At 56.0% G+C, this 111,980-nt stretch carries 105 protein-coding genes, 1 tRNA gene and 1 pseudogene; 26 read left to right on the top strand and 81 right to left on the bottom strand.

Features of this window, described 5'->3' with window-relative positions; all coding sequences use genetic code 11:
* Window positions 1-340: 340 nt before the first annotated feature.
* The 3 genes from D7M11_RS09870 to D7M11_RS09860 form a co-directional block, all read right to left on the bottom strand.
* On the bottom strand, window positions 341-1,123 hold the full coding sequence (locus D7M11_RS09870) for a DUF1906 domain-containing protein (RefSeq protein ID WP_120747029.1): 783 nt from the start codon (window positions 1,121-1,123) through the stop codon (window positions 341-343).
* 465 nt (window positions 1,124-1,588) lie between these two features.
* A tRNA-Arg gene (locus D7M11_RS09865) sits at window positions 1,589-1,662 on the bottom strand.
* A gap of 131 nt (window positions 1,663-1,793) precedes the next feature.
* Entirely contained in the window at window positions 1,794-2,657 is an 864-nt protein-coding gene (locus D7M11_RS09860; protein WP_120747028.1) for a cation diffusion facilitator family transporter, read from the bottom strand.
* 252 nt (window positions 2,658-2,909) lie between these two features.
* Between D7M11_RS09860 and D7M11_RS09855 the strand changes: the two genes are divergently transcribed.
* The 6 genes from D7M11_RS09855 to D7M11_RS09830 all read left to right on the top strand — a co-directional run bounded on the left by D7M11_RS09855 (window position 2,910) and on the right by D7M11_RS09830 (window position 8,563).
* A complete protein-coding gene (locus tag D7M11_RS09855; protein WP_120747044.1) occupies window positions 2,910-4,394 on the top strand; it encodes a sensor histidine kinase in 1,485 nt (494 codons plus the stop codon).
* On the top strand, window positions 4,391-5,086 hold the full coding sequence (locus D7M11_RS09850; RefSeq protein WP_120747027.1) for a response regulator transcription factor: 696 nt from the start codon (window positions 4,391-4,393) through the stop codon (window positions 5,084-5,086). Before D7M11_RS09855 ends, D7M11_RS09850 begins: the two co-directional genes overlap by 4 nt.
* Before the next feature lie 138 nt (window positions 5,087-5,224).
* The gene (locus D7M11_RS09845) at window positions 5,225-6,745 is read left to right on the top strand and encodes an S-layer homology domain-containing protein (protein ID WP_120747026.1); all 1,521 of its coding nucleotides are present in this window, start codon (window positions 5,225-5,227) and stop codon (window positions 6,743-6,745) included.
* Window positions 6,746-6,781: 36 nt separating this feature from the next.
* Window positions 6,782-7,492, top strand: coding sequence for an ankyrin repeat domain-containing protein (locus D7M11_RS09840; RefSeq protein WP_120747025.1), 711 nt, complete (start codon window positions 6,782-6,784; stop codon window positions 7,490-7,492).
* Window positions 7,493-7,626: 134 nt separating this feature from the next.
* Window positions 7,627-8,073 (top strand): hypothetical protein, encoded by a 447-nt coding sequence (locus tag D7M11_RS09835; RefSeq protein WP_120747024.1) that lies wholly within the window; start codon window positions 7,627-7,629, stop codon window positions 8,071-8,073.
* Between the two features lie 133 nt (window positions 8,074-8,206).
* The gene (locus D7M11_RS09830; RefSeq protein WP_120747023.1) at window positions 8,207-8,563 is read left to right on the top strand and encodes a potassium channel family protein; all 357 of its coding nucleotides are present in this window, start codon (window positions 8,207-8,209) and stop codon (window positions 8,561-8,563) included.
* A gap of 15 nt (window positions 8,564-8,578) precedes the next feature.
* Here the strand turns inward: D7M11_RS09830 and D7M11_RS36365 are convergent, their stop codons facing one another.
* Complete coding sequence (locus tag D7M11_RS36365; protein ID WP_158606540.1) at window positions 8,579-8,740, bottom strand: hypothetical protein; 162 nt, start codon at window positions 8,738-8,740, stop codon at window positions 8,579-8,581.
* A 119-nt stretch (window positions 8,741-8,859) separates the two neighbouring features.
* Window positions 8,860-12,111: an efflux RND transporter permease subunit gene (locus D7M11_RS09825; protein ID WP_120747022.1), complete on the bottom strand. Its 3,252-nt coding sequence runs from the start codon at window positions 12,109-12,111 to the stop codon at window positions 8,860-8,862.
* A gap of 254 nt (window positions 12,112-12,365) precedes the next feature.
* On the opposite strand from D7M11_RS09825, the gene asnB reads away from it, so the two are divergent.
* Entirely contained in the window at window positions 12,366-14,210 is a 1,845-nt protein-coding gene (gene asnB / locus D7M11_RS09820; protein ID WP_120747021.1) for an asparagine synthase (glutamine-hydrolyzing), read from the top strand.
* 115 nt (window positions 14,211-14,325) lie between these two features.
* Here the strand turns inward: asnB and D7M11_RS09815 are convergent, their stop codons facing one another.
* The 3 genes from D7M11_RS09815 to D7M11_RS09805 all read right to left on the bottom strand — a co-directional run bounded on the left by D7M11_RS09815 (window position 14,326) and on the right by D7M11_RS09805 (window position 16,981).
* Window positions 14,326-14,994 carry an XTP/dITP diphosphatase gene (locus D7M11_RS09815; protein ID WP_120747020.1) on the bottom strand — a complete coding sequence of 223 codons (669 nt, stop codon included), beginning with the start codon at window positions 14,992-14,994 and terminating at the stop codon, window positions 14,326-14,328.
* Complete coding sequence (rph, locus tag D7M11_RS09810) at window positions 14,972-15,736, bottom strand: ribonuclease PH (protein WP_120747019.1); 765 nt, start codon at window positions 15,734-15,736, stop codon at window positions 14,972-14,974. The genes D7M11_RS09815 and rph overlap by 23 nt, the downstream gene beginning before the upstream one ends.
* Before the next feature lie 201 nt (window positions 15,737-15,937).
* Window positions 15,938-16,981 (bottom strand): GerMN domain-containing protein, encoded by a 1,044-nt coding sequence (locus tag D7M11_RS09805; protein ID WP_120747018.1) that lies wholly within the window; start codon window positions 16,979-16,981, stop codon window positions 15,938-15,940.
* A 143-nt stretch (window positions 16,982-17,124) separates the two neighbouring features.
* Between D7M11_RS09805 and D7M11_RS09800 the strand changes: the two genes are divergently transcribed.
* Window positions 17,125-17,655 (top strand): phosphatidylglycerophosphatase A family protein, encoded by a 531-nt coding sequence (locus tag D7M11_RS09800; RefSeq protein ID WP_120747017.1) that lies wholly within the window; start codon window positions 17,125-17,127, stop codon window positions 17,653-17,655.
* A gap of 99 nt (window positions 17,656-17,754) precedes the next feature.
* Here D7M11_RS09800 and D7M11_RS09795 read toward each other — a convergent pair whose 3' ends face one another.
* From D7M11_RS09795 to D7M11_RS09760, 8 genes are all read right to left on the bottom strand, one after another.
* Window positions 17,755-18,522: a DODA-type extradiol aromatic ring-opening family dioxygenase gene (locus D7M11_RS09795; protein WP_120747016.1), complete on the bottom strand. Its 768-nt coding sequence runs from the start codon at window positions 18,520-18,522 to the stop codon at window positions 17,755-17,757.
* 97 nt (window positions 18,523-18,619) lie between these two features.
* Window positions 18,620-19,591, bottom strand: a complete 972-nt coding sequence (locus tag D7M11_RS09790; RefSeq protein WP_120747015.1) for an MBL fold metallo-hydrolase — start codon at window positions 19,589-19,591, stop codon at window positions 18,620-18,622.
* A 156-nt stretch (window positions 19,592-19,747) separates the two neighbouring features.
* Complete coding sequence (locus D7M11_RS09785) at window positions 19,748-20,869, bottom strand: Gfo/Idh/MocA family protein (RefSeq protein WP_120747014.1); 1,122 nt, start codon at window positions 20,867-20,869, stop codon at window positions 19,748-19,750.
* Between the two features lie 15 nt (window positions 20,870-20,884).
* The gene (locus D7M11_RS09780) at window positions 20,885-21,736 is read right to left on the bottom strand and encodes a sugar phosphate isomerase/epimerase family protein (protein ID WP_120747013.1); all 852 of its coding nucleotides are present in this window, start codon (window positions 21,734-21,736) and stop codon (window positions 20,885-20,887) included.
* A 140-nt stretch (window positions 21,737-21,876) separates the two neighbouring features.
* Window positions 21,877-22,716 (bottom strand): helix-turn-helix transcriptional regulator, encoded by an 840-nt coding sequence (locus tag D7M11_RS09775; protein WP_240041026.1) that lies wholly within the window; start codon window positions 22,714-22,716, stop codon window positions 21,877-21,879.
* A 131-nt stretch (window positions 22,717-22,847) separates the two neighbouring features.
* Complete coding sequence (locus D7M11_RS09770) at window positions 22,848-23,072, bottom strand: helix-turn-helix domain-containing protein (RefSeq protein ID WP_138877617.1); 225 nt, start codon at window positions 23,070-23,072, stop codon at window positions 22,848-22,850.
* A 168-nt stretch (window positions 23,073-23,240) separates the two neighbouring features.
* Window positions 23,241-23,951: a YhcN/YlaJ family sporulation lipoprotein gene (locus tag D7M11_RS09765; RefSeq protein WP_158606539.1), complete on the bottom strand. Its 711-nt coding sequence runs from the start codon at window positions 23,949-23,951 to the stop codon at window positions 23,241-23,243.
* Window positions 23,952-24,069: 118 nt separating this feature from the next.
* Window positions 24,070-24,876 carry a peptidoglycan-binding protein gene (locus D7M11_RS09760; protein ID WP_120747010.1) on the bottom strand — a complete coding sequence of 269 codons (807 nt, stop codon included), beginning with the start codon at window positions 24,874-24,876 and terminating at the stop codon, window positions 24,070-24,072.
* Between the two features lie 231 nt (window positions 24,877-25,107).
* On the opposite strand from D7M11_RS09760, the gene D7M11_RS09755 reads away from it, so the two are divergent.
* Window positions 25,108-26,085: a ketoacyl-ACP synthase III gene (locus D7M11_RS09755; protein WP_120747009.1), complete on the top strand. Its 978-nt coding sequence runs from the start codon at window positions 25,108-25,110 to the stop codon at window positions 26,083-26,085.
* A gap of 695 nt (window positions 26,086-26,780) precedes the next feature.
* Here D7M11_RS09755 and D7M11_RS37305 read toward each other — a convergent pair.
* The 21 genes and pseudogenes from D7M11_RS37305 to D7M11_RS09660 all read right to left on the bottom strand — a co-directional run bounded on the left by D7M11_RS37305 (window position 26,781) and on the right by D7M11_RS09660 (window position 48,870).
* Window positions 26,781-27,416 (bottom strand): hypothetical protein, encoded by a 636-nt coding sequence (locus D7M11_RS37305; protein WP_240041034.1) that lies wholly within the window; start codon window positions 27,414-27,416, stop codon window positions 26,781-26,783.
* Window positions 27,417-27,419: 3 nt separating this feature from the next.
* Window positions 27,420-27,587, bottom strand: a complete 168-nt coding sequence (locus D7M11_RS37300) for a hypothetical protein (protein ID WP_240041033.1) — start codon at window positions 27,585-27,587, stop codon at window positions 27,420-27,422.
* A 12-nt stretch (window positions 27,588-27,599) separates the two neighbouring features.
* Window positions 27,600-27,857 carry a hypothetical protein gene (locus D7M11_RS37295; protein WP_240041032.1) on the bottom strand — a complete coding sequence of 86 codons (258 nt, stop codon included), beginning with the start codon at window positions 27,855-27,857 and terminating at the stop codon, window positions 27,600-27,602.
* A 61-nt stretch (window positions 27,858-27,918) separates the two neighbouring features.
* Window positions 27,919-28,365, bottom strand: a pseudogene (locus D7M11_RS37290) (NTTRR-F1 domain); the annotation flags it as partial.
* Window positions 28,366-28,615: 250 nt separating this feature from the next.
* Complete coding sequence (locus D7M11_RS09740; protein WP_120747008.1) at window positions 28,616-30,526, bottom strand: glycosyltransferase; 1,911 nt, start codon at window positions 30,524-30,526, stop codon at window positions 28,616-28,618.
* The gene (locus D7M11_RS09735) at window positions 30,523-31,626 is read right to left on the bottom strand and encodes a glycosyltransferase (RefSeq protein ID WP_120747007.1); all 1,104 of its coding nucleotides are present in this window, start codon (window positions 31,624-31,626) and stop codon (window positions 30,523-30,525) included. Before D7M11_RS09735 ends, D7M11_RS09740 begins: the two co-directional genes overlap by 4 nt.
* Window position 31,627: 1 nt before the next feature.
* Entirely contained in the window at window positions 31,628-32,329 is a 702-nt protein-coding gene (locus tag D7M11_RS09730; protein ID WP_120747006.1) for a hypothetical protein, read from the bottom strand.
* Between the two features lie 4 nt (window positions 32,330-32,333).
* Window positions 32,334-33,038 (bottom strand): glycosyltransferase, encoded by a 705-nt coding sequence (locus D7M11_RS09725; protein WP_120747005.1) that lies wholly within the window; start codon window positions 33,036-33,038, stop codon window positions 32,334-32,336.
* Between the two features lie 190 nt (window positions 33,039-33,228).
* A complete protein-coding gene (locus D7M11_RS09720) occupies window positions 33,229-33,741 on the bottom strand; it encodes a CcdC protein domain-containing protein (RefSeq protein WP_120747004.1) in 513 nt (170 codons plus the stop codon).
* Between the two features lie 179 nt (window positions 33,742-33,920).
* Window positions 33,921-34,475, bottom strand: a complete 555-nt coding sequence (locus D7M11_RS09715) for a hypothetical protein (protein ID WP_120747003.1) — start codon at window positions 34,473-34,475, stop codon at window positions 33,921-33,923.
* Between the two features lie 59 nt (window positions 34,476-34,534).
* Window positions 34,535-36,022 (bottom strand): DEAD/DEAH box helicase, encoded by a 1,488-nt coding sequence (locus D7M11_RS09710; protein ID WP_120747002.1) that lies wholly within the window; start codon window positions 36,020-36,022, stop codon window positions 34,535-34,537.
* Between the two features lie 571 nt (window positions 36,023-36,593).
* On the bottom strand, window positions 36,594-37,445 hold the full coding sequence (locus tag D7M11_RS09705; RefSeq protein WP_120747001.1) for a sugar phosphate isomerase/epimerase family protein: 852 nt from the start codon (window positions 37,443-37,445) through the stop codon (window positions 36,594-36,596).
* Window positions 37,445-38,635 (bottom strand): N-acetylglucosamine-6-phosphate deacetylase, encoded by a 1,191-nt coding sequence (locus D7M11_RS09700; RefSeq protein ID WP_240041025.1) that lies wholly within the window; start codon window positions 38,633-38,635, stop codon window positions 37,445-37,447. The genes D7M11_RS09705 and D7M11_RS09700 overlap by 1 nt, the downstream gene beginning before the upstream one ends.
* Window positions 38,636-38,639: 4 nt before the next feature.
* Window positions 38,640-40,712, bottom strand: a complete 2,073-nt coding sequence (locus D7M11_RS37910; RefSeq protein WP_120747000.1) for a neutral/alkaline non-lysosomal ceramidase N-terminal domain-containing protein — start codon at window positions 40,710-40,712, stop codon at window positions 38,640-38,642.
* Window positions 40,709-41,740 carry a Gfo/Idh/MocA family protein gene (locus tag D7M11_RS09690; protein ID WP_120746999.1) on the bottom strand — a complete coding sequence of 344 codons (1,032 nt, stop codon included), beginning with the start codon at window positions 41,738-41,740 and terminating at the stop codon, window positions 40,709-40,711. The genes D7M11_RS37910 and D7M11_RS09690 overlap by 4 nt, the downstream gene beginning before the upstream one ends.
* The gene (locus tag D7M11_RS09685; protein ID WP_120746998.1) at window positions 41,737-42,618 is read right to left on the bottom strand and encodes a sugar phosphate isomerase/epimerase family protein; all 882 of its coding nucleotides are present in this window, start codon (window positions 42,616-42,618) and stop codon (window positions 41,737-41,739) included. Before D7M11_RS09685 ends, D7M11_RS09690 begins: the two co-directional genes overlap by 4 nt.
* A gap of 227 nt (window positions 42,619-42,845) precedes the next feature.
* The gene (locus D7M11_RS09680; RefSeq protein WP_120746997.1) at window positions 42,846-43,946 is read right to left on the bottom strand and encodes a GerAB/ArcD/ProY family transporter; all 1,101 of its coding nucleotides are present in this window, start codon (window positions 43,944-43,946) and stop codon (window positions 42,846-42,848) included.
* Between the two features lie 15 nt (window positions 43,947-43,961).
* A complete protein-coding gene (locus D7M11_RS09675) occupies window positions 43,962-44,195 on the bottom strand; it encodes a hypothetical protein (RefSeq protein WP_120746996.1) in 234 nt (77 codons plus the stop codon).
* Window positions 44,196-44,209: 14 nt separating this feature from the next.
* A complete protein-coding gene (locus D7M11_RS09670; RefSeq protein WP_120746995.1) occupies window positions 44,210-45,400 on the bottom strand; it encodes a Ger(x)C family spore germination protein in 1,191 nt (396 codons plus the stop codon).
* A gap of 22 nt (window positions 45,401-45,422) precedes the next feature.
* The gene (locus tag D7M11_RS09665) at window positions 45,423-47,021 is read right to left on the bottom strand and encodes a spore germination protein (protein WP_420817949.1); all 1,599 of its coding nucleotides are present in this window, start codon (window positions 47,019-47,021) and stop codon (window positions 45,423-45,425) included.
* A gap of 181 nt (window positions 47,022-47,202) precedes the next feature.
* The gene (locus D7M11_RS09660) at window positions 47,203-48,870 is read right to left on the bottom strand and encodes a methyl-accepting chemotaxis protein (protein ID WP_205127043.1); all 1,668 of its coding nucleotides are present in this window, start codon (window positions 48,868-48,870) and stop codon (window positions 47,203-47,205) included.
* Between the two features lie 270 nt (window positions 48,871-49,140).
* On the opposite strand from D7M11_RS09660, the gene D7M11_RS09655 reads away from it, so the two are divergent.
* The gene (locus D7M11_RS09655) at window positions 49,141-50,520 is read left to right on the top strand and encodes an extracellular solute-binding protein (protein ID WP_120746992.1); all 1,380 of its coding nucleotides are present in this window, start codon (window positions 49,141-49,143) and stop codon (window positions 50,518-50,520) included.
* Between the two features lie 322 nt (window positions 50,521-50,842).
* On the top strand, window positions 50,843-52,984 hold the full coding sequence (locus tag D7M11_RS09650) for a methyl-accepting chemotaxis protein (RefSeq protein ID WP_240041023.1): 2,142 nt from the start codon (window positions 50,843-50,845) through the stop codon (window positions 52,982-52,984).
* A gap of 52 nt (window positions 52,985-53,036) precedes the next feature.
* On the opposite strand, the gene D7M11_RS09645 is transcribed toward D7M11_RS09650, so the two are convergent.
* From D7M11_RS09645 to D7M11_RS09620, 6 genes are all read right to left on the bottom strand, one after another.
* Window positions 53,037-53,390, bottom strand: a complete 354-nt coding sequence (locus tag D7M11_RS09645; protein ID WP_147433416.1) for a hypothetical protein — start codon at window positions 53,388-53,390, stop codon at window positions 53,037-53,039.
* The gene (locus D7M11_RS09640) at window positions 53,387-53,737 is read right to left on the bottom strand and encodes an alpha-helical endospore appendage domain-containing protein (RefSeq protein ID WP_120746990.1); all 351 of its coding nucleotides are present in this window, start codon (window positions 53,735-53,737) and stop codon (window positions 53,387-53,389) included. The genes D7M11_RS09645 and D7M11_RS09640 overlap by 4 nt, the downstream gene beginning before the upstream one ends.
* 40 nt (window positions 53,738-53,777) lie before the next feature.
* Window positions 53,778-54,065: a nucleoside-diphosphate sugar epimerase gene (locus D7M11_RS09635; RefSeq protein WP_120746989.1), complete on the bottom strand. Its 288-nt coding sequence runs from the start codon at window positions 54,063-54,065 to the stop codon at window positions 53,778-53,780.
* A gap of 95 nt (window positions 54,066-54,160) precedes the next feature.
* Window positions 54,161-55,291 carry a glycosyltransferase family 61 protein gene (locus D7M11_RS09630; RefSeq protein ID WP_120746988.1) on the bottom strand — a complete coding sequence of 377 codons (1,131 nt, stop codon included), beginning with the start codon at window positions 55,289-55,291 and terminating at the stop codon, window positions 54,161-54,163.
* Window positions 55,288-56,448, bottom strand: coding sequence for a glycosyltransferase family 61 protein (locus tag D7M11_RS09625; RefSeq protein ID WP_120746987.1), 1,161 nt, complete (start codon window positions 56,446-56,448; stop codon window positions 55,288-55,290). The genes D7M11_RS09630 and D7M11_RS09625 overlap by 4 nt, the downstream gene beginning before the upstream one ends.
* A gap of 77 nt (window positions 56,449-56,525) precedes the next feature.
* Complete coding sequence (locus D7M11_RS09620; RefSeq protein WP_158606538.1) at window positions 56,526-57,233, bottom strand: class I SAM-dependent methyltransferase; 708 nt, start codon at window positions 57,231-57,233, stop codon at window positions 56,526-56,528.
* Window positions 57,234-57,503: 270 nt separating this feature from the next.
* On the opposite strand from D7M11_RS09620, the gene D7M11_RS09615 reads away from it, so the two are divergent.
* Window positions 57,504-58,484: a glycosyltransferase family 2 protein gene (locus D7M11_RS09615; protein WP_120746985.1), complete on the top strand. Its 981-nt coding sequence runs from the start codon at window positions 57,504-57,506 to the stop codon at window positions 58,482-58,484.
* Between the two features lie 133 nt (window positions 58,485-58,617).
* Here the strand turns inward: D7M11_RS09615 and D7M11_RS09610 are convergent, their stop codons facing one another.
* Genes D7M11_RS09610 through D7M11_RS09585 form a run of 6 tightly spaced genes read right to left on the bottom strand, consistent with a single transcriptional unit; the run spans window position 58,618 to window position 65,106 of the window.
* Entirely contained in the window at window positions 58,618-59,946 is a 1,329-nt protein-coding gene (locus tag D7M11_RS09610) for a nucleotide sugar dehydrogenase (protein ID WP_158606537.1), read from the bottom strand.
* 29 nt (window positions 59,947-59,975) lie between these two features.
* Entirely contained in the window at window positions 59,976-61,076 is a 1,101-nt protein-coding gene (locus tag D7M11_RS09605; protein WP_158606536.1) for a glycosyltransferase, read from the bottom strand.
* Between the two features lie 28 nt (window positions 61,077-61,104).
* Window positions 61,105-62,193: a glycosyltransferase family 4 protein gene (locus D7M11_RS09600; RefSeq protein ID WP_120746982.1), complete on the bottom strand. Its 1,089-nt coding sequence runs from the start codon at window positions 62,191-62,193 to the stop codon at window positions 61,105-61,107.
* Window positions 62,194-62,248: 55 nt separating this feature from the next.
* Window positions 62,249-63,349, bottom strand: a complete 1,101-nt coding sequence (locus tag D7M11_RS09595) for a glycosyltransferase family 4 protein (protein ID WP_120746981.1) — start codon at window positions 63,347-63,349, stop codon at window positions 62,249-62,251.
* 42 nt (window positions 63,350-63,391) lie between these two features.
* Window positions 63,392-64,477 (bottom strand): glycosyltransferase family 4 protein, encoded by a 1,086-nt coding sequence (locus D7M11_RS09590; RefSeq protein ID WP_158606535.1) that lies wholly within the window; start codon window positions 64,475-64,477, stop codon window positions 63,392-63,394.
* Window positions 64,478-64,494: 17 nt separating this feature from the next.
* Window positions 64,495-65,106, bottom strand: a complete 612-nt coding sequence (locus D7M11_RS09585; RefSeq protein WP_158606534.1) for a class I SAM-dependent methyltransferase — start codon at window positions 65,104-65,106, stop codon at window positions 64,495-64,497.
* Window positions 65,107-65,346: 240 nt separating this feature from the next.
* Here D7M11_RS09585 and D7M11_RS09580 point away from each other — a divergent pair, with 240 nt between their 5' ends.
* Genes D7M11_RS09580 through D7M11_RS09565 form a run of 4 tightly spaced genes read left to right on the top strand, consistent with a single transcriptional unit; the run spans window position 65,347 to window position 69,098 of the window.
* Window positions 65,347-66,456: a glycosyltransferase family 61 protein gene (locus D7M11_RS09580; protein WP_193556156.1), complete on the top strand. Its 1,110-nt coding sequence runs from the start codon at window positions 65,347-65,349 to the stop codon at window positions 66,454-66,456.
* A 22-nt stretch (window positions 66,457-66,478) separates the two neighbouring features.
* On the top strand, window positions 66,479-67,192 hold the full coding sequence (locus tag D7M11_RS09575) for a putative nucleotide-diphospho-sugar transferase (protein WP_120746977.1): 714 nt from the start codon (window positions 66,479-66,481) through the stop codon (window positions 67,190-67,192).
* A 51-nt stretch (window positions 67,193-67,243) separates the two neighbouring features.
* Window positions 67,244-67,939: a hypothetical protein gene (locus D7M11_RS09570; RefSeq protein WP_120746976.1), complete on the top strand. Its 696-nt coding sequence runs from the start codon at window positions 67,244-67,246 to the stop codon at window positions 67,937-67,939.
* 37 nt (window positions 67,940-67,976) lie between these two features.
* Window positions 67,977-69,098 (top strand): glycosyltransferase family 61 protein, encoded by a 1,122-nt coding sequence (locus tag D7M11_RS09565; protein WP_120746975.1) that lies wholly within the window; start codon window positions 67,977-67,979, stop codon window positions 69,096-69,098.
* Between the two features lie 110 nt (window positions 69,099-69,208).
* Here the strand turns inward: D7M11_RS09565 and D7M11_RS09560 are convergent, their stop codons facing one another.
* The 5 genes from D7M11_RS09560 to D7M11_RS09540 form a co-directional block, all read right to left on the bottom strand.
* Window positions 69,209-70,588 (bottom strand): UDP-glucose dehydrogenase family protein, encoded by a 1,380-nt coding sequence (locus D7M11_RS09560; RefSeq protein ID WP_120746974.1) that lies wholly within the window; start codon window positions 70,586-70,588, stop codon window positions 69,209-69,211.
* The gene (locus tag D7M11_RS09555; protein WP_120746973.1) at window positions 70,585-71,553 is read right to left on the bottom strand and encodes an NAD-dependent epimerase/dehydratase family protein; all 969 of its coding nucleotides are present in this window, start codon (window positions 71,551-71,553) and stop codon (window positions 70,585-70,587) included. Before D7M11_RS09555 ends, D7M11_RS09560 begins: the two co-directional genes overlap by 4 nt.
* A 5-nt stretch (window positions 71,554-71,558) precedes the next feature.
* Entirely contained in the window at window positions 71,559-72,431 is an 873-nt protein-coding gene (galU, locus tag D7M11_RS09550; protein ID WP_120746972.1) for a UTP--glucose-1-phosphate uridylyltransferase GalU, read from the bottom strand.
* Window positions 72,432-72,445: 14 nt separating this feature from the next.
* Window positions 72,446-75,100, bottom strand: a complete 2,655-nt coding sequence (locus D7M11_RS09545; RefSeq protein ID WP_120746971.1) for a glycosyltransferase — start codon at window positions 75,098-75,100, stop codon at window positions 72,446-72,448.
* Window positions 75,101-75,289: 189 nt separating this feature from the next.
* A complete protein-coding gene (locus D7M11_RS09540) occupies window positions 75,290-75,649 on the bottom strand; it encodes a hypothetical protein (protein ID WP_120746970.1) in 360 nt (119 codons plus the stop codon).
* A 272-nt stretch (window positions 75,650-75,921) separates the two neighbouring features.
* Between D7M11_RS09540 and D7M11_RS09535 the strand changes: the two genes are divergently transcribed.
* From D7M11_RS09535 to D7M11_RS09515, 5 genes are all read left to right on the top strand, one after another.
* Window positions 75,922-76,167 carry a hypothetical protein gene (locus D7M11_RS09535; RefSeq protein WP_120746969.1) on the top strand — a complete coding sequence of 82 codons (246 nt, stop codon included), beginning with the start codon at window positions 75,922-75,924 and terminating at the stop codon, window positions 76,165-76,167.
* Between the two features lie 81 nt (window positions 76,168-76,248).
* Complete coding sequence (locus D7M11_RS09530) at window positions 76,249-76,494, top strand: hypothetical protein (RefSeq protein WP_158606533.1); 246 nt, start codon at window positions 76,249-76,251, stop codon at window positions 76,492-76,494.
* Between the two features lie 272 nt (window positions 76,495-76,766).
* On the top strand, window positions 76,767-77,318 hold the full coding sequence (locus tag D7M11_RS09525; RefSeq protein ID WP_120746967.1) for a tetratricopeptide repeat protein: 552 nt from the start codon (window positions 76,767-76,769) through the stop codon (window positions 77,316-77,318).
* Window positions 77,315-78,028: a tetratricopeptide repeat protein gene (locus D7M11_RS09520; protein ID WP_240041022.1), complete on the top strand. Its 714-nt coding sequence runs from the start codon at window positions 77,315-77,317 to the stop codon at window positions 78,026-78,028. The genes D7M11_RS09525 and D7M11_RS09520 overlap by 4 nt, the downstream gene beginning before the upstream one ends.
* Window positions 78,029-78,128: 100 nt before the next feature.
* Window positions 78,129-78,437 (top strand): hypothetical protein, encoded by a 309-nt coding sequence (locus D7M11_RS09515; protein ID WP_120746966.1) that lies wholly within the window; start codon window positions 78,129-78,131, stop codon window positions 78,435-78,437.
* A gap of 113 nt (window positions 78,438-78,550) precedes the next feature.
* On the opposite strand, the gene mtnK is transcribed toward D7M11_RS09515, so the two are convergent.
* A complete protein-coding gene (gene mtnK / locus D7M11_RS09510; RefSeq protein ID WP_120747040.1) occupies window positions 78,551-79,759 on the bottom strand; it encodes an S-methyl-5-thioribose kinase in 1,209 nt (402 codons plus the stop codon).
* A gap of 127 nt (window positions 79,760-79,886) precedes the next feature.
* Window positions 79,887-80,153, bottom strand: coding sequence for a hypothetical protein (locus D7M11_RS09505; protein WP_120746965.1), 267 nt, complete (start codon window positions 80,151-80,153; stop codon window positions 79,887-79,889).
* A 242-nt stretch (window positions 80,154-80,395) separates the two neighbouring features.
* Between D7M11_RS09505 and D7M11_RS09500 the strand changes: the two genes are divergently transcribed.
* Window positions 80,396-80,917, top strand: a complete 522-nt coding sequence (locus D7M11_RS09500; RefSeq protein WP_120746964.1) for a hypothetical protein — start codon at window positions 80,396-80,398, stop codon at window positions 80,915-80,917.
* A gap of 51 nt (window positions 80,918-80,968) precedes the next feature.
* Here the strand turns inward: D7M11_RS09500 and D7M11_RS09495 are convergent, their stop codons facing one another.
* From D7M11_RS09495 to D7M11_RS09480, 4 genes are read right to left on the bottom strand one after another with little or no spacing between them, the layout of a single operon-like run.
* The gene (locus D7M11_RS09495) at window positions 80,969-81,571 is read right to left on the bottom strand and encodes a 4-hydroxybenzoate synthetase (protein ID WP_120746963.1); all 603 of its coding nucleotides are present in this window, start codon (window positions 81,569-81,571) and stop codon (window positions 80,969-80,971) included.
* A gap of 47 nt (window positions 81,572-81,618) precedes the next feature.
* On the bottom strand, window positions 81,619-82,698 hold the full coding sequence (locus D7M11_RS09490) for a bifunctional 3-deoxy-7-phosphoheptulonate synthase/chorismate mutase (protein WP_120746962.1): 1,080 nt from the start codon (window positions 82,696-82,698) through the stop codon (window positions 81,619-81,621).
* 44 nt (window positions 82,699-82,742) lie between these two features.
* A complete protein-coding gene (locus tag D7M11_RS09485) occupies window positions 82,743-84,005 on the bottom strand; it encodes a phenylacetate--CoA ligase family protein (RefSeq protein ID WP_120746961.1) in 1,263 nt (420 codons plus the stop codon).
* Between the two features lie 32 nt (window positions 84,006-84,037).
* Window positions 84,038-85,384, bottom strand: a complete 1,347-nt coding sequence (locus D7M11_RS09480) for a phenylacetate--CoA ligase family protein (protein WP_120746960.1) — start codon at window positions 85,382-85,384, stop codon at window positions 84,038-84,040.
* 342 nt (window positions 85,385-85,726) lie between these two features.
* On the opposite strand from D7M11_RS09480, the gene D7M11_RS09470 reads away from it, so the two are divergent.
* On the top strand, window positions 85,727-86,227 hold the full coding sequence (locus D7M11_RS09470) for a DUF4214 domain-containing protein (RefSeq protein WP_120746958.1): 501 nt from the start codon (window positions 85,727-85,729) through the stop codon (window positions 86,225-86,227).
* 30 nt (window positions 86,228-86,257) lie between these two features.
* Window positions 86,258-87,175: a phosphotransferase family protein gene (locus tag D7M11_RS09465; protein WP_120746957.1), complete on the top strand. Its 918-nt coding sequence runs from the start codon at window positions 86,258-86,260 to the stop codon at window positions 87,173-87,175.
* A gap of 153 nt (window positions 87,176-87,328) precedes the next feature.
* Here D7M11_RS09465 and D7M11_RS09460 read toward each other — a convergent pair whose 3' ends face one another.
* The 6 genes from D7M11_RS09460 to D7M11_RS09435 all read right to left on the bottom strand — a co-directional run bounded on the left by D7M11_RS09460 (window position 87,329) and on the right by D7M11_RS09435 (window position 93,903).
* Window positions 87,329-87,976, bottom strand: coding sequence for a serine/threonine protein kinase (locus tag D7M11_RS09460; protein WP_120746956.1), 648 nt, complete (start codon window positions 87,974-87,976; stop codon window positions 87,329-87,331).
* Window positions 87,977-88,022: 46 nt separating this feature from the next.
* Window positions 88,023-89,426: a glycosyltransferase family 4 protein gene (locus D7M11_RS09455; RefSeq protein ID WP_120746955.1), complete on the bottom strand. Its 1,404-nt coding sequence runs from the start codon at window positions 89,424-89,426 to the stop codon at window positions 88,023-88,025.
* Window positions 89,427-89,542: 116 nt separating this feature from the next.
* Window positions 89,543-90,490, bottom strand: coding sequence for a GDP-mannose 4,6-dehydratase (locus tag D7M11_RS09450; RefSeq protein ID WP_120746954.1), 948 nt, complete (start codon window positions 90,488-90,490; stop codon window positions 89,543-89,545).
* Window positions 90,487-91,527, bottom strand: a complete 1,041-nt coding sequence (locus D7M11_RS09445) for a mannose-1-phosphate guanylyltransferase (RefSeq protein WP_120746953.1) — start codon at window positions 91,525-91,527, stop codon at window positions 90,487-90,489. Before D7M11_RS09445 ends, D7M11_RS09450 begins: the two co-directional genes overlap by 4 nt.
* A 170-nt stretch (window positions 91,528-91,697) precedes the next feature.
* Window positions 91,698-92,972 carry a glycosyltransferase family 2 protein gene (locus D7M11_RS09440; protein ID WP_120746952.1) on the bottom strand — a complete coding sequence of 425 codons (1,275 nt, stop codon included), beginning with the start codon at window positions 92,970-92,972 and terminating at the stop codon, window positions 91,698-91,700.
* A complete protein-coding gene (locus D7M11_RS09435) occupies window positions 92,959-93,903 on the bottom strand; it encodes a GDP-L-fucose synthase family protein (RefSeq protein ID WP_120746951.1) in 945 nt (314 codons plus the stop codon). The genes D7M11_RS09440 and D7M11_RS09435 overlap by 14 nt, the downstream gene beginning before the upstream one ends.
* Window positions 93,904-94,111: 208 nt before the next feature.
* On the opposite strand from D7M11_RS09435, the gene D7M11_RS09430 reads away from it, so the two are divergent.
* Window positions 94,112-94,618 carry a DUF4214 domain-containing protein gene (locus D7M11_RS09430; RefSeq protein ID WP_120746950.1) on the top strand — a complete coding sequence of 169 codons (507 nt, stop codon included), beginning with the start codon at window positions 94,112-94,114 and terminating at the stop codon, window positions 94,616-94,618.
* A 203-nt stretch (window positions 94,619-94,821) separates the two neighbouring features.
* Here the strand turns inward: D7M11_RS09430 and D7M11_RS36360 are convergent, their stop codons facing one another.
* Genes D7M11_RS36360 through D7M11_RS09410 form a run of 4 tightly spaced genes read right to left on the bottom strand, consistent with a single transcriptional unit; the run spans window position 94,822 to window position 99,498 of the window.
* Window positions 94,822-95,880, bottom strand: a complete 1,059-nt coding sequence (locus D7M11_RS36360) for a Gfo/Idh/MocA family protein (RefSeq protein WP_158606532.1) — start codon at window positions 95,878-95,880, stop codon at window positions 94,822-94,824.
* Window positions 95,877-97,772 carry an FAD-dependent oxidoreductase gene (locus D7M11_RS09420; protein WP_120746949.1) on the bottom strand — a complete coding sequence of 632 codons (1,896 nt, stop codon included), beginning with the start codon at window positions 97,770-97,772 and terminating at the stop codon, window positions 95,877-95,879. The genes D7M11_RS36360 and D7M11_RS09420 overlap by 4 nt, the downstream gene beginning before the upstream one ends.
* Window positions 97,769-98,629, bottom strand: coding sequence for a hypothetical protein (locus D7M11_RS09415; RefSeq protein ID WP_120746948.1), 861 nt, complete (start codon window positions 98,627-98,629; stop codon window positions 97,769-97,771). The genes D7M11_RS09420 and D7M11_RS09415 overlap by 4 nt, the downstream gene beginning before the upstream one ends.
* A 38-nt stretch (window positions 98,630-98,667) precedes the next feature.
* Entirely contained in the window at window positions 98,668-99,498 is an 831-nt protein-coding gene (locus tag D7M11_RS09410; RefSeq protein ID WP_120746947.1) for a helix-turn-helix domain-containing protein, read from the bottom strand.
* A 296-nt stretch (window positions 99,499-99,794) separates the two neighbouring features.
* Here D7M11_RS09410 and D7M11_RS09405 point away from each other — a divergent pair, with 296 nt between their 5' ends.
* Window positions 99,795-101,105 carry an ABC transporter substrate-binding protein gene (locus D7M11_RS09405; RefSeq protein ID WP_158606531.1) on the top strand — a complete coding sequence of 437 codons (1,311 nt, stop codon included), beginning with the start codon at window positions 99,795-99,797 and terminating at the stop codon, window positions 101,103-101,105.
* Window positions 101,106-101,246: 141 nt separating this feature from the next.
* Here the strand turns inward: D7M11_RS09405 and D7M11_RS09400 are convergent, their stop codons facing one another.
* The 11 genes from D7M11_RS09400 to D7M11_RS09345 all read right to left on the bottom strand — a co-directional run bounded on the left by D7M11_RS09400 (window position 101,247) and on the right by D7M11_RS09345 (window position 111,979).
* Window positions 101,247-101,873: a hypothetical protein gene (locus tag D7M11_RS09400; protein WP_120746945.1), complete on the bottom strand. Its 627-nt coding sequence runs from the start codon at window positions 101,871-101,873 to the stop codon at window positions 101,247-101,249.
* A 504-nt stretch (window positions 101,874-102,377) separates the two neighbouring features.
* Window positions 102,378-102,647: a hypothetical protein gene (locus D7M11_RS09390; RefSeq protein ID WP_120746943.1), complete on the bottom strand. Its 270-nt coding sequence runs from the start codon at window positions 102,645-102,647 to the stop codon at window positions 102,378-102,380.
* A gap of 14 nt (window positions 102,648-102,661) precedes the next feature.
* A complete protein-coding gene (locus D7M11_RS09385; protein WP_120746942.1) occupies window positions 102,662-104,023 on the bottom strand; it encodes a glycosyltransferase family 2 protein in 1,362 nt (453 codons plus the stop codon).
* A 27-nt stretch (window positions 104,024-104,050) separates the two neighbouring features.
* Window positions 104,051-105,025 (bottom strand): GT-D fold domain-containing protein, encoded by a 975-nt coding sequence (locus tag D7M11_RS09380; RefSeq protein WP_147433414.1) that lies wholly within the window; start codon window positions 105,023-105,025, stop codon window positions 104,051-104,053.
* Window positions 105,026-105,163: 138 nt separating this feature from the next.
* Window positions 105,164-106,279, bottom strand: a complete 1,116-nt coding sequence (locus D7M11_RS09375) for a CgeB family protein (protein ID WP_120746940.1) — start codon at window positions 106,277-106,279, stop codon at window positions 105,164-105,166.
* Between the two features lie 108 nt (window positions 106,280-106,387).
* Window positions 106,388-107,515, bottom strand: a complete 1,128-nt coding sequence (locus D7M11_RS09370) for a CgeB family protein (RefSeq protein ID WP_120746939.1) — start codon at window positions 107,513-107,515, stop codon at window positions 106,388-106,390.
* A gap of 26 nt (window positions 107,516-107,541) precedes the next feature.
* Complete coding sequence (rfbD, locus tag D7M11_RS09365; protein ID WP_120746938.1) at window positions 107,542-108,414, bottom strand: dTDP-4-dehydrorhamnose reductase; 873 nt, start codon at window positions 108,412-108,414, stop codon at window positions 107,542-107,544.
* Complete coding sequence (locus tag D7M11_RS09360) at window positions 108,411-109,454, bottom strand: NAD-dependent epimerase/dehydratase family protein (RefSeq protein ID WP_120746937.1); 1,044 nt, start codon at window positions 109,452-109,454, stop codon at window positions 108,411-108,413. Before D7M11_RS09360 ends, rfbD begins: the two co-directional genes overlap by 4 nt.
* Window positions 109,451-110,017: a dTDP-4-dehydrorhamnose 3,5-epimerase gene (gene rfbC, locus D7M11_RS09355; RefSeq protein WP_120746936.1), complete on the bottom strand. Its 567-nt coding sequence runs from the start codon at window positions 110,015-110,017 to the stop codon at window positions 109,451-109,453. The genes D7M11_RS09360 and rfbC overlap by 4 nt, the downstream gene beginning before the upstream one ends.
* Window positions 110,018-110,027: 10 nt before the next feature.
* On the bottom strand, window positions 110,028-111,254 hold the full coding sequence (gene lhgO, locus D7M11_RS09350) for an L-2-hydroxyglutarate oxidase (protein ID WP_120746935.1): 1,227 nt from the start codon (window positions 111,252-111,254) through the stop codon (window positions 110,028-110,030).
* Complete coding sequence (locus tag D7M11_RS09345; RefSeq protein WP_120746934.1) at window positions 111,251-111,979, bottom strand: sugar phosphate nucleotidyltransferase; 729 nt, start codon at window positions 111,977-111,979, stop codon at window positions 111,251-111,253. The genes lhgO and D7M11_RS09345 overlap by 4 nt, the downstream gene beginning before the upstream one ends.
* Between the last annotated feature and the right edge of the window lies 1 nt (window position 111,980).

Here is a 111,980-nt window from a genome sequence, read left to right as displayed (position 1 = left end):
GCTCGCCGGCGGAGTTCCGGGAGTGGATCGCCGCTGCGAAGCCAGACTTAACCCCCTTCCAAGTTGCGCTTTAAAGCCTGATTACGTGAGATTTCAAGTAAGACTGCGAACGCTCTAGCTTGTGCAGGCTATTCTCCATAATTAGGGGGTAGGACCGCTTTTTCTGGTATAAAGGAACTTTTGCTTCCGTTATCGCTCCGTTCTCCGCTCTTCCCTGCACATTAGCGGAAGTTCCGCTTCCGTTCCGTTCAACCAAATCGGCAGGCGGTTGGCGCGACGCCCTCTCTCCATTGCGGGAAAACTAAAGCCCTTGTGCCGAGAAAGCACAAAGGCCTTTAGTTTAAACTTCGATTCCGTTCTCCCTCGCCAGCATGACCGTATTCAGCCAAGCGAGCTCCGACGCCGTCATTACTCCCTTATAAGCCTTCTCGGCCCAAGTGTAATCGCTGATCAGCCCTTTGTGGTACAACCCGTCAAGCGAATCGCCAAGCATTTTCCACTGCCACTGCTCGAGTCGCATCGTCTCATCCCCCTCATCCGGTTGCGCCGTGCTCCACCAGCCTTCGTTTCCATAGGACTCGTCCCTGTCAATGACGATCCCGTTTACCGTTATATCGTTCTCGTATTGAAAAATTTGAATGGCATCTGAGACTTTGCCGTAGCTCCACGCATACGTCTGCCAAAACCGGGAGCAGGCGCTTGCGGCCTTGACCGCTTCTATAACCGCATAAGAGCCGTAAACCCCGGTCAAAAATGCCGGCGTCGCTTCGCTCGCGGCGCGAATATATTCGATTACGGCGGGCATTTGTGCGTTCGTAGCGTCAAAGTCGACGGCAAAATAAATGGCGCTGCCTTCCGGCTGGCCGACCTGTTTTGCCGTATTCGCGGCAAGCAAGCCGTCCGCAAGGCCGGCGGCCCTTCCGCCGAGCGCCCGATCGGCCGTCGTTTCGAACACCGAAACGATGTTTAAGCCGCCCGTGCTAATCAGCTCCGCCTCTTCCGGGGTGAGACTTTTCCAGCCTGTCGGCACCAAGTAACGGCAAACAAATTCGTAACCGTCGTTTCGGAACGCTTTCACGATTTCAGCAGTGAGCGGGGTGGCACAGTCGAATCCTTTGGTCATACCGGTCACCTCCTATTCGCTTTGTATTACATTATTCGACAGAATAAGAGTTTGATAGTGCCGATGCCCCAAGACACTAAAATTAAGGAAAATGACTATGGCGCTTTCTCCACCGTGACTGCAAAGCCAATGTTCACGATGCTTCGCCTACAACGTCCCCCTCGTCGGGGGTTCTCATCCCCCGGAACGCAACAAAGATCAGCCTGTTGGCTGATCTTTGTTTTTGGGGCTCCCCAAAAAGTAATAGGACTAAGCTACGAAGCTTATCTTCACTTTTTGGGGACCAAAGACGTCCCGGGAGGGATGCGCTTTTCGCAGGCACCCTTCTGTGCCTGCGTTTGGCCGCGACTGCGAAGTCAATGCTCACGATGCTTAGCTCCGACGTCCCCCCCTCGTCGGGGGTTCTCATCCCTCGGAACGCAACAAGGATCAGCCTGTTGGCTGATCCTTGTTTGGGTACATTAGCGTCCCGGGAGGGATTCGAACCCCCGACCGACGGCTTAGAAGGCCGTTGCTCTATCCAGCTGAGCTACCGGGACATTTTTTGTGATACGCTGACCATTATAACACCGTGGGAAGAGAGAATGCAATCGTTTTTTTATACTTTTTTGCACGGTATTCCGTCCGTGTCCGGTTCGGCTTTTAACGTGTCCCTCTCCACTTCCACTCCCTATACGGGCTCAATATGAATATGAACGTGTTCGATCAGATGCTGCTCCTTCATGCGGCGTTCGATGTCTTCCGTTATCAGGTGGCTTTCCGCGACGCTAAGCTTCTCGTCGACCAGTATGGTCACGTCGAGCAGGATATAGTTGCCGTGCGCTCTCGCCTTTATGTCCTTCAGTTCTTGCACGCCGGGCGTTTTACGTATCGTTTTTTTATACTGAAACAATTCGTTCTCGTGAAATCCGTCGGACAAGGAATGGGTGGCGTCGCGGAAAATATCAAAAGCGGTTTTGCAAATGACAGCCCCGACAGCCGTCGCCGCAAGCGGATCGAGCCAGTTCAGGCCGAATTGCGTACCGAGTATCCCGAGAAACGCCCCCAAGCTGACTAATGCGTCGGAGCGATTGTCTTGAGCGGCCGCCATTACGGCGCTGCTGTTCGTTCGTTTGGCCAGCGCCAGATTGTACCGGTACACCGCAAACATAACCATCCCGCAGAAAAGCGCCGTCCAGGCGGTCACCATATTCGGCGTGCGAATCGAGTCCTCAAAAAAAGTCAACACCGCCTGAATCAAAACTTGTATGCCTACAGCCGCCATAATAAACGATGCGACTAAAGTAGCGATCGTTTCGGCCCGAAAATGGCCGTATTTATGATTGCGATCGGGCGGTTTCCGCGAAATTCGCAGGCCTACGAGCACAGCAACGGAAGCGATGATATCGGTCGTATTGTTCAAGCCGTCCGCTCGCAAAGCCTCGGAGTAAAACAAATAACCGACCGTCAGTTTCAGCACGGACAAGATCACATAGACGACAATGCTCAGCCATGCGCCCTTCTCTCCCTGCTCCAATTGGTTATACAGGTCCACACGCGTAATTCTCCCTGTGCGTAAGATTTACTCCACATAGGATAACCGACGAATATCGAGTGGGTCTAGAGAAACAGTATTGGCGCAGACTAACCGTATTTGGCAGCCACAATTGTGTTTGGCAGGTGTAACAGTTTTTCCCGAGACAAACTTTACCGGAATCGGTGTTACGCGTTTGCCCGCCGATCTGCTACTATAGGAGGTAACGCCGTCCATCCCTTTGGCGGCTTGCTCGAAAGCGAGGCGGGGATCATGTCCATACGCATCAAACTGCTCTTATCCTTTACAGGCATGCTCGTCATCAGCCTGCTCATGTTCGTGCTGAGCGCCGCCCTGTTTACGATCGCCTTTACGGGCGACATACGCGGCGTCCGCGATTTTTACAAAGTGCATTATCAGCTGAACCCGCTCACCCAGCAGGAGGAATCCATCTTCCTGGAGCTGAAATATATGGCCAAAAACGAGCCGGACAAACTGCTCGACAAACAACTGCTGGCCGATTACGACTTCAAGCTCCGCACCGTAAGAGCGGGATTGTTCGTCCGCCGGGAAAGCAATCCCGTGTTCGAATCGTACACGATCAATCAGCCGGAGCTGCAGCACGCGCTGCCGGCTTACGATCTGGACAACAATCAGATCCGCAATACGTTTAACATCGGGGAACGCTTCTACGCTTATGCCAAGTTCGATTTCAAATATTCGGACGGGGCCAAAGGCGGCGTGTTCGTCATCCGCGAACGCAGCCCGTTTGCGGAGCTGTCGCGCAGGCTGCTGCCGATTCTTTCGATCCTGCTCATCGGAGTGCTCGTCATCGCCAATATGCTGCTGTACCGCTGGCTGACGCGAAGCGTAGTCAAGCCGCTAAACGTGCTGCGCAAATCGGCCGAACGAATCAAGGAAGGCGATCTCCAGTTCGCGCTCGACCTGCGCGAAAGCGGCGAGATCGGACAGCTCAACGAATCGTTCGAGAGCATGAGGCAGCGCCTCCAGCAATCGGTCGAGCTGCGGCTGCGGGACGAGGAGAGCCGCAAGGAGCTGATCTCCAACATCTCCCACGATCTGCGAACGCCGATCACGACGATTAAAGGTTATATTGAAGGCATCCGCGACGGGGTGGCGAACACGCCGGACAAAATGGCCAAATACGTAGATACCATTTATACAAAGGCGGTCGATCTGGATAAATTGGTCGATGAGCTATTTCTTTACTCCAAGCTCGATTTGAAGCAAGTGTCGTTCAGGCTGGAGCCGATCGACATCGTTTCGTTTCTGGACGATTGTATTGAGGAACTTCGGTACGACCTGGAGAAGCAGCAGATCGACATCGCTTGGCAAGACAAGCCGAAAACCGCGGTGCCGGTGATGGCCGATCCGGAGCAGATCAAACGGACCGTGCTGAACGTAATCGGAAACTCGGCGAAATATATGGACAAGCCGGAAAAACGAATCCTCCTCTCGGTCCGGCCAGATACCGAAATGGCAGAGGTCGAAATTCGGGACAACGGTCCGGGCATTCCGGAAGAAGCGGTCCCGTATATTTTTGAACGGTTTTACCGGGCGGAACCTTCGCGAAACACCTCGACCGGGGGAAGCGGACTCGGTCTTGCGATCGCCCGGCAAATCGTCGAAGGGCACGGGGGCCGCATAGGGGTAAACAGCGAGCTTGGCAGCAGCACGAGCGTTTATTTCACACTAAGACGGACAACAGACGATAAGGAGGCAGCGAACCGCACGTGACCCGGATACTTATCATTGAAGACGAAACGTCAATCGCCCAACTGGAGCGGGATTATTTCGAACTAAACGGTTATGCGGCCGATTTGTGCCACAGAGGCGACGACGGGCTGAAGCTTGCCCTGGAGGGAACCTATAACCTGATCATTATCGATCTGCAGCTTCCGGGGATGGACGGCTTCGAGCTGTGCCGGCGCATTCGCGAGGCGAAGGAAGTTCCGATTCTGATCATTTCGGCGAAAAAAGAGGAAATCGATAAAATCCGCGCATTTAATCTCGGCGCCGACGATTATATTACGAAGCCGTTCAGTCCGAGCGAAATCGTCGCCCGGGCGAAGGCGCATATGACCCGGTACGAGCGGCTGCTCGGCAAGCAGGAACCGGCGCAAAAGCAGGAATCGATCCGCATCCGGGGGCTACTCATCGAGAAGGCGTCCCGGCGGGTGTTCGTGAATGACCGGGAAATCGCGATCACGTCGCGGGAGTTTGCGCTACTAGAATTTCTGGCTCAGCATCCGAACCGGGTGTTTAGCAAAGAAAACTTGTTTGAGAGCATCTGGGGCATGGATTCGAACGGCGACATCGCCACAGTAACCGTCCATATCCGCAAGCTGCGGGAAAAGATCGAAGCCGACCCGTCCAACCCGCAATACATCGAAACGGTGTGGGGAGCCGGCTACCGGTTTTCGGTGTAGTTTGTTTATACTTTCTTAATAACCTTTTAAGAAACGGTTAACCGGGCGTTTCTCGGCAATTTATTTCTCTCCTGTACTATAGGGAATGTAGAACGAAACAGGGCAAGCAAACCTACATCCACCAGGGAGGAATTCGTTATGAAAAAAGTATTGAAAGTTTCCAATAAAGCAGCAGCACTGCTTCTCGCAGCCGTTCTGGGCGCCGGTTCCGTGCCTTTCGCCGTTACAAAAGCGCAGGCGGCGGACGTAAGTATCGCAGCTGTGACGGCTACGCTCACGACTGCCGATGCTTCGATCCGCACAGCCGTAGAAAACCTGATCCGCCTCGGAGTACTGGACGGGTACGAAGACCACTCGATCCGCGAAAATACAGCCGTAAGCCGCGCCGAGCTGGCGAAAATGATCGTCCATACGTTCGGACTCGCTGCCGATCCGAAGGCAACCACTTCGCTTTCGGATGTCGCACCGGACGCCTGGTACTCCCAATATGCCGCCACCCTCGTATCGCTCGGCATCATGGAGGCGAAAGACGGGAAATTTAATCCGCAAGGGACCGTCACGGACGCGGAGCTCGTACAGATCGTAGCCAAAGCGCTGAAACGCGACGTGAAATCGGTAAACAGCTGGATGGGCGCCTACTACTCGGCAAGCGAAGCGGCATCCCGCGGCGAGACCTCCTATGTGCTGAACACAGCCCATCAGGCGATTCCTTCCGCCGAAGCAAACATCACTAGCGTTCAGTCGCTGAATGCTATTACACTGATCGTTACCTTGGACGCCCCGCTGACCGCCGATAACGAGCTGTTCGCCAAAGCAAAGGAAGATTTCGCCTTCAATGACGGTCTGACGCTTACGAACATGCCGCGCCTGAAAACGGGTTCGATCGCAACATACATCGTTCCTACGTCCGTTCAGAAGGCAGGCACGAACTACCAATTGACGTATCGCGGCAAACAGGCCGGCACTTTCACAGGCAATGGAACCAAGCTCGACACGACCGGGGCTAGCCAAGTTACGAACGATACGTTTGAGCTCGAGGCGCTGAAAGCAAACGGCGTCGTCGATTACGGATACGTCATCTCGGCATACAGCGCCGGACGCGGGAACAATGCTTTCGTTCTGGGCGAGGACCATACAGCCGATGGCCGCAAATTCCAGGTTATCTCTTCGATGCAGGCGAGAGAAGTGACGATTACGCCGGAGGGCGGACAACCGATCGTAGCCAAATATGTACCGTTCACCCAATCGACCGACGGCAAGCAAGAGCCGAAATTCCGTCTGCCGGAAGGGCAATCGCTCACGCCGGGAGTCAAGTATACCGTCACGTCCGATTGGACGAACATTGCAAATCCGTCGTTCGTGGCCAAAGAAATCGCCTCCCTGCAGCTTGCAGGAGCAACTGCAGGTAACGAAACTTCGATCGAGGTTGCCTTGTCCGCCGATCCGGGCGACGAGCTGTTCTCGGGCCGCAGCGTGCAATTGACGGCTCCGAACGGCGACAAGCTTAATGCATCGTACCGGTACTCGAGCCGCAAAGGAGCCGTCGGCGTGTTCGATCTGACCCAGAACAGCAAGCTTGCAGCGGGAACGACCTATACGGTAGCGCCGGTAGGAGCATGGGCGACGGCAGCGGCCCCGCTCACACTCACGACGAAGTAAGTTAAGATTAACGACAGCGGAAAGGAGTGGGTCGTCATGCTGCGACTTTCGGTATTGGCGCTCGCCCTCGTATTGTCCGGCTGCGACTACGACAACCTGCTGGTGAACAAAGAGCAGCATGCGACCCATACGGAGAACCGGGAAATGGACAAGCGGAATCAGTCGCTGCTCGCGGCAGCCGAGCAAGGAGACAAGGAAGCGATAATCAAGCTGCTCGCGGACGGCGCGGATATTGATGCGACGGATGACCGTGGCCGGACTTCAGCCATGATCGCCGTGCACACGAAACAGCTGGCCGTGTTCAACTTGCTGGTGGAAAAAGGCGCGAACATCAACATCCGCGACGACCGCTCGGACAATCCGCTGCTGTATGCAGGCGCGGAAGGCTTGCTCGATTTCGTCAAGGCGGCGATCGCGGCCAAGGCGGATACGAAGCTGACGAATCGTTTCGGAGGAACTGCGCTCATCCCAGCAGCGGACCGGGGCCATGTAGAGATCGTCAAGGAGCTGCTGGAGCATTCCGACGTCGCGATCGACCATGTCAACAACTTGGGCTGGACCGCGCTGCTGGAAGCTGTCATTCTCGGCGACGGCGGCAGCCGGCATCAGGAAATCGTCAAGCTGCTCATTGCTCATGGAGCGAATGTGAGCTTGGCCGACTCCCAGGGTGTTACCCCGCTCCAGCATGCCAAGAACAGGGGCTATACGGAGATGGTTCGTACGCTGACAGAAGCAGGAGCGAAGTGACCTAGACTTTTATATTATAGGCAGCACAGAAGAAGCGGGAGCGATCCCGGCTTCTTCTTTCTTTTCCGCCGCAACTATGGCAATCGCTGCCCGTATAGTATAGTAGTCCAAGAATCATCGAGGAGTCGAGCGCCATGTTTAAAAAGGGTAACTCCTATATCGGCTGTGCGATTGTGATTTGCGGATTTGTTGGTCTCGCAGCCTTTTTCGGCCCGCTATCCAGATACGCGTGGTTTCTGATTATCGCTGCCGCCGCTGCCGTCGCATATTGGATAAACAAAAAGAGCGCCCCCCATTCTCCGCCGCCGTCGCAGGAGCAGGTGACAAAGCAAAACGAACCGGACGATCGGGAAAACGCCGAAAAAATCGTGCTTCGCATCGCTGCGCAAAACCAGGGACTCGTTACGCCGATGGAGATCGCGATCGCCTCCGACCTGAGTATGGACGAAGCGAGCCGGATTTTGGAAGATCTGCGCAAGAAAGGGTATGCCAGCCTTCGGGTTGCCGACAACGGATCGTATGTATACGAAATAGAGGGGCTGCTGAGTATGCAGCAGAAGAAAGATTCGGAACGGCTATAGAACGGAAAAACGACGCGCCTCTCGCATACGGCGGAGTACGCTGCAGCCAGAGGCGTTATTCGGTCATGCATATTTCCCGCTTTCCGAAGGCTATATTATCGGTAACACTTAACGCGAACGGAGCACAATAATCATGATTTCTTTTCTGCTTACTCTGAAACGAATGCTTACTGGCTTATTCCACGCCTTTAAGGAAAAAAACTTCAGAACGTTGTTCATCATCACCCTGCTTATGCTGCTGTCCGGCACCTTATTTTACCGCGAGGTCGAGCAGTTCACATGGATTGACGCCCTGTTCTTCAGTGTGATGACGCTGACGACGGTCGGCGCAGCCGAGCTTGCCCCGCACACGACGCTTGGCAAACTGTTCACGATCGTTTATACGTTTGCCGGTATCGGCGTCATTTTCGGCGTTATCTATTACGTAGCCAAAGGCATTCACTTCTCCACCGCCTCCAGAGGCAAAAAGCCGCCGAACTCCGAGTCTTGAGCTTCTCCCCTATAGTTACAAATGCCGGCGGTTGACCTGCTCGTTGCGGATCATCTGCTCCAGCTTTTCCTTCAGCTTGCCGTGCACCTCCGGCGTCCTCCTCAGTCCGAACCAGCTTCGCCGTTTCTCCTTGGCCAGCAGCTTCAGCAGGTACGCCTTCTCTTCCATTGTAAACACGGTGCCTCCCCCCTTTATGTTTGTTTTACGTTTCCAGGGGCGCTTCGTTGCGTAACATGTACAAAAAGATAAGCCCCGCACACGCGATCCTCGCCGGATCAGCCTCGGGGCTTTCGCTTCTATTCCTCCACCGGCTGCCGCTCCGGCTTCCTGCGAAACTTCGCCAATACCTCGTACACAATCGGCACAATGACAAGTGTCAGAAGCGTCGAGCTGATCAGCCCGCCGATGACCGTCACGCCGAGTCCTTTCGAAATCAGACTGCCGCTCGTGCTCTCCAGACCGAGCGCCAAAGGCAGCAGCGCGCCCACTGTGGCTAGCGCCGTCATCAGGATCGGCCGAAGCCGCGTCGTGCCCGCCTCGAGCAGCGCCTCCCGCGTCCTGGCGCCTTCCCGCTCCTTATGCAGCACACGGTCGAGCAGGACGATCGCGTTCGTCACGACGATACCGATCAGCATGAGCGCCCCCATCATCGCCGATGCGCTGATCGTCTCGCCGGTCAAGTAAAGCGCGACCAGCCCGCCGATGACCGTAAACGGGAGGGAGAACAAGATCGCGAAAGGCGTCAAGCCGCCGCCGAACGTAATAACCAGCAGCAGGTAAACGATCGCCACAGCAGCGGCCATCGCCATGCCGAGCTGGGTGAACGTTTTGTTAATTTGCTCCGTTACTCCGCCGAATTCAACTTGAATGCCATTCCCGAGTCCAAGCGCCTCGATTCGCGACTGCGCGATGGAGGAGGCTTGTCCGACGTCCTTTGCCATAATAGCAGCCGTTACTTCCACGTACAGCCGTCCGTCCTTGTGCGTAATCGTATTCGGGGACGTGCCTTTGCGGATCGTCGTTACTTCTTTGACCGGCACCTCGACGCCGAGCGGCGATGCCAGCTTCGTATTCTCGATGTCTGCAAGCGAAGCAAAGCCGGTTTGCTCTATGTTCTCATACACTTTGTACGACTTCTGGTCGACCTTCACTTCAGTTAACACGGGCCGTTCCCGTACCGGACTCAGCTTCATCGCCAGCTGCGCTGCGGTCAGCCCGGCCAAACTCAGCTTGTGCTGGTCGGCTACGATCGTGTACTGCTCATACGTCTGTGACAGACTCGATTCGATCTTTTCGAAGGAGCCCTCCTTTTGCAGCTCGTCCCGGATCCGTTCGACGGCCGGTTTGATCGTCTCCAGGGAATCGCCGAATACGGTCAGACTGAGCTTATTACCGCCGAAGCCTCCGGAAAAATCCATCTCCCCCCATTTGCCCGCCGTGTCCAGCTTTTGCAGATCGGCGATTAAAGTTTCCTTTACTTGTTTAAAGCCGGTCGTTCCGCTTTCGTATTGGATGAAAAACAAAGCGGATTTGCTCGGCCCGACACTCATCGGATTTTGCCCGCCGACCGAATATTGCAGGTTCACGATGCCCGGACGGTTCAGGAGCAGCTTCTCCGCCTGAAGCGCGGTCGCCTCCGCATCGGCCAGCCTTTTGCCGGGGCCGGGATTGTACGTAATCATCACGTTTTTCTCTTCCTCTTCGGGCAGGAAGCTGACGCCGACGAGACCGGACAGGGCGAGGCTGGCGGCGAGCAGCACGACGGCTGCGATCGAGGTGATTACTTTATGATTAAGCGCTCCGTTCAGTACGCGGCGGTAAAAGCCGGCGATCGCGCCGGGCTTGTCTTCGTGGCTTCGTTTGCTCTTCAGTCCTCTCCGGAACATGAAATGAGCCAGAGCGGGCACGACCGTAATGGCGACAAGCAGCGAGGCGAGCAGCGCGTATACCATCGTCAGCGCAAACGGCATAAACAGCTGGCCGATCGGTCCGCTGACGAGACCGAGAGGCAGGAAAACGGCGATCGTCACCAAGGTCGAGGACAAGATCGGAAGAAACATTTCTTTCGTGGCGTCCTGTATTAGCGCCATGCCGGTAAGCTGCTCCGAACGAAGACTCATTCGCCGGTAATTATTCTCGATAACGACGATCGAATCGTCGACGACCCGGCCGATCGCCACCGTCATCGCCCCTAGCGTCATCACATTCAGTGTAATTCCCGTTTGCTTCAGCACCGCAAGGGCAATGAGCAGCGACAGCGGAATCGAGACGATCGAGATCATCGTCGTCCGGATATTGCGCAGAAACAGCATGATAACGATAATCGCAAAAATCGCCCCGAATATCGCTTTGTTCAGCATCGTGCTGACCGACTCCTCGATCGGTTTCCCTTGATCGAGCATAACGAGCGCCTGCACGCCCGGATGATCGGCTTCGAATAACTTCGCCTTCGCTTTGACGGCGTTCACTACGTCGACCGTATTGGCTTCGGACGATTTGGTGACGTTGATGCCGATCGACTCCTTGCCGTTCGTTCGCGAGATCGACTCGGCTTTGCCGACCAGCCTCACATCCGCGATGTCGGACAGCTTAACCGTCGGAATGTTCGCAGCGGCGGCCATCTCCAGCTCGGCAAAGTCCAAGGGCTCCGCATCCGCATCTGTGCCGGCTGCCTCCGCCAGCATACGGGCTGCGTCCAGTCCCGGCAAGGGGCGTGCGGGAATCCCCAGTCCGAGGCCTGATAGCGAAAGCGCCTCTGGCATAGCCGGCGTTCCCCCGCCCGTTCCGGCAGCTCCTCCCGCAGAGGGGATAACGGGGATCGTGAGCTGCTTCAAATCTTCAAGCGTGTGAATATTGCCGTCCACGACGACCGTTTTTTCGGCGTTTTCCATTTCGAACAGCCCAAGCGGCACCTGGATCGCCGAGCCCTGAATGAGGCCTTTCACCGTATCGGCGCTAATGGATAGCGAGTTCATTTTGTCCCGGTTGAAATCGATCTGCACTTCCTGCGAATATTGACCGGAGACGCTTATCGTTCCCGCCCCCTCGATTCCTTCCAGAGACGGCTTCAGCTGCTGCTCGACCAGTCGGGTCAGCTCTTCCAGCTTCATCTGCTCGCCGGAGACGCTAAGCGAAACGACGGGAAAGTCGTTCAAGCTTATGCGGGAGACGTTGATGTTTTGCGTGCCCTTCGGCTTCGCGAAGCTGTCGAGCGTGCGGCGCAGCTCGTTCTCGGCATCGTTCATGTTGATGCCGTATCCGTATTCGACGAACAGAGAAGCTACGTTCTCCATCGAGGTCGAAGTAACCGTGTCCACGCCTTTCAAATTTTTGATGCTTTGCTCGAGCGGGCCGCTCAGCTTTTCCGCCACTTCCTGCGGGGCCGCTCCGGGCAATACGGCGGATACGGTCAGGAACGGGACGTCGATATTCGGAATCGTCTCCTTCTTCATGCTTAGCGCCGCCACGATGCCCGCCGCCGTAACGATCAGCGTCAAAATCAGTATGGCAAATTTGTTCGATAGCGAAAAACGGATGATGCTGCCCAATCTACCACCCCTCACGGCCGATATGTATGGAAGGCTTTCGTCCTTCTTCCTATGAACATTGTGCTCATTTTTTGTAAAATCCATGAATGCGCGCCCAGGCAGACATGAACGAGGGCCGGGGCGCATACGATGAATGTAGAGCTTTTCATCGAGCTGCCGGACCGGTGAAGCGGGCAAAAGCTTTATTTGGTGATCCGACGTCGAAAGACGTTTTTCTTTTTCTGCAAAGCTTACTAACGAGGGGATGAAGTGAAATGTGCGGTATAACGGGATGGATCGATTGGCGAAACGACCTGACTCAGCATTCATCCGTGCTTATCGACATGACCGAGACGATGGCGCTCCGCGGTCCGGACGCAGCCGGCACGTGGATTTCCCGGCATTGCGCGCTCGGTCATCGCAGGCTGAGCGTCATGGATCCTGCAGGCGGGGCGCAGCCGATGACCCGGTCGAAGGAAGAGGTAACGTTCACGATCGTGTACAACGGGGAGCTTTATAATGCGCCGGAGCTGCGGAAGGAGCTCGAGGGACGCGGCTACATGTTTGCTACCCACTGCGATACCGAGGTGCTGCTCGTGTCGTACATGGAATGGGGGCGCGCGTGTCTGGACCGGCTGAACGGCATATTCGCCTTCGCCGTCTGGAACAGCGAGGAACAATCGTTATTTCTCGCCAGAGACCGGCTTGGCGTAAAGCCGCTGTTTTATGCTCAGCGGGACGGTTTATTCGCCTTTGGCTCGGAGCCGAAGGCAATTCTCGCCCATCCCGAATTTCCTGCCGAGATCGGCCGCGAAGGGCTGGCGGAGCTGCTAGTTATCGGGCCGGCGCGAACGCCGGGCCACGGCATATACAGCCATATGTCCGAATTAAAACCCGGTCACTTCATGATCGTCGACCGTTCCGGCGTTTCGGTCCGCACGTACTGGAAGCTGGAGAGCAAGCCTCACGAGGAGAACATCGAAGCTACGGCGGCGCATATTAGCGCGCTGCTGATCGACACGGTGGAAAGACAGCTGATGTCCGACGTGCCGGTATGCACGCTATTGTCCGGCGGCCTCGATTCCAGCGCGCTTACGGCCATAGCCGTTCAATATTACAACCGCACCGGCCAGGGCGTCATCGATACGTATTCCGTCGATTATATCGATAACGACAAGCATTTCAAGGCGAACGTCTTTCAGCCGAACGCAGATAGCCCTTGGATCGACAGAATGGTGCAGGAGCTCGGCACAGCCCATCACAGCGTCTTCTTCGACACGCCGGAGCTGTTCGGTTCGCTGCTGGACGCGATGCGGGCGCGCGATTTGCCCGGCATGGCCGATGTGGACGGCTCGCTGTATTTATTTTGCCGGGAAATTAAAAAAGGGGCTACAGTAGCGCTGTCCGGGGAAGCAGCCGACGAAATATTCGGCGGCTACCCATGGTTTCACCGCGAAGAATCGCTGAATGCCGATACGTTCCCCTGGTCGCTGTCGGCAAACATCCGCTCGGATCTATTGTCGAAGGAAACGGCCGATTGGCTGCGCCCTCGCGAATATTTGGATGAGCGCTACCGGCAGGCGCTGGACGAGGTGCCGCATCTGTCCGGCGAAACCGGCATCGTCAGACGAATGAGGGAAATGTCGTATTTGAATATCACCCGCTTCATGCCGACGCTGCTGGACCGCAAAGACCGGATGAGCATGGCGGTCGGGCTCGAGGTGCGGGTGCCCTACTGCGATCACCGGCTCGTCGAGTACATGTGGAACGTTCCGTGGGAAATCAAAACGTCGGGCTACCGGGAAAAAGGCATTTTGCGCAAGGCGCTGAAGGGGATTTTGCCGGACGACGTGCTGACGCGCAAAAAAAGCCCGTATCCGAAAACGCACAACCCGAACTATTTGGCGGCGACGCGAGCGTGGGTGCAGCAAATCCTGGACGATCCTTCCTCCCCCGTTCTGCCGCTGCTGAACGTCGATCACTTAAGACGGCTCACGGCATTGGATGCGGCGACGATGGATTTGCCGTGGTTCGGGCAGCTTATGTCCGGTCCGCAGCTGTTCGCCTATATCGGGCAGCTCGATGCGTGGATGCGGGAATACCGCGTATCGATTCGGTAAGTCTGTTTAGCGGAATGCCGGAAAACGAGAAGCACCCCCTACAGGATGGGCTGGCGAAACAGATTCTGTTTCGTTAGCATCACTGTATGGGGTGCTGTTCATTTTGACGCGACTTTCACCTCGCCGCCGAATCGCCGAGCCGCTCCCTAAGCCTGCGGAGCGCCAACGCGCGGTGGCTGATTGCGTTTTTCGTCTCCATCGGCAGTTCTGCCATTGTGGCACCGTAAGCCGGCACATAAAAGAGAGGGTCATAGCCGAACCCGCCGGAGCCAACCGGCGAATCGGCAACGAAGCCTTCGCATGCGCCTTCTACTATGACCGGCGGCTCCCCCGGCACGCATAAAGCGAGGGCGCAGACGAAGCGCGCACCGCTGAGCAGCCGTACTTCCCTTCCGCCTGCGGACGCCGTTTGCGCCTGCAGCTCTCCCGCTGCCTCAAGCGCGTTCAGCTCGCCAAGCAGCTTGGCGTTGTTGCTCTCATCGCTGGCGCCTTCTCCCGCATAACGCGCCGAATACACGCCCGGTCTCCCGTCCAGCTTGTCCACGCACAGGCCGGAATCGTCGGCCAGCGCCGGAGAGCCGAACAGCTCCGATACCGTACGCGCTTTGATGAACGCATTATCCGCAAATGTAGCGCCGTCCTCTACGATATCCGGAACTTGCGGATAATCGTTCAAGCTATGCACCGTAATCCCGAGCGGTTCGAACAGAGCTGCGAACTCGCGCGTTTTACCCTTGTTGCGCGTGGCGATGATCAGCGTTTTATTTGTTCCCGGAAACGGCACCGCTGTTCCCTCCTACGATCGCGGTAAGCGGCCCAAGCGCTTCCTTCTGCTTATCAATCATCGAGCGGATGCCGATTTCGGCCGAAGCAAGCAGCGCGTCCAGCTCCTCCCGGCTAAACGGCGCCTCTTCGCCGGTTCCCTGCACTTCCACGAATTTGCCAAGTCCGGTCATGACAACGTTCATATCAACCTTGGCCTGGGAATCTTCTTCGTAGTTCAGGTCCAGACATACCCTATTTTTAACGATGCCGACGCTAACGGAAGCCAAATAATCGGTAATCGGCGATTTGGACAGCTTGTGGTTCTGAAGCAGCTTGTTCACCGCATAACACAACGCCACGAACGAGCCGGTAATGGAAGTCGTACGCGTCCCGCCGTCCGCCTGAATAACGTCGCAGTCGAGCGTAATCGTCCTCTCTCCCAGCGCCTCCAGGCTGACGACCGAGCGCAGAGCCCGTCCGATCAGACGCTGAATTTCCATCGTCCGGCCGCCGATTTTGCCTTTGGCCGCTTCGCGCTGGTTGCGCACCTGCGTCGCCCGCGGTAGCATCGAATATTCGGCGGTAATCCAGCCGCGCCCCTGCCCCTTCATAAAGGGCGGAACTTTCTCTTCGATCGAAGCGGTGCATATCACTTTCGTCTCGCCTACCTCGATCAAAACAGAGCCTTCGGCGTGCTTTATGTAGTTGGGCGTTATCGTAACGGCCCTAGTTTCCTCGAACTGTCTTCCATCGCTTCTCATGTCGGCCTCCCGTCTGTTGTTGCCCGTAATGTACGTACCTTATTTTACCAAACCTTTCAAAGAAAAGGAACCGGTCCGCCCGGCCCTTCACGTATCATATCAAGAATGTGCGGTTACAAGCAATGACAGAAACAGAACAAAACGGCCGCCCGGCGGATCGAAATCCGCGGACAGCCGTTTTTGTTCATACAGCCGAAACCGTCACAGCTTGATCGCATTAACCTCGGTCGGACGGGATACCGGCTTGCTGTAGCTCTGATTGTCGCTTGCGCTTACTTTGACGTCGCCGCCGACCATAATCTGCACCTTCGCGTCGCTGGCGAGCTCCGTAAGCGACAGAACGACCGATTGCAGCGCTTCGCCGGGCGCCTTATGATCCGGCCCGAGCAGCGAATCCGTAAAGTTGACGGTAATGAGCCCGTTCGCCGCGTCCACCTTCGGCACATCCACGGTACTGCTCAAAACCGAGAACAAGCCGCCGTTCTTCGGCCCGGCGATCAGTTGCTCCATGGTCGCCTTCGCTTTATCGTCGGTCCGCATGATCATCCGGGTCACCGGCACGTAATAGCTTTCACGCGCATTCGTCTGCCCGAGGAAATAAAGCGTAACCGGCGTCGTTTGTCCGAAGTCGGCCCCTTCCGCCTTCTCCACGTTGATGCCCATCGTCCGGCTGAGCGATCCGCTGATCGGCAGACGGCCTTTGGGCATCTCCTTCAACTCCTTGCCATCGACCCAGATGACCACTTCGTTTACGTTCGGAAAACCGGTTAGCGCCCAAGTAACGGATTCCAATATTTTACGCTCGTCAGCGGCATTATAGTTTGTAAATTCTTTGGAAAAGTCAACAGTGGCCACTTTTTTTTCCGTGTTGATGTCCAGCCCTTTAATAGCGGTCCCTTTAGGCAGCACGCCTTTGAAGCCGGTCGGCGCCAGCGCCTCGCCCGCTCCGCCCTCAACCATGTACTCCAGCGTCGTCCGGGCGACCGACACCGTATTTTTCGGAATTTGCACCGTTACCGGCGTCACGTAGTTGTTTTTGTCCTTCATATACATCGTCACCTTCGGGCCATTCTGTACGGCCGCGCCTGCGGGAACGGTGCTTGCCTCCTTGCTTCCTTGGCCGACTGCATTTTGCGGCGGATCGATTTGCTGGCTTTCCTTCGGCTTCAGCGCCGAGCATCCGGATGCCAGGATGACGGTGACCCCGGCTATGGCAGCCCACTTGGTCCATTTGGTCAATCTCATAGGAATCCTCCTTTACGATCTTGTACTACTATGTATACGAGCCCTCCTCCAATTTATGTGTTGAAACCTGCAAGCTTGGGCAAGAATGAAAGAAAAGCTTCTATGAAGAAACAATCGATTTAGAAAGCGGAGGGATTCGGGTCATGATCGACAATCTGGAAAGCGACAAAGTGGCGGAGGCAACCGCAAGGCTGCTTCGCGAGCGCGGGGTCGACAAAAAGGAAATCGGAGAACTGGTCCTATTTTTGCAGAAGGATTACTTTCCCAAGCTGACGATGGAGGAATGCATCGAGTCGGTCGAAAGGGTGCTGTCCAAACGGGAGGTGCAGAACGCGATTCTCACCGGCATCCAGCTCGATTTGCTGGCCGAACAGGGCAAGCTGCTCTCGCCGCTGCAGGAAATCGTTTTTCGCGACGAGGGCTTGTACGGCTGCGACGAAGTGCTGTCGCTTGCGATCGTGAACGTATACGGCAGTATCGGCTACACCAACTTCGGCTATATCGACAAATTGAAGCCCGGCATTCTGAAGCGGCTGAACGAAAAAAACGGAAAAGACGTCCACACGTTCCTCGACGATATCGTCGGCGCCCTTGCCGCAGCCGCAAGCAGCCGGATCGCCCACCGGAAACAAGCGGAGAAGGAAGAGACAGACGACAGCGACAATTCGCAGTAAAATCGACTACCGCCTTTTTTCGAGCATGAACGCCTCATTGGTGCAAACGAAAGCCCCCGCTCCTTCCATGAAGAAAGGGAGCGAGGGCCAAAACGCGGATCAAAACTTCAAACACAAATAGCTGAGCGTCCCCATGTCGTAGCTGCGGTGAATAACCTCCGGCTTCCGCGCCGGATCGCCGCTGCCCATGGCGATAAACAGCGGGACGAAATGCTCCGCTCTCGGCACCGCGAGCCGGCCGTGCGGCGCCTTGTCCGCATAGGCGAATAACGAGCCGTTGTCTCCCTGTTCAAACTTCTCGAGCAGCCAGTCGTCGAATTCGACCGCCCACGACTCGGGCGTTTTCTGCCCCCATTTGATGATGCGCAAATTATGGACGGTTACGCCGCTGCCGATGACGAGAATGTCTTCACTGCCAAGCCCCTTAAGCGCCTCGCCGATCCGGTACTGCTCCTCCGGCGCCAAATACGGATTCACCGATACTTGTACAACCGGAATGTCTGCGGCCGGATACATCCGGTGAAGCAGCGTCCAGGAGCCGTGATCGAGTCCTCTAGACGTATCCTCTGCAACCGCAATTTTCGCCGCCGTCAAACGGTCCTTGACGATGCCGGCCACAATCGCCGAGCCCCGTGCCGGATACTTGATCCGGTACAGCTCATCGGGAAAACCGCCGAAGTCGTAAATCGTGTCGTACACCGCGTCGGACGACGAAACGGTCGTCGCCGCCTGCTCCCAGTGAGCCGTAAATATCACGATCGCTTTCGGTTTTATCGAACGTCCGAGCTCGGACAAAAAACTTGTATAGTCGGTTTGCTCGATCGCAAGCATCGGTGAGCCGTGTGCCAAAAATAACGATGGAACCATATTCGCAAGCCCCCTATCTCAAAATAACTTACTTTATGTAAGTAAGTATATGATAATAACCTACTAACGTCAAGTGGAGACATTCGCCAACCGTCATTTATTTGACGTAGGCAACCGTTCCCTCCCGATCCAGCTCCTTAATCCGCTCGCTATCGCGTAAATAAATCAGATGCGCAATCGTCTCCGACAAGGCAAAACGGAGCTGATGGATCGAAAGCCGATCGCCGAAGTACGCCCGGCATAACGCATACGATGTTTGCGGTTCGGCAAGGGACGCTTCCATGATGGCAAGCCGCTCCTCGTGATGGCGGACAATTTCGAGCGCGCGGGCTCCGAACGTGCGAAACGGCTCCCGGTGGCCGGGATAAGCCGTCTCGACTTTCAGTCGGCTTACTTCCTCCAGGCTGTTCATATAGGAGCGCAGCGGGTCGCGGTCGAATCCGGGAATGTACCCGACGTTCGGCGTAATTTGCGGCAGCACATGGTCGCCGCAAAACAGCTCGGACCGCTCCTCGTCGTAAAAGCATAAATGGCCGGCCGCATGGCCCGGCGTTACGATGGGGCGGTACAAACGATCGCCGATCGGAAATAGGTTGCCCGGATCGATGACCGACAAATCCGGCTGCGGAGAAACTTGCGATACGAATCCGGTCATATGGTCCGCCATAAGGGCGAGTGTTCCTTCATCCATGCCGTGCCTCCGAAACAGCTCGAGCAGCGTAACGCTCATCGTCTCCCCTTCGCCCCAGAGGGCGCGCGCCTGCTCGCAGCCCAGCGCAGACATATGCACCTTCGCTCCCGATTGCTGCTGAAACCAGCCCGTAAGTCCGTAATGATCGGGATGGTGATGCGTCAGCACGATGCTGCGAAGCTCCCCTACCGAAAGGCCGTACTGCTCCATCGCGCGGTTCCATAGTTCTTCCGCCTCCGCCGTATGCAGGCCGGGATCGATGAGCGTCCATCCGTCGCGGGAACGAACGACATAACTGTTCACCCACCGCAGCGGGAACGGCAGCGGCACTTTTACTTGTATAAGCGTATCGCTTAGCTCTATAAAGGGTTTGATCACGCGTTAACTTCCTTCCTTCGCCTCTATCGCTTGCCATCCGATTATATCACCCGAGCTATTCGGGAACAAAGAAGCTTCGCACCCGCTCGCGCCGCCGCAGACGACAGAGCAAAAGGAGCATTCCCTCCGCAGAAGGAAATGCTCCCTAATCCATTGCTATTTCTTGAATCGCGAAGAGGCGATACGCTCTTGAAGCAGCTCATGGAACCGATCCTCGTCGAGCGGCAAATCCGCCCAGTTGTCGGTCCACGCCGACAAGTACATAGCGTTCGACAGCGTCAGGCCGTTAATGCCTTCCTGTCCCGGAGCGACGAGAGGCGTTCCTTTGCGGATCGCGTCGACCCAGTTTTGCGTAACGGCCTTGTGCTGATTCGGGCCTGCCGCAACCGGCACGTCGATCTTCCAGCATTCCGGCTGACCGAAGCCGGTTTTCGCGTTTTTGTTGAATTCCGGCTCCGACACACGCAGTCGCCAAAACGTCAGCTTGCCGTCCTCGATGACCACTTTGCCGCGATCGCCGGTAATTTCGAACCGGTTCGTTCCCGGCGTCTCACCTGTCGTCGTGATGAATACGCCGGTCGCTCCGTTCGGATATTCCACGTAGGCGGTTACCTCGTCCTCCACCTCGATGTCGCGGTATTTCCCGAAGGAACAGAAAGCGCGAACACGTGTCGGCATCATGCCGACGATCCACTGCCACAGGTCGAGCTGGTGCGGACATTGGTTCAGCAGCACGCCTCCGCCTTCGCCGGCCCATGTCGCCCGCCAATTGCCCGAATCGTAATAGCTTTGCGTACGGTACCAGGTCGTAATGATCCAGTTCGTACGCCGGATTTCGCCGAGCTCCCCGCTGGCGATCAGATCCTTCAGCTTGATATATAACGGATTCGTCCGCTGGTTGAACATCATCGCGAACTTGACGTCGCTTTTCTCCGCCGCCTCGTTCATTTCCCGTACCTGCTTCGTATATACGCCGGCCGGCTTCTCGCACAGCACATGGATGCCGCGGGCAAACGCCTTCATCGACGTGCCTGGATGGTCGAAGTGGAGATTGCAGATCATGATCGCGTCCACCGCGCCCGAGTCGAGCATGGCGTCCACCGTTTCGAACGTTTGCAATTGCTGGCCGAACTGCTCCTTCGCCCACAGCAGCCGCTCCGTGCTAATGTCGCATACCGCGGCAAGCTCCGCGCCGGCGACCTCACCCGCCGCGATGTATCTGGCGTGCGACGTGCCCATATTTCCGATTCCGACAATGCCGATCCGCACTATGCTCATCGTTCGTTTGCTCCTTTAAATTAGCGATTTGATATAGTCCAAATTATGCTTCAGCAGATCCTCGGTCGGGGCCGACAAGCTGAAGTCCTCGAAGCTGAACCAGCCGTCGTAACCGACGCTTTTCAGATCGGCTATCACCTGCGCCCAATTGGCGACCCCTTCGCTCGTCGGAGCGGAGACCGCTCTCCACTTCGGCGCAAGAGCGTCCGCCGGATTCGGCACGCGTTCCCATACGGCATTTTTGATATGCACATGGGCCAAATATTCGCCAAGCACCTCGAGCCCCATCCGGTACTGCTCGAAACCTTCATATACCATATTGCCCGGATCGAAAATGACGCCGATCCGCTGCGGATCGAAGCCTTCCACAAGCCTTCTTGCCAGGCCTGCGCTCGGAGCGATGAAGTTCATATGCATCTCTACAAGCCCTTTTACTCCATACCTACCGGACAGCTCCTGTACGCCCTCCATGTAGGTGCGTGCTTCTGCAAACAGCTCCCCGTACGGGCGGGTGCGGTTGTACCAAGGCATGGCGATCCGGATGGACGGCGATCCAAGCTTCTGCGCGATCCGCATGTCCCGCTCCACCGCAGCCAGGTCGCCTACCTTTAAATAGCAGCCGAGATTCGGCACGCCGAGTCCGGCTTCGTCAGTCAGCCGGCGGAGCCGGTCAAGCTGCTCGTCCGTCGAATCCACATCGACCGTACACAAATTGTTCCCCCAGAACGAAGGCTTCTCCTCCAGACGGCTGCGATCGATGGCGGTAACTCGCCATTCTACGCCGTCATAGCCGTGTTTCTTCAGCAGGGCGACCGTTTCCTCCGGCTTGTATTCCGGCAGCATAACCGTAAAGACGGCAAACTTCATTTACGAACACTCCTCATCTGGCTGCTTTTATCAGAATGCGCTTAACGATCGTTTCCACCATCGTAGCATAAGGAGTGTTTGGCGGGCTTTACCCTCATTGCCGAATCGTTCAAGCCCGCTTGACTGTCGTTGGCCTAAGCCTAAGAGTTCAGCGCCCGCTTGCGAAACTGCTCCGGCGTACAGCCGACCCGGCTTTTGAACATACGCGTAAAGTGGGATGGATGCTTGAAGCCCACCTTGTAGCAAACGTCGGTCACCGTCATATCGCGATCAAGCACGAAATGAATTTTCGACTGGTTGATTCTCCGGTGGTAAATATAATCGAAGATCGTGGCTCCGGTCACTTCCTTAAACAGCTTGGACAAATAATATTTATTCAGATGCAGCGTCTCCTCGAGCTGCTCCAGATGCAGATCCTCGTGGTAATGCTCCTCCACGTAGTCGATAATGTTCTGCGCGTGGCGCTCCTTGTCCGACGGAAAGGAGGAGGTCGAATCGGACGCTTGGCAGCATTCATTTACGATCAGCAGCAGATCGAGAAAGGCGACAATGAGCCGGTCCCGCGCCAACCCGCTGGTCTCGAGCGAGATTTTGCACATTTTGGCAAGGATCGCCTCTACTTCGGCGCGCTGCTCGCCCTCCAGATGCATCCGGTAATTTTTCAGTTCATAAAACGGCTGAAGCATATTGGCGGCAAACGGCGACTCGGTAAACGGCTTCACGAAGGCCGGATCGAAATGGACGATCGTCCGCTTATACGGCACGGTCCTATCCACATTCGGACAATGCAGCGTCATGCCGTGCATCAGGATCAGATCGCCGGGCGCGAGTACGAATATTTTGTCGCCGATCAAGTAGTTGCCTTTGCCGCCATGAAAATAATACAGCTCGAAATGAGTATGGGAATGAAAATGAATGTTCCCGGTTCCGCCTTCGCTGTAATGCGCCTCCAGCGGCCGGATATGAAATGGCGGTCTCACCGCGCTCCCCCTAACAAATAAATCGGTCTTCTGCTTGGTACAGCTTCTTTCAAGTGTAGCATACTTAGACATCAGGAGGGATGCAAAAAAAGCTTCCTCCCACGAAGGTCATGGAAGGAAGCCGTTTTCTATCAAATCTTTAATTCCCCAAGCTTGATCAGCTCGACAACTGCCTGCGATCGACCTTTCACGTTTAATTTTTGCATAACGTTCGAGATATGATTGCGCACGGTCTTTTCACTGATAAACAGTTGCCCAGCGATGTCTTTCGTAGTCTTGTCTTGCACGAGCAGTTCAAAGACTTCGCGTTCGCGGTTGGTCAATAGAAACTTGTTTTTGTGGTCGTTGCCCTTCAATATCGCCACCCCTCCTTGCTTGGGTTTTGTATATGTTACAAGGTGTAGGGATACAGTCAAATCCATGATATGAGCGGGATACGGCTTTGGTGCGGCTCCTCCGAAAAATGGGCATACGCCAAACAATCCCGCAGCGTGACGCCGCAGGATTGTCTTTTGCTGTTATAACTATGGTGTCTGTTTGGTCGGAAACAGGCGCTGCACCATCGCCCCAAATTCGTCGATAAAACCGGAAACCGGCTTGCCGGCATTCAAATCCCGGGTGTAGCCGTTCATTCGGCTTACGAAATCCGGGTTTGCCGAGACGTAAACATGTTTAATATCCGGCCGCGCGGCCTGAACTTGCTGGGTAACTTTGGACTTTACATCGGAAGACTGATCGATATCCCGGCCGTCTTTCGTCGACACGGCGACATAAGCGTTATTCCCCATGAGCAGCACATTCGCCGTCTTGATCGGATCGATTCCTGTCAACTGATCGGAGATCGATTGTGCGGCTTCCACCCGAGGCTGCTGCGGGGCGGTTGGGGTCGCTGGCGTCTGAGCGGTCGATCCGTCAGCCGTTCTGCCGTCCGTCGCGCCTGACATGTTCTTGTAGTCGCTCCAGCGGTTGACTCCATCCTGATCATAGCCGGTTACGCCGTTATCGCGGTTCAGTCCCCTACGGAGACTGTCCCGGTCGCGAATCATATTCGGGTCGGCACCTCGGTAGCCATCAAGACCAAGCCGCATATCCACCCGATCTCCGTAGGAACGATAGCTTTTTGCCCCGATGCCGCCGTTCGTTCCCGAAGTGTCATGACGGGCAGTTGCGCATCCGGATGCAGATACCGCTACGATCGAAGCGAGGAGAGCGAAGCGGATCGTATGTTTAACCAAATGTCTCAGCTCCTGTCCTTAGGATATCGAAAAAAAGAAAAAGGCCGAACACTCATTAGAATGCTCGTCCATCTCTGTTGGTATGCGTATGGCCCGATGCGAATCGCTGGGCCGTTTATTAGCGCGCTATAAACTGCTGGGTAACTATTTTGCCGCACTTGCCTCCCTCAACAATGCCTACACCAATATGCGTAAAGGAGCGGGCCATAATGTTGTCCCGGTGTCCTGGGGATTTCATAAGCGTTTCGTGCGCCGCCTGTACAGACTCGTTGCAGGCTATATTTTCCGCAGCGGTGGAGTACGTTATGCCGAAATGGTCCATCATGTCGAAGGGTGAGCCGTACGTAGGCGAATCGTGGGAAAAATAGTTATGCTCGGCCATATCCTCGCTTTTCAGACGCGCCACCTCCGACAGCTTCGCATCGGCTGCCAGCGGGAGCAAGCCGGCCGCTTGGCGGGCTTTGTTTACAAGCTCGATCAGCATCTGCTCGTCGGGACTGATGCCCTCGGTTTGTTCAGGGGTCGGAGCAGGTGCCGGTTCTTGTTCCGGCGACGGTTTCGGTTCCGGCTGCAGAGGAGTCGGTTCAAGCCGATCCGGCGCGGGAACCGGCCTTCTTTTTGGAATTTTAACGCTTGCATACGCCCATAGGATCGATTCCAGCGTTTTATCGTCCACGGCCCCGGTAACGGTCATCCCGTATTTTTGCTGAAACCGTTTAACCGCCGCTTCCGTTTCCGAGCCGTAATAGCCGGTGATCGTCCCGGTAAAATAGCCAAGCGACTTCAGCATCCCTTGAACGGCATAAACGTCCGGTCCTTTAGCTCCTTTGCCGAATGCATCGGCCTCGGCGGCAAATCCGAGCAATAGAACGAGCAGGGCCATTGTAATTAGAAAAAGCTGTTTATAGCGATGACGCATTGCCATCCGTACATTCCTCCCAAGTTGCGACATGTTCTTAGGTCTACATGTAATGTAATATGCCTTTGCAAACATAAGCCTATTCGCCACCGTATCGCGAAAAAAAGGGACGCCGATAGAGGTCATAATGGTGATTGACAAGAGAGCTAAGCAGCAGTAAAGTGAAGTTAAAGAAAATTAGTATCAGGTACTAATACTTAATAATACAACCTACCTACAAAAGGAGGAGAATCCGTTATGATCGAAGCTGCGATTACGGCAATTGGCGGGTATGTCCCTGAGCGGGTGCTGTCCAACGACGACTTGGCGACCATGGTGGAAACGAACGATACCTGGATTGTCGAGCGAACGGGAATCCGCGAAAGGAGAATTGCAGGACCGGACGAATATACGAGCGATCTTTGCGCGGCGGCGGTGGACAATATGCTGTCCCGTTATCCGGTAACGGTCCAGGACGCCGATCTTATTCTCGTCGCTACGCATACGCCGGATTATCCGTTTCCGTCGGTCTCTTGCCAGATTCAGGCCAAATTCGGGATTGAAGCGGCCGGCGCCGTCGATCTGAATGCAACTTGTGCCGGCTTCGTCTACGCGCTGCAAATGGCTAACGGCCTGATTCGGGCCGGCTTGCACCGAAAAGTTCTTGTCATCGGGGCGGATTTAATGTCCCGCATTACCGATTATACGGACCGCAGCACCTGTATTTTGTTCGGGGATGGCGCGGGAGCCGTATTGGTGGAAGGTCGCGAGGCGGAGCCGGCGTTTCTGGCCGCGCATTCCGGCTCTGACGGAACCGGGGGAAGGCATGTATATCGCACCGGCTTTCGCGGCGATATGTTCGGCGAGCCGCTGCGCGATTCCAAGCTGCTCGTGCAGAACGGTCCTGCCGTATATAAATGGGCCGTGCAAACCGTGCCGCAAGGAATGGAAGCCTTGCTTCAAAAGGCAGGGCTTGGGATGGAGGCGATCGACTGGTTCGTCCCGCACAGCGCCAACTTGCGCATGATCGAATCGATATGCGAAAAAAGCCGTTTTCCATTTGAAAAGACGCTGTACAGCATGGTCCGTTACGGCAACACATCTGCCGCGTCGATCCCGCTAGCATTGTCGGATGCTGCAGCGAACGGACGGCTGAAGCCGGGACAACATGTTCTGATGTACGGTTTTGGCGGGGGACTCACCCATGCCGGTGTTGTCATCCGCTGGGGGATTTGATGTTGTTTCTGCTACTGGCAAAAAAAGCAGTCCAGCGGCTGTTGCCGTCTGGACTGCATGAGTCGGAAATTATTAATTATGCAGCTTCTCAAACTCGATGTAGCTGTTCTCCAAGGATACCGCAACACTTGCCAGCCCAGACAAAATAAGCTGAACTTGTACCGGGGCGGTTACAACTTCGAATAGAATTTCTGCCGTAAGGGGTAGCCCAACCACTGCAAGCGCACCGAAAACAGAGAAAGTCGGAGATATCGTAGTACCCGCTATATTCGGGACAATAGCCCCGCTCGGTGTAAATTGCACGCTGACTGTCGCCCCGATTAAGCTGATGGCGCCGTAGACCGAAAACGCTACGCGATAATAACCCGTTTCGCTAATTGTAAACGTAGTTGCTGAACTTTGCGTTATGGCAGTCCCGAATTGTTGACCTGTCGCGATCGTATTAAATGAAACGGGCGTACCGCCAGGAGCAACGTTGATCGAAGATTGCGCCGTTGCATAAATACCGCTTTCAACCGAGCCAGTTGCTCCCGTGGCTCCTGGATCTCCTGTTGCACCCGTTGCTCCTGTATCCCCGGTTGCCCCTGTCGCTCCCGTTGCTCCTGGATCTCCTGTTGCACCCGTCGCTCCCGTTGCTCCTGGATCTCCTGTCGCACCGGTTGCTCCCGTTGCTCCTGGATCTCCTGTCGCACCGGTTACTCCCGTTGCCCCTGGATCTCCTGTTGCACCGGTTGCTCCCGTTGCTCCTGGATCTCCTGTCGCACCGGTTGCTCCCGTTGCTCCCGTTGCTCCTGGATCTCCTGTTGCTCCTGTCGCTCCCGTTGCCCCTGGATCTCCGGTTGCACCTGTCGCTCCCGCTGCTCCTGGATCTCCTGTCGCACCGGTTGCTCCTGTTGCTCCTGGATCTCCTGTTGCACCCGTCGCTCCCGTTGCTCCTGGATCTCCTGTTGCACCGGTTGCTCCCGTTGCTCCTGGATCTCCTGTCGCACCGGTTGTTCCTGTTGCTCCTGGATCTCCTGTTGCACCCGTTGCTCCCGTTGCTCCTGGATCTCCTGTCGCACCGGTTGTTCCTGTTGCTCCTGGATCTCCTGTTGCACCCGTTGCTCCCGTTGCTCCTGGATCCCCGGTTGCACCGGTCGCTCCTGTTGCTCCTGGATCTCCTGTTGCACCCGTTGCTCCCGTTGCTCCTGGATCTCCTGTCGCACCGGTTGCTCCCGTTGCTCCTGGATCTCCTGTTGCTCCCGTTGCTCCTGGATCCCCGGTTGCTCCTGTCGCTCCCGCTGCTCCTGGATCTCCTGTTGCTCCCGTTGCTCCCGTTGCTCCTGTCGCACCGGTTACTCCCGTTGCCCCTGGATCTCCTGTCGCCCCAGTTGCTCCCGTTGCTCCTGGATCTCCTGTCGCCCCAGTTGCTCCCGTTGCTCCTGGATCTCCTGTCGCCCCAGTTGCTCCCGTTGCTCCTGGATCTCCTGTTGCCCCAGTTGCTCCCGTTGCTCCTGGATCACCTGTCGCCCCGGTTACTCCCGTTGCCCCTTGATCTCCGGTTGCTCCGGTTGCTCCTGGATCTCCGGTTGCTCCCGTTGCTCCTGTTGCTCCTGGATCTCCTGTTGCTCCTGGATCTCCGGTTGCACCTGTCGCTCCCGTTGCTCCTGGATCTCCTGTTGCCCCTGTCGCTCCCGCTGCTCCTGGATCTCCTGTCGCACCGGTTGCTCCTGTTGCTCCTGGATCTCCGGTTGCACCCGTCGCTCCCGTTGCTCCTGGATCTCCTGTCGCACCGGTTGTTCCTGTCGTTCCGGTCAATCCGATGCCCTCGTACGGTATGAGGGTCAGTTGAACATTATCGATCAACACATCCGCCGTACCCGGCTCCGAGATTTTATTAAAGACGAGCAACCCCTGTGTAGCGCCGGCAGGTACGGTTACAACCGGATATACGGTCAACCAGTCGCCTTCAAGTCCGTTTGGCAAACGGCCGCCGAATAACTCTTCTACGGAGCTAAACCCGATAAAATTAAAAGCATCGTCGTAATAGCTAATCGTAACGAGCACAAGCGGGCTCGTTCCGGCACCGGACGTCGCCAGAGATGCCATTAATTGGAGCATCTCCCCTTCATCCACGGGCACAAGCTGGGAGAGAACCGCATCCACTTCTCCCCCTTGCAGGAATGCCGCATAAAAGCCGGAGTGGCTGGCGATTGTCGTAATGCCCGAATTGAGCGTCTGCCACGGGCTGATCGAGCCTGTTTCAAAATCGCCATTCACAATAAGATTGTTGTAATACATGGTTCCTGTCTCACCTTCAATCTATAAGATGTTACTTTCACTCCGTTTTCATAGAATTGGAACGAAAGCATGTACCATCATATGCAGAAAGTTCGCCGGAGATCGGGCTACTATCAAACGGTTGCAAAATATGTGGAAGCCCACGACAGAATCGCGCATTCAGATAGAGTACGTCATTTGCTAGAGTAGCTTGCAAATCGCGCGAAAACGCCGGCAAACGGCGGCCGTTAACCGGTCTTTCCACGCTTTGTCACTTGCCGGAGCTCATCAGCCGCTCAAAATAACTTCGATTGTGCAGTATGCTGGGGTGTGTAGGGTTCATCGACAACGCAATGTCGTTATGATGCTTCGCCTTCTCGCGCCGACCCAAACGGTCAAAACAGACGCAAAGCTGCAAATGCGGCAGCCAAGTCCATGCCACATGATCCACAGAGCCCATCATACCGTCCCGAAGCTCCAGCATGGTAGCCAGTTCATACCAATACACCGCCTGCTCCAGCTCTCCCCGTTCCAAAAACAGCGCACCTAACCGACAGCAGCATTCGGCCCGGGGCAGATCGTATTCGAACGAGCCGAGCAGCGCAGCAAGCTGTTTTTCCCGCTCGTACAGATGACCGTAGCAGTCGGCGAGCTTGAGCGAAGCTGCAATATGATCTTCAACCCAGCCGAGGGAAGAGGCGAGGAACGTCTCGTACTGCTCGGCGGCTTCTTCATAATAGGCGTGGTCGCGCAGCTCGTTGGCGTAATAGTACATATCCCGAGCGGAGAATGCTTCTCCTTTTTGCTTCCGCTTGCGGTATATTTGCAGGTTGCGGTCCGTGTATGTTTTATTTTTGTTATGCGTAATGGCGATGTCGCTGTGGAACAGGTTGCCGCTGACCTCCAAATACTCGTGTACGGCACCGATCCATCTGAACCGCCTCTCGCGCTTCACAAGCCTGTTGCGCCGCAAGCTTTGGGTTACGTTGCCATCCTGATCGAACGCCAGATGGTAATGCATCGATACGCTGTCGACGGCCGGGTCCAGCGTAATCTTCAGTTCCGCAAGAAGCAGGATATCCCGCTCTTTGATCGTATCGTCGGCGTCCAGCCACAGCACATACTGTTTCGTCGCTTTGGAGAAAGCGTAGTTCCGGGCTGCTGCGAAGTCGTCGATCCATTCGAAATCGAATACACGATCCGTGTACGCATAGGCGATCTCTTTTGTGCGGTCCGTCGAACCCGTGTCCACGATGACGATCTCATCGGCAATGTCTCGCACGGCGCTCAAGCATCCCGGCAGCGCTTCTTCCTCGTTCCTCACGATCAAACATACGCTGATCGTAATACCCGTCGGCTCCCGATCCTTCGCTCCGGAGATGCGCCTGTACGCAGCTACGCCGGCAAGATCCGACTCCCGGTATATATGATAAGCCGGATAATGCGTATCCACATACAAACCGAACCCAAGCGCCCGGGCCCGTATGCAAAAATGCCGGTCCTCTCCCCAGAACGACAAGTTGTCGATTTCGGCAAAACGGACTCCGGCCCGGATCGCCTTGCGGCTAATAAGGGTGCAGGCGCCAAGACCTCCGACCTCGTAAACGCCCGGCACGCGCAGCCGATTGAAAAACGCCGTCAAACGCGCCGACTTCTCCTCCTCGGACAAGCTTTCATTCCGGCGCTTCGTTACCATCGAATACTCGTCCTGCATCCATACTTGCGGCATTTCCATCGTATTCGGCTGCCATTTCGTCCAAAAAATCGACGAAACGATATCTTTGTCCGCTTCAATCAATTGCTCTAGCGTGCGGGAATGAACAACCAGATCAGAATCGATCAAGAACACGTAATCATAACCGTTCTTTAGCGCGTACCGCAGCATCTCGTCTTTCATGCCGGCCACTTTCCAGACCAGCTCTTCCTTCCAATGATGCGTATACTCATCCTTCGTATAGGCTGCCGACGTTGCGCGATCCGTCTTCGCTACAACCGCTGCGGGATGTCTCGCTTGAAACTGACGCAGCAGCTCGCTGGCAGCCGAGTCGTCGTTGTCGTCCATAAACAAATAGCCCACTTTCGCAGTATTCTGCTCCAGCTCCGCAAGCGATTCGAGAAACGGCCTCAGAATGTTCGGGCGCTGGTGTATGGGACTCGCCACAAGCACTCGTTTTTTTCTCACGTCGATTCCCCCTTGCCCATGACAATATCCCGTTTCGCCAGTCCGTCGAAATAAGCGCGGTTGCGCAGAACGCTCGGATGATCCGGCACGTACGAGGAGGCAATCTCGTTATGCTCCTGTGCTGCAGACAGTTGTCCGAGCCGGTCGTAGCATACGCAGAGCTGAAGATGCGGTAGCCACGTCCACGCCTCGTGCTCGACAGCGCTTGTAATGCCGTCCGGGCTGCCGAGCCGGGTAGCCGCCTTATACCAGAAAACCGCCTGCTCCAGCCGGCCCTTCTCCATGAAGTAGGCGCCCATTCGGCAGCACGATTCCGCACGCATCCTGCCATAGCCGAATGACCGGAGCAGCGACCTCCCCTGCATGCGGCGATCGTTCAGACGGACATAGCAATCGGCCAGCTTAAGGCAGGCGGCGTAGTTATCCTCGCTCCAGCCCAACTTCGTGGCCAGGAAGCGCTCGTAATAGTCCACCGCCTCCGCATAATAGCCGTTGTCCTTCCATTCATTCGCGAAATAGTACAGATCCCGCGGATTAAACGATTCGCCGCGCTCCGCCCGTTTGCGGTAAATGCGCAAGTTCCGGTCGGTATGTTTTCTTTCCTTTTTATGCGTTACGGCAATGTCGCTGTATACCGTTTTGCCGCTGACCTCGAGCAGTTCATGGACCGGTCCCACCCAGCGAAAACCGCGTTCGCGCCTCACCAGCCTGTTGCGCCGCAGGCTGCTTGTCACCTCGCCCTTAGCGTTAAAGCCGAGATGGTAATGCATCATAACGCTGTCGGTGTCCGGGTCAAGCGTCTCCTTCAGCCGTTTCAGCTTCTCCCGGTCGGTCTCCTCGAGCACATCGTCCGCATCAAGCCACATAATAAACAACTCGTTCGCTTTGGAAAAGGCGAAATTGCGGGCTGCGGCAAAATCGTCGATCCATTCGAAATCGTAGATACGGTCGGTGTAAGCGGCGGCAATATTCTTCGTCTCGTCCGTCGAGCCCGTATCGACGATGACGATTTCGTCGGCGATTCCGCGAACCGAATCGAGGCAGCGGGCGAGCACCTCCGCTTCATTTTTCACAATCATGCACAAGCTGATCGTAATCAACTTAGGGCTCCCTCCCCTGTACCATTCCTTGGAGCTTCACGAGCGCCCAGCGCTTGTCGCCTGCAATGTCCCGGTACAACTCGCGATAACGAAACAGGCGGCCCAGATCGGCCAGAAACGGATAATGGTCGAAATCGTCAACGAGCACGAGCGCATCCGGCTTCAGCAAAGCGCCAAACAACGGGTAAGCGAGCGATCTTCCGTTTCCGTGCGGACCGTCCGCAATCAGAACATCCACACTGTGTCTGGCGAGCGGAAGGTCTACCTGGTCGTAGAACGTATTGCGGATCGTGTAATGGTAATACTGCTCCCGCGGAACAGAGGTGCCGAGCTCCGGCCAAATGTCCGGCGCCGAGACGCCGCCGGCGAAGACACTTTCCCATTCGTCGTCCGTAATCTGCTTGAGACCGGCCTGGTGCACGTGCACGACTCCGCTTTCCCCCGTTCGATTCGCCAGATCGTCAGCGGCAGCGGGATCATGCAGCAGCACCCGGACGTTTACGGATAACAGACCGAGCTCCTGCATCGCCTGCCACATGAAAGTCGAGCGGCCGCCGCCGAGCTCCAGCACGGAAAGCGGGGCGTCACCGGGCTCAATATGCCGGCACAGATGGACGAGAGCGCCGTTATCCAGCGGCGGTCCGTAATTCCACGAAATCTGGTCCGCACCGCCCAGCCCTTTTTCGATATCTCGAACTAGCATCGTTCTATTCCTCCCATGGAACAAGATGCGGCCGCTCATCCATGATCGAGTCATACTGCTCCTTCCAGCCGTACCGGGACCCGGGATCGAGCTGCATATACCGTTCGTACTTCGCCTTCCGATCCTCCGGACGCGCCCAGCCGTAATGCTTCAGCCGCGCCGGATGGCAGAGGTAAGGGAAATGGCCGATCGTTACCGGGAACCGGCCGCAATGCTGCGGCGTCTCCAGCCATTCGTAGCGGATATCCGGCTTATACCGGATCATGAACGGCCGGAACATATGATGCGCCCGCCAGTAAAAATCGTCGCGATAATGGGTTTCGCTCCACATATCGTACAGGCGGAAATAGACCGCGTCCTCTTTCCCGCTCACAATATCATCCACCTGAGCGGCAAATCCGGCTTCGAAAATTTCGTCGCCGTCCAGATTGATGATCCAGTCCGGTCCGGTAGCGACAGTGACCTCCCATTGCTGCTTGCGCAAGACGACTTCGTTAGCGAAGCGGGATTCGGAATTGCGAATAATCGTCAGCGGAATGCCATCCAGGGCCGCTTCGCATATCGCCGCCGTATCGTCCGTGCTGCCGTCGTCGATGATGACCGCCTCGTCGATCCACGGCTTATGCGTTTCGAGAGCGCGCTGCAAGTAGCGCCCGCTTTCATTTTTAACAATCATCGAAAGCGTCAGCTTGCCGTTTCGGTGACCCATCCGAAAGCCAGCTCCTTTCTGGAGATATCGTTCGTTCCCCCACTTGTATCTATATGCCGCTTGCAGAGCGGATGGCCGCTCCTATCGCCCGGCCGGATGACCCGATTTTGCCGTTAATGGCCGAATTCACTTATCACGACAAAAAAAAGAACCCGGGCTTCTAGGCCTCGGGCTCTCGGTTCGCAGCCGGTCAGGATGGGCTGCCAAGCTGACTCGCTCTGCGCATGACAAACAAATAATAAGCGAAGTAATAAGCGATGATGATGAACAATACGGCTCCGGTGACCGGGTCCTTGGCAATCGCGGCCGGGTCAGGCGCTGCGTTCGACATAGCGGCCGGCGATAGGCCCATCTCGATAAAGCGATACGCGATCCGGCCGAGGAACAACGCCAGAACGGTCGATTCGATCCAGATATGGGTCCGGTAATACAACCCGTCGCCCCTCGTCTCGGTCACGAAGTGCCGGGCCGCGTACCGGGCCAGCACGAGTCCGCCGAATATCCCTGCCGCATAGCCGACCAGCATGATCGGGTGGGTGGCGGCCAGCGCCAGCAGCAGCAGCGCGATGATGGAGAAAAAGATTAGCCGCACTCTCATCCGGCGCACGGACAGCTTTTGGAAGCCGATGCTTCTTCGCGTACGGCGATAGATGACTAGCGCGATTATGGCAAAAGGAATTGCATATTGACTGATGACATTCACTTACGGTCGGCCTCCATCTCTCTGGCAAAGTCGGATTCCAGTGTACCAGAAGGTGCCTTCATCCGTCATCGTTCTGGAGACCGATCGTGCAAAAGGCCCGCCTGCCGCTAAGGCGAAGCGGATGCCCTTGCGAAAGCGCGGTCGCAGCCGATCTGTCGTCCGCTCGCAGGGCCGCCAGGTCATGGAAGCAATCCGTTCAGCTTGAAGGCGACGACAATGTCCCGCTCTTCGAAGCGAATCTCCTGAATGCCGACAAGAGACGGCAGCGCCTCGGCCAGATTAATCTCGAGGGGCTCGATCGGCAGCCACGACGCCGGAACACTCAGGCTGCGAATGCGAGCCTCGGCCGGATTCACGATCAGCTTGGGCGGCTTCCATTCCACCGTAAAATCGGCAGACAGGCCAGCCGCGATCAAACCGGCCGCCTTCAGATTGACGTACGCGGTGATCCGGTTGCCCCGCTGCTCGAAGCGCGCTCCTTCAACGACGACATCCGGACTTAGCTGAGCGCGTTCGGCAAGCTGCTTCTTGAGCAGGTCGTTCAGCTCCTTCTCGCTGATATGCAGCTCCGGCTTGCGCGCTTTGATCATTTCGATCCCTTTCTGGGCCAGTGAAATACTCCCGTAGCTCAGGTCAAGCGGCTCTACTGGTCTTGCATACCACAACAGCGCTGCGGCGGCGAGCACGACGGCAACCAGAACTACGGCCGCAATCTTTACTATTTTTCGGATCAACCTGTCCCTCTCCCGTAAACCGCATGACCAAAAAACAAAATCGTCGCTTTGCGGCTGCTTTAGCTCTTCGGATCCCGCTCCTGCTTTTCTTTCAGCCAGCGCGGAGCGCCCTTGTTTTTGCGATCGCGTTCCCGCTCGCCGGCCTTTTCCCGGCTCGGGCCGCCGGAGCGTGTCTTTTCCTTCTCGTTGCGGAGGCTGGCGGCTCCCATCGTCCGAAATCCTCCGGACCTGGAGCGAAGCGATGAAACATCCGGCTGACGGCTTTGCGCGGAACTGTCGCTTGGCTCCTCGCCACGGGCCGCCTTGCCCGCTGCGGATGACAATCCGGCTGACGCCTCTTCGCTCTTGCGAGGCGCCGCCGGACGACTGCCTGCAAGCTTGCCGACACTGCGGACGGCTGGGCCGCGAGCTTCGTGCGGCTCGACGACTTGGCCTTTGTACATCGCCTTGCGGTGGATCACGATACCAAGCTGCTTCTCGAACTTGCGTATAATGAACATCTCCTGCTCGGTGGCGATTGACACGGATAGGCCGCTTCGTCCCATACGTCCCGTCCGTCCGGCGCGATGCACGTAATGGTCGGCGTCCAGCGCAGGCTGCAGATGGAATACGTGAGTCAGTCCCTCGATGTCGAGCCCTCTGGCGGCCACATCCGTGGCGACAAGCGTACGCAGCTTGCCGGTGCGGAACCGATTCAGCAGTGTCGTCCGCTCCTGCTTTGGCGCATCGCCGTACAGCGCATCCGCCGATAATCCCGCATATTGAAGCTTGGCGGCTACCTCCGCGATCACATCCAGTTCGTTCACGAACACAAGCGCCGACCGCGGGTCGTACAACCGAACGAGGCGGCGCAGCGTATCCAGCTTGTCCCGTTCCTGGCACACGAATACGAGATGTTCGATCCCGCCCGCCGTCCGGACGCCGGGATCGATCTCGATCTCGCGCGGCTCGCGCATCCATCTGCCGGCAAGGCGCCGCACGTCGGTCGTCAGCGTGGCCGAGAAAAACAGCAGCTGCCGGTCACGCATCGCGCTTTCGATAATGTTCTCCGCTTCCTTCGCCGCGCCAAGCGCAAACATCTGGTCCGCCTCGTCGATCACGATCGTCCGCACCCGATGCAGCTTCACCTTGCGCATCCGCAGCAGCTCGGCGATCCGTCCCGGCGTTCCGGCGATCATATGCGGATGCAGCTTCAGCCGCTCGACTTGGCGGCTAAGCGCCGCGCCGCCGATCAGCGCTTGACCGCGAATGCCCGCCGGTCCGCCGTATTTCTCGATTTCCGCGGCGATTTGCACGCCAAGCTCGCGCGTCGGCACAAGCACGATCGCCTGCAGCTCCTTAAGCGTTGGATCGATCTGCTGCAGGATCGGCAGCAAATACGCCAGCGTTTTGCCTGTGCCCGTCTGCGATTGGGCCAGCAGGTCGCCGCCGGCCAGCGCGGCGGGAATGGCTTCCGCTTGTACCGGCGAAGGCTCGGTTATGCCGTGCTTCTCGAGCACCTCGGCCAGCCCCGGTCCGATCCCGAGCGTTTCAAATGTATGATTCATGGAATTCCCTCATTTCGGATTCGTTCGTTTGGTAGTTCGTTCCACGCTCCCCATTCGGGAAGCGACCGCTGCAAGTTTACTTCTTGATGAGTCGCGCAGGAGTTTCCATCCCCATCCCCCATACGGGAAGCGACGACTCCAGTATACGGATGTTTTCATGTCTTTTCAATGTTTCAATCCACGCAGCGACGCTCTGCAGCCACCAAATACGGGCAGCCACTCGCTGCTTGCTAAAAATAAGAGCCTCTTGAGCCCCTTAAACTCCTAACCTTCAACGGCTCCCAACGGATAGCAGCCTTTCCGGGCTCTTATTTGAGCCGGGAATGGTTTAATGAGGCTGCTTCCCCCGTATAAGAGTCCCATTGGACCTCTATTTTTCCAAATACACACTTTTCACGAAAAATAAGAGGTTCCAAGGGCCGCTATCTGCAAAGAGTTACATTGGCGGGCAACCTTCCGCTTCGTACGCCGAAGCTTTTCAACCATTACAACAAAAAAACGGGAGCCCGCACCGGCTATCCACCGCTTAAACAAGCGGTTGGATAGCCGGCGGTGCTCCCGCCACGGGCTTTTAAGCCCGGCCAAGCATTTGCTTCACTTTGGCAAGGTCGTGCTCCAAGCGCTCATACGCCGGGAAAGGCGCATGACATTCGAGCGTAACCCAGCCGGAGTAGCCCGTTTCGTTCAGCGCGTCGAACAGCGGCTGATGATCGGCTTCCCCTTCGCCGAGACGGCATTGGATGAAGCTCTCGCTTCCGTGCTTCGTCCGGTTGACGAATGTGCCCGGTCCCCCCGCCTCAGGAATGCGCTTCTCGTCCTTCACGTGAACGTGGAACATCCGCTTGCCAAGCCCAATTACCGAATCGCGGCCGTAGTCGGTATCGGTAATGTACATATTGCCCGCGTCGTGAATAAGACCTACGTTGTCCTCGCCGACCATGTCCAGCAAGCGTAGGCCGGATTCGACCGTTTCGACGAGCGAAATATTATGAATTTCAAGCACGATGCTTTTGCCGCTTTTCGCCGCTTCGACCGCGCATTTGCGGAGCCAGTGGGCCGCTTTGGCGTAGTGGTAGTCCTGCGCCAGGAAAGCGTTCGGACCGCCCGCCCCAACGCGGATCATACCGGAACCAAGCGAGCCGGAAATGTCCAGAATGCGCTGGAAATCGCTAAACGCCTGCTCGCACTCCTTATCGCTGCCCGTCGAGAAACCGCCCATATACCCGGCCAGCACCGGAATTTCAAGGCCGAGGTCGTCCGCCACCGAGCGCAGCTCCTTGATGCGGGGGGCGCTTGTCGTCGCCGACAAATGCGGTTCCCGCACGGCAATCTCGATGCCGTCAAAGCCGAGCTTTTTCGTAAGCTGGAGCGCCTCTTGAATGCTATGTTCGATCAGAACGCCGCTGAATGCCGCGAATTTCATTATCGTGTCTCCTCCAGTTCGTATACGAGCTCCCCGTCCTTATACGTTTCCAGCACCCGCACCCGGTCGCCGGCCTGCTCGAACAGCACAAGATCGGCAGGGGCTCCGTCCGCAATCCCTTGCGCCGCCGTCAGCTTCATGAAAGCCGCCGGGCGAATCGAGGACATGTCCCAAGCCTCGCTCAAAGAGGCGAGGCCGCAACGTACGACATGCTCGATGCCCCACACCAGCATTTGCGCCGAGCCGGCCAAAATTTTCGGGTTGCTCGCCAGCGAGAGCCGGCCTTCCTCGGTCAGTACGACCTTTCCGCCGACGTGGGTCGTATACTCTCCGGACGGCATGCCGCACAAATAAACGGCGTCGCTGACCATAAGCGCCTGAGCGCCTTTCGTCTTGAAGATGACCTTCAGGACCGACTCCGGCAGATGGAAACCGTCGGCGATGACGCACGACCACAGATCGTCCTGTGCGAGCTGCTCCCAGATGTAGTTCGGATGTCGCGGCATCGTCAGATGCGCGCCGTTGCCGAGATGCGTGGACATGCGCGCACCGGCGCGCACAGCCTCGCGAATCTGCTCCGGCGTCGCCGACGTATGGCCGATCGAGACGGTGACGCCGCTCGCGCTGCATTTTGCGATAAATTCCGCGCTATTCGGCCATTCCGGCGACAGCGTCAAGATGCGGATACGTCCGCCGGCGGCGCGCTGCCACTTCTCGAACATCTCCCAATCGGGAGCTCGCACATAATCGAGGCTGTGCGCCCCTCTCGCCCCATCCTCCGGCGAGATAAACGGGCCTTCGACGTGAATGCCCGCAACCGAACGATTCGTCCGGGCATCGTGGTCGCACGCGCTGGCGATAATGCCGACTGCCTCTTCGATGGCCTCGGGCGAGTTCGTAATGACCGTCGGGTAGTACGACGTGACGCCTTCGCCCCACAGCCCCTGACTCGCTCTTACGACCATATCGGTATCGAACGGCAGTGTATTGAAATCGTCGCCCGCGTAACCGTTGATTTGCAGATCGACGAGGCCCGGAGCAATCCAGGGAAGCTCCTCGGCGTGGGTATAATCGAGCGCTTCCACGCCGGCTATGACTCCGTCGCGAATGAGCACGCGCACCGGCTTGCCGGTGGCATAATGCTTTCCTTCCAGCATCGAAAATCCGCTTGCGTTTCCGCTACCGTTCATCTTCTCACGCTCCATACGAATCGCGGTCTACGTACAACGTACAGTTCGGATGACGGCGAAGCACCGTGGACGGGCATTCCGTCGAGATGCTGCCGTTCAAGGTGCGGTTCACCGCGGCCCGCTTCGTCGGACCGGGAACCATACAGTACAAGTAAGAGCCCGACAGCAGCGTTGGGATCGTCAGCGTCAGCGCATGAGTCGGCACATCGCCGAATGCCGGGAAACAGCCGTCGTTCACCTGCTGCTGGCGGCATTCGTCGTCGAGCTCGACCGGCTTGATCGTCTCGGGATCGGCAAAATCGGCTACCGGCGGATCGTTAAACGCGATATGGCCGTTCTCGCCGATGCCGAGGCAGACGATATCGATCGGCGCTTCGCGCAGCAAAGCTCCATACCTTGCGCATTCCGCTTCGATCGAGCTGGAGCTGTCGATCAAGTTCACCGTGCCCGGCTTTACGACATCGAACAGCCGCTCGCTCAGGAATCGGCTGAACTTTTGCGGAGCGTCGCTCGGCAGCCCGATATATTCGTCCATATGGAAAGCTGTAATCCGCGACCAGTCGATATCGCCATCGGCGACAAGCGTCTCCAGAAATTCATTTTGCGACGGAGCGGCGGCGAAAATCATCCGGATGCGGTCCTTCGTCCCCAGCAGCTCCTTGATTTTGGCCGCTGCCGCACGGCCTGCGGCCGCTCCCAAATCGCCGCGGTTTGCGTATACGTTCACTTTCAGCTGATCTACCGATTCCGCCTTGACAGGCTGTGGTTGCAAGGGCATTTTATCATCGTCTCCGATCAATTCGTCGATTGCTTTCTTGATGACCTTCTCGATAACAGGCGAGAACGCCGCCGGCAAAGCAAAATAGATGCCGGATTCCCGGCCCTCGTAGCCGCCTTCCGTGATTTGCGCCGCCGTCGGGACGTAGCCGATCATGCCGTTGCTGTATCCCATGGCGAGCGTCCGGTCTCCGGTCGCCCGTTTGATGTAGTCGCCGTATTCGAGCACGACTTCCCCGTCCATAGCCAGGAACGACAAGCCGTCCGCCAAAACCAGATACGTAAGGTCGAACGGAATGTCCGGCTGCAGCTTCTCCGGGTGGCTTCGCAGCTTCGCGGCCCATTGTCCCTTCGTCCCGCCTTCGGCTAAAGCCGCCTCGAGCTGGTCCACCGTCGGCAGTTCCTCAAACGGAAGCCGGACAACGACACGCTTCCCTGGCGCCAGCGACGGCGAAAGCGCCGCCATCTCTCCGCCGAGCACGCGCTCGACCTCGTCCGCCAGCGCGCGTCCGAGCCGCGCCACGTCCTCCTCGCTGCCGGCGTAAAACCTGTCGTCGCGGTGCAGCGACGGACGGATGTTGCCCGTGCAGCCCTGCAAAAACGATACGACGGCGCCGCAGCCGATCGTAGCTTCGAGCCGTTCCGCGGCGACGCCGGGATATTCCGATGTCACATAGTTCGAGTTCGTCGTCGTCGGATGGCAACTATAATGAATGAATACCGCCTTCGTAGCGCCGCTTTCCTTGCGGAAACGGATTACGTTCACGTCCGGGTCGAGCAGTCCTTCCGGATTCGGCGCCATCGTCATTTTGCCTTTTACGATTTTGCGCCGGTTGATGCCGATGCGGCATTCGCCCTTCCCGCGCTCCGCCGTTACCGGCTCCAGTCCTGCGATCGCCTGCTCGACGCCGCTGAACAGCGCTTCGTCCAAGGCTTGCAAATAATCGCTATCCGGTATGCCGAGAATTTCCAGAAACGACTCGCTCGTCGAGGGTCCGCCGTGTGTATGCTGGGCGCTGAGTATCAGATCCGAAGGCCCGATGCCGAAACGTTCCGCAAGAGTCGCCCGAATATGCTCCATCCGCTCGCTGCCCCACCAGATGATGTCGCCTTGAGCGATCAGCAGACGGCGCTTCGCTCCGCCCACTTCCTGCTCAAGCACGTTCACTCTAACGAACAGCCGGCGATTGACGCCTTCGAACGGGCCGCTCCGGCTGCCGAACCCCGCAAGCGGGATCGGCTTAACCGGCATAATGTCGATTTTGGCGGTTCCGAGCAGCAGTTTGGAGTCCGCGCTCATTCGGACACCTCTTCCAGCTTGATCGGCTCTCCCTTCGCCGACGACTCATAGATCGCTTCGACGAGCTGAACGGCGCGCAGGCCGTCGATGCCTTTGAGATACAGCTCCTTGCCGCTCTCGATCGCATCGATGACGTTGTCCATCTGAACGCGGTGATTCACATGCGAAATGCTGCGCGGATCGGAGACGCCTCCGTAGTTCGTATTGCCGCCCAAATCCGGCGGCTCCATGCCCGGAACGGTCCAATGCGAAATCGCGGAACCCTCGAGCTTGATCGAGCCTTTCTCGCCGTACAGGTTCATCGCCGCCGCAAAGCCCGGCTGGATGCTCGTCGACGCCATAATCGTGCCGAACGCGCCGTTCTTGAATGTAAGCAGCGCAAGCCCCATATCTTCCGCTTCCATCTGGTGCGTCTGCGTAGCCGTTTTGCCGTATACGGTATCGACGATGCCGCCGAACCAGAGCAGCAGGTCGATCGAATGGATGCCCTGGTTCATGAGCGCTCCGCCATCCTGCTCGATCGTACCGCGCCATTCAGCGCTGTCGTAGTACGACTGGGCGCGATAGAACGGTAGCGATACTTCCACGAGCAGTAGCTTGCCGAGCGCGCCGCTGTCCAGAGCGTTACGCACCGCGACGTGCTGAGCTTCGAACCGCCGCTGCGAGATGACCGACATCGTCACGCCGTTTTGCTTCGCCGCCCGGATCAGCTCCAGCGATTGCTTCGTATTCATGGCGACCGGCTTCTCGACGATCAGATGTTTGCCCGCATTCAGCACGTCCAGGCCGATCGAGGCGTGGCTGCCGCTCGAGGTTGTGATGCAGACGATGTCGATATCCGGGCTTGCGAGCATTTCCTTATAATCGGTAAAATAGCCGCAATCTTCTTTCTGGGCGAACGCTTTCGCCCGCTCCTCCGTCCGGTTGGCGACGGCGACAAGCTTGCCCCGCTCCAGTTCCTTAATGGCGGCGGCGTGAAAATCCGCGATCGAGCCCGTGCCGATAATGCCGAATCCCCATGTTTTCATTTGGTTCCCTCCGTGGAAGGAAAAGCTTCCCGCACAAGCACGCGTAACGCATCCAGTGTCATGCGCGAACCTGCTTCCTTCGTGCCGCCTTCCGGCTTATAGTGCGTTTCAATCGTAAACAGGCCTTTGTATCCGTCTTCTTGCAGCGCCTTCAGTTGAGCGATGAACGGAACGTTGCCCGAGCCGACCGGCACGCAGCGCGAGGAACCGTCCGGTAGGACATAGGCGTCTTTAATGTGAACGTGTGCAAGAACGTCTTTAATGAACCCGTACCCTTCCGGAAATGCCGGACGGCCGCCATATGCTTCATTGCCCGGGTCCCACAGCGCTTTCATTGCCGGCGAATTGACGGCGCGAACGATATGGCCCACTTCTTCGGCGAAGCCGCCGTTGCAGGACGGTTCATTTTCCTGAAGCAGCATGACGCCTTCCTGCTCGGCTACGGCCGCCGCCTGCTTCAAATGACCGACGATCTCGTCGAAATGACGCTCCGGCTCCACTTCCCGCCAGAACGAGAAAATACGGATATTGCCTGCGCCCAGCATCTTGGCGATGGCGATTACGCGCTTCAGCTTCTCGTGATGCGCTTCTACGCTTTCTTCCGCCTGGCCGAATACGTCCCCGGATGCAACCTTGCGAGTCGGGTCCAGCGCGCATTTGTACAGCGGCGATGCAATGGCCGTGACGGACAATCCTCTTGCATCGATCTTGGCGCGAACCGCGGCCACCTGCTCATCGCTCATATTCGAGACGTTTACGCCGTCAACGACGCGAACTTCGATATGACCAAGCCCCTGCTCCACGATCCAATCCAGCGATTTCTCGAAATCATCCGGATACACTTCATCCGTAAGAATGCCTAACCGATTCAATACCAAGACGGTTTCTCCCCTTTCGACTCATCGAGCCGCAATTTACCCAAGTATAACTATACCAAGCTTGGACGGAAAAATGTTGATCTTTCTTTCGATCGGAGTTATCTTTTTTTTCGTTTCCCCCTCACTTAACCTGTATTATAGTTGTATCACGATTTACGGCATATTGGAAAGCTTCGATTGTGGCACGTTTATCGCGCAAAAAGAACCGGGGCAGATGAGCCCCGGCTCTAAGAGCGGCGAGCTTTCCGAATCACTGAGAGGCCAAGCAGCAATAACGGATACACAACCCCGACGAGCAGCATGAATGGAACCCAGAATGTAAGTTCCGAAGTCTGCTCGTATACGCTGCTCGGAGACTCGATGAGGGACAGCGCGACCAGAATCATGCCGAGGGGCAGGACGAGGGGGCGGTACTCTTTCATATTGAATATTTGCGCCAAGGCCGTTACAGTCGCATAAAAATATAAAACAAGCTTGAAGTATAAAGAGATGAACCAAATAAACGCCATGACCGCCTCGAGCCGTTCGAGAAAACGGCCGACGCTTATTTTTTTGGCCAAAGCATAGCTCGGATACATGTTTCTTTCCGTCAAGTCGGAGCCCAGCACCAGAATGCTAAGGGCCACAATAAGGATCATGACAACCGCACCGAACATATATCCGACAAAAAATGCCTTCCGCGCCTCCTGAGGCCTATCAATCTGCGACGGGAAAATCAAAAGCATGGTAGCCGTCGGCAGAGCGGTAAGGCTCAAGTAATAAGTAACGGCCGGCCACATCGGCCGAAATCCCAATTCCAGCACGGGCTGCACATTGTCGATTTTGGCCTGCGGAGCCACCAGCAGAACGAATACGATAAACAGAAGCAGGAAGCTGGGAAACAGCAGCTCGGCCGAACGTCCGAGCACCTCAAGCCCCAGACGGGCGCCCATGACGACAATGAGCGCAAACGCAATATGAAAAGCCTGGATCGGGGTATCCGGCATCATCTGCGAGGTCATGAAATTGCCGACGTAATATAAGACGGGAGCCGGCCCTCCTATGAACAGGAGCATAATGAACAGCAGGGAGAACGCCTTGCCCGCCCATTTCCCGAGCAGCTTCTCGTTAAGCTGCACCAGCGAATGGGAGGGATGGCGTTTTCCTATCGACGTATACAGCCAGACCAGCAGCAATCCCAGTACCGCTCCCATCATCGTCGCGAGCCAGCCGTCCCGGCCCGCGTACGAAGCCTGATTCGACGGAACCGTCAATATCGCCGTCCCCATCGTAAATAACGACATGAATATTGTGAATTGACGAGGGGATACTTTTTCTTCCCTGTTCATCCTTTTGCCCCCGCCTTACTTGAATAGTCGTAGAACAATATCGCTCAGCGGCTTGAACAAGGTGGTCGCCCCCTCCAAGGGGTTCGGAATATGGATGTGCAGCGCATTCGATATACATAAGCCCATCCCGAGCACGAGCAGCACGATAAATACGAACAGCTCTTTCTTCATCTTTTTTTTCCAAAGCGAGGGCATGTCGATTATCATGATGCCGACGCTTGCCCCGAGTATTCCCAATACCGCAAGCATACGGATCGCTCCTCTCATTTATTTGGAACCGTATTGCCGATCGTTCCGGTACGCCTGATCTGCACATCCACTTCCAGCTCGACCTGTACGTCCGGAAAATGCCGATCCCAGTCGTCCTTGACCTGATTCCAATAGGCCGTCTCCATCCGGTGAAATACCTCGCCAAAACCGAAAATGTCCGATTTGAGCGACTTCGCTTTTTTTATCGATGCTTCGCTATACGATTGGATTGCAGCTTCGACTTTCTTCTCCAATTCCGTAATCGTTTTGATTTTGGTCAGATCGATCGAACATTCTACATCGGAAACGTCAGCCTCGGCCCGGCTTTTGACAGTAATCGCCGGCTTGCCGCCTGTTATCCGGCCGCTCACTCTCGTATCGGACCGGATGATATTCACCGCAAGCTTACCGCCCTTCGGACAGGTGACCCCGATGACGGTTCGCTTCAATTTGTCGGTCAGGTCGGTATACCCTCTGCTCTCCGTCTCGTTCAGCCAGCCGACCAGCCTGTCTCCCTTGAATACGGCGAGTTCGCCGATTTGCACGATCGCAATCGGCTGGACCCTTTCGATATCTTCCTTCGTTCCGCCTTTTACCCGGTCCCCTTCCAGATGGAAGCTGGTGAGCACCGAATTTTTCCCTTGCTTGGCCAGACTGCTCAGAAGATCATCGAGCTGCACGGTCACCACAGGCGACCATTCCTTGTCCGCAACCTCGAGCGTATCGAAAATTTTGCTCGCCGGTATTTTTTCCAGGTGGGACATGCCGCCCAGCAGCCGTTTCGCCGGCATTCCCCTAGCGATCGCGATGTAAAAGTCCGTACGGAACTCGTGATCTCTCGATATGAAATCGAGCGCTTCCCGGATGCCTCCCTTGGCGAGCTCCTCAGATATCAAAAAAATCCGGATATGCGAAAAATAAGTTCTCCGCGGCGTCGCTCCGGTCAATCGGCGAACCGCTTCCGCTACGGTACCGCCTTTAGCGCTATAAAGCGTCACCGGAGCCCTTCCGCTCGCCCCTCCCTTTTTGGAGGACACTTCGCTGGGGTCGACAATTTGTACGGAGATCTCGTATTCGTCTCCCGTTTTATCCATACTCAGGCCAACCGCTATTCCCAAATCGTTCAATTCCCGGCGGCTCCAGCAGCCGGTCAAAAACAGAGCCAACAGCAGAAGGCAAAGATGAAGTGACGCCATCCGTCTCATGACCGGCCTCCTGTCCTCCGTTCTATTGCCGCGGCTTCGCCTTCGGCGGACTATAGGTCTGGCGAACGGCGTTTCTTCGCTGAATCAGGCGTGGACGCGTAAGCATGGCCCACCACGGAGCCCTAATCAGCGCGTCTTTCTGGTCGGAACCGCTCCAAGGTGCAAAGGGACTCATATATGGAATCCCGAACGAGCGCAAGCTGCTTAAATGAAGAACCATCGCAACGATCCCGACAATAATGCCGAACAAACCGAATATGGCCGCAAGCCCCATGAAGAAAAAGCGGAGCATGCGGAACGAATTCGCCATGCTGTAAGACGGGAATACGAAGTTGCTGATCGCTGTAATCGCTACGATAATGACCATAGCCGACGAAACGATTCCCGCCTCGACCGCGGCCTGCCCGATGACCAGCGTGCCGACTACGGAAACCGCCGGACCTATCGTTCTCGGCATGCGGATACCCGCCTCCCGCAAAATCTCGAACGTAACTTCCATGATCAGCGCTTCGATAAAAGCTGGGAAAGGAACGCCTTCCCGGGCGGCGGCGAGCGAGATGAGCAGATCGGTCGGCAGCATCTCCTGATGAAACGTCGTAATCGCAATGTACAGCGACGGGCCGAGCAATGAGATAAACATGCCGATATAACGCAAAAGCCGGATCAGACTGCTAATATCCGCACGGTGATAGTAGTCCTCGGCCGCATGGATAAAAGAAACGAACAGCGCCGGTACGACCAGAACGAACGGAGTCCCGTCCACAATAATGGCGACTTTTCCCTCCAAAAGCTCGGCGGCGATGACATCCGGCCTCTCGGTGTTGTACATGGTCGGAAAGGGGGTTATCGTTTCGTCTTGAATCAGTTCCTCGATATAGCCGCTTTCCAAAATGCCGTCTATGCGAATTCGATCCAGACGCAAACGGACTTCCTCGACGACTTTGTCGCTGGCTATACCGCGGATAAACATAATCGCAACATCGGTTTTCGTCACTTCCCCGATCTGCTTCGTTTCCATCCACAGGTTCGGGCTTTTGATTTTACGCCGGATCAAAGCCGTGTTCGTACGCAGCGTTTCCGTGAACGCTTCGCGCGGCCCGCGAACTACCGATTCGGAGGTAGGCTCGGTTACGCTCCGGTCGTTCGGCGCTCGCATGCCGGCAGCACAGCCTTCCGAATGCCCCTCCGTCAAAATAACGGCGTCCCCGGACAGCAGCGCATTAAACAAACCGTCCATATCGGCGATCCGCCGCATATCTCCGGCCGAGCCGAAACTCCGGATACGGGCGTGCAGATCCCGCTGCTCCCCGGTGCGTTCGCGATCCGGCTCCGCACTGGGCCGGCTTACCAGCCAAGCGGAATCCATGACGAATTGCGCGATCATTTTTTCGTCGGCCAATCCGTCCGTGTATAGCAAGGCCTGCCGCACTTCTCCGTTTTCGCCGTAGCCCAGCTCCCGGATGACCAAATCCGTGCTATTCCCGAGCGCTTCGCGAACCGATCTGATGTTTTCTTCGAGGCTCGTATGCAGCGTTTTTTTCGGAGCCTGGCCTTGCGGGTTTAGTTGTCCATGGCGGGAATTTTGGCGGGTGCCGCTCTTGCCCTTTTTCCGAAAAAACAACGCTATTCTCCTCCTTGCCAAGTCCAAATCCATGTAACGTTGGTAGCTTGCCCCAACGGCTCGAAATCATTCTTTGCCCTTATCGGGCATAGAAAAGAGGCGTCCCCCGGCCTCTAGCCTTTCGGACAACCTCTTGTATGGGTATTCCCCTAAGGAACGGTTATGTACCGATCCGGACCGATTATACGCGAAAACGGTCGATGGCCTGCTGGAGACCGTCCGCCAGGACGCGAAGCTGGTCGGCTGCGCCTGCCACGGCCTGCATCGATGCGAGCTGCTCCTCCGACGAAGCGGCGACCCGATCGGAATGCTGCGACGAAGTAGTCGCAATCGTTTCCAGCTCCAGCATCGACGCCGCGATTTGTTCGCTGCCTGCGGACATTTGCTGCGACGACGCGGATATTTCCTGCACCTGCTCCGATACGCGCCTCGTCGAAGCGACGATGCTGCCGAACATCTCTCCCGCTTCGCCGGCCGCGGCCGAGCCGGTCCTCGCATCCTCCCTCGATCGCTCGAGCGACTCCGCCGCCTTCGCCGTATATTGCCCGATCCCCTCCAGCATCGATTGAATCTGGTCCGAAGATACCCTCGACCGCTCCGCCAGCTTACGAATTTCCTGGCCGACGACGGCAAAACCTTTACCGTGCTCCCCCGCGCGCGCCGCTTCGATGGAAGCGTTCAGCGCCAGCAGATTCGTCTGGTTCGAAATATCGGTAATGAGGCTTGTAATCTCTCCGATGTTGTCGCCAAGCTGCTTGAGTTCGCTGATGACCTCAACCGACTCGTGGAGTTCCCGCTCGATAACACGCATCTGTTCCACGGCCTTGCCCATGACGGAACGGCCGTCGCTAGCGCTTGCGGCCGATTCCGCCGCCAGCTCCGATACGAGCGTCGACGATTCGGCGATGCGCTGAATGCCGATCGTCATCTCGGTCATCGCCCGCTGGCATTCTTGTGAGCTCTGTAGTTGCGTATCTGCGCCCGAAGCCACCTGCTGGATCGCATCGACGATTTCCTGCGTAGCCTCCGCCGTTTGGCCCGCGCTTTCCTGCAAATGAACTGCCGATGCGGCTACTTCCGCGGAATTGCGGTGGATCTGAACGGCTAAATCCCGCAGGCTAACGATCATCGCGTTAAACGATTCGGCCGCTTGTCCAATCTCGTTGCCGCTCGTCACCGGAACGGATACGGTCAGATCTCCCTGCGCGGCCATACGGGACAATTCGGCCAGGCGGCGGAGCGGCTTTAAGGCAACACGCAGCATAATCGCGACGATTACAATCGTGCCGAGGAGAAACAGCGCCGCCATTCCGATGCTTTCAAGCAGCATCCGAAGCAGCTTGTGCTCGACTTCCCCGTTGTCGAAATCGACGCCGAACAAAGCGATCACTTTGCCGCTATCGTCCTTGATCGGCGCCAAGTACGAGATCCATTCCCCTATCGTATCGACGAAAGGCTCGGTTAGCGCGGCTCCGTCCTTCATCGCCTGCTCGTAGCCGGTAAGGAAATAAGATTCCATTTTGTAGACGGCGCCGGGCGTCAGTCCTTCGCCGGCCAGTTCCAGACTGCTCTGCATCGTAACCAGCTCGTTCCCGCCGCTTCTCTCGGGCATGAACAAATAGGCGTTTCGGATGGCAGAGCCCTGCACCATCGCTTCGAGCTGTCTTTGCATAATTTTGAAGGACGAGTCGTCGCTTCCTTTATTATTTTTCAACCGGTCGTAAGCGGTGACAACCAAATCTGAATTCGCTTGCATTTGGACGGCGAACGATTTTCCGAGGTTCTCGAACTGATCGTGATACTCCCGCCTGCTCTCCAGATGGGATACCGTCGTCATAGTGCCAATCACAAGCAGGAATAAGCACGAAATCAGGACCGAACTCGTCGTCGCGAGACTTTTGGATCGAAACAAGTTCCTAAACACCATCGGCACTCCGCCTTTCTTGAAGGATATCTTTAATTTATCATTCCTTCGCTTTTTGTCCAACGAAAAAACGCGCGCTTCTACTAGCGCCGCCGCTTGCTGGCGCCAGGTCGTACAACGTCTTAGATTCGGCTGTTCGGCAGGCGTTTTTTTCGATATAATATTCAGAAAAGCAATCGGAACGGAAGGGAACGAATGAGACGAGACAACGAATTCCGCTACTCGCGTCTGGCGAACATTATTCGCGAGCAGATTATGTCTGGCTTCATCAAGCCGGGTGAATATTTACTGTCGGAGAACGAGCTGTGCAAATATTACGGCATTAGCCGCACATCGGTCCGCAAATCGCTGGAACAGCTGCAAAAGGAAGGGCTTATCGTCAAAAAGGTCGGACAAGGCACGATCGTCTCGCCCGATCTTGTCGTGCCGCCGAGCGAAAGACGCACGCTGCACATCGTCGCCATCTCCCCCTCCTACTTCGCCGATTTGTGCCTGGGCACTATTATGGAAGCGTTCCAGCAGATGTACCCCCATGTCGACGTCAAGCTGCTCAGCTTTCCGAGCTGGAACTTCTGGGATTCGATGCGGGTGAGCGAGGAGCTCGGCAAATATCCGGACCTTCTTATCGTTACGGACCGCAATTTCGCCGATGTGGAGCAGCCGGATGCGTATCTCGATCTGGAAGAGCATTTAAGCGATGTGCTGAAAGGCCTGTATCCGCGCGTCACCGAGCCGTTCCGCGCGTCCGGCGTCCAGATCGCCATCCCGTCCACGTTTTCCCCGGTTTATTTGGCCTACAATCCCGAGCTGTTCGCCCGGTTCGGCGTAACCGAGCCGGTGGCGGACTGGAACAAGCGCGATTTGATCGAAGCGGCCGAGCGGCTGACCGTCGATCTCGATCGGGACGGCATCATCGACCTGTACGGGCTGTCGCTTTCGTCCTATTTCAGCCGCTGGCCCGTCGTCGCTCTGCAAAACGGCGTCAAATTCGACCCGGCTACGAGCCGCGACGACCTTGTGCGCACGCTAGAGTTTTTCCACGACGTCATTTACCGGCAAAGGGTGGCGACGCTGTTCCAGAGCTGGCGCGCCCAATCGAACAGCAATGCGTTTCTGCGCGAAAAAGCCGCTATGGTGATGACTACCACGATCGAAATGGCCGGCTGGCGTAACGACAGTATGACGTTCGAAGCGAAGATCGCGCCGCTGCCTTTCGGACCGCTCAAGTCGACGCTGCTCGTGGCCAACGCCTACATGATTCCGAAGCGGTGCAAGGAGCAGGAGCTGGCTCTAGCATTTCTGCGCCTGGCCTACCAGCCGGCACTGCAAAAAAAGCTTGCGAAGGAAACCGGCTTTTTGTCATGTCAGCCGGCAGTGACCGAAGCCGTTTGGGACGAGGCGAGCCTCGCCTTGCTCAACATATCGCGGGGTCAGATCGAAGGCGGCTATTTTATTCATGAGCTGTTCGCCGACGTCGATAAGATCGAAGCGCTCGACGCCGAGATGGATTTATTTTGGGCCGGACTCGAGTCGGCCGAATCGCTTGCCGACCGGATTTTGGGTTATGTGCGCTAGGCTTCGCTTCGCGCCCGGCTGTCAGACGCGTTCGTTCCCGCATGGAAGCGGGAGCGGACGCGTCTTTTCTAGATTTGGGATCATCCGGTAATCGTCCGAATGGGCTTTTCGGTCCGCTTAGCGCCTGCGTTGGCTCGTACTTGCGGCACAGCGCGGCGTCCGTACTCCGCCCGATCGGCTGGAAGTCCCGAGTTTCACAACCTAATCTGGAATGTTTTTCTACGAAATTTGTCGATTTAAAAAGGAAAATCCATATCATTGTCGAATAGACTTACAGACGCTACCAGCGAACAACGATGATTATGGCGAAGGTGGGATTTTTATGAAAGGGACATTGTTCAAATGGCTCTCGCGACTATCCAAATCATGGAGCAAGACGCGGGCCGACATGTCCGGAGCCGATATTCGGCAACTGAAACAGCAGCTCCGTCTGCAAAACCCGGTTCGATCCGTAGGGATGAAGCTTTTGCTCATTTTTTTTGCGAGCATTGTTTCCCTGGTCCTTATTATCGGGATCTTATCCTACCAAATATCGAAAAGCATCATTAAGAACAAGGTGGCGGACGCCTCCCAGCAGACGATTACGCAAGCGACGGACAAAGTCGATTTCCTGCTCGAAAGCATGGAAAATATCACGATCCAGATTATGTCCGACGATGCGGTAGCCGATAACATGAGCAAGTATAAGGACAAAACGCTGACACAGTTCGACAAGCTGCAAACCGGACAGCTCGTGAGCAGCAGGCTGAAAAGCTATGTGCTCGCCAATTCGAAAATCGGCGACATCAACATTCTTCCGCTGAATGCGGAAGTGACGGACACGTATCGTACGACGACGCCGAAGGACGACGTGTACAAATCCGACTGGTTTACCAAGATCAAGGAAGCCGACGGCAAAGCCGTATGGCTGCCGACGAAAAAAGCCGGCTATGTGTCCACGCCGAATTCGTTCGCCGTCGGGCGCGTGCTGCGCAACATCAAGTCAAGCTCTGTCGAAGGCATTCTCATTATGGAGCTGAAAACGAACGCTTTGCGCGAGGCGCTCGGGGTCGTTTCGATCGGACAAGGGAGCAGCATCGCGATTATCGGCAAGGACAACAATGTAGTTTATTCGGAAACGTCCGAAGAGCTTGAAACTCCATACATAGTCGACGTTGCCGCCAACATCGCGAAAACGGGCATAGATTCTGACAATTTCGAGGCGGTGAAGGACAAGGAAGAAATTTTGACCGTATACGATCCGATCCAAAAATCGGATTGGCTTCTTGTCGGAACGATTCCGGTCGGCGAACTGGTCAAGGACGCCTCAACCATCTTCACGCTGACGATCATCATGGTTCTCGTCGCCATCGTGCTGGCGATTCTCGTCGGATTGCTCGTCATCCGCATGATCGCCCATCCGCTCGTCTCGCTGCGCAATCTGATGATGGAGGGCGCTCGCGGCAACCTGACCGTTCGCGTGAAGGATAACGGCCGGCAGGACGAGATCGGCCAATTGTCGGCCAGCTTTAACGAAATGATGGAACAGATTACTTCGCTCGTTTCGCAGACGAATTTGTCGGCGCAGGAAGTGCTGAACACCGCCTCCGAGCTGTCGGACGCATCGCGGAAAACGTCGATCTCAGCCAAGGAGATCGCAGTCGCTACGGAGGAGATCGCGAGCGGCGCATCCTCTCTCGCGGTCGAAGCGGAGCGCGGCAGCGACTTGACCGGCACGATCAACGTGAAGGTCGGCCACGTCGTCGAAGCGAACGCGATGATGGAAACGGCGGCTGCGGAAGTGCAGACGGCCAGCCGCAAGGGTGCGGACTACATGTCCGAGCTGATCACGAAGACGGGAACGACCGAGGAGATGATCCGCTCGATGGCGGACAAGGTCGAGAAGCTTCAGGAGAGCACAAGCTCGATCCGCAAAATTCTCGATATGCTCGACAATATTACGAAGCAAACGAACATCTTGTCGCTGAACGCAACGATCGAAGCGGCCCGCGCAGGCGCGGCAGGCAAAGGCTTCATGGTTGTTGCCGACGAGATTCGCAAGCTGGCCGACCAGTCCAGACAATCGATCGACGTCGTGGCGCAAATTACAGCCAAAATTCAGACCGAGATGAAGGAAACCGTCGGCGTGCTGTCCGAAGCATACCCGATCTTCCAGGAGCAGATTACATCGGTCAAAAACGCCGACGACATCTTCAAGCAGGTGCAGGCGCAAATGGACGGCTTTGCCGGCAAGCTGCAGGAAGTGACCGGCTCCGTAGAGCAGCTGCAAGAGTCGCAGCATGTCCTGTCGGAAGCGATGACGAACGTCAGCGCGGTCGCCGAGCAGTCTTCGGCCACTTCGCAGGAAGTCGCGTCTCTCAGCTCAGAGCAGCTTAGCATTAGCGACGGGCTCGTCAAACTGTCCGAAAAGCTCGAGCAGTTGTCGAATTCGCTCAAGGAGTCGCTCAGCAAGTTTTCGATCTGATCGAAGCTCATAGTTCCGGCAAACAAACAAGAAACACCCAGAGCCTATTGCATCAAGGCGCGGGTGTTTCTTTGTTTTCCTGCTCCAGATCCTGCTCCGGCTTAGGCTGCGGCTTCGGGTCGTACGACGAGCATACCCGCAGCTGTTCGTTCGTCCATGGGACGGCGGGCGGCGAGACATGTACCTCGCGAACGCGGATGCCGAGCATTTTGTCCATAATCGCCAGTTGATACCGCTCGATCGCTTCCATGCTTTTCCGCAAGTCTTTATCGACCGGTTGGCCCTGCTCGCCTTCGCTCATGGACGCCGCGCTTTCCATGATGCGCGCCATCGCCCGCTGGCTTCGCGCCAGCGATTCCAAAATATCCAGCTTCATTTCCTGCTGCCGCCTCAGCCATCCCATCACGTATCGTCCCCCGAGCCGCCAAACAAGCCGCCGAGTCCGCCGAAGCCGTCCAATCCCCCGCCATCCGAGCTGTCTTCGCTTTTGTTCAGCACGACCTTCAAGTTTTTGGAGAGCGCGTTTTCCATCTTGGTCAGACCGTCGATCAGCTCGATGAACGATTCGTGCATTTCGAGCGGTTTCTTCAATTGATCCTCGTGGGTTTCATAGCTTTGATGATTGAGATGGACGCATATCCAGTCCCGCGACTTCTCCGCCTCGTTCGCCTTCGCTTCGAGAATGATCGAGATGTCATGCTGCATTTTCGCCGAGGCGCGAAGCATCCACAAAAACGATTCCGACCGTTCCACCAGTTTCCCTCCTTTACCGACAATTTTGCAGTAGCTCTCCTTATTCCTCGTCTTGTTCGGCCAGCTCCTTGATGACGAGCTCCAGATGATCCCCGATCGCATCGGCCAAATCGGCCAGGCTGCTCAAATAGGCACTCACGTTTTTTGTCAAATCGACGGAATTGGTTGCGATCAGCTCGGTTCCCCCGAACTCAATCGCTTCATTCGGAAGCGCCGATACGATATGGGCCATATTGGTGATCGATTGCCGCTTCGCTTCGAGCATACGGGCCATCTCGCAATGCGATTTGGCCATATGCGCGATAATCGAGGTGACTTCATGCTGCACGAAGATCTCCCCCCTTCAGTTAAAAGGCTTCTTTCACATGTTATGACGTAACCCGCCCCTATGTGCACGACGCCCCCGACTTCCTTCGTATTCCGCTAGACACCCATACGCGTAAGCATTACCGTTAGCGCCCCAATATCTACGCTTATATCGTCGTGCACATACCCGACTTTGCCGATGCCCTCGTTCTCCGCGAGCCGCATGCCCTGAGCGATCAAATAAGCGTAGCTTAGCCCGTAGTAGCTGCTGATGTGCCAGAAGCAGGGGTACATGTACCGCGTCGGCAATATGTCCAGCACACGGGCGCCGGTCTGGCAGAATATCAGATTCGTCAAGCTTGCCCCGTGCGGAGCGATAATGATCTGCGCCGAGCGAAATAAACGGATCTGCTCCGCCACCGTTTTCCCGGCGAGCGTCACTTCGCGAAATCCTCGGGACATCAGCATGCGAATCACATCGCCCTCGTTCAGCACCTTCCGGTGATTGGCGTCCTTGCGGCTGATATAGATGCGCTCGAAGCCGGACAGCGGCTGAGGCCTCACGATCCGGTACAGCTCGCTTCGCACGAAATCGGTCGCCCACCTTGGCACCTGATTGGACTTGAACGGCAGCAGGTTGTAGGGCTGAAGCGAAGGCACGACCAGGCGCTCCGCTTGCAGATGAAGCCCGTTATAGGAGCGGATGATCCGCTGCGGGGGAATGCCGAGCAGCGTCAGCGTTTCCTCCTGAAAAGCCGCGGGACCGTCCCCGGAGATGATGTATTTGTCGATCGGGATCCCGCTTTTTTGGAGCAAGGCGAGACGCCCGAGCACGTCGATCACCCAGTGGAAATAGTTGCGGCTCCAGATGAACGTAAGTACCGCAACCGTCTCCGCCGTGCGGACGAGGGGCGGCAGCGATCCGCATCTATAGATCGGATGAACCCAGTTCGGAATGATGAAATTCGTCGATACGTCCCATACAAGCCGGTTATCGGGGGTAATGACGGCGCCGGAAAAATCCTCGCCCCCGTAATACCGTCCTTCCGGCAGCACGGCGACATAACCTTCGGGTATCGCTGCGCTGCGCTGCCGGAAGACGGGATGAAGCTCGGAATCCACCGTATGTGGCTCCGCCATCTGGAGGGGCTGGGCACCGTAAACTTCATAGTGCGATGCGTTTCCTCGCTGCGCTAGGCTCCAGTCCCGAAGCGTTGAATACGTACCCGCCGGTAGCGCTACGCTCATTCCAATCCCCCCGTTTTCATCTCATAAACGGTTTCAAATAACTGCTCCATGTTCACGGTTATGTTATCGGTGCGGCAATCGCAATTCCCGATACCCGCCATAATCGGCAGACGCTCGCCTTCGCCGAACAAGTAATAGTAGTCAAGCCCGATATGGTTGCTGAGGTACCAGTATACCGGATGGACGTAATTGGGGGCGAATAGCTCCAGCACCTTCGTACCGGGCCGGCAAAACATCAGATTGGCGAGCCCGGCTCCGTGAGGGGCCACGATCAGTTCCGCTCCGGCGAATAGCTTGATCTGCTCGGCCAGCGGAAGCGACTCCAGCACGACCTCTTGAAATCCGATGTCGCCAAGCAATTTGGACACATCGTCCTCGTTCGTCATTTTGCGGACGGCGGCGTATTTACGGCTGATGTAAATACATTTGGGACTGTCCGCGGGCACATGGCCGATTTGGCTCAGAAATGCATTGCGCAAATAATGGCTCGCCCATTTGGGCATCGAATGAGGGACAAAGGGCTGCAGCCGATACGTTGCCAGAGAAGGGACGACAAGTCTTCTAGGCTTTAGATGCATTCCCGGCTTACTTTTCACGATTTTTTTCTCTGGAACGCCCAGCATGGCCAAAGTCTCGCTTTTATATTTGGGCGAACCTTTGCCGGTCACCATATATTTGTCGACGCGGATGCCGCTTCTTTCCAGCAGATGCAATCGTCCCAAAACATCGCCGAGCCAGTGGTAATAATTGTTGTCCCAAATGAAATTGATGAGCGCGACCGTATCCCCCGTGCTGTTGGCGGGCGGCAGCTCGCTCCTCTTGTATACGGGATGAATCGCGTCATCCTGCCGGCGGTACTGCATCGAAACGTCCATGACGATTTTGTTGTCCGGCGCTATGACGGCCGCCATTTTATTTTCCGCGACCCAATACCGCCCTTGGGGTAATACGGCGACGTACGCCTTCGGAATCGTGACGGCTTCGTTTTCAAAGGCCGGATGATCCGGAGGCTTGATCCCTTTCGGCTTCGTAAGTCGGACCGCTTCCTCCATATACATCACATTTTGCATTTCGTGATCGCGGAACAGGCCGGCGCGCGACTGCTCGACCCAATCCCAAAGCGTAGGATATACCCCTTTCGGAGTCGCTTCCCCCATACTGCGAGTCCCTCCCCGTAAAGGAAAAAAGGTGCGGAATCGTATAGGAAAGCCGCACCGCTGCAAGATACGTACGTTTACTTCCCTTTTTGCAAAATCATGAGGCCGTTCCAAAATGTCGGATGGCCGTTGCTCGCCGTCGTTACGTCCAACAAAATGCGGTATTCGCCCGGGTAAACCGACATAAAGTCCAGCGTCGCCTGCCGGGGCTCCGGCCAATTCGTATCATCTACAAGGATGATGCACCCGTCCGCTAAGTACGGCGCCGCTGCCAGCAGCCCTTGCAGCTGATTCATGTAATCGTGAGGTCCATCGAAAAAATAAAGACCGATCGGACTGCGGTGAAGCTGGGCGAAATACTCTTTGTAGTCCATATCGTAAAACTGATGCGCCGGACCTTTATGCAGGTTGAACCGGTACATGAATTCGGCCCGCGGACCGCCGAATTGCGAGAAGTTGTCGACTCCGATGCACGTTTTCCCGGGATTGCCGAGCAGCCCGGCAAGGAACGAAAATCCGTTCCAGACGCCTACGTTGACGAAACATTCGCCGTCGCGAAGCTGGGAAACGACCCGGTTAATAATCGATCCGATGGCGTACGAGGACATTTTTGGCATTTGCCAAATACCGTTTATCGCCGTTCTCATCTTGTCTTCATCGGCAGGCAGCACCGTATTGGCGAATTCCAGCGCGGCATCGGTGCCGTACAACTTTTCCTTCTGTACGGGCGTCTCCGGCTTGACGAACCGAAACGATATGCCTTTAATAAACTGTTCGTTATTCATAACTGAAACATTCCCCTCTCCCCAGACTAAAAGTCCTTCATGCAACCACTCTAGTAAATGCACCGATACGTGGATAAGCAACCGATAGATGCCGCAGGAACAATAACTATTTTTCAGCACCGGATTGCGCCGGTATTTTTCCATTTCTCCTATTCTATGATCGTATCCAAATGATGATTGGACAGGTAGACGACAGCCATCCGTCTAAACATTCCCGATGGCCGGAGAATATAATAATAGGAATAATTTTATCGACAGGGAGATCCGACTATGAAACTATCGGTTGTAATGGCGGTAAATAACGGGGCCCCCTATTTGCAGCAAGCCGTAGCCAGTATACTCGCTCAAACTTACAGCAACTTCGAATTCATTATTATAGATGACGGGTCTACCGACCGTACTTGGGATATAATTTCCTCTATAACGGATTATCGCGTAAAACCGTTTCGGCTATCGGCCAACGTCGGAACTCCCCGCGCCTTGAATACGGCGGTGCAATTGGCGGAAGGGGACTGGATCGCCGTTCAAGACGCGGACGACATCAGCCTTCCCGACCGGTTGGCTGTCCAGAGCAGCTATATTCTCGCCCGCCCCGAGCTGATTGCAGTCGGTTCCAAAATCGCATGCATAGGGGATGAGGACGGCACAACTCCGGAACGTCTACAGCGCGTTGAATCCAATCTGAACTACGGTTCAAGCGGCGAAGAGCTGTTTTACAACCGGTATTTCGTCTGCCCGCTATGTCACGGTACCGCCATGTATTCCAAAGCACACTTTATGAAAGCAGGGGGGTATGAGCCTGCTTATCGGATAACCCACGATTACGACTTGTGGCTAAAGCTGTTTCAGCTAGGGCGGATCGAAAAAATAAACCGCGTCCTGTATCAATATCGGGTCCATGCCGCTTCGCTGTCCCACCGTAACGGCGCGGCTACCTATACCGAGAAGCTACTCTGCTGTTTCCACCGGATAAGCCAATATGAGTTCAGCCGCCACCCGGGCCTCATACACATAATCGTGTTCGCGAACGATACGCTTGCCCGTTGGATGGAGAGCAGCATTATTCCGAACTGCCGGGTGTTCGTCCGCTCTTACTTCGAAAATGCGGCTAAGGCCGAATACGCCTTGGAGCTTTGGAGAAGTGGCGAGATCGATGGAATCGTTCTGCTGAAAACGGACGACCGGAACGCGCTCACCGTCTTTTTCCAAAGAAACGGAATGATGATGAACCGGAACCTATTCCGATTATAGTGACGGACAATTACTAGCTTCCAGGTGTACAAAAAAACTGCCTGACGCTTGACGCCCGGCAGTTTACTTTCGTCTTATAGGCTCTTTTTTGATGCCCCCTTGGCAAACCTCGCTTCACTTTACTGCCTTTGCGTTACCAAAGCAGTCCCATGTAGTTTTCGAATTCCGCCAGTTCGCCGGGCATCCCGACCAAATCGACGACGATTTTGTGAGGAATGGCTTTTTTCGCAACCTCGAGAAACAGTTTGTTTTTCCGGGTGACGACGATCAGATCGGCGAACTGCACAAGCTTCTCCGCATCCGGCTCCATGCGCCGAATCAAATGCGGAACGACCGTCTCCATATATTCTCGGCTCGCGCCGATATGGCGCGAATCCTCTACATTCCGGTCGTGGATGCGGACCTCGTAGCCTTTGCCGATGAGCCGCTCCAGCAGCTTTACGATCGGGCTTTCCCGCAAATCGTCGGTCCCTTCCTTGAACGCGAGACCGAGTACGCCGATACGAAGGCGCCCTTTGGCGACGATCAGCTCCAGCGCCCGCTCGATATGCATGTCGTTGCTTCTCTCGATGGCCGGCAGAATGGCCGTCTCCACATTCGCCCTCCGTGCAAGTGCGCCAAGGGCTCTCACGTCCTTCGGCAGACAGGAGCCTCCGTAAGCGAAGCCTGGACTGAGATAGGCCGGAGATATATTAAGCCTTTCGTCACGGCAGAACAGCTCCATCAGCTTCGCCGAATCGACGTCGTACGAGCGGCTGACGGCGCCGATCTCGTTGGCGAAAACAACTTTTAACGCATGAAACGAATTGTTCACGTATTTGATCATTTCTCCGATCTCACGATCCGTTTCGATAAACGGCGCCCCGATGTCCGCATACAATCGGCGCAGAACCGCCAAAGCCGTGTCGTTCGACGTTCCGACCAGCGTATAAGGCGGGTTGAAATAGTCGTTTATGCTCGAGCCCTCGCGCAAAAATTCGGGGTTGCTCACGACGGCAAAATCCCGCTCGGCCCGCTTTCCGGATTTGGCAAGCACGGCTTCGAGCGCGCTGCCCGTTCCCGGAGGAACCGTCGAACGTACGACAACCGTCATAAACCGGTCGCGCTCCGCGATCGCATCCGCGATCTGTTCGACTGCCCGGAACAGATGCGACAGATTCGGCTCCCCGTTTTTGCCCGACGGCGTTCCTACGCAAATCATGCATACATCGGCCTGCTCCGCAGCCTCCTTCATATTCGTCGTGGCGGTTAAGCGCCCCTTCCGGCTCATCTCCATAATCAGCGAAGCGATGCCTTCCTCGACGATAGTCGGAACGCCTTGATTGATTAACCGCACCTTCGTCGCGTTCACGTCAACCCCGATCACGCGATGTCCCATTCTCGCCAAACATCCGGCAGAGACGCATCCGACATAACCGAGACCGACAACCGCAACTGTAATCGATGCCTCTTGAGCCGTCATGTCCATTCCCCATTCCCATGATGTTTACGTTATGCAAGAACTTGGGCGAACTTGGCCAGCTCCCCGATCACTTTGCTTGCCGTCGCTTGCCTGCTGAATTTGCGCAATAGCTCCTTGCGCGCTTTTACGGCCCGTTCCTTGGCTGCCGGTTGGCTCCCGAATACGATTCGCATTTTTTCCCGAAGATCGCTTCTGGACGGCTCCGCCCATACATGTCCGATAAACGCGCGGTTTTCATTGTCCGTTATCTCCACGAAACGCTCCACCCCAACAAGATGCGAATTGCGCGAGTTCATAAAGTCGACCTGTCCGCTCCAATTCGTGCCGATAACCGGCAATTCCATCAGCATCGCCTCGAAAAAAGGTCTCCCCCAACCTTCCCCGCGCGTAGGCAGCACAAAAGCGTCGCATGCTCGGTACAGCTGCAGCAGTTCCTCCGTAGACAACATCTGGTCGATAATATAGATGGGCGGCCTGTCGCATTTCGGCTTCGGGTGCGCCTCAATCTGTTCCACCAGCAAGCCGTCCTTGTTGTTGTCCCTTATTTTGATAACGAGAGCGACATCGTCTCCGCTCGAAAATTCGTTCAGAAAGGCATCCAGCAGCACGTCATAACCTTTGCGCCGCTTCAGGTCGAAGACGGACAAGAAACGGAACGACTCCTGAACGGGAAGCGGCATCGCCAGGCCTTCCGGCATAAACCGGTCCGTATCGAAAAAGTTTGGGATTAGCCGGATCGGAACAGTTACGCCCGAGCTGACGAACGTCGTTTTGTTAAATGTGCTTTGGACCCATACTTCGTCGAAGCGGTTCAGCTCGGGCACCCAGCTACCCGGGATGCGATCCGTCTCGAAGGTGGTGCGGGCAATATTGACGCGAAATTCGGGCCTGCGCCGAACATAAGCGCCGACCCAGTTGTACAAATAAATATCGTTCGAGCCGAGCTCCGTCGTTTCGAACGATGAAATGAACCGTGCCTCCTCCGGCTCCAGCAGCCGGTTCCTCTCCTCTGCATCCCTGGCTTCGATACGGACACGGAAGCCGGCCTCGTGCAACATGCGAAGTAACATCCGGTTTCCTTCCGCCAAGCCGTGCCCGTTATAAAAAATGCCTTCCAAGAGCACATTCACGCCTCTTCCGTACCTCCTTATGCCGCCTTCAACCATATTTGTTCAGAGCCTTCACGACTCGCTCCGTTAATAGATCCAGACTGTACTGCTCGAGCAACTGCTTTCTCGCCGCTCGGCCCGTCGCCTTCGCTTCCTGCCGATGCTCCGCGACATACCTCATTTTCTTCTGCAAATCGCCAAGCGACGGCTCTGCCCAATAATGCCCGTTAAACATGGAATGCTCGTTATTCTCGATCCGAATCAGCCGTTCAACGTCGACCAAATACGAATTGCCCTCGCGCATAAATTCGGTTTGACCGCTCCAATTCGTCCCGATCGCCGGAAGCTCCATCAGCATCGCCTCAAAAAAAGGCCTTCCCCACCCTTCCCCCCTGGTCGGGAGCACAAAAGCGTCGCAAGCCCGATACAGGCTCCTTAGCTCTTGTACGGAAAGCATTTGACCGATGATGTAAACCGGGGGCTTCTCTTTTCTCGCCTTCGGGTGCCCGCTAATGATCGCTTCAAGCTTTGCGGCGTCGTTTTCGCCGCGTACTTTGACTACGAGCCCGACGGAATCCTCGGGACCGAATTCATTCAGAAATGCCTCCAGCAGCACATCGTATCCTTTCCGCTGCTGTAAGTCGAATACGGACAAAAAAAGGAACGATTCCGACGCTGGCAGCGGCAGCCGCTCTCCTTCGGGGTCATACTCCCCGACATCGAAAAAATTGGGCATCAGCACGAGCGGAACGTGAACGCCCGAGCCTCGAAACGAAACCAGATTAAACGAGCATTGCAGCCACAGCTCGTCGAAACGGTTCAGCTCCGGTATCCAGAAATCGGGGATGCGGTCCGTCTCGAACGTCGTACGGGCGATATTGACGCGGAAATCGGGACGGGCGCGAACATCGGACCCGACCTGGTTGCAAAAATAAACATCATTGCCGGTAAGGCGCGTTTGCTCGAACGAAGCGATGTACCCGATTTCAGCCGCAGACAGGACCAATTGTTTCTCCGCGCGGTCTCTTGCCAAGATTCGCACCCGGTATCCTGCCTGGTCCAAAATACGGAGCAGGATCCGGTTACCTTCGGCGAACCCGTGTCCGTTATAGAACATGCCGTCAAGCAAAATATTCACCGTTTGCTCGCACCTTTCTCTACCGCTTCGACTTTCGGCCGACGTTCGCGTAACATTACTGCCGGAACTTTTCGAGCTCGGCTTTAACTTTTTTCTCCACGAGCTCCATATTGTACTTCTTCAGCAGCTCCTTGCGCGCATATTTACCGACCTCTTTCGCCTCTTTCCGGTGTTCGTATACGCGTCTCATTTTTTTGCGCAAATCTTCGATGGATGGCTCCGCCCATTTATGCCCGTTATACATATCGTAGTCCGGGTTGTTCTTGATGCGGACGAGCCGCTCCACCTCAACCAGATACGAATTGCGCTCGTTCATGTACTCGGCCTGACCGCTCCAATTCGTGGCGATCGTAGGCATGCCCATAATCATCGCCTCGAATATCGGTCTGCCCCAGCCTTCTCCACGGGTCGGCAGGACGAAAGCGTCGCAAGCGCGGTACAGGCTGAGCAGATCCGGTGTAGGCATCATGCGATCGATGATGTGAATCGGCGGGCGTTTGGACGCGGGTTTCGGATGAAGCTCCAGCTCCTTGACTAGCCGCGGTGTTTCATCAGGACCGCGCACCTTAACGACAAGCACCGTATCGTCGTTCGGTCCGAATTCGTCCAAATACGCACGGATCAGCAGATCGTATCCTTTGCGCTCGCAAAGCTGGAACACCGACAAAAACTTGTAGCTTTTGTAGGGCAGCGGCAGCGGCAGCTTATCGCCTGTGACGACATACCGCGAGTCGTCGAAAAAATAAGGGATGAAGCGAATCGGCACCGTCACCCCGGAATCCCGAAACGTCTTAATATTAAACCGGCACTGCACCCAAACCTCATCGAACTTGTTCAGGACCGGCACCCAGCTCTCGGGGATGCGATCCGTTTCAAACGTCGTGTGCGCTATGTTTACGCGGAAATCGGGTCTGGCCTCCATCCGAAAGCCAACGTCGCGATTCAGAAATATATCGTTGTGTTTAAGCGTCGTCTTCTCCAGATAATTGACATAGTGATATTCCTTTTCGGTTAGTGCGATTCTGCGTTCCCGCAACCAGTCCCGGGGGAGTGCCTTGACGTTGTATTTGGACCTGTGCAGCATATGGAGCAGCACCCGGTTTCCTTCGGCATATCCCTTCCCGTTGTAAAATACGCCTTTAAACAAGATGTTCAAAGCGTAACCTTCCTTTCCAAAAGCTGTATTCTTATGAACCGGTCACCGGAATTTATTAAGCTCCGCAATCACTTTGCTCGACGTCGCCTCCATCGAATAGGCGGAGAGCAGCTCGGCTCGCGCTTTTTTACCTACCACCGAGGCGGCGGCGCGGTTTTCGAAGACATACCGCATTTTTTGCCGCAAATCGGAAACCGACGGCTCCGCCCAATAATGTCCGTCCAGCTCCGGCTTAGTCCGCACGGGCACAAGCCGCTCCACCTTTACCGGAAACGAGTTGCCTTCGTTCATATACTCCGTCTGTCCGCTCCAACTCGTCGCGATCACGGGCATTTCCATAAGCATCGCTTCGAACAAAGGTCGTCCCCAGCCTTCTCCCCGCGTAGGCAGGACGAAGGCGTCGCAAGCGCGGTACAGCCGGATCAGATCGGACCCGCTGAACATCCGGTCGATGACGTGTATACATGGCTTTTCCTCAGCCGGCTTCGGATGCGCGTCGATGATCTCCCGTAGCTTCGATACGTTTTTACCGCTACGTACCTTAATAACTAGCGCTGTGTCGTCCCGGCGCGTAAATTCGTCCAGAAAGGCGCGCAGCAGCACATCATACCCTTTCCTTTCCTTCAAATCGAAAACGGACAGGAACAAGTACGATCTCAGGGCGCCCAGCGCCATTTTGTCGCCTATCGGAACATACTGGCTATCGTCGAAAAAGTTCGGGATAATCCGCAGCGGCGCCTTCACTCCGGATAAAGCGAACGTGTGCGAATTAAACGCACATTGCACCCAAACCTCGTCGAACCGGTTCAGCTCGCTCACCCACGATTGCGGAATCCGGTCCGTTTCGAATGTCGTACGGACGATATTGACCCGGTAATCGGGATCGTAGCGGATTTCGGAACCGATCCAGTTGCACAAAAATAGATCGCGAGTCGGCAGCGTCTTTTGTTCGAAGGAGCTTAAGTAGCCCGTTTCTTCGGGAGACAGCACCTGTTCCTTCACCCACCCTTTATCGACCGGATGGATGCGCACCGTATGCCCGGCCTGCTCCAATATACGCAGCAAAATGCGATTTCCTTCGGCCAAACCGTGTCCGCTGTAAAACGCCCCTTTCAGTAAAATGTTCATGCCACGTATCTCCCCGCTTATGGTTCTTCCATAACTTTGCGGCAAACCCACAAGCCTTTGGTCCTCACCTTGACATACCATTTCGGCAGCTCGGAAACGAGCTTCGTCGGACCTTGCCACGTGTTTACATCATGAAAAGCGATGTAGCCGCCTGTAGCGACCATTGGGCTCCAATATTCGAAATCTTCCCGGACGGCCGCATACCGGTGGGATGCATCGATAAAAAGCAGCCCGATCGGCGACCTTCTCCGCCATTTCCGCGAAGCGTCGACCGTTTTCATCCGGATCGTTTCCACGTTTTCGCCCAGGCCGAGTTTACGCAAATTTTGTTTGAACTCATCCAGCACCTCATCGGGATGGTCGAGCGGCTTACCCGATGGCTTCCAGTTCCACAGATCGACCGCGTGCACCCTCCCTTCTCCCCTGTCCTGCAGCGCGCCGGAGAGCCAGCAAGTCGATTTCCCTTTCCACGAGCCGAGCTCGACGACCGTAGGAACGGGCGCCTTGTAGCGGGCAAGCCGGTAAAGCGTCTCTCCTTCGTTTCGTTCAAGCCAGCCCGGCACCGAGGAAACCATTCTGTATAAGTGTTCTATTCGTTCCTCATCGATCCGGTCTTTCTCCGAAGACATGAACATCCCTCCAAAAAAGTAGTCCTTCGCTCACCAGACATGTTCCCATCTTATGACGGAGGGAACATGCCCGTCATACCCAAACGGCAGGCTGGATGAAAATGTGCATCTGGACCATACGCCATCAAAGTTTTGCAGGCTGACCCGTTCCATTTGCCGGGTCCGTCCAGTTAGCCCGAACATATACAAATAACGGTTATATTTTTCGTTTGAAGGAAGGGATGTGTGACATTGGGCGATATGCGGGAGCTAAAGCCACCAAAGGAACATTATCGTTCGCCGGAAGAATGGATCCATTCCGCGGGGCTGGATCATAACAAACGGCTCAAATCATACTACAAGTCCGATCCGATCCATTTGAGGCAACCGAAGGGGTTGGAGCAGCCCGTCCACTGGATGTACCGTGCGTTCGAAAGCCAAAAGTGGAGGCAGCGGAAAGGGTATGTCGTCATCATGCCGGGAGGGCGAATATGCCGCTCGAGATGCACGATCTTGACCCCCGACCATAAGGAAATGTGGGATTTGTCGTGGCTCGTATACCGCGCCTCGAACGATCCGGAGCTGCAAAAGCTTCGCCGGCTCCCGCCGGTGTGCGATACCGCCGAAACCGTTGCGCTTCTAGGCATGCGGGAGAGCGGCATTTATTATCACTGGATGGTCGACGTGCTCCCGCGATTTCATATGCTCCGCATGCTCGGTATTCCAGCGGACAAGTACGTGCTGAACGGCGGCTGGCTGGCTCCCTTTCAGCTTGAGACGCTGGATATGCTCGGCATCCCCCGGGACCGGCTCGTATACAGCGACGACAATATGCACTTGAAGGCAAAGCTTCTGCTCGTGCCCGGCTGCGAATTCGGCATCGTGCCGAAGTGGGCGCTCGGGTTCGTGCGTCACGAGCTGATGGAGAAGCCGGGCATCCGGCCAAGCGGCGAGCGAAACCGTCTGTTCATTAGCCGGGCCAGGGCGAGCAAGCGGAAGCTGCTTAATGAAGCGGAGCTGATGAACCATTTAAGCAAGCGCGGATTTCGCAGCGTAGAGCTGGAAACGATGCCGGTAGCCGAACAAATCAAGCTGTTCGCGTCGGCGGAAATCGTGATCGGGCCTCACGGAGCCGGATTGACCAACCTTCTATTTTGCAAGCCGGGAACGAAGGTGATCGAGCTGTTTTCCCCAAACCATATGCATACGTGCTATCCGGTAGTCAGCCATCATACGGGACTCGAACATTATTATTTGGTCGGAATCGGCGATCGTCCGCCGGAATTTGTTAATCCGCGTATCCACGCGGACGATATTCAGATCGACCCGAAGCAGTTCCGAAGCATCCTTAAGCTTGCCGGCATTACTTAATACACCGGTTGGAGGTGCACTTATGACTATGGCCGATTTTCCCAAGATACCGGCTCTGAAAATCGCATTGCCTCCCAGAAGCCGGACACTTATCTGCAGCATGGCCGTCGGCGGGCTTCATATCGCCTGTATGCGCTGGATGGCACCTACCGTCCGTTATTACGCCCAGCGGCATCAGATGGACCATTTGCTCATACCGCTGCATCGGAACCGGCTTCATCCATCCCGCCCCGCTTCTTGGAACAAAGTCGTTTTGCTGAACCACATGCTCAAATCGTACGATACGGTCATTTGGATTGATGCGGATACGATCATGATGAATCCCGATGAACATATCCTTGCGGGAATCGATCCGAAAGCCCCGATGCATGTCGTCGCCCATGCGCTCGGCCGCAAAACGATACCGAACACGGGCGTATGGATTTGCAGGAACGATCCGCGTACGTTCAAGCTGCTGGAAGCGGTATGGAATCATACGGAGTTCGTGCACGACGGCTGGTGGGAGCAAGCCGCCTTGATGGATATGATCGGCTACGAGCCGAGGGAACGCGTTTGCCGGTTCCGCGGAATTACCCCGTTCACCTCCTGCGTTCACTTTATGGACGAAAAGTGGAACAGCCGTTATACCGCGCCCGCTTCCAAAACGAACATAATGCACTTTACGGGACCTAATAAGCCGCTTGAAGAGATGGAGCGGGCATACCGGACGTTCCTCGGGCATATCGCCGTCGTTTGAACGACGGCCCTGCCGGACTTTCGATGAATTTATAGGTTAGGTGGGACTTTGGTGAAGAAATCGACCAACATCCCCGTCCTGCCGATCCAATGGCAGAGGCGGGAGCGTACGTTACTTTGCAGTCTGGCAACCGGTAGCGAACATATGGAGATGCTCGATCTGATGGCCCCTACCGCCGCTTATTATGCCGGGTTACATCGTATGGACTGCTTAATGCTGCCGCTTCCGGACATACGCCTCGCTCCGGGCCGGCCGCCCGCCTGGGACAAAATAATCCTGATCCATCACATGCTGAAGCAGTATGAGACGGTTATTTGGATCGATGCCGATGCGATTATTTGCGACCCGAAAAAAGATATCCGCTCCGTATTGGATCGCAATATTCCTATGCATATGGTGGCGCACCGGATCGGATCGAGACTGATCCCGAATACCGGCGTTTGGATTTGCAGAAGCTTGCCGAAAACATTCGAGATGCTGCATCGCATCTGGAACGACGCCCGCTATGTGGAGCATAGATGGTGGGAGCAGGCGGCACTGATGGATTTGATCGGATTCGATCCGGATTCGATTACGTTCCGCGCCGTAACGCCTTACACACAGCATGTTCAGTTCATCGATCGGGAATGGAACAGCCGGCAGGGAGACTCCGCCCCTCACCCGATCATCTATCATTACTGCAGCAGGCCGAAGCCTATCGAAGATATGTACCGAAGGTATGACGAGTTTATGCAGAGCGTACTGTAGCTTCGAATCCACTCCATGAGAAACGAGGTGAATCCCCTTGAATAAGCGGGAAGAGCTTGTCCCTCCTTCCGGTTATTATCGGACGTTTGACGAATGGGCCGACATGTCGGCAATGAAGGGAACTCCTTCTTACCTTGAAACGATGAGCCTCGGCCGCCGCATCGTTTTCCAGCCGCCGGTCGGGCTGGAGAACCCTCCGCATTGGGTGTTCCGCAAGCTGTCGTCGTCGGTCATCCGGGAACGTCACGGGAACGTCGCCGTAATCCCGGGCGGCAAAGTTTGCGGCATAGAATGCGACATCATTACTCCGGACAACAAGCTGATCGGGGACTACTCCCTTGAATGGAAAAGCCATCCTTCCAATCGTTCGATATGGAAGATGGACAGTTTGCCTCAGCTGCATAAATCCGAGACCCCCGTCGCCGTGCTCGCGCTCAAGGACAGCAACATTTACTACCACTGGATGATGGACGTGCTGCCCACGTTTCACCTGCTTAAGCAATCGGGCATCAAGCCTTATACGTACGTCATTAACGGGAAGGCGTCCGCTCCATTCCAATTCGATTCGCTGGAGATGCTCGGCATTTCCCGGAAACGGATCGTACTCAGCCATCCCGGACTCCATATCTCCAGTCCGCTGCTCGTCGTTCCCCGGTGCATCGGGCGGTTCCGATCCAGATGGTCAATCGACTTTTTGCGCCGGGAGCTGATGACGTCCAGCGGAATCAAACCGTCGGCGGGGAAAGACCGCATCTACATCAGCCGCGAGAGAGCATCGAAGCGGAAGCTGCTTAATGAGAACGAAGTGATGAACGTGCTTGGCAGTCGCGGTTTTCGCAAGGTACATTTGGAAGGGATGCCGCTCACCGAGCAAATCCGGTTGTTCGCTTCTGCCGAAGCTGTCGCCGGTCCGCATGGCGCCGGGCTGACGAACACCGTGTTTTGCAACCCCGGCACGCGGGTGATCGAGATGTTCTCCCCCCGTCTCGTGCATACGTGTTATCCGATGATTAGCGGACTGCTCGGGTTAAAACATTATTACTTGGTCGGAACGGGCGATAAGCCTCCCGAATATGTCGACGTCCACGACCGACATGCCGACATTAGGGTCGATGTCAAGGAGCTCGTCCGCCTCCTGGATCTCGCAGGCATCCGGTAACGGAAGGGCGCTGCCTGCTGTTTAGGCAGGCATCCGCTTTTTTTCCGGAGTTTCATCGCAAAAGAAAGAACCGGGGGGCTCCCCCCGGTTTCTTTTTGAAGCAATCGTCTTTACCGGACCGCTCCGATTCCAATCCCCTCGTATTCGATTCCCCGCTTTTTCCACGGCGCCTTTCTCAAAAAGTTGCGCGTATCGAGGACGTAAGGCGTTCGCATGCGCCGCCGCATCGCCACCCAGTCCAGCCGCGCATACTCGTCCCAATGCGTCAGCAGCAGTACGCCGTCCGCACCTTCCGCCGTCTCTTCGCCCGAGCTGCAGTACCGGACCTCGAGGTCCGGATTTAACGTTTGGAACATGGCCATACCTTGCGGATCGTGTGCGGATACCGACGCTCCCAAATCGAGCAGGCCGGATATAATCGCCGACGCCTGCGTTTGCCGGGCATCGTCGGTATTCGGCTTGAACGTCAACCCCAATACGCCGATCCGTTTGCCGATCAAGGTCTTCAGCCGTCTGCGCACCTTCTCCACGCAGTAATCGTGCATGCTCCTGTTCGAATCGACGGCCGCTTGAACGATAGTAAGCTCGTTGCCATACTTGCGGCTCGCGGACAGCAGCTCGGCGGTATCTTTCGGGAAACAGCTGCCGCTCCAGCCGCTCGACACCTGCAAAAATTTCGCCCCGATCCGCGAATCGAGACCGACTCCGGCCGCCACATCATTCACGTCGGTCCCGAGCGCCTCGCACAACTTCGCCACCTCGTTAATGTAGCTAATTTTCACCGCAAGAAAAGCGTTCGATACGTATTTAATCATCTCGGCGCTTTTCTCGTCAGTCTCAAAGTAGACCGGCTCCGCCAAAGGTCTGGACGGCTGCGGGACAACGTCCGCCAGCGCGCCGTACGTTCGGCGGCCGAGCAGCGGAGCGTAAAGCTTCCGAAGCATGCGCCGCGCTTTCGCGTTTCCGGTTCCAATAACGATCCGGTCCGGATAAAAGACGTCCTCCAAGGCGTATCCTTCGCGCAAAAACTCCGGATTGCTGGCGACCGCGAACATTTCCCCATGTTTAAGGCCGGATCGCTCCTCGATTCGCGAGGCGACCAGCGCCGCCGTTCCAACCGGAACGGTCGATTTGTCGACGATGACGGTAAACCGGTCCCGGTTTATCGCGTCGCCGATAGCGTCCGCGGCCGACCTTACATAGGCGAGATCGGCCGTACCGTCCGGCCGCGACGGCGTCCCGACCGCGATAAACGCAACATCGGCGTCGCGGATCGAGTCGTACCGGTCCGACGCGGATAATAGCCGTCGCCGCACCATGGCATCGATCAGCGCGTCCAGGCCCGGTTCGTAGATCGGGCTCCTGCCGCTGTTAATCCGATCCACCTTCCGTTTATCCGAATCGATGACCGTAACGTGATGCCCCGATGCCGCAAAAGCGGCTCCCGTAACACTGCCGACATAGCCGGCACCGATGACCGCCACCTTCATGAACGCATTCCTCCCTGCATCCGTTCTCTGTAAGCGGATATCGTTCGGCGGAGCCCTTCCTCCAGCGATATTTCCGGCCGCCAGCCGAGCAGCGCCTCCGCTTTTGCGATGACGGGGCGGCGCACCTTCGGATCGTCCTCCGGAAGCGGCATGTACCGGATAGCGCTACTCGTCCCGGACAATCTGATAACCGTTTCCGCAACATGCAAAATCGTATGCTCGACCGGATTGCCGATGTTGACGATTTGTCCGTTGGCCGCTTCCTTATCCATCAGCAGGCGAAGGCCGCTGATCGTGTCGTCGACATAGCAGAACGAACGGGTTTGGCTGCCGTCTCCATATACCGTTAAGTCATCGCCGGCGATCGCCTGCGTGACGAAGTTGGAAATGACTCTCCCGTCATCGTTGCGCAGCCCGGCGGAATAGGTGTTGAAAATGCGCGCTACTTTTACCGGAACATGGTACCGGTGAAAATATTCATAGCAGTACACTTCACCGAGCCGCTTCGCTTCGTCGTAACAAGCGCGAGGCCCCCACGTGTTTACATTCCCCCGATACTTCTCGTCTTGGGGGTGGACGAGCGGATCCCCGTACGCTTCGCTCGTGCTCGAATAGACGAGCTCCGCTCCGCTTCGCCTGGCCAGCTCCAGCATATGCTTCGTGCCGGTCGTATTGACCTCGATCGTATCAAACGGAAAAGCCTGGTAAAACTTCGGAGACGCAGGAGACGCAAGATGGTAAATGTTCGTCACGCCTTCCAGCTCGGGCAAAGTAATGATACCCGGATCAGTGACGTCGCAGCCGATAAAGACGAACGAGCCACCAAGTCCAACCGAGCGTAAATTGTCAGCTTTGCCCGTGCTTAAGTTATCGATGCCGACGACTTGCCGTCCTTCCGCAAGCAGCCGCCGAACCATATGCGAGCCGAGAAAGCCTGCGGCTCCCGTCACTAGCGTCTTGCTCATTGCCTCTACTCTCCTTCCGCGGCCATTTCGCGCAAAAACGAACGGAACGGTACCCGCAGCGTATCGTCCTTGCAAGCAAGCTCGACCGTCGCTTTCAAAAAGCCCATTTTATCGCCGATATCGTAAAGCTTCCCTTGAATAAGATGAGCATAGATCGGGTGGCGCTGCGTCCAGTGCTGCAGCGCGTCGGTCAGTTGAATCTCACCCCCGATACCCGCAGGCAAACTTTCCAAAATAGGAAACATGAACGGGTCGAGCACATACCTTCCGATGATCGCCATATTGGAAGGCGGATCGGCCACCGGTTTTTCCACGAAACGCTTGACCCGGAAAAGCCGCTCGCTCAGCGGGTCGCCGTCGATGACCCCGTATTTGCCCACCTCCGACCATTCCACCGAATCGACGGCGACGACCGGCGCCTGCTTCTCCTCGTAAACGGCCAGCAGCTGTTTCAGACACGGAACTCGGCTGTCGACGATCATATCGCCGAGCAGGACGGCGAACGGCTCCTGCCCGATGAATTTGCGGGCGCACCAGACGGCATGACCTAAGCCGAGCGCCTGCTTCTGTCTGACGTAATGGATGTCGGCCAAATGGGCGATATCCTCCACCATTTTCAGCAAGCCGTCTTTCCGCTGCTCCCTAAGGCTCGACTCCAGTTCGTGATTGAGGTCGAAATGGTCCTCGATGGAACGCTTGTTTCTCCCCGTAACGATAATGATGTCTTCAATGCCCGAGGCAACGGCTTCCTCTACGATATATTGAATGGTCGGTTTATCTACGATCGGTAGCATTTCCTTCGGCATCGCCTTCGTAGCGGGCAAAAATCTCGTCCCGAGGCCTGCCGCCGGAATAATCGCTTTTTTCACCCTTTTCATGTCATTTCCCCTTCTTACCCGTACTCGACAGACAGCCACGGCTTCTGTACGGCAGATATGGCAGGAGCATAAACGCCATAGTTGCTCACGGCCCCTGTCAGCCATTTGCAGGCGAGCTCCGTGCAATCCCATCTGAAAACAGCTGTCCTCTTGGAGAGCTTGCGAACCTTCCTGTATAAAGGTTTAGGGCGGATGCGCGGTTTGCGCCTGGAGACGGCCTGTTCGTTCCAGTCCCTACTAATCCGATGAACGCGTAATGTCGTTCCCCTCGCCGGAATAAACATGACCGCCGATCGGATGGTGGCTCCGGGCGGCAGCGCAGCCAGATCGAACGAAAAGTAACAGCGGAGCGATTTGCCCTTGCGCACGCGGTGAATGCGGTTTGGCTCGAGCGTAAGGGTACCCGCGGCTGAAATATTGTCCTCGGCTTCGGCTATGGCCACTTCCGGCAATGGGTCCGCATCTGTGACAGGTGGAGCGGCTTCACCGGCGAAATCGGGTGCGGGCTGCGGCGCATCCGTCTCGAATGCGGCATTCTCATCCACATCGCACCGATCTTCGCGACCGTCGATGAGGGAGAGGATGCGACTTGCATACCGGGTTGCCGAATGATTCACAGACACATAAGCTCTTGCCTGCTTGCGCATTTTTTTGCGCAGCTCCGCATCCTTGTATAAATAAAACATCGATTCGAACAGCGGCTCCCGGTCACCGGTGCCGGAATCGGTTTTGCGCACGGTATCGTCGGGTAGATCCAGATGAGCTCCCGTTCCGAGCACGACGGTCGGCTTGCCATAGGACATCATCTCGAGCAGCTCGTCAGTCGGCTCTTCCGATCTCGGTTCGCGCAAATATAAGCAAACATCGGACCGGCTCATCCTTATTCCGTACTCGTTCTCCTCCAGCGGACCGAGAAGCTCGATCCGGTCCGTCAAGCCGAGTGCCCCCGCATACGCCTGAAGCTGCTCGCGGTAACCCGGATCGATGTCGCCACCCACCCACAGCCTGACATTGTCATAGCCGCCGTCGACGAAGCTCCGGATGCATTCCATCGCCGACTCCAGTCCATCGCCAGGCTCGATCGTTCCGTAGCAGGCAAAAGTAAAATCACGGTCCATAACAGCCGATACCATCACAGGGAGCTTGAATGGCTTGCGGTACCGGATGACGCTCCGGCATCCTTGCTCAGTAAGCAGACGCGCCGTCTCTGCCCGGTGGACGACGAGGGTGCACTGATCCGCCCGCAGCAGATGACCGATGTCACATTCGCCTTGGAACAAGCTCGCCCCATCATCCTCCACCAGCACAATTCCCGGATATTGCACCATATAGTCCGATACGATCGTCTCGCCGTTTTCCAAACGGACTAAGTATATAATCTCCTTGTAATCGTCGGCCCTGTCCGGAAACTCCTCATGGCGGAGCAAGCGGACCCGCTTGTTCGGCGCAGCTTGAAAAGAAGCCTCCCATCCGTCACCCGCGTAAATGTCGCAATCGTAATGTTCGGTCATCATGGGCAGCAGAAGCGGAATGCGGGCCGAACGGGCGCGGGGGGAAGGCAGGTCTGCAATAATGGCGACCCGTTTCCGGCATACCTCGCCAAATGCGCGCAGCACCTTCTCTGCGCATGTCCTCCATTCATACTTCCGTGCCAGCAGCTTCCCTTTGGCGACAAGCTCTTTTTTCGGCGACTCTCCGCTCAGCAGCTGCCGCAAACCGATATGAAGCCGCTCAGGATCATACAGGTCGGTCCGGTATACCGCATCCTCGCCCACCTCGTTCCACTCGGCGCGATCTTGAGCCATTACAGGCGTGCCGCACGCCATCGCTTCCAAAATCGGAAGTCCGAGAGCTCCCTCCGCTGCGAGAAACAGGAACAGCTCCGCGCCTCCGTACAGACTGGCCAGCTCCTCGGTACCAATCGGACCGGTCCAGCGGATTCGATCCCTTATCCCCGCCGTTTCCGACAGCGCCAGCAGCTTCTCCCGTTCCGAGTCGGCGGGCTCGCCCTCGATCACCAAACGACACGGAACGTCCAGCTCCGGGTTCAACATGCCGATGGCGGCAATCAGAGCTTCTCCTTGACGCCCCCCCAGTTCTGCCCCCGCGCAAAATAGGTACCGTTCCCCCGTCCCAACGCCGGAAGCGCAGCGGTCCGTCCGCTCGGGTGAACCGAACCGTGCGTCGATTCCGCCTGCGACAACCTCGATTTGCGACGCCGGAATGCCGGCCGACCGGATCGCTTCCCTCCTGAGAGATTCGGAGACGGTCAAGACGAGGTCGCAGCCGCGAATAAATTCGATGTTGCGCCGAATCATTTCATGGCTTCCTTCGCCCTGCGGACCGCTATCCCGCATACGCGGTACGATTCGTCCCAGAAGAAGAACGGCCACCTTCGTTTTGCCGAACCATTCCTTCCTCCAGCCGTATTCCCGGCCCGGATACGGCTCGACCGCCAGAAACAGGTCAACCGACTGTTCCGCCAAAAAACGGCCGAGCCTCTCTTTGCACAGCTCTTCACTATCGCCTTCCGCATTCGGCTCATAACGAACAAAAGAGTGCTCGGAACCGTTATGGCCGAGCGCTTCGATCAAATTGCCGATGTAGCGTCCCTTCGCAAATCCGTCGAAATGTCCCGGAAGAAGAGGCACGCAAAAAGCGACAATCATAAATTCACCACCTTAATCGGCTGGAAAATGCGACTCACACTCGCGACTTTTCCGACATTTATGCATTATATGCGCCCGAGAAAGGTGATCTTGGACCGTTAACCCTACGGCAAATAAATTGGCGTTTGACCTAGAAAAAAAGAAACCGATGAAATCTCGCGGGCGATCCCATCGGCTCCAGATGCATTTTTATTTTTTGCGGCGCTTTTTCCTTTTCTTCGATTTCTTCATGAAATACTTCATCGTTGATTTCAGCAACTTTTCAAAAGGCACCTTCTCGATAAGGAGAGAGGCGGCTTGATCCAACGACGGAAGCCCCCCCGTCCCCGCTTCAGCCTCCTTTGACGTACGGTCACGCTCCGTTTTTCCCGGATTCTTCATGCTCTCAAGTTCATTTCGGACGAACTGCCTCCACTCGGGGTCATTCTCGGCAGCTTTCTTCGATATTTCTGCCGGTCTATTTTTTTTGCTGTCTACCTTCACTGAAGAAAGATAAGCCTGATCGGTTTGGCTGAGATCAGACTCAAGTCGACTTTGACGTTGATCCAATGGTAACCCTCCCAGTTTCAATTTGGGCGACAACTCTCCGATCTTGGACAATCCATGAGGAGCAGTAGTGCGACCACTCTATCAGTTTCTGTCCTTCATATGTTTATGAGACGCTCTGCGTCTGTGAAATGGACTGAAGCGGAAATCTTCCGAACAATGTGCGGGTACCTATGAAAATCGCAGATAGATGCACATATACTGAACTCAAAATAGTTGATTGTAACAGTCTGGATGCAGGTAAGCCAAATTAGGGCAGAGAGGTGGGAACGATAGTGGGTATCAAGAAGAGGAACATGGGATTTGCGGACAAAGCGCTATTTATTCTCGGACTGACATTAAGCGGTGTTATTACCTTTGTTCTTGTAGTGGGCGTAATCATTGCGGTGATAAAATTATATATGGACGAAAAATTGCACCCAATGGAGGTCATTTCCTCCCCCATGCTGGACGACAACCCCGAGTCGGAGCTCATCGCCGCTCCGGCTGAGCAAGATGGCGGGAATGGTTCGGCTTCATGAAGATGGACGAAATAGGAAACGTGAAGGCATCATAAGGGGGGGAAGCCAATGCAAGGGGACAGTAAACAGTTCTCGAGGATTTTGCGCGAAATCAAGCGGGAGTTTTTCCGTTTCGCCGACAGCTATGCAAAGGCCGTTAAAGACGGCGCAGATGTGACCGGCAAAAATATAATAGAGGATTTATCCAAATCGGATCAGCCTACCGATATTTCCGTAGGAAAATTTATTTCGGCCGTTAAAAGAGGCGTCCAACATGCAGGTGAACAAATGATTAATTCGGGAGCGGATCACGTCCAGCAAATGAAAGAAAAACCGAAAAAAAAATGACGCTAGCGAAAAAAGCTTCCTTCGGAGCTTATGCAACGAAGGAATTGGTAAATTAGTTCCCCCCTCGCGGACAAACATACATTTTCCATAAACTGAGTATTTTATCCAACCGCTATAGGGGGAACGTACATATCGTATCAAGTAGATTGGAATTACAAGGAGGGGATTGTCCGCGTCCCTTTGCAGGTTGGAGGAAGCGAGATTCTCAATATCCGACAGACGGCTGCAGATTCACGTCATTTCGCCGGAGTTATCATTGGGAGGTGATAGGAATGGCAGTTGACAGCGCCCATTGGAAACAGTTTGAGGAAGCCAAAACACTCCATAATAAAGGAGTGGACGGAGACAAAAAAGCGGTGATCCAAGCAAACGAATTGCTCGTAAAGCTTCGTGAGGCCGAGCCCAATAATGCGCTGATCGAAGCCTACTACGGCAGTACACTCGTTCTATTAGGGCGGGATGCCGTTAAAATCATGGAAAAAGCGGATAGGGCGCAAGAAGGATTGGACGTATTGAACGAGGCCATTACGCTAGACTCCAACCATAAAGAAATTCGGCTGCTGCGCGGGAACATTTGCCTGAGGCTGCCGGAGTCCTTTTTCCAATGCTCGGAAACGGCGATCGAGGACTTCACCTTTCTACTGAACCGCAATAAAGAGAATCCCGGCTACCTTACGCCAAATCAAGTGCCCGACATACTGCGAAACTTAAGCTCAGCTTACCAAAATGCAGGAAAACCCGACGAAGCAAAGGCAGTCCTGCAGCATTTCGCACCGCTAGTGCGGAAAAAAAAGGATAGGAAAGAGGGGGAGGAGACCCATTGACACTCGATAAGAGACTCGAAAGGATCAAATCGCTGTATAAAGAGGGAACGAAAGGCAATGCAGCTGCCGTTCATGAAGCGTATCAGCTGCTAGAACGGCTACGGCAGGAATATCCGGACCATCCTCTTGCAGAAGCTTACCACGGCAGCATCATGCTCTTAATCGCCCGGGATAAAACAAAACCGCTTGAAAGGTTGAAATGGGCTAAAAACGGCTTGAAGCTTCTCGATAAAGCGGTAGCGGCCGCACCGAACGACAGCAGGATCCGCTATTTACGCGGCAGGTCCGCATACAGGCTGCCGGAAAAGCACTTTCAACGGACGCAGACGGTCATCGAAGATTATAACTTCGTCCTCAATCAAGAGGTTAAGCTAGGGAGCATTGACTACACGAGACTATCCTACGAGCTCGGTGAGGCGTATCGCAGAATCGGTCGAAACGAGGATGCGGCAAGATGCTGGACAAAGCTGGAGCAGCAGACGCAAGATCCGGAATTCAAACGGCTTCTCGGGCAAAAGCTGCAGTTGTTGAAAGGCAAGCCTGCGGTCGAACACATTGAGTCAAACGAAAGTATCACTTCGATGTTGTTAAAAAGAACCGCTAGCGCCGCAGGAACTGTATTTCTTGACTGGGTGGAAGAGAATAAGAAGAAAGAAGAACGCCGTGAACGCAAACGCCGCAAGAAGGAGAAGAAGAGGAAACGGCACTAGACACAAATCGAGACTGTCGATTGAATCGCTTGGAGCCCTTCGACAGTCTCAATCATCCCTTACACCGATGTAATCCGGGATCGGAAAGGAGGTGAAAGATATGTCAGATATGATTAAAGGGGTCTTCAAAGGATTAAAGAATGAAATCGTGCATCTTGCCGAAGCTGCTTTGAAAAGCGGCGCTACCAACATCAGCCACCAGCTAATGAATGTGACGAGCGGCGAAAATAAAACGACCAATCTTAAACTCGGAACGCTCACCGATGCCTTGAAGAGCGGTGTTATGGCGACCGGCCAAGATTTAATGTCGGTGGGACTGGAGCGCGTTAAAGCACTCTCTCCAGAGGACAAGACATCGCAAGCGTCCGTGGAAACCGCGAGTAAGAAGCGATCGGAGAGAGAGAAATAGATTCGGCTTGAACGAAACAAAAAGACGACTTTTGCTCGGTTTGATGAGCAGTCGTCTTTTTCGCTTATAATCGGCTTTCAGTTGCACTAGCTCACCCAATTGACACGGTTAAGCTATCGTTCGTTTACGGCTTCCAAGGCGATATCCAGCACTTCCTCGATGGAGCGGGCGTAGCGGTTCCGTTTGATCAGCGATACGCCGATTTCAAGCGCGATCCGCTGCGCGCGCTCGCGGGCAGTCGCATCGTCAATGTGATCGATGTCTGCGACGTGGATAAAACCGTAGACGCGGCACACCGTTAATACCCCGGCAAAACCGACTGTGTCCTGCAGCAGTCTTGATACATACAAATTTTGGTACCCTTTGGTCTTAGCCATCCGGTCGGCGATGTGTCCATTCCAAAGCTCGCGGAACCGAAGCTCGAATTGTGTCCATAAGTCGCGCACGGTATCCAGCAGGTAACGGCGGTAAACGATGCGCTCCGTCTCGTCCTTGCTCCAACCCTCCTGGCCCGAATAGTTCAGCAGCAGATTGGCGATAAGCGTACCGATATCAAATCCGATAGGGCCGTAATAAGCAAACTCGGGATCAATAACCTTCGCCGAATCCGGCTTGATGAAAATATTATCCGTATGCAAATCGCCGTGCAGCAGAGCCTGCGCGTTCGTCAAGAACTTTTCCCGCAGCAGCATAGCCTCGAGATGCAGCTCCGCGTCTGCCCAAATGCTCTCAACCGCATCGCGAATACGCGGCTCGAACCGATTCATCCGGGACTTCGTGTATGGCGCGTAAAAGATGATGTCCTCGGTGATATTGCAAAGCTCCGGATTCATGAAAGCTTTCATCAGTCGCTTTTTCTCCTGTTGCTCCATAAATAAGTCTGAGGTGAAAAACGACATCTGCGCCAAATAAGCTCCGATTTGTCCGGCAAATAACGGGAAACGGCCTCGCTCCATCAATCCGAGGCGCACAAGGGTATGATCGCTCAAATCCTCCATGGCCATGAGCGCCAAATCTGGCTCATATCCGTAAAGCTTTGGCGTCAGATCCGGACATAGCTCCCTCTGAACGCTCAAAGCCTCTTTTTCGATGCGTACTCTATCCAGCGATAACGGAACCGATTCGCCGATCATCTTGGCATAAGGCAGCGCCTGCTTCACAATTAAGCTGCGCCCTGATTCCGAATCCGATATATGAAACACATGGTTCAGATTACCGTCGCCGATCTCCCGTACTATCAGCTGCGCGCCATCCGGAAATATATCCTTGATGCCTCGCGCATACTCGACCGCATCCTTTTGCGTCAAAATGTAATATGCCATTTCCGAATCCCTCCGAATATACGGCGACATCCCGCTAAGAAAAGCGCACCTCCTAAAGATCATCGGCTTTACCCAAGGGGTTTCCTATGTTTACTTTAGGTGTGCGCTTCTTCTTTGCGTTGTTGCTTTATACTTTTCCTACCTTCTCCTGTACTTTCATAAGTTTCTTTTGCGTTTTCACCTCTATCTTTGCTTTTTTCTCCACGTATTTTCCCTCATCTTTTCCTGCTTTCCCTTGTAATTTGGCCAGTTTCTTTTGCGCTTTCTCCATTATTTTCGCAGTTTTCTCTATCACTTTCGTTTCCTCGTTCGCATGAACAGCCGCTTCGGTAGATTCATCAGCGGCAGCATTTTCTTCTATAACGACCTTCTCGACTGCATGTTCCTCAGCCATGCTCTTCCCTCCTTTACGATTTCTCTATATGAAATGCAAAAAAATACGATATTGACTCGGACAAATGAAGCAGGATATGTTGACCATTTTATTTGCAACGAATGCCGCATCGATAAAAAGGCTTACATACTGTCATAGAAAACACCGATAGTTGTCAAGTAATCACATACACCTAACACGGAACATGCTTGTTCGGCATAAATTGTTACATATGCCATTTTTCATGGGGAGGTTGGTACGGCATGGCGAAAGACACGGCCTCTACGAAACGGTTCAAGGAAGCCAAGAAGCTCCATCAAAAAGGGGTGGACGGAGATAAAAGAGCGGTGAAAGCGGCGTACGAAAAGTTTGCCAAGCTTCGTGCCGAGGAACCCGGCAATGCCCTTTTCGAAGCTTATTACGGCAGCACGCTGACTCTGCTCGCGCGGGATGCAGCTAAGCCTTTGGAAAAAGCGGAGATTGCGCAAAATGGGTTAGACTCGCTGGATAAGGCCATATCTATGGATCCGAACCATAAACGAATTCGATTGCTGCGCGCGAACGTTTGCGTGAAGCTGCCGGAATCGTATTTTCAAAGCTCGAAATCAGCAATTGAGGATTTCAATTTTTTGCTGGACCGTTATAAAGATGACACCGAATTTATGTCCAAAAATCAAGTCACTGCAATATTGCGGAATTTGGCCAGCGCCTACGAACATGCTGGAAAACCGGACGAAGCGAAATCCGTCCTGCAGCGGCTCGCCAAACTCGAAAGAAAAAAATAACTGGATTGAAAAAGGCCTTGAGTCCAGAGACTCAGGGCCTTTCCGCGTTCTTCAATGCTGTTCGTTCATGAAACGGTTCAACCGGTGGCGGATCATATGTGGATTGAAGTACTCCATCATGTGTATGCCCGGTACCGTATCGTAATAAATGCAATACTTTTTATATGGCATAGGCTCATTTATTGGGGAGAAATACAGTTTGAACGGCTTTTGAAGGAAACCGCCCGACTCCGGCTCACTTCTCCAGCCGTAATCTACCAGTCTGCGTGAAGTTTGCAAGCCGAGTCTGCTGATCGTCTTGCCGATCCCTTCTTGCCTGGCCGTCAGCGCCTCAAACATGGGGGCCGGTACGTATTTCGAGCAGACGAGCGCAATATTGTGGGAGACGACGATATTGCTCTTTGCGCTGATCAAGATCGATTCTCTTCTAAAGTAAGGCGCTCCGGAGATTTCGCCCGATTGCTCGAAATCCCCCGCCTCGACCTGCTCCTGCGAAATGACGCGAACCGTCATTTTTTCGTCCAATAACGTTTCGAGAATATCGGTCGTACGTCCGTCTGTCCTGAGCAATATTTCGAACAGCAGCTTCTCCAAAAAATCATATACCGTTTTCTCTTTGTGCGAATTCACGCCCCAATCCTTTGCTCCCGTCATGAACATTCCTCCAATATTCGCCTGGGAAGCCGCAGATGACCCCTCATCTACTCCGCGCTTTTATACAAGCCGGACCCGCGAAGGCCGCCCCAAAACGAATAAAATTCGTCGATATTGATTTGCTGGGCGGCATCGGATAGAGCTGCCTGCGGATTCGGATGCGTTTCGACCATAATGCCGTCCGCACCGGCTGCGAGCGCCGCTTTCGCGCAAGGAAGCAAAATGTCTTTGCGTCCGGTCGAGTGGCTCACATCAACGAGTACGGGCAGATGGGTTTCCTGCTTTAAGAGCGGAACTGCGGATATATCAAGCGTATTCCGGGTCCATTTTTCGTAAGTGCGAATACCGCGTTCTATCAGCAACACCTGCTCGTTCCCACTGGCCATAATATATTCAGCCGCTAGAACGAACTCATCCAAAGTGGCGGCTATGCCGCGCTTGAGCAGCACGGGCATGTTCGTCTGTCCAACCGCCTTCAGCAAATCGTAGTTTTGCATGTTTCGGGCGCCGATCTGGATAATATCGATATATTCGGCTGCAGACTCCAATTGGGAAGGAGTCATGATTTCGCTGATCGTAACCATATCGTATTCGTCCGCTACTTCTTTCAACATTTTCAATCCTTCCAGGCCCAAGCCCTGAAAGTCGTATGGCGACGTTCTCGGCTTGAATGCGCCGCCGCGCATGATGCCCACCCCTACGCTTTTCATAGCCGCCGCCATAGCCCGCAGCTGTTCTCGGGACTCTACGGAACAGGGGCCGGCAATCAAGACATGCGACCCTCCGCCGAAAACAGCATTTTTCACGCGGATTATCGTATCCTCGCTTTTCGTTTGGCGGCTTACGAGCAATTTGCGCCCGCCTCCGGTCTGCGGACGCTCCCGAGACAGCGCATATATTTCCTTAAACAATCTTTCCAATGCCGCTTGATCGATAGGCCCCGGATTATGCTTGGTTATTTCGTTTAATGCCCGCTTCTCCTCCGCCGGATCATTTTTGGGTAAGCCGAGTGATTCGATTGTTTGTCCGATAGCCCCGGCAATACGTACCCGTTCGCTGAGGAGTACGAGCAATTGTTGATCGACGCCGTCCAATTGATTTCGCAACTGTTTCACATGCTCATTCACGCACGTTCTCCCCTTTACCGTCACTTGTTCCTCGCTTTGACTGTTTAATTGCTTGCTGCATCAGCCGTACCGCCTTCACGCTTCTGAATATAGATTGGCTTTCGCGAAGGATTGTTTTGCATGAGCTCCTCCCGGTTAAGCAGCTTTCCGACGGGGGCGATCTCCACAGTGACGGGCACCTTTAACAGTTCGGACAGCTTCGTCTGAATTCCCTCCTCCGACCATTCGGCACAGCGATACGATTCGAGGATGAAGTGAAATCCGTTCTCCTGCTGGATCGCTTTCCATGCATCGGGTGCGGGAGCGAGCGAATATACGGCGTCCTGAATGTCCTTGGCGTCCAGCACAACCTCCCCGAAGACGCACCGGTCCTTGAGCCGGCCGTAATGAACCAGTTTGCTTCCGGCCCGACCGCACGCGCAGCATACCGGCTCTACAGAAATGACGTCTTCGTTGTAATATCGCAGCAGCGGCGAAGCTTGATGTGTCAGCGTCGTAATCGCGGCTAACCCTCTCTCGCCAGGCGCAGCATATCCCAAGCCGTCTTCCTGCAGCACTTCTACGATAAAATCTTGCTCTGCGATGTGCATCGTGCCATACTCGCACATGGCGGCAATATTGGCCGTCTCGGTAGAGCCGTACAGATTGAATACCGGAACGCCCCAAAGCCGTTCGATATGCTCCTTCCTGCGCTCGCCGATCAATTCTCCTGCCGAACAAATCGCCCGCAATGCCGTGAAATCGTTTCTCGTTTCCATACCGAGCAAGCGCGCCGTCTCGGCGAGCAGCTCCATTTCCCTCGGAAGTCCGGCGATGACCGTAACGCCGAGACGTTTCATCAGCTCCAGTACCCTGGGGTAAGGCGTAACCGTATTGCGCCCGCTCGCCGGGACGACGCCCGCTCCCGCTTGCCGGCACGCATGCTGCATCAGAAACGCAGGGACCGACATCGCGTACGGAAAACGGATCAGAACGAAATCTTCCGAAGTTAGCCTTGCGCCGCACGCCCCCATCTGTCTCCCGCCGGTTTCCAGATCATCTATTGTAAACCAAGAGGCGGAAGGTTCACCGGTCGTCCCGAACGATTCATGGTATTGCGCGACTTGTTTCATTTCAGCCGCGAGATGGCCGAAGGCACCGGCCTTTCGCAGATCCGCTTTCGTGGTGAGCGGGAGATGAGGGATACGATCTAATCCGATATCGCTCAAGTCGTAATCCGACAGCTTTTGTTTATAAAGCGGTGATTTCGTTAAACGGGTCAACAAGTCACTCCATTTTCGTTCCCGTTCGCTTCTGTCGCTCAGCATTAAGAACGCTCCCCTTCAAATTGTTACGTTCTTTATTTGATGTAAACCCGGGTCGCTTTACCGAATGTCCGCGGCAAACCGTGCTTGATCTCTACGCTGCATTCGATCCCTACGCGCTCCAGCATATGAGCGCGAACTTTCGAAGCCAGCCCTTCGTCGCTCATCTCGGTGCGGAACGGCTCGGCCTCGATCGTCAAGCGGCCTTGCTCGAGAATGAAATGATACCACATGCCTACTTCCGGAATTTCCAGCAGAAAGTTTTCCAGCATAAACGGAGGGTAATCGGTGCCGTCCAAATTCAGCATCGTCTCCATTCGACCTCTAAGGTGAAGCACATCCATCGTGATGCCGCAAGCGCATTTCGACTTTTGCAAATAACCGATGTCACCGCTGCGGTAACGCACCATCGGCATTCCTTCACGCAGCAGCGTCGTCACGACGATTTCGCCGGTTTTGCCGTAGCCTAGCGGGGCGCCCGTGGCGGGATCGACGATCTCCGCTTTTACGTGACCTTCCACGATGTGGTACCCTTTATGCTCTTTGCATTCGACAGCCACGACGCCGCATTCGGTCGATCCGTAAAAGAACGATACTTCGCACCCCCACCATTTCTCCAGCCGTTCACGGAACGTGTAAGAGCACCCCTCTCCAGTTAGCACAATCCGGCGCAAACGAATATCCACACCCGGCCGAATGCCGTACTTCTCGCTTTCTTCGGCCAGTAGCGCCGCGTAGGAAGGCGTAGTGACGAGCACGGTGGCCTGATATTCCTTCATTAATTCGAGCGACTTGTCGACGGGAGCCATGTATCCGCCTTTACCGAGCGAAAGAATGGCGGTTCCGAATGCGAATTGGAACAGGCGTTGAAACCCTAGGCCGGGAAGCGCGAATTCGTAAGGGAGTGCTATGGCGGCGATGTCGCTGTCCGATTCCGGGAACAGCTCCAAATATTTGGGGAGCAGATCGTAAACATATTGATCGGCTAACGTATAGGATGTATAAATCGGTTTTCCGGAAGTTCCGCTCGTCAGGTGAACTTGACCGATCTCCTTCGGCTCGACGCACAACAGCTTCATTTTATCTCCGCGGATGACGTCTTTTTTGAGCAGCGGAACGGTCGATAATTGCTCCAAACTGTCGATCTTCGGTTGTGTAAACCCGGCCTGCTCCAAAGCGGATCGATAAAACTCGTTATGATCCCAGACGTGCTGCAGCGTCAAATTGATAGCCTCCAGTTGATATTGCTCTCTTCTCTCGCGCGGCAGTTTTTCTATCGTGATTCCTTCCTCATCCAATTGGTGAAAGAAAGATTTCAGCTGTTCCAAATGCGATGTATGCTCGTCGATCGAAACCGTCATCTTATGCGACTGTGTTTTCATGCGCGTCCTCCTCTTCGTTCGTTTAATTCCGGTTCTATGAAGCCTAGCAACCCTACCTGCGGCCTAGCAAAACAGGCGTTAGGGCAGCAGGTAGGTTGGATTGTTCAAAGTAATGGTAATGGAAGAACGTGCTTGCAACAATCAACAGAGGCCCAGCGGGAGCAAAATTGGTACAAACACTGAGGCCCGAACTAAGAGAACTCATATATTCGCATATTTTGAGAAAAACGGTGCCTCGAAAAGGGCGGCATCCGCTTTTGACGGTTTCACACTTATAGAGAGCTACATACGATATGGAAGGGCGCACAAGTCGGACGCTATTCGAAAAACGGAGGGATCCATTTGAATATTGCCGCCAAGCTGCACAAAATTGTCCTCTTGGAGGACCGGGAATTTATCTCGGAATTGTACCGCAGCATTTTGGACCGGGAAGTGGACGAGGAAGGAATGAAGCATCACCTCCGGGAACTTGGGAAAGGCACTCCCAAGCACGGGATCGTGATTGCAACGTTGCAGGCGGACGAAGCGCTCCGCTTATACGCGCATTCCTCCCTCTCGGGGAAAGCCGAGAACGGCGGCAGCAAAGTATCGGGCGCCCTTAGGCGCATATTCGATATGAAGCATGAGCCGTTCGTTCACAGCCTGTATCGGGACCTTCTGTGCAGGGAGCCGGATCAACCCGCTTATGCAGGCTACGTAGACTCCCTGAACAGAGGGAAGTCGAAGTTTTCCGTTTTCGCGCGCTTCGTCTCATCCAGCGAATTCGAATCGTTGCTAGCGCTCGACAAATACGCGTTTGCCAGACGGGCGCTGGACCAATTGATCTTAAGCTTCTACAAGTAAAAACAGCGCCACTAGAACGGAGGCGACACCATGGGCACGATGAAGGCGGAAACGTTACACGCCCACTTATGCGACCGGCATCCCGAGCTATCCGGCGAACCGTATCGAGTTCTCTCCTCTACGATGCAAAACCTGGTTATCGTGGTAGGGGAACGTCTCGTGTTCCGGTTTCCGCTAACGTCCGACCACGCGTCGCTTCTGCTGGAGATGAAGCTGCTGCCGAAGCTGGGCAAACATCTGCCCCTGCCGGTGCCGGATTTCCTATATACATCCGGTCGGAAAGACAAAATCGTTTATGTCGGCTACCCGATGATACCCGGCATTCCGCTCGAAAAGGAGCTGCTCGCGAAATTTGACGATTCCCGGAAAAAAGCGGCCGCCAGGCAGATCGCCGATTTTTTGACCGCGCTGCACCAGTTTACCGGCGATTCGATGACCCGCGTCGATCCGCGCGGCTTTCGCGACGAATGGAGAAAAACATGGTCCGGCTATTATCGCGCCATGGAGCAGACTGTATTTCCGCATCTCAACCGGAAGCAGAAGCTGTGGATCATGCAGGTGTTCTACGACTACTTGTACCCTTCCGGACATTTCAAGTTTACGCCCTGCCTGTTGCATAGCGATTTTAAGAACGATCATATTTTCCATGATCCAAAAACGGGCAAGCTGACCGGCGTCATCGATTTCGGCTTGCTGCGGATGGGCGATCCGGCCTATGATTTCCACGATCTCTGCCTCTCTTACGGGGAAACGTTTACGCGTATGGTGCTGGATCACTACGGCGGACCGGCGGACCGTACCTTTGAGCAGCGGATTACGCGGTTTTATGCATACATCCTCCGGTTTAGCTCGATGCTCCATGCGGTTCAAGCCAAGGACTGGAACAAGCTTGCCCTGCGGATGGAATGGCTGAATGAAAAAGGACGGGAATGGGACGACGAAGTTTGACTCTCCTAGAAGGAGTGGCAGCCGGGGAAACCGAATACGGAGAAGGGGAAGCGAAATGATGCGGGAACTGGAGGCGACCGGTAACGATAAGGTTACCGGTCTAAGTATGGGACCGGGCGGGACAAGCATCGGACTGCAAAAAAAAGGCGACGGTCAAGTCGCCTCATGCAGCTTCTCCGGCGGGGGCAGCTCAGGAACGCCTCTCAGATCGACACCCTCGCTTCGTTTGCGGCGCCATTTGGCATACAGCTTCGGATCGTGCTCGATCACATAACGCAAAAACTTCATCAAGCAGCCGTCGCGCTTCAAGCTTTTGAGCAGCATGAACGGTGCTCTTCGCGTCGTCCGGAATGCGCCGCTATGATCGATCACCTTCAGCTTGTCGCCCTCGGTGACGATAATATGACCGGTTCGCGTATCGACCCGGGTAAACTTCAGTCTTCTCATCTCTTTGACGATACCGACTAATTGCTCGGCAAACGAATCCGGCAAGCCGGGATGTTCGGCCAAATACTCCTGGAGCGTCGGCCCAGGCAAATATTCCATCACTACAAAGTTCCGTCCGCTCTCGTATAGGGCGGGGAAGTAGGGGCTCCCGGCGGCTGCCTGGAGCGCCTTTGTTTCCCACATGGCGCTGTGGGGCTCCTCGTATATTTTCACACAGCGGTTCGAGGATAGCCGGAACACGGCGCCCTGCGCTCCGATCCCGATCATGACGTACCGGGTCGGGTTACTCACTTTCAGAACCTTACGGCCATTCACAAGCTCGGATGTGACGGATATGCTCCTGTAATCCTCCAAGGCTTTTCTCCCTCCTCCTTGAATGCGGGCTTTTTATCGCGCACCGCTACAGCAAGCCGAGCTCCGACAGCCTCCCCTTCACCATTTCGCCGACGACATGCGGGGAGAAGTACGTCTGGATATGCTGTCTGCCGTTGAAGGCGATCGAATGACGGTAGCTTTCGTTGTACGCGATCTCGCGCATATGGTGAGCCGCATGACCGAGATCGGGCTCCGCCCACGACTGATAGGCTTTATACGGCCCCCAGTCTTTGCCGACCCGACTCATGCTGAAATCGACGATGCACGAGTTGGTCGCGTTCATGAAGTCGGTGTTGCCGGACCAGTACGTGCCGATAACCGGCTTGCCCAAATACATCGCCTCGGCCAAACCAAGTCCGAAGCCTTCCGCGCGGTGGAGCGAAACAAAGCAGTCCGTACAGTTCAGCAGACCGTCGACTTCACTGCGGCTCATAATCCGGTCGATAATATAAATATTGGAATAGCCGCTCACCAGCTTGCGGATTTCGTCAAGATCCGACGGGTTCGCATGGGAGTGATTCAGCTTGATGACAAGACCGACGCTCGTATCTTCCGGCGCAAACGCCTGCTTAAAGGCGATAATGGCGCCTTGCGGGTTTTTCCGCCGCTGATAGCTGTGCGTGTCGTACATGGAGAAGAACAAAAACCGGTTCTCCGGCAGCCCGAAGGTGGCTCGGTTTACATCGCCCGGCGGTATAACCTCGACACCGTGCGGAATGCGGATGACGGGAACGGGCGATTTTTTGGCAATCGACTCGGCGACAAAGTTGGACGGTACCCAGACTTCACTTACGAAATGGAAACCGTCGCAAAATTCGTCCGGAAAATCGGGAAGCTCCCAATGCCAGTAGCCGATATTGAACCGCTTGTCGAACAGCGGCGGGCCGAAGTGATGGTGAACCGATCGAAGCGTATCGGCGTTCGTGTGAATAATGTTTACTTTGAACTGCGGCTCCCCCATCTCTTTATGCCGCCATGTGAAGTCCTCCATCCGGATCGAAGTCACCGGGAAGTTCATAATACCGAACGGGATATCCGCCGCCTGAATCGCCCTCGCCGCCAGCCGGCTCGATTCGCCGATGCCCATCTCCGCGCGGATGAAGCCGACTAGGTTGATCCCTTTGTCATAGCCGGGCTCGCTTTTCTCCTCCGGCACGATCTGCTCGAACTCGGCAACATGAGCGGCTGGCGCGGACGCCTCCTCTTTGCGCCGCCGATTGCGCCGCGCCCGCAGCCGGCCCCTGCGAAACCGTTTTTTGCCTCTTAGCAATCGCCATCTCCGTTTTTTCCACCGTTTGCCGCCATGGCGGGCGATAGCCCGTCTCTTTTTGAGCCGCGCTTTTCTGCCGCGTTGCGGCGGCTTGCGCTTTCTCCGTTTGATCGCTGACGCCGCGCGACTGCCTTTCCGGCGTCCTTCCGTGCTTCGCATAAATCCCACCCTTTCTGCTTGGAATCATGGCCTTTCCTTTTGGGGTGCCTTTCGTGGGCCCCCCAAAAGTACTCGGATTTCGCGTCGAAGACTCTTCTTCACTTTTGGGGGAATCTTTAGATTTGGTCTCTCCAGTATTGCAGCAGGTCGCGCATCGTCTGCTCGAACGGGATTTCCGGCTTCCATCCGGTAACCGCGTGGAACTTGGAGTAGTCCCCGAGCAAAATTTCCACATCGGAAGGCCGAAGGCGCGCCGGATCTTCCTCAATCGAAATGTTCACGTTGCTGAACGAGAGCAGCAAATCGAGCATTTCCCGTATCGTGCAGCACGTTCCGGAAGCGATGTTGTACGTTTCTCCGGGATTCCCTTTCTCGAGCGCAAACCAGTAAGCCCGGACAACGTCGCGAACGTCGGTAAAGTCGCGTTTGGCCGACAAATTCCCGACGTGCAGCACCGGCGGCTTTTTCCCTTTCTCGATCAGGGCGATCTGCTTGGCGAAGTTGGACGTAACGAAATTTTCGCCGCGCCGGGGGCCGGTGTGGTTGAAGGTACGGGTCACCACGATCGGCAGGCCGTAGCTTTTGTAGTACTGGTAGCCGAGAAAGTCCTGCGCAACCTTGCTGACAGCGTAAGGGCTGAGCGGCCGTAGCGGGTTCGTTTCGCGAATGGGCGTCTCCTCCGGCTCAACATGGCCGTATTCCTCGCTGGAGCAGGCGATTTGCATTTTGCACGACAGATCGAAGCGGCGCAGCGCCTCCATAATGTTGACCTGGCCCGCCACATTGTTATGGATCGTATCGATCGGCGAATTCCACGAAGTCGGAACGAAGCTTTGCGCCGCCAAGTGAAAAATCAGATCCGGCTTAATGTCCTCGATCAGATGTTCGACCGAAAACGGATCTCGCAGCTCGCATTCGACAAGGCGAATGTCTTTCAAATGCTTAATATGGTCCATGCGGCTTCGGTGCCGGATTGTTCCGGTGACCTCCACGTTTTGTTTCAGCAGAAACTCCGCCATATGGCTTCCGACAAAACCGGAAATCCCCGTTACAAGAGCTTTCATTCGCTAGTATCCTCCTTCTTGTCGTTCAGTGCCTGGAGCGCTGTTTTAATGCGCTGTTCCTCCGATTTATGGCAGACGAGCAGTCCATTCTCCGTCGAAACAACGATCAGATCCGATACGCCGAGGATCATCGTCTTCTGATGATCGGTGTAGACGATGCAATCCTTCGTTTGCTCCAGGTGCACCTCCCCTTGGCCGTTTACGATGTTGCCTTCGGAATCCGCCTTCTGAATCCGCTCGAGCGACGTCCATATGCCGACATCGTCCCACTTGAACTTGACCGGAATCGTCACGATCGAGTCGGCTTTCTCCAGAATCGCGTAGTCGATCGAAATTTTCGGAAGCAGCGAATACGCGCTGGCCTCGCTCCTGTCCGAGGCGGTGAGCATGCTCCACATGAAAGGCTGATGCAGCGACATGTAATGGGCGATCGTGGACGGTTTCCAGACGAAAATGCCGCTGTTCCAATACACGTTCGGGTCCTGAATCAGTTCCTCGGCAGCTCCCAAATTAGGCTTCTCGATAAACGAGCTTGCCTCGAGCAAGCCTTCCTCCGACTGGATGTCCGATGTACGGATGTAGCCGTATCCGGTCTCCGGCCTTGTCGGTACGACGCCGAGCGTAACGATCGTATGCTTGCGGGCAGCTGCGGACTCGGCTTTGCGAAGCGCCCGTATCAGTTCCTCCGGTTCGTCCGTATAATGGTCCGAAGGCATCGTCACCAGCACCTCGTCGTCACCCTCCGCCAAAAAACGATAGGCCGTCATGGCGATGCAGGGTCCGGTATCCCGCTGCTCGGGCTCAAGAATCAGCCGCTCTTCGGGCAATTCCGGAAGCTGCTCCCGGGTAAGCGACCGGTACCGCTCGGCGGTAACCACGTACACCTCGGCTTCCGGCAGCCAGCGCACATAGCGTCTATACGTTTGCTGCAGCATCGTCTCGTGGGAAGTGAGGGAGAGAAACTGCTTAGGCCGCTCCTTCACGCTTCTCGGCCAAAACCGCGTTCCCGATCCACCGGCTAAAATGACGATTTTCAAACGTTTTCCCTCCCGTCTGCGGCGCTTGGAATACGCTACTATACTATGCACAGCTCTCACGGCCGACGTAGACGTATTGCCGATAGAGGGCTAAATTGGCGATTGCCCAGCCTGTACCTTAAGCTTTAGAAAGCCCCTCCCTGCACCGGGAGGAGCTCCGGCAAATCGGACTACCATTTGAACTTGCGCTTCCTCATGAGCCATTCCCCGACCGACGCGGGCTCTTCCTCAAGCAGTTTGTACAAACGCGCCTCCATCGGACTGAGCGGAGCCGCTCCCGTTACTTTGAAGCTCAGCTGGCGCTCGTCGCCGTTCAGTTTGAGCCGCGCGGGAGAAAACGAAACGTTCGAGCGAATTTCCACCGAATAGAAGGAAAGATTGTTTTTTAGCGGGATTTGCAGCGTAAACCTTCCTTCGCCGAGCTTGAATGTTTTATAGTGCTCGCCGCCAATCGCAACCTTCAGCTCCAGGCGTTCCGATCGCTTCCGGTCCAGTTTCGGCAGTTGGTGGTTTCCGCCGATCACCAGCGCCTGCACCTCTTCCTCGCTATCATTACGGATTTCCAGGTTCCAGACGGGCGGCGCCCAGCCGTCCTCGAACCGGTCCGACGATGTGATCTGCGGCCCTCTGCCGAAGATGCGGAACGGCTTCATCCGTTCCATGATCCAGGCGGCCCCCTCCGGCAGATGGTGGGCGATAAACTGGATCAGCCAGTGGTTCGACACCGTTCCGTAGTTTTTCAAGCTCGTGCGGATAATCTCCGGAAGACCGACGGTAAAATATTGCGTCATACTTTTGCAATCATCGTGCAGCCGCGAATGAGCCATCGGTTCGTCGATGTACCCAAGCTTGTGCATGGCCGCAATCCGCATCCACAAGTCATAATCCATGCAAAAATGCAAGCTTTCGTCGATCGGGCCGACCTGGTCGAGCACACTTTTCCGCATAAATACAGCCGGCTGGCAAATGGTGCATACATCAAATAAGCGTGCACGGTCGATATGGGAATCGATCGGATACGGCCGGATATGGTTGTTGTTTTTATCCGTAAAATCCGCCTTGCCGTAGACTAGCCCGTATTCCGGATGCTTCATCAGAGCCGATACGGCGCGGCTGATCGCTTTCGGCTCGTACGTATCGTCGGAGTTAAGCCAGCCGATGATTTCGCCTCTCGCCAGCGCCAGCCCCTTGTTAAGAGCGTGCGACTGGCCCCTGTCTTTTTCCGAAACGAACCGGAAGCGGTCTCCGTGCTTGTCGGCATACTTTTGCAGAATCTGTACCGTATGGTCCTTCGAGCCGCCGTCCATGACGATAAGCTCTACGTTCGGATAATCTTGCGAGAGTACGCTTTCGATCGTTTCGCGGATAAAGCTGCCCTGCTGGTACGAAGGCGTCACGACCGATACGAGCGGCTGCCGCTTCTTCCCTTCCTCATCGCGACTCATGACCGTTCCTCCTGTACCATTCGATCGTCCGGTTCAAACCGGTCGCGATATCGGTTCCGGCCTCGAAGCCGAACGTTTCTTTGGCCAGACGGACGTCCAGTCTTCTTCTCGGCTGACCGTTCGGACGTCCCGTTTCCCAGATGATGTCCCCCTCGTAACCGGTCAACTCGCGAATCGTCTCGGCCAGCTCGCGGATCGATACTTCATGGCCCGATCCCAGATTGACCGGGGCGTCGCCGTCGTACCGCTCGGCCGCGCGAACGATTGCTTGCGCCGCGTCCTCGACATACAGAAATTCGCGCGTCGGCGTTCCGTCCCCCCAGAGCCGGATCGAAGGGTCGCCCCGCCTGCGCGCCTCCTCGCATTTGCGGATCATCGCGGGGATGACGTGGGACGTTTCCAGATCGAAGTTGTCGCCGGGACCATACAAATTAACCGGCAGCAAAAAGATCGAATTGAAGCCGTACTGCTTGCGATACGCTTGCGATTGAACGAGCATCATTTTTTTGGCCAGCCCGTATGGCGCGTTCGTCTCCTCCGGGTAGCCGTTCCACAGATCGCTTTCTTGAAAAGGCACCGGAGCGAACTTCGGATACGAGCAGATCGTGCCGATTGCCACAAACTTCTCCACGCCCCGGAGCCGCGAATGCTCGATCAAGTGCGCACCCATGACCAAATTATCGTAAAAAAACAATCCCGGATTTTTCTCGTTCGCCCCGATGCCTCCGACAACGGCGGCCAGATGGATCACGACGTCGGGCCGGAAATCGTCCAGCATGCGGATAATGTGCGCTTCCTTGCGCAGATCGTACTCCCTGCTGCGCGGCACGCTGATCCGCTCGCAGCCTTGCAGGCGCAGCTCGTTCACGACGTGCCGGCCCAGAAAACCGGCTCCCCCGGTAACGACAATCGACTTGTCGGCTAGTCTCATCAATGCCTCTCCCCTTCGCACTAGTTTGGCATTTCCCGGCTTATATGTACGATATGTAAAGAGCCGTCATCCGGTATAGACAACTACACCCGGGCCGGACAAAAAAACGCGCTTTTGCCGCCGTATACATGTCCACGCCGATAGAGGAGCTTTCCCATACAGTAGCTGTAGAGGACGAACTAAAGCCGGGGGGGAGCTTGCAGTGAGAATGATGGAGATATTACGGAAGGTATACAGGAAGGATCGGGATTCGTTCGTTGCCGGCTGTTACCGGGAACTGCTCGGACGCGAACCCGATCCGGACGGTATGCAGCATCATCTCCGGCTACTCGCCGGAGGAGCGTCTAAGCTGACTGTGATGACCTCGCTGCTGCAATGTCCCGAGGCCGACCGTCTGTACCGGTCCGGGGGAGCCCCTGGAAGCAGGAGGCGGCCCTCGGCGGCGGATCTGTTTCGCAGGCTGTATGCCCAGTCTGACGAAGCTTACGTGCAGGGCTTGTACGAGGAACTGCTATGCCGGCGGCCGGACCGGCACGGGTGTAAACAAAACGTGCAGCAGTTGAAGCGCGGAGCGTCCCGGGCGACGGTCGCCGCGCAGCTGCTGCAATCCGGGGAAGCGCTCGAGCTGCTTCGGGCCAAGACGGGCACCCCGATCGCGCAAAAAATATTGTTCGACTATGCCAACCGGAAGTTTTATCCGGACTACGATTATTAACGGGTACAGCGGCTAACGAAAAGAAGAGACAGGCCCATGTCCGGCAATCGGACATCGCTCTGTCTCTTCTGATGATTTGGAGGCGCCTTGAGGAGCGCCGGGAATTACGGCAAACCGTTCGCCGCGCGATCCGGGACGTCGGGCGGATTCATCGACAGCAGCCTAAGGGCGTGCTCGACGAATAGATCCCTGGCGCGCGGTCTTCATTGCGCCGCAAGCCGGACCGCTTCCCCGCGCTGCGCCGACAAGTAGACGCCGTCGACGATACGCTGTACGACAAGCGCCCTCTCCAGGCTCGTGCTCGGCTGACGCCCCGTCAGCACGGCTTGGGCAAAATCCGCCAGCACCCGCTGATGCGCCGTGCTGAACGTTTCCTGTCCTTCCCACAGCACTTCCTGGGCGATGCTCCCGCCATCGTAACGGCTCCACACAACGCGGGAACTCGACGGCACGACCGAAAACGTCAACGTGCCGTCCGTGCCGATCAGCTCGCATTCGTGCACCTGCTCCCCGACGTAATGCTCGCCCTGCTCGATCGTCAGCACCGGCCCGTTCCGGAAGCTGACGAACGAAGAGGTCAGCGTTTCTCCGTCGGAGCCGGCCGGGACGTGATCGGCGAACGAGTCCGCAATCGTCCACGTCCGGGCGAGCACTGTGTCCGGCTCCAGGCTCCAGCCGTTGATGCCGAGGAAATAGTCGAGCATGTACGAGCCCAGGTTGGCGAGGTTCCCTCCGCCGTTGACCTCCTTGGAGAAGCGCCATAGCGGCGGCATCGTCTCCGGCTTCGGCCTTGCGCTAGTCTGCCAGCGGCAGCGCATGATGCGCAGCGTGCCAAGCTTGCCTTCCGCAAGCGTGCGCGCCACAACCGCCGCCGAGTCGAGCAGCCGCGTTCTGGACGAGGCGCAGCCCGCGATCCGATCGCCTTTCTCGCGAATAAGCGCCCGTACTTCTTCAGCGCTGCGGGCGACGGGCTTCTCCGTCAGCACATGCTTGCCGGCGCGAAACGCCCGGATCGCCAGCTCGGCTCTCGCCATCGCCGGCAGCGCGAGCACGACGGCGTCGATGCCGGGATCGTCAAACATCGCCTGCGCGTCCGTATAGACGGACCGCACGCCGAACGTTTCCGCCGCCTTGCGGGCGCTGGCCTCGACCGCGTCCGCCACCGCGGCGGAACGAATAAACGGAATCGATTGCGCCGCCTGCAAATAAACCTGGCCCATCACCCCGCAGCCGACATACCCGACATTCAGCTTTTCCTTCATCGTCCTGCCGCTTCCTCTCTCGGCCACGAAAACACCGTCGCAGCCATCGCGTTTCGCACCATATCGGTCATGTCGTGCTTCAGTACGGTGTTGCCCTTCAAGGTGACGGCCAATGCGAAATCCTCTTGCTCCGCAATCGCTTCGATCCGCTCGGCAATGGTTTGCCGCAGGCGCATATGCATCTCGCCGATCCGGTAAAGAGCCATCAACGAAAAGGTGAAATATTGAAAGAAATAATCGTCGTCCGTATTGATGAACTCCGCATCGGTCGAGGAGTTGACGAACGCTTCGCGATCCTGCATAAGGGCCAGCAGCTCGGGCACGATCTCCGCGTCGCCCAGCCTGCCGAGCAAATAAATCGCCGCATAGCCGCGCACCTGATTGTACTTCCGGCTCGTCTTCGGCACGAACGGATCGCGCGATTTCACCATTTGCCGCAGCGCCGGAAGCGCCGATTCGTCGCTCAGCAGCGCAAGCGCAAACGCGCTGTTGCCGCGTAATTGCGCGTCTTCCTCCTGCATCGCCCAAGCGCGCAAGGACGGCTTCATGCGCTCGCCGAGCCGTTTCGCCGACCAGATGGCGATGCCTGGCTTTTCGCCGGACAATCCGGTACGAATCGCCTGTTCGTCCGTCAGCCATATGCTCGAAGCGTCCCGTTCGGCGACCGACCACGTTTCTACGGGAAGGCTCGTATCCCGGAAGCGGACGAATACCTGCTCGTTCAGGCAGCCCGTCTTCTTCAATTCGGCGGCGAGCGGCTCGTACGGAACATCCTTCAGCCTGATGCAGCGCTCGATCGCAATCGCCGCAGCCGCGGCGGCAGCCTCCCCCGATTTGTGCATTTCCCGTTTCATCCGGATGCAGCCCGAAATATCGTGATCGAGCGCGATGCAGCGGCCGGCCGCCAGCAGGCCGTCATACCCTTTCGGAATCAGGGCGCCGAGCGGAACCGGCACCGAGAAGTTCAGCCCCCACAGCCCGCCTCCCACAATCCAGTCTTGCTGGTTCTCGCTTTCGAACGCAATGTCCTTGCTGTGGTTGTCCAGGTTGGAATAGGCGTAAAACAGCGGGCGGTCGCTCGTCGTATCGTTCAGGAACGCCGCCAGCGTCACATCCTCCTCCCCTTCGATAAACCGGCCTTCGCGTATGCCGAGCAGCGAAGCGATCCGCAGGATTCGCCAGCTTTCGTCGTACCGGTCCTTCAAATGCGTCGGCAAAACGGCCGAATCGATAATCGCCCGGGACAGATCTTCCCCGTTGGAAGGATCGACGTAGCCGGAATCCGTATAAAACGTGCCGACCCGGTTGCCGCTGACCAGCTCCAGCGCGTTCGAGAACGGCTGCGCCCGGCCGTCCATCGCCCGGCCTTGACGAAAGCCGCAGCCCGCCATGGCGCACAGCTCAGCGTTGCCGGTGCAGTCGATCACGACCTTCGCCCCCGCTTCGCGCAGCCCGTCCGGCCCGATCCAGCGCACGCCCTTCACCGCGTTCCCCTCCAGGTAGACGCCGACTGCCGTCGACTCGTAACGAATCGTCACTCCGGCGGCCAGCGCCTCGCGCTCGATCACCCATTTTTTGAGATCGCCGCTGCTTTTGCCGCGTTTCGGGTATCCATCTTGTTCAATCTCGGCGATCTCCTCGTCGAACCGCTCGTGCAGCCCGCCCTTCAGGCCGAAATAATAGCTGAGAATGGCGCCCGCCGTTCCGGTACCGCCCATACACGTCAAAGGCTCGATGCCAAGGACGGACAAGCCGCGTCTGGCGGCGGCAATGGCAGCGATCGAGCCGGCCGTTCCGAGACCCGCGACAATAACGTCGTAATGCTCGGCAAACGCCGGTTGCCCGACTTCCCGTTGATCCAATCTGTTGTTTATCCGCTGCGACAGCTTCATGCGAAAATCCCTCCTCCATCAAAAACCGTCCCCGCGTCAAACGCCTGAAGCGCGTTGGCGTATGCGCAGGAAGGCAGCCATACCCAGCGATCGCCAAGGGAAAACGGCCCTTTCTCCGTAAACGTCTCAAAGGCGTCCGCCACGAGCGCCATCGTCCACGAGCCGAAAGCGGCCGGCCGATCGGCCCAATAACGATGCAGTTTGTCGCGGGCGCTCGGCCAATCGTCGCCCGGATCGAGGTTCAGCTTCAAAATGACCTCGCCCGGAAAACGCCCCTGGACCACCTCCGCGCCTCCCTCGTTCAAAACCGGGGCGTTTGCGCTCGGGTCCGCGTTGTGCAGCATCGCATTCAGCTTTTTGCTGCGGATGGCGGGCTTGGAAGCCGGCGACGATACGCACAGCGAGGTCGTATCGACGATAAAAGAAGTCCGGATTTGCCGAAGACCCGACGCATCGAACAACGTGACCGTATAAGCGTCCGCCTCCGCTTCCCGCTCGATCCCGATGATTTCGGTTAGGAAACGAACGCGCCAGCCGTCCCGGCGAATCCGGTTGAACAGCACCGGGGCCAGCGCGCCGAGATGCAGCCGGTTTTCCGACAGCAGGTTGCGGCGCGTCAGCTCTTCCCGAAGAACACCAGCGGCTTCCGAACTTGTCGGCTCCTCCAGACGTTCTCCCGGATGGAAGCATCCCAAGTATTCCCGGCCCACACCGGACGTTCGTTCGACAACGAGCGCCCGTTCCTTGCCGGCGGCCGCGAGCCCGAGTCCGGCGAGCGTCGCTCCGATCACAAGGACGGGTACCGTCTCTATCTGCGGCAGGCCGCTCCGTTCTTTGACATCCATGCTGCTTTTCAAATGACATCCTCACCTTTCCGTCAACGCCGCTAGCGGGCCTAAGCTTTCCTGTACGCCCGCGGCGAAAATCCGGTCTCTTTGGCAAACACTCTGGCGAAATAAAGCGGGTCCTGAAAGCCGACTCGCTGGGCGACTTCCGAAATGGGCAGGCTGCTGTTGCGCAGCATATGCTTGGCGTTGTCCAGCCGCACCCGGGTAATGTACTGCATCGGCGAATAGCCCGAATACTGCTTGAACAAAAAAGAGAAATGATTGATCGACAACGAAACGTTTTCCGCCAGCTCGTTCCGTTTAAGCGGCTCGTCGTAATGGTTGCGGATATACTCCATGCTGCGGATTATCGATTGTGTCGTCTCGTAATCGCCCAGCTCGATCCGCTTCTGCTCGCTGATCTCGTTCAGCACATTCAGGAAGGCGACCCGCGATTTCCACTCGTATCCGGTATCCTTGCCGGTCCACACCTCGTACAGCCTCTGCATCTCGGCCACGAGTCCGTCCTGATTGCGCAGCTGCATTACCGACTCGAAGGGCAAGCCTGCGTTGTCCGGATCGCGGCAATCGGCCGTCTCTCCCTCCCATTCGATCAGCTTGTAGTCGTAATGGACGGAATAATAAAGCAACGGCCGGTCGGCGGAGCTCGCCAGCAAAAACCGGGAACGAAGCGGGACGTGGAACATGCTGCCCGAGGACAGCATATGCCGGGTTTCATCCAGCTCGACGTGCCCCGTCCCGTCGAAAATATAGAAGAAATTGCGAATGCTCGCCGATTGGATTAGCACCTCGCAGTTTTTCTCCTCCCAATACGTGGGATCGCGCTTCTGCACGCTGATCACCTTAGGGTAAAATCGCTCGAAAAATCCCGGATCCATGGCATGCACCCCTTCGAGAAACCTTCATATAGACAATCGCTCGTTCTTAGTTGCATTATAATCCAGCTATTTCGCTTCGTGAATGGATATGCGAATGTCAAATATGGACAATAAACCGATTTCTTGCACGCGCTTTCCCGACCCCCTTCCTTGATCGTTCAATTGTCCATGTTTCTCGGTCTGGCCTCCATTTACAACGTTTCCGCGCGCTGTATACTGAATTTGAAACCGTTTTCCTGTACAGGTAACGCCGGCCCAGGTAACGAATAATTCGCAACAGTAGAGGGGGATCTTCCTTGCAAACTGCAAATCAGGCAAAACGGCTGGCGGCAGCCGTCTGTTTGGTCGGCGCATTGACGGCCTGCGGCACAACCGCTTCTCCGCCCGCCGCCCAGGAACCGCAGATCGACTTGAGCGTTCCGGCGGAGCTGTCCATCTTCACGACCATCACCTCCCAGCAAAAAGCGTTCGAAGAGGCGATCGCCAAGCTGAAGACCAAATTTCCCAATTATACGATCAAGCTGCTGCTGCCTACCAAGGAGATTACGCTGGACAGCCTGATCGCCTCCGGCACCGTGCCGGACATCATCTGGGACTCCGCTACGGGCATGACCTCCACCGTGCTCGACACCGGGCTGCAATACGATATGACCGAATGGATCAAGAAGGACAAGGTCGACCTCGGCCGCTTCGACGATTCCACGATTCAAATCATGCGCGAGGCGTCCGGGCAAGGCCGGATGTACGGATTGCCGGACGACGTCAACGCCACGGTGCTGTTTTACAATAAGGATATTTTCGACCGGTTCGGCGTTCCGTACCCGAAGGACGGCATGACCTGGGACAATGCCTACGACTTGGCCAAAACGTTGACCCGCACGGAAGGCGGCATCAACTATAAAGGCATGGGGCTGTTTTACAGCTCCCTGATGTCGAACAATCAGCTGTCGCTGCCGGTGATTAACCCGAAGGAAGACAAAGCATCAGTTCATACGGACCCATGGAAACGATTGTTCAATACGTATAAGCAATTTTACGAAATTCCCGGCAACCAGTTGGACGCCAAGTTCAGCAATTTCAACGGCCAATTGGATTCCTTCTACAAGGACCAGAACGTGGCGATGGTCGTCGCTCCCTTATCCGGCTCGGGCCGGTTCGCACAGGCCCAAAACCTGAAATGGGACATGGCCGCCGCCCCGACCTTTGCCGACATGCCGAAAACGGGATTCCAGCCCGGTCCGCGCTACTTCTTCGTGACGAACGGCAAAAACAAGGAACGAGCGTTCCAGGTCGTCACGCAGCTGCTTTCCGACGAAGTGCAGCAGCAAAACAACAAGGAAGGCCGGGCGACCAGCTTGAAAAACGCAACGATTCGCCAAACGTTCGGGCAGGAAGGCGAATCGTTCAAGGGAAAACATACGGCGGCCGTATTTTATAACCAATTTGCGGTATCGCCCCCCGCGAATCCGATCGCTTCGCAGGTCAATCTAGGCGATTTGAACACCGAGTTTTTGAACGTCATTCAGGGCACGAAGGATGTCAATACCGCGCTGCGCAGCGCCGATGAGGCCATTACTAAGAAAATCGCCGAGGCGAAAGCGAAGTAGGCGGGCGGAGTGGTAGCGAGTTGACTACCTCCCCTTTTTCCATCCGTTGCAAAAAAAAGGACCTCTCCCTCCGTTTACAACTGGAGGTTGAGGTCCTTCACTTTAAATTAGGCTATCCTCGTACAAGGCAGGTTCGGATTATTATTGCTTATTGAGGCTTCTATCCTGTTCCAGTAGCTTGATCGATTCTTCTTCATTCTTTTTCCGTTGCTCTTCGCTCATCTGGAGCTTTTTCGGCGGCCTTGCATTTGTAATAGCCTGCTGCACTTTTGCTTCAACCGATTTCATATCCAGTCCGGCCAATTCAGTTTGAAAACTTTTCATTCCACCATGTTTCTCAGCATCATAGATAAGCTTATTATCCTTATCGATAGTAAACTTTCCTTGATATACCCCCGCAACAACATAGGCGCTGCTTGTTACAGGTCCAACGTATTTTTCCAGGAAAAGCAAATTGTTTTTGGACTCATTTCTACTAAACGAGCCAATTTCAAGAACTTGAATCGTATTGGATACCAATTGCTGGTCACCTTTAAGAACCTTGTTAACAAGAAATTCAGTGACTTTAAAACTCGCATTTTGATATGCGATATCTTTACTTTTACCGGTCAGTTCTGCTTCGACGATAACTTCAGCATCATACGAGATTTCCTCAAGGGCTTGATAGTGTGTTTGAAGTGCCGCATTGCTGTAATTTACATGTTTCCCCGCTCCCCCGCAAGCTGTCAATGCCAAAGCAAATATAAGCAGCACTATAATTATTTTCATGTTGTTCCACCTCCAAGAATTCATACAGATTGTTGTCCCCGTTTATGTCATCCTGTTGAGGTATTAACCAGCAATCCGAGGGCATGTCCTATTTTATGTACAGCTACTCCCCGGTATGGATTCAGGTTACCATAGTTCTGTCCCTCATTTCGTATTTTTTGAGTCCCGGTGTAAAAAGCAAAAATAGCGGAACCGATTTTCCGCAAGTTACAGGGCAGGGGCAGAAACAGCTTCATAACGGAAGCGAATGTTCCGTTAACCTGGAAAAATAAGCTGTAGCTGGCTTTTACCGCGGCAATAGCGGAACTTCTTGTTCCGTTAGATGAGGGCGGTACAGGGGGAAACAGCGCTTAACGGAAGATTTAGTTCCGTTAATCTTAGTCGCTGTCACGGTTCCGCTATTCGGGCGAACCGTCGGCTCGCCCGCTGTTTCCTGCGGTCCCCGAAAAGAATTCGGCGTTCGCTACAACGCTTCGCTTCACTTTTTGGGGTGTTCTGGGGGCCTCAGGATGCGTAAGCCTGCTGATAGCCCTCCTCGAACGCCTGGGCGAACCCGGCGTCGAAGCCTTCGTTGTAGCCCTTGTTATAGCCCTCGTCGTAGGTCATATGAAGACCGGACGCCCGAGCCGGACGCCGGATCGCTTTGCGGCGTCCGGTCAGACGGCGTTTGCCCCGGCGGGCAAGGCCTCTTTTTCCCGCCCGTCTGGCTGTCGTACGTCTCGCCCGTTTCGTCCGCGAGCGGCTTGTCGCCGTTTTCTTCTTGATGACGCTCATAATGTCCCTCCCGACTAAATATTGTCCGCCTTGATCACAGGCGGCGCGATAATCGGCAATCCTGCCGCAAAATTCGCCGTTTCGCTCTCCGCAAGCGAACGGATGCGGTACCGGTTCAGATCCCAGACCTCCGCCGCCCACGCCGACACGATCCGGTGCAGTCTGCCGCCGCGATGCTGATGCAGCTTGCCGTCCGGCGTCCGCACCAGCTCTCCTTCGGCCGGAGGTTCGCCCGGACCGGCCGCCGCCATAAGCGCGGCCTGCTTCGCATTCCATTCCGCCGCCGAGATCGGACTACCGAGCGGCCAGTTTTTCAGCTCGATCTGCGATAACCGCGTCGCCCGGACGCCTTCCGAATGCTCCAGCGGACGACGGACGCCGTGCTCGATCCAGTAAGCCGTCGGAGCGGTCCCCTTTACGGTGATGTGCGACGGATAGTAGTCGTTGACGGCGAGCGGGTCGCCCCGAAAGTGTGCGGACGCTTCCAGCAGCAGCGAATGCGTATCTCCCCATTTGTCGGAGTAAAACGCGAGATTGCGCGCATACATCGCTTCGAACTCGGCCGGAGTCAGCGTCTTGATCGTCGTGCTGCCGACGTGATGGACGAACGTGTCCTTCGCGATGACGAGATCGAGCCCAATCAGACGGTTGCGAAAGCCGAAATCGTCATCCTCGCAGTTGCCGATCTCAAACCCTTCGTCCAAATAACCGATCCGGTGAAACACGTCGCGCCGCATCAGCACGCAAAAACCGGTCAGCCGGTTCGTTACGTGCCATTTGGCCGGATCGCGTCGGTTAAACGTCCTGGAGAAGCGGTGCATCTCCTCGACGGACCGGTACGTAGTCCCGACAAGCTGCTCGCCGCTAATATAGTTCGTCATCGGACCGACGAGCCCGGCCCGCTCTTTGCCGTGCAAGCAGGCAAGCTGGTTGCTCAGCCAGTTTTCGGTGACGACGGTATCGTTGTTCAGGAACATGACCGTGGAGCCCCGGGCCATCATCAAGCCTTGATTGACGCCGCCGGCAAAGCCCAGATTGCGCTCGCAAATTTTGTAGCGCACCGTACGCGAGCGTAAGGAGCGCAAATAATTCGCGGTCCCGTCCGTCGAGCCGTTGTCGACGACAATAATTTCGTGCGGCTCCGGCGTGTAGGCGCCGATGCTTTCGATACAGTCGGCCAAATAGGGCTGCTGATTGTACGTCGGAATGACGATGCTCGTACCTTCGAAGCCCGCGGCGAATGAATCCTTGCCCTTCTCGAAGCCGAGCGCGGTGCCGTGCGTATGCCCGGCATCGAAGCCGGTGTTGTAGCCGTTATCGAAAGCCGCGTTCAAGGAAACGGCGGCGCGGTTTCCTTTGCGCTTTCCCGTTCTCATCCTCTCTCCCCCTTCCTGCTGCCCGCCTCATTGAAACGGCGCCTCGCCTTTAATCATCGAATTGGCCAAATGGCCGAAATCGATGGCGACCTTGCCCAGCTCGGTCGCGATCCGCTGCGAAATGAGCACGGCGGCTATTCCCGCCGCTACCAGCGCGATATCAAAATCGCGGGTTGCAATCTCCGCCATCACGCGGGGAACGTCCTTCACGCCTTCTACCGGCGTAATCGTGTCCACGACATGAACCCCGTTTCGCCGCATATAGTCGGCGAGCGGCTCCGCCAGCTTCCCGGCGATCAGCACGCGGCGGCCGGAGACGATTTTGGACATATACCCCGCTTGGTACAAATAGTAGTTGATCAGCGAATCCGTGAGCGCAAGCGAATGGTAGTCGAGGCCGTGCGCCCGAAAGGCGGCGATCGCGAGCGGCTGATAATTGCGCACCCGCAGCTTCGGAATGCCGACTACCGAAGCCAGCCGGATCGCATCCCGCAGCTGGTCCCTCGCTTCGAAATCAGGCACATCGATACCAGCGTAACCCAAAAAATAGCCTTGCTCGCGCACCTGATCCACGCTGAGGACGACGCCCTGCGATAGCGTCAAAATTTCGCCGTCCCCGATGCGGACGAGCGAAAACGGCGAGCGCGTATCGAGCGCGTGCAAAATTCGCGCTCCGATTTCCTCTGGCGTGAGCAAATGCCTCATCTGAGGGCGCAAATGCTCGACTCCGGCCGCTACGATCTGCTCCGCCGTAAAATCGGGCAATATTTCGTAAGACGGAATGAACGAGTCGATCAAGCCTTCAACGCCGTCCTTCCACTCGTTGCGGCCTTCGCCGTCATACCGGCCCTGCCGGTACCCTTCCTCGTGCCCGCCGTTATAGCCGCTGTTATAGCCCGCATTGTAGCCCTCGTCATAAGTGCCTCCTGGACTGGCCGGGGCGGCCGATTTGAACCGCGATTTCCGCAACACTTTGCGACGAATCCGCATTTTTCGTTTCATGTGCGGCTTCCTTTTCCGCAAAACGAGACGATGCAACATACGTCACCACCTTGTCGTTTATGTGCTTGTTTCCCCCATATCGTATTCGCATACGGGTGTTCCGTGCCGGGTACACCAGGCCATATTGGCCCGGACCGGCTACGGGAATACGCGCTCCAGCAGCTGCCGGACCCGGCGCGGATACGTATGCTCCGCCATCGCCCGCCGGTAACCTTGCAGCGCAATTGCGCTGCGCTCCTCCTCATGGCGCAAATAGTGCTCCGCCTTGCCGATCAGTTCCTCCGGCGAGCCATACGTGGCGATCTCTTGCCCCGGCGTGAAAAACGAAGACGTGCCTTGCCGCATGTCGGTCAGTTGAAACGCCGCGCACGCGCCGATCTCGAAGCTCCGCGGATTGACGGAGAACGCCGGCACAAGCCCGGTATTCCGGTTCGTCTCGTCGTCGATCGCCCGGTGCAGATTGATGACGATTTTCGCCTTGTTGTAGAGGGCCGCCGTTTCGTGCGGAGGAGCCCAGTAATCGCTGCGGATTTTCCCCTTCAGAAAGGAGTAGCTGCTCATCCGCTCCCACCAATATCCGGCTATAAACACCGATTTGCCGCGCAAGTAGGAGGCGATCCGGTCGAAGAATTCGATGCGCCCGCGAAAGGCGCTGCCGATGAAGACGATGTCCGGACCAGGGGCCGCATCCCTTCGTTTCGGCGCGTATAGGGCTGTATTCGCTCCGAGCGGCAAATGGAACGCATACGGACATCCGAGTTCGCGATACAGCGGAACACAGGACTCCTCGAGCGTAAATACATAGTCGTAACGGGGAGCGATGTGCTTCGTTACATCGAAATAATACGGATCGTCGGTAAACCAGGCGGCCGTGAGAATCCCCATCTCCCGCAAGGCGTCCACTTGCCCGAGTCCGAAGCATTCGACCGAATTGAGCGATAACACCAGATCGGGACGATGGCGCTTCGCCAGTGCGACCGCATCATCGGTCGGGACGAGCACATGCACCTCCCGCACGAGCAGGTGCAAAGCGTCGATAATTCCCGTATCGAGCGGTTCGTACGACCATAACCCGGTCCGGACGTAAAAAACCCGCACATCCATAACCGGCGCCTCGAAGCCGGTCAAACGCGAAATGATCCCGCAAGCGCCAATCCGCTGTCCTTCCAGCCACCCGGCCCGGTACCCTTCGCCCCAGCCGCGAGGCCCGGTGCGGGCTTTGCGTTCAGGCGCGGCCCGGCCTCCTCTGTTCATCCCCTGCAGTCCCCTTTCGATCCAACTTGGCAAAACGGCGGCTCGGGCGGTCACGGCTGCCTGCCGTTTGGCCACACGACAGGCAGATAGCCTCCCTGACCCCCGAAGTTACCCGAATATTACACTCAGCAGACGCTGAATCCGATTCCGGTACGTGTGCTCGTTTACCGTCCGATACAAGCCTCTTCTCGCGATTTCCCGCCTTTCCTCGTCATGAGTCAAATAATAGTCGAGCTTGCCGACCAGATCGCTTGGCGATTCGAACGTTGCGATCTCGACCCCGGGCGTGTAAAACTGAGACAGCTCCGGCCGATTGTCCACGAGCTGAAACGCGGCGCACGAAGCGATCTCGAACAAGCGCGGATTGACCGAGTGAGCCGGCACGTTCCGGCTGTTGCTGTTATGGGACTTATCGTCCGCCGACCGGTGCAGGTTGATGACGATCTTCGCTCCGCTATAATATTTGGCCGTCTCCTCCGGACTCATCCAGACCCCTTCGATCCGGCTCGCCAGCTTCTCGTACTGGCGCAGCCGTTCCCACCAATAGCCGATAATCTTAACCCGCTTCGCCGCCAAATAATCGGCGATTTCGTCGAAGTAAGCGACCCGGTTCCAGAACGCGCTGCCTACAAAGCAAATGTCGTGGCGATACGTTTCATCGACCCGCACATGCCGGGTAAAGCCCGGATTAACGCCGAAGGGCAGATGAAACACCCGGCAGCAGCCGATGTCGCGGTACATCGAGACGCAGTTCGCCTCAATCGTGAACACATAATCGTAATGCCGGGCGATGTCCGCCGTGGCGTCCGAATGGTACGGGTCGTCGGGAAGCCAGACCGCCGTCAGCAAACCGCCGTCCCGCATCCGGTCGACCTGCTCGGTCTTAAAGGAACATCCCGCCGCGTCGAGCACGAGCACGAGATCCGGATTCGCCGCCTCGGCCAGTTGCGCCACATCGTCGTTCGGCGACGCGACGACCACTTCCCTTACCGACGCCCGGAGCGCCTCCTCGATCCCTTGATCCAGAGAGGCATAAGGCGAGCCTTCCGCCTTGACGTACAGCACCTTGATATTGCGCGAAGGAGCAGCTTCCGGCGCGGCCCGCGCATAGATCGATTCACACAGCCCGTAATGATAGCCGTCGCTCCTGCCCTCCAAATAACCATTTTCCCAACCGGCCGCTCCTTCGTCCCGAAGCGGCGCCGTTTTGCTTATCCGCCCTTTCCGCCGGCGCATGCGTCCACCTCCTGTTCTCCTGTATGCTAGCCTCTATTGTATTTGTGCCGGAAGTAGCGCTGCAGCGCGTCCGTCCAATGCGGCATCGGATGGAACCGGCTCAGCTTGGCGTTGTCCAGCACACTGTAAGACGGCCTTCTCGCCTTCGCGGGATAGTCCGAGCTGGCGACTTGGCGCAAGGCTGCGGCGATGCCGCGCTGGCGAAAAATTTCGGCGGCGAAGTCGTGCCAGCTGCACTCGCCTTCCCCGGAGCAGTGATACAGGCCGTAATCGGTAATGTCTTCCGTCAAAAACGTGCGGACGGCTTCGGCGATGTCGAGCGTATGCGTCGGCGACATGATCTGATCGCCCACGACGCGCAGCGGCGAACCGCCTCCGGCGATACGCAGCATCGTTTCCACGAAGTTGCCGCCTTTGCCGCTCGAGCCCGCCGTTCCGAACAGCGAAGAGACCCGGAATATGAAATGCTTGTCGTGAAACGCCGTGACAAAATGCTCCCCGGCCGCCTTCGAGATCCCGTAAGCGTTAAGCGGAGACGTGGCGTCCTCCTCCCGGTAAGGAGTCCGCTTCCGGCCGTCGAAAACGTAATCGGTCGTGAAGTGAATCAGCACCGCTCCGGCTTCGGCGCAAGCTTTGGCCATTTCCCGCGGAGCGAGGGCGTTGACGACAAACGACTTCTCCGCAAAGTCCTCGCATTCGTCCGTTTTGTGATACGAGGTGCAATTGATGAGTGCATCGAACTTCCCAAGCCCGCGTAGAAACGGCCCGATCCGCTCAAGCCGCTCCACGTCGAGGTCTTTGCGGTACAGCGGCACCAGCTCGAACGCCGCGGCGCCCAAGACGCTCCGGATGTCGGTGCCGAGCTGTCCGCCGGCGCCAAGCAGCGCGATTCGTTTCATCGGCCATCCGCTCCCCCGATGTCGATGATGCCCCCGTACAGCTCCGCCTGACGGATAATGCGGTGCCACTTGACCAGCTCCTGATACCAGCCGAGCGTAATCGTCTGCGCCAGATCGGGCACAGCCCCCGCCTCCAGCGCCTTATAGACTTCCAGCGCTCCGTCTGCCGCGGTCCATTTCGCCTTCCAGCCAAGCGTCCGTTCGATCTTGTCGAACCCTACCCGGTACGAGCGGTGATCGGCCTCTCCGTACCATTCGATGTCGACGCGCTTCGGCAGGGCGCTTGCGATCGATTCGCCGAGCGGACCGAGCTGGTAGTTGCCTTCGTTCGAGCCGACGTTGAAAATGTGGCCGTTTACCGCCTTCGGATCGGCTTCCAGCAGCAGAAGCATAACGTCGGTCGTATCCTGCACATGGACGAACGGCCGCCACTGCGTACCGTCCTTCATCAGCGGGATGACGCCGCTCTTCCAGGCGCCCAGCGTCATGCCGTTAATCGCGAGGTCGAACCGCATCCGCGGCGAAAATCCGAACACGGTCGCCTGACGCATCACGACGACGGTGAACCGGTCGTCCGCCAGCGGCAAGATGCTGTTCTCCGCCATTTCGTTCGCTTTGGCGTACGTGGAAAGCGGATTGGACGGCGACTGTTCACGGGCGACGGTATCCGAATCTTGGAAGCCGTATATGCTGCAGGTCGAAGGAAGGATATACCGCTTCGCTCCCAGCCGCTTCGCCAGAAGCGCCGTTCGCGTCCGCGAAATATGGTTGATCTGGTACGTCGCCTCGCGGAACCGTTCGCCGCTCGGGTCGTTCGACAAGGCGACCAGATCGATCACAGCGTCCACCTCGGCGAAATGCTCCTCGGGAATACGCCGGCTGTCTTCCGTAATGGTAACGAGATTCGGATGCGGCTCCAGCTTGTCGGCTCCGAAAAAGAACCGGTCCAGCGCCTTCACCCTGTACCCTTTCGCAAGCAGCTTCGGCACGAGCACAGACCCGATATATCCGCCGGCACCCGTTACTAATACCGTGCTCATGAATGTCCCTCCCCATATACAAAGTTGTTCTCCGCATCCGCGAGAAAAGGCTGGGCGTCGTCTTTGGCGGAGATGACGGGCGACGCTATCGGCCAGTCGATGCCTAACGCCGGATCGTTCCAGCGGATGCCCCGGTCGTGCGCGGGCGAGTAGTATTCGTCCACCTTGTATAAAAGCTGCGTATTTTGCACTAGCGTGCAGATGCCGTGGGCGAATCCTTTCGGCACGACAATTTGCCGTTTGTTGTCTTCGCTCAAAACGACGCCGATCCACTCGCCGTACGTAGGCGAGCCTTTGCGAATATCGACGACGACGTCGTACACGGCTCCCGTCAGCACCCGGACCAGCTTCGTTTGCGCTTTCGGCGCGAGCTGGTAGTGAAGCCCTCTGACAACTCCCGCCTGCACCGACAACGACTGGTTATCCTGCACAAAGTCGTAGCCATGTCCAATCTCCTCCAGCTTGCTGCGGGTATAACTCTCCATAAAATAGCCGCGGTGGTCGCCATGGACGACCGGCTCCAGCAGCACAACCCCGGACAGTTTCGTTTCGATCAGCTTCATGATGCGGTTTTCATCCTCCCGATTCCGAATGGTTCGCCGCTGCCCTTGCAGCCTCAATCGTATCGACAACATATCTTGCGAACGGGATGGAGCACGTGAATGCCGGCGATACGGCGTTCAGCACATGCATCGAGCGGGCATCCCCTTCCACGATAAAGTCCTGCACGAGCTTCAGCGTTGTTTTGTCCAGCAGTTGGGCGCGGATGCCGGGTCTTAAGTAGGGGCCGAAGCCGCGCGGGTCCACCCCTCTCGCCAGCTTCATCGACAGCCGGACGAAATGCGGCTTCACATATTTGCGCATCTCTTGAAAAGCGAGCCGGCGGAAGCCGAACGAATTGGTCAGAAACAGCTTCGCCTCGTAAAACAAAATCGTCATAAACTCGCCAAGCCGGAAACGCGAAAAGCCGCGATACTGCTCGCGCCAAAAAGCCGGAATCGCCGTAGGGCCTATTTTGATGCCGCCATCGACCGTTTTCGTATAATGGACGCCGAGAAACGGATTTGCGAGATTCGGCACCGGATAAATGTTCGTGCGGATGTCGGTTTTATTTTTTGCGTATTTCACGTAAACGCCCTTGAACGGGATGATCGTATACCGCGTGCCGAAGCCGTAGTCTCTGGCAATGCGGTCGGCATACAGTCCGGCGGCGCTCACGACATAGTCCGCGCGGATCGGTCCCTGGCCGGTGCGGATGCCTTCCTCCCACTTTCCTTCATACCTCGCGTTAAAATGAAACTCGACGCCGAGCGCGATTGCATCGCGCTTCATCGACAGGCACACCTCGAGCGGATCGACTGTAGCGGTGGACGGCGAGTAAAGCGCCTTGCGGTACGTGCGGGCGTTCGGATCGATGCTCCGCGCTTCCTCCTCGGTTTTCCACAGCAGCTCGACGCCGTTTACGTCTCCGCGCCGCTTCAGCTCCTCCAGCCCGGCCAGCTCCTCCTCGTCGCTCGCCACGACCAGCTTGCCGCAATGGTTGACGGCAATCCCCCGGCTGGCGCAGTACATCTGCATCTCGCGGTTGCCTTCCTTGGTAAACTTGGCCTTCAGGCTGTTCGCGGTATAATAAAAGCCGGCGTGCAGGACGCCGCTGTTTCGCCCGCTGGCGTGGAAGGCGACGTCCTGCTCTTTCTCCGCGACGGCGATAGCCGCTTCCGGGTATCTGCGCTTCAGCTCGAGCGCGATCGTCAGGCCAACGATGCCGGCGCCGATAACGACGTAATCGTATCGTTTCATGACGGGCCGCCCCTGCCGTCCGACAGCTTCTCTCCCGCTTCCCGGAGCGATGCGAACGTGCCGGCATCCGTCCACCAGCCGGTCAAAACGCCGTACTGGAGCTTTCCTTCCATCGCATACATATTGTTCACGTCGGTAATTTCCAGCTCGCCGCGCTGCGACGGCCGGACTTGGCGAATTCGATCGAACACGCCGGCATCGTACATATACACGCCGGTCACGCAGTAGCCGGACTTCGGCGTAGACGGCTTTTCCTCGATAAATATGATGCTGTCGCGCAAAAACACAGGAACGCCGTAGCGATGCAGATCGTCCGCTTCCTTGAGCATGACCATTGCCCCCTGTTCCTGCCGGGCGAACTGGCCCACGAACGGCGACAGATCGCCCTCGAACAAGTTGTCGCCGAGCAGCACGACCATTTTCTCCCCCGGAGCTACGAACCCTTCCGCCAGCGAGAGACCCTGCGCGATCCCCCCGGCCTCCTCCTGGATGCGGTAGGTGAGCCGAACGCCCCACGGCTTGCCGCTTCCCAAGTAGTCGATAAACAGGCCCGCGGACTGTTTGCCTATGACGAGCAGGATCTCTTCGATGCCGGCTGACGCCAGCTTCGCGACCGCATAGTGGATCATCGGAAACTTCCCGGCAGGCAGCAAATGCTTGTTGACCAGCTTCGTCAGCGGAGCCAGACGCGTTCCGGTACCTCCCGCCAAAATAACGCCTTTCACA

Origin of the sequence: Paenibacillus ginsengarvi, from assembly GCF_003626695.1 — a bacterium.
In the GTDB taxonomy this organism is placed as follows: domain Bacteria; phylum Bacillota; class Bacilli; order Paenibacillales; family NBRC-103111; genus Paenibacillus_AB; species Paenibacillus_AB ginsengarvi.
This window is presented reverse-complemented; position numbering and strand designations above follow the sequence as displayed.

Coding starts and splice junctions, on each gene's coding strand:
- D7M11_RS09870 (WP_120747029.1), bottom strand. CDS start 1,123: ATGACCAAAGGATTCGACTGTGCCACCCCGCTCACTGCTGAAATCGTG.
- D7M11_RS09855 (WP_120747044.1), top strand. CDS start 2,910: ATGTCCATACGCATCAAACTGCTCTTATCCTTTACAGGCATGCTCGTC.
- D7M11_RS09845 (WP_120747026.1), top strand. CDS start 5,225: ATGAAAAAAGTATTGAAAGTTTCCAATAAAGCAGCAGCACTGCTTCTC.
- D7M11_RS09840 (WP_120747025.1), top strand. CDS start 6,782: ATGCTGCGACTTTCGGTATTGGCGCTCGCCCTCGTATTGTCCGGCTGC.
- D7M11_RS09835 (WP_120747024.1), top strand. CDS start 7,627: ATGTTTAAAAAGGGTAACTCCTATATCGGCTGTGCGATTGTGATTTGC.
- D7M11_RS09830 (WP_120747023.1), top strand. CDS start 8,207: ATGATTTCTTTTCTGCTTACTCTGAAACGAATGCTTACTGGCTTATTC.
- asnB (WP_120747021.1), top strand. CDS start 12,366: ATGTGCGGTATAACGGGATGGATCGATTGGCGAAACGACCTGACTCAG.
- rph (WP_120747019.1), bottom strand. CDS start 15,736: ATGAGAAGCGATGGAAGACAGTTCGAGGAAACTAGGGCCGTTACGATA.
- D7M11_RS09805 (WP_120747018.1), bottom strand. CDS start 16,981: ATGAGATTGACCAAATGGACCAAGTGGGCTGCCATAGCCGGGGTCACC.
- D7M11_RS09800 (WP_120747017.1), top strand. CDS start 17,125: ATGATCGACAATCTGGAAAGCGACAAAGTGGCGGAGGCAACCGCAAGG.
- D7M11_RS09795 (WP_120747016.1), bottom strand. CDS start 18,522: ATGGTTCCATCGTTATTTTTGGCACACGGCTCACCGATGCTTGCGATC.
- D7M11_RS09785 (WP_120747014.1), bottom strand. CDS start 20,869: ATGAGCATAGTGCGGATCGGCATTGTCGGAATCGGAAATATGGGCACG.
- D7M11_RS09780 (WP_120747013.1), bottom strand. CDS start 21,736: ATGAAGTTTGCCGTCTTTACGGTTATGCTGCCGGAATACAAGCCGGAG.
- D7M11_RS09760 (WP_120747010.1), bottom strand. CDS start 24,876: ATGGCAATGCGTCATCGCTATAAACAGCTTTTTCTAATTACAATGGCC.
- D7M11_RS09755 (WP_120747009.1), top strand. CDS start 25,108: ATGATCGAAGCTGCGATTACGGCAATTGGCGGGTATGTCCCTGAGCGG.
- D7M11_RS09730 (WP_120747006.1), bottom strand. CDS start 32,329: ATGCTAGTTCGAGATATCGAAAAAGGGCTGGGCGGTGCGGACCAGATT.
- D7M11_RS09725 (WP_120747005.1), bottom strand. CDS start 33,038: ATGGGTCACCGAAACGGCAAGCTGACGCTTTCGATGATTGTTAAAAAT.
- D7M11_RS09710 (WP_120747002.1), bottom strand. CDS start 36,022: ATGAATCATACATTTGAAACGCTCGGGATCGGACCGGGGCTGGCCGAG.
- D7M11_RS09705 (WP_120747001.1), bottom strand. CDS start 37,445: ATGAAATTCGCGGCATTCAGCGGCGTTCTGATCGAACATAGCATTCAA.
- D7M11_RS09700 (WP_240041025.1), bottom strand. CDS start 38,635: ATGAACGGTAGCGGAAACGCAAGCGGATTTTCGATGCTGGAAGGAAAG.
- D7M11_RS37910 (WP_120747000.1), bottom strand. CDS start 40,712: ATGAGCGCGGACTCCAAACTGCTGCTCGGAACCGCCAAAATCGACATT.
- D7M11_RS09690 (WP_120746999.1), bottom strand. CDS start 41,740: ATGAAAACATGGGGATTCGGCATTATCGGCACGGGCTCGATCGCGGAT.
- D7M11_RS09680 (WP_120746997.1), bottom strand. CDS start 43,946: ATGAACAGGGAAGAAAAAGTATCCCCTCGTCAATTCACAATATTCATG.
- D7M11_RS09675 (WP_120746996.1), bottom strand. CDS start 44,195: ATGCTTGCGGTATTGGGAATACTCGGGGCAAGCGTCGGCATCATGATA.
- D7M11_RS09670 (WP_120746995.1), bottom strand. CDS start 45,400: ATGAGACGGATGGCGTCACTTCATCTTTGCCTTCTGCTGTTGGCTCTG.
- D7M11_RS09655 (WP_120746992.1), top strand. CDS start 49,141: ATGAGACGAGACAACGAATTCCGCTACTCGCGTCTGGCGAACATTATT.
- D7M11_RS09650 (WP_240041023.1), top strand. CDS start 50,843: ATGAAAGGGACATTGTTCAAATGGCTCTCGCGACTATCCAAATCATGG.
- D7M11_RS09630 (WP_120746988.1), bottom strand. CDS start 55,291: ATGAGCGTAGCGCTACCGGCGGGTACGTATTCAACGCTTCGGGACTGG.
- D7M11_RS09625 (WP_120746987.1), bottom strand. CDS start 56,448: ATGGGGGAAGCGACTCCGAAAGGGGTATATCCTACGCTTTGGGATTGG.
- D7M11_RS09620 (WP_158606538.1), bottom strand. CDS start 57,233: ATGAATAACGAACAGTTTATTAAAGGCATATCGTTTCGGTTCGTCAAG.
- D7M11_RS09615 (WP_120746985.1), top strand. CDS start 57,504: ATGAAACTATCGGTTGTAATGGCGGTAAATAACGGGGCCCCCTATTTG.
- D7M11_RS09610 (WP_158606537.1), bottom strand. CDS start 59,946: ATGACGGCTCAAGAGGCATCGATTACAGTTGCGGTTGTCGGTCTCGGT.
- D7M11_RS09590 (WP_158606535.1), bottom strand. CDS start 64,477: ATGAACATTTTACTGAAAGGGGCGTTTTACAGCGGACACGGTTTGGCC.
- D7M11_RS09585 (WP_158606534.1), bottom strand. CDS start 65,106: ATGTCTTCGGAGAAAGACCGGATCGATGAGGAACGAATAGAACACTTA.
- D7M11_RS09580 (WP_193556156.1), top strand. CDS start 65,347: ATGCGGGAGCTAAAGCCACCAAAGGAACATTATCGTTCGCCGGAAGAA.
- D7M11_RS09575 (WP_120746977.1), top strand. CDS start 66,479: ATGACTATGGCCGATTTTCCCAAGATACCGGCTCTGAAAATCGCATTG.
- D7M11_RS09560 (WP_120746974.1), bottom strand. CDS start 70,588: ATGAAGGTGGCGGTCATCGGTGCCGGCTATGTCGGCAGTGTTACGGGA.
- D7M11_RS09555 (WP_120746973.1), bottom strand. CDS start 71,553: ATGAGCAAGACGCTAGTGACGGGAGCCGCAGGCTTTCTCGGCTCGCAT.
- galU (WP_120746972.1), bottom strand. CDS start 72,431: ATGAAAAGGGTGAAAAAAGCGATTATTCCGGCGGCAGGCCTCGGGACG.
- D7M11_RS09545 (WP_120746971.1), bottom strand. CDS start 75,100: ATGATTGTCGCTTTTTGCGTGCCTCTTCTTCCGGGACATTTCGACGGA.
- D7M11_RS09525 (WP_120746967.1), top strand. CDS start 76,767: ATGGCAGTTGACAGCGCCCATTGGAAACAGTTTGAGGAAGCCAAAACA.
- D7M11_RS09515 (WP_120746966.1), top strand. CDS start 78,129: ATGTCAGATATGATTAAAGGGGTCTTCAAAGGATTAAAGAATGAAATC.
- mtnK (WP_120747040.1), bottom strand. CDS start 79,759: ATGGCATATTACATTTTGACGCAAAAGGATGCGGTCGAGTATGCGCGA.
- D7M11_RS09505 (WP_120746965.1), bottom strand. CDS start 80,153: ATGGCTGAGGAACATGCAGTCGAGAAGGTCGTTATAGAAGAAAATGCT.
- D7M11_RS09500 (WP_120746964.1), top strand. CDS start 80,396: ATGGCGAAAGACACGGCCTCTACGAAACGGTTCAAGGAAGCCAAGAAG.
- D7M11_RS09495 (WP_120746963.1), bottom strand. CDS start 81,571: ATGACGGGAGCAAAGGATTGGGGCGTGAATTCGCACAAAGAGAAAACG.
- D7M11_RS09485 (WP_120746961.1), bottom strand. CDS start 84,005: ATGCTGAGCGACAGAAGCGAACGGGAACGAAAATGGAGTGACTTGTTG.
- D7M11_RS09480 (WP_120746960.1), bottom strand. CDS start 85,384: ATGAAAACACAGTCGCATAAGATGACGGTTTCGATCGACGAGCATACA.
- D7M11_RS09465 (WP_120746957.1), top strand. CDS start 86,258: ATGGGCACGATGAAGGCGGAAACGTTACACGCCCACTTATGCGACCGG.
- D7M11_RS09455 (WP_120746955.1), bottom strand. CDS start 89,426: ATGCGAAGCACGGAAGGACGCCGGAAAGGCAGTCGCGCGGCGTCAGCG.
- D7M11_RS09450 (WP_120746954.1), bottom strand. CDS start 90,490: ATGAAAGCTCTTGTAACGGGGATTTCCGGTTTTGTCGGAAGCCATATG.
- D7M11_RS09440 (WP_120746952.1), bottom strand. CDS start 92,972: ATGAGTCGCGATGAGGAAGGGAAGAAGCGGCAGCCGCTCGTATCGGTC.
- D7M11_RS09435 (WP_120746951.1), bottom strand. CDS start 93,903: ATGAGACTAGCCGACAAGTCGATTGTCGTTACCGGGGGAGCCGGTTTT.
- D7M11_RS09430 (WP_120746950.1), top strand. CDS start 94,112: ATGATGGAGATATTACGGAAGGTATACAGGAAGGATCGGGATTCGTTC.
- D7M11_RS36360 (WP_158606532.1), bottom strand. CDS start 95,880: ATGAAGGAAAAGCTGAATGTCGGGTATGTCGGCTGCGGGGTGATGGGC.
- D7M11_RS09420 (WP_120746949.1), bottom strand. CDS start 97,772: ATGAAGCTGTCGCAGCGGATAAACAACAGATTGGATCAACGGGAAGTC.
- D7M11_RS09410 (WP_120746947.1), bottom strand. CDS start 99,498: ATGGATCCGGGATTTTTCGAGCGATTTTACCCTAAGGTGATCAGCGTG.
- D7M11_RS09400 (WP_120746945.1), bottom strand. CDS start 101,873: ATGAAAATAATTATAGTGCTGCTTATATTTGCTTTGGCATTGACAGCT.
- D7M11_RS09390 (WP_120746943.1), bottom strand. CDS start 102,647: ATGAGCGTCATCAAGAAGAAAACGGCGACAAGCCGCTCGCGGACGAAA.
- D7M11_RS09385 (WP_120746942.1), bottom strand. CDS start 104,023: ATGAGAACGGGAAAGCGCAAAGGAAACCGCGCCGCCGTTTCCTTGAAC.
- D7M11_RS09380 (WP_147433414.1), bottom strand. CDS start 105,025: ATGAAACGAAAAATGCGGATTCGTCGCAAAGTGTTGCGGAAATCGCGG.
- D7M11_RS09375 (WP_120746940.1), bottom strand. CDS start 106,279: ATGAACAGAGGAGGCCGGGCCGCGCCTGAACGCAAAGCCCGCACCGGG.
- D7M11_RS09370 (WP_120746939.1), bottom strand. CDS start 107,515: ATGCGCCGGCGGAAAGGGCGGATAAGCAAAACGGCGCCGCTTCGGGAC.
- rfbD (WP_120746938.1), bottom strand. CDS start 108,414: ATGAAACGAATCGCGCTGCTTGGCGCCGGCGGACAGCTCGGCACCGAC.
- D7M11_RS09360 (WP_120746937.1), bottom strand. CDS start 109,454: ATGAGCACGGTATTAGTAACGGGTGCCGGCGGATATATCGGGTCTGTG.
- rfbC (WP_120746936.1), bottom strand. CDS start 110,017: ATGAAGCTGATCGAAACGAAACTGTCCGGGGTTGTGCTGCTGGAGCCG.
- lhgO (WP_120746935.1), bottom strand. CDS start 111,254: ATGAAACGATACGATTACGTCGTTATCGGCGCCGGCATCGTTGGCCTG.